This is a genomic window from Comamonas sp., from assembly GCF_009360615.1.
Lineage (GTDB): Bacteria > Pseudomonadota > Gammaproteobacteria > Burkholderiales > Burkholderiaceae_C > Comamonas.
Genome location: NZ_SPEY01000071.1, coordinates 1 through 103,672 on the forward strand (window position 1 = coordinate 1; position 103,672 = coordinate 103,672).

Consider the following 103,672-nt stretch of genomic DNA (forward strand, 5'->3'; position numbering starts at 1 on the left):
TTGGAAGGCTGCGCTGACCCGCTTTACCATTCAGTTCGGAGACCGCATCTCCGTCAATTGAAGTCCGAACCGTTTACACAAAAATTCGGACACGCCCCGCCGAGCACACCTCACTCATTGCCAGGGACGGAAGCGAATGCCCGATTTCCGACAGTGCTGCTCCCATTCGCGACTCAAACGGCCAACTGCGAGGCGCAGTGCTGGTATTCAGGGATGTGACGGCTGAACGCACTGCACAAAGAATCATCCAGGAACACAACGCGGCATTGCAGGCCGATGTGCGTCAGCGCACCCAAGAATGGCAGGAAAGCCAGAGCCACCTCAATAATGTCATTAGCAGTGTTCCTGCATTAATTGCATACGTCGATGCACAACAGCGCTATGTCTACGTCAACTCTCAATACCGGGAGTGCTTCGCGCCCGATCGCGACGACATCACAGGAGAGTCGGTCTCAAATATCCTTGGGGAACAGCTCTATGCCCTTGCAAGTCCGTTGATAGACAAGGTGCTTGCCGGGGAATCTCAAACCTATGATTGGCAGCCGTTTCCGGGGATATGGCAGTCTTTTCAATATATTCCCAATTTCAGAATCCATGGAGATATCGACGGATACTATATTTTGGGAACCGACATTACCGAGCGAAAGCGCTATGAAGAGCGTATACACGCGCTGAACGTCGAGCTTGGGCAAAGAGTGCACGAGCTGGAGCGTATCGGCCGTGCCCTCCGCACATTAAGTGCGGGTAATCGCACAATGCTTCGCGCCACTGAAGAGCAAAGCCTGCTTGAGAGCATGTGCCACGCTATTGTCACTGCTGGAGGTTACGGCATGGCCGCTGTCTGGTACATCAGCAGCGATGCAACCACAGAACTGATCCCCATGGCAGAGTGCAACTATCCAGGCGGTCTCCCGGCTCTTCGCAGTCTCGGGCTTATAGCGGCGGATAACGAGCAGGGCCAAAGTCTCACCGCCATCGCAATCCGTACCGGAAAAGTCCAGTGCGTTCATGACTTGCGTATTGATTCGAACCATGTCCGTTGGCATGACCAGCTCGGAAAATTGAGTTCCGGTGCATCCTGTCCCTTGCTGGTAAACGGAAAGGTTATCGGTGCGCTGTCCATCTATGACACGGACACGAATGCATTCGGCGAGGATGAGGTTGCCTTGCTGACGGATTCTGCGGATGACTTAGCGTTTGGTATTTCCACTTTGCGAACACGCAACGAGCAACAGCGGGTTCAAGCAGAGATAAACCACATGCTGCGTCATGACTCGCTCACCGGGCTTCCCAACGCCATAGAGTTCCAGGAGGTCCTGACTGCAAAAGTCGCCGATACGAATTCACTTCCAGTGCCCCTTGCCGCACTACAATTCAATATTGAACGCCTCAGTGAAATTAATGATGCCCTAGGCTTCAACAATGGTGACCAGATATTGCGAGATTTCGGAAAACGATTGCAACGCCACGCTCCTGAATCTGCATATGTCGCACGCTTGCGTGGTGACGAGTTCGCAATTATTGCCCCCGCCAAGGATATAGATTCCGCCTTGGCCCTGGCCGATGAACTGGAAATGCATATTTCCCGGCCATTTCAGGTTGCCGATATTGAATTGGATGTCAGTGCAAGAATCGGCATCGCGCTGTTTCCAGAGCATGGCAAGACCTCAGATGAAATACTGCGTCGAATGGGGAAGGCCACCGTTCAGGCAAAGAATCGGGGACTGAGCCGTTGCGTGTTCGATACGTCGAATCAAAAAAATCAAGCTGGGAGATTGACGATGGCCAGCGAGCTTCGACGAGCCATTACCGGCAATCAGCTGCGACTTTTCCTCCAGCCTAAAGTTGATCTTTCCTCTGGCAATGTCTGCGGTGCGGAAGCGCTGGTTCGTTGGATGCATCCAATGAAAGGTTTAATCCCTCCTGGACTTTTTATAGACCTCGCAGAACAAACCGGCTTGATAAAGCCATTGACGGAATGGGTGATCGTTGCTGCCCTGGATCTGTTGCAGAGCTGGGAAGAAAAAGGCTGTGCCATCCCGATTGCTGTAAATATCTCGGCACGGAATTTCCGGGACGAGAAACTCTTCGAAAATTATCGCCAATGGCACTCGGAGCGTGCGGTTTCCGCAGGATTGCTGGAAGTTGAGATTACCGAAAGCACTGTGATGGAGAATGCCGATTATGCTTTGGGAGCATTGAAAGAACTGCGCAATGCTGGCATTCCTCTCTATGTGGACGACTTTGGCACTGGATATTCTTCATTGAGCTATCTCCAGAAATTGCCGGTCGATTACATCAAGATCGACCAGTCTTTTGTTTCTGCAATGCACCACGACAAAGATTCCGCAACAATAGTGCGATCCACCATTGATCTGGTGCATGATCTCGGACGCAAGACAGTGGCCGAAGGGGTAGAGACCAAAGAGCACTGGGATCTGCTCAAAGAACTTGGATGTGATATTGCTCAAGGTTACTTTATTGCGAAACCCATGCCAGCCAGCGAATTTCTGAAGTGGGCTGAAGATTTCAGGGTGTGCCAACTGCAAAGTGATGGATGATTATCACAATCAGTAATTAGCAATTCACACGTTTTTTTTACGAACAGACCCATGTCTGTTCCGATTCCCGCCCTCTCCGGGCCGGAAGTCGGAACGCACCATCATCCCGGGGCCTCCTCTTGATTCGATGGAAGGTCTCGATCAGTAGCAGCATGCGGCTTACGCGCTGTAGGCTCCGGCCGCAAGGTCAGGCTGGAGCCGGGTGCCATCGCGGCGCAAACGCATCACCTGCGCAATCGTCAAAGGACATGTTGCGCATCGCGCGACACAGGTTGGATCGTTCTGGCCCATCCCCAGCCCTCGGGCGTACGGGCACGGTCCATGCACAGCCACCCCATCAAGCCCTGAGACCCTTGCAAGGCCTTGCCCGCATGAAGAATTCCAGGGCCCTGGAGCTTCTTCGGTGGTGCCAAAGCGCGCGCTCTCCCGCACCATGATTCCCACGGCACGGTCCGAGGTCGCCGTCAACGGCCATCATGCGCTGAATGGATCGAACAGCGACCGCCAGCATGGCTTCCTGATTTGAAAAACAGAAAGAAATGCCTGACATGCAACAGAAAGATCGCCTTCGATACCTTTGTTTGGCGAATTCCACCGTCCTGATCACCCATCAAATCGATGCAGCCTATTGGCATGAATGGGAGTTGTTCCTTATTCCTGGCGGCAATCAAGTCAACCTGCTGCTCAATATTCCCGTCATTGCATGGGTCCTCTATGCGCACGGCCGCGTCGTAGCCGATACAGAAACCGGTTTGCCTTTCTACAAGCTCTTGGCTTGCCTCGGGCTCCTGACCGTTGGCATTCATTGCGTGCTTTTCGTCCGGGGCAGCGAGTCATTCATTCAGCCCATGTCGGTTGTCTTGCTGACGGGAACTCTTGTGCTCTCTCTATGGCAGCTGATCGCCCTGCGAAGCGTGGAGAAGCCGCTTTAGTTTTCGGGCAGGCAACTCCATCGGCGCTGGTGCGCCAAGAATCCGCATTTCAAATTCGTCCGAAGGCAGCGCAGATATGATTCGGTGGCATGCAGAAGGCGGCTCCAAGCCTCTACTCCATGCTCTTCCCAAGCCTCACATCCATGGAGTCCGCCCTGTCGCTCCCCGCCCCCGTCCGACGTGACTTGCTGATCCTATGGCTGTGCATTGCAGCCGTCGCCTTCTTGCTCGGTTGGCTGCTGTTCACAATCAGCCGGCAAGGTGCTGGCCCTCAGATCGCGCAGGCACAGCGCCTGACATCGACGAGCTGCAGCGCTCTGCAAGCCGGCACGCAGCGCCTGCCTGCAGAGCACTCGCACAGCCTTGCTCCGGCAATCGCCCAGGCGGTGCTCGATCTTGCGCTGCGGGATCAGCCAGGCATGGAAGGGGGCTTCTGGCGAGCCGGTGCAGGAGTCGTCGCCTATGCCTTTCCGACCTATGACGGCACGGGCATCAAGCGCGATCCGCCAAGCGCCGAGCTGGAACGCATCGCATCCACGGCACAGCGTGCCCAGGACACCGGCGGCCTGGTGTCCGATGTACGCCCCGGCCTGCGCGAAGCGGTCGCATTCGCTGCCTGTCCCGTAGATCTGGGCGACGAACGCCTGGTCGCCTGGACGCTGATGCGCGTGCCTATCATGGCTGCCGATACGGTCAATACATTGATCCTTGCCGTGAGCCTGCTTCTGGCGCTGGTGGTGGCATCAGGGGCCTGGCTGGGTTGGATGATCTCGAAATGGCAGCGCCAGTCTGCGGACCTCCGCGCGCAACTGGCTCAGTCCGAGCGTCTTGCCACACTGGGCCGTGTGTCTGCAGGACTGGCTCATGAGATACGCAATCCCCTGGGCACCATGCGCATGAAAGCGGAGAACGCACTCGCTGCTCCCGCTGAGCTGCGCAGCGTGCGTGCCGAAAGCGCATTGCAAGTCGTGCTCTCACAAACCGAGCGCCTCGAGGCCTTGATCTCCAGCCTGCTGGCCTTGACCCAGCCGCTTCGCGTGGAGCGTCAGGAGATCGATCTGCGGGAATGGCTTCAGCAGCGATGCCATGCCCACGCCGAGGCAGCCCAACAGCAGGGCAAACAGCTTGCGGTGGCGCTGTCGCCCAAGCTGATTGCCAGTGCACAAGGACTTGCTTTTTTCGATCCCGCGCAGATGGCACGGGTCTATGACAACCTGCTGCTCAACGCGCTCGCGCACACCGGGCCTCATGGCTCGATCGAGCTTGGAGCGAGCCGCACGCCTGCAGGCGCCTTGCTGCTCTGGGTGGCCGACGACGGCAGCGGTATTCCGCCTTCCCAGCGCGAGACACTGTTTGAACCGTTTGCCACGACTCGCGCTGGCGGCACGGGGCTGGGTCTGGCGCTGGTGCGCGAGATCGTGCAAGGGCACGGCGGGCGGGTTGCACTGGCCTCTGCGCCCAGAGGAACTCGTATAGAGATGGAGCTGCCATGGCCCGTATCCTGATTGTGGATGATGATGTCGCGTTTCGCGGCAGTCTGGCAGAGACGCTTGGCGACCTGGGTCACTCTGTGCTGGAGTCCGAGGGCACCGAGGGCGCTCTGCACAGGTTGCGCACGGAAGTCGTTGATGCGGTCATCGTCGACCTGCGCATGCCCGGTGAGGACGGCCTGTCGTTTCTGCGGCGAGCAGCCGCTATCTCGCGCGTGCCCTGCATCATGCTCACCGCCTATGCCAGTGGTGGCAACACCATCGAGGCCATGCGTCTGGGCGCATTCGATCACCTGACCAAGCCTGTTGCGCGTGCGAGTCTGGTGCAAACGCTGGAGCGTGCCTTGCGGCAGAGAGCGCCCTCCACCCTGCAGGCCCGGGGGACGGCAGAACCCGACGATACCGATGTGCACACCGACGGCAGCGAGCTGATCAGCAGCAGCGAGGCAATGCGCCAGGTTTTCAAACGCATTGGGCTGGCCGCCGACAGCGATGCCACTGTCCTGATTCTTGGTGAAACCGGCACTGGCAAGGAGCTTGTCGCTCGGGCCCTGCACCGCAACAGCGCAAGAGCCAGCAGGCCATTCGTGGCCGTGAACTGCGCGGCAATTCCGGCCGAGCTGATGGAAAGCGAGCTGTTTGGCCACGTCAAGGGCGCATTCACGGGTGCCGTCAATGAACGCATGGGACGCTTTCGCGAGGCAGATGGCGGCACCTTGTTTCTCGATGAGATCGGCGACATGCCGCTGTCCACACAGGCCAAGATCCTGCGGGTGCTCCAGGAGCGCGAGGTGACGCCGGTGGGCGGCAATCGGGTGCACTCCGTGAACGTGCGCGTAGTCGCGGCCACCCACCAGGATCTGCCCACGGCCGTCAAGCAAGGACGGTTTCGCGAAGACCTCTGGTATCGCCTGCAGGTCATCCCTCTGTGGCTTCCACCGCTGCGCGAGCGGCTCGGAGACGTGGTGCTGCTTGCCGAGCATTTTTTGCGCCTGCAGGCAGGCGGCTCGCCCAAGCATCTGAGCGACGCAGCGGTGAGACTGTTGCTGGCCCACCCATGGCCGGGCAATGTGCGCGAATTGCGCAATGCCATGGAGAGAGCGGCACTGCTCAGCCACGGCCCTGTGATCGAGGTCGAGCATATCGGCTTGCAGATACCCGCCGCGCCCGTCACTCCAGTCCTGGAGATCGACTGGAACGGCCCTCTGGACCACGCCGTGGCGCGCGTCGAACGAGAAATGATCAGCCGATCCCTTGCTGCGACTGCGGGCAATCGTGCAGAAGCTGCCAGACGCCTGGGACTGTCGCGCCAACAGCTGTATCGCAAGCTGGCCGAATACCGTCTGGACTAGACTACGCCAAGGCAGGCAGTGTCCGCTTTGGTGACACCACGCGTCACCGCAGCGGACAACGCGGGTCTGTCTACCCCCCCAAACCCTTGATTCGATTGGGAATCTTTTCAGGCACGGTCATTGCGTCTTGCTGGGAGTGTTTTTCACTCAACCCAGGAGACCCTTGATGTCCCAGTTCTTTACCGCCCTGTCTGCCGCGCTGGCTTTCGGCCTGTGCAGCCTGAGCGTGCAAGCCCAGCCCCATGGCCCTGCCCCACAGCACCCCCCCATGCCAGCCCGCCCGGCTCCCGCAGGCCAGTACGTCTTGGAAGGCCAGGTGCGGCAGATGCTCATCAATCCCTATGGCGAAGTCGATGGGCTGCGCCTGAAGGATGGCAGCATCGTCAAGTTTCCGCCGCACATGGCCGAGGCGCTGCTGGCTGCCGTCAAGGTCGGAGATGCCGTGCGCGCCATCGGCAGAGCGCAAACCCGAGGCACGGTGCAGGCCGAAGCCATCATCCAGACAGCCACTGGGCGCACCGTTTACGAGCAGCCGCCGCTTGTGGGCGAGGGAAGGGCTCTGCCCCCGCATCTGCGCGCCCAACGCCTGCAGACCCAGCAGGTCGAGGGGCGCGTGGACGCCGTGCTCACGGGACCGCGCGGCGAGGCGAACGGCGTCATCCTCGGCGACGGCAGCATTGTCCGCTTCCCTCCCGAGAGCCTGCGTCTTTCCATTCAACCGGGGGCTGCTTTCGCTGCGGCCGGAATGGGCACGCGCAATGAATTCGGCACTTCTCTGGAAGCGGTGAGCATGGGCGCAAGCCTGGCGGCGTTGCAACCGCTTTACGACCGCGCCCCGTAATCAGCGGCTGCGAAATCTCGCGGGCTGGTGCGACACCCGGTTGCACCCGCCTTGACTGCCCTGCTTCCCCCGACGGAACTCCCCCATGTCTCCCCAAGTCCTGCCCGTCATCCTGCTCTTCATCTCCAACGCGTTCATGACCATGGCCTGGTACGGACATCTCAAATTTGGAGACCGCCCCTTGTCCGTGGTGATCCTCGTGAGCTGGATGATCGCCCTGGCCGAATACTGCTTTGCCGTGCCGGCGAACCGCATTGGCCACAGCGTCTACAGCGCGGCCGAGCTCAAGACCATGCAGGAGGTCATCACCCTGCTGGTCTTCGCCGTCTTCTCCGTCGTCTATCTGGGGGAGAAACTGACGCTCAACCACCTTCTGGGCTTCGGCTTTATCTGCCTGGGCGCCTTCTTCGTCTTCAAAGGCCCTTTGCACTGAGGAGCAGAAGATGGCAAAGCCCGCCCTGACGCAAGAACATGCCGGCTCGCGTCGCCGGCTGCCCGGCCTGAACTTTTTCCTCGCCGATGTGCGCGATGGCCTGGGCCCGTTTCTGGGCGTTCTTCTGCTTGGACAAGGATGGCGCGCCGACGACATCGGCTATGTCATGACGGCCGGGGGCATCGCTGGCATGCTGGCGACCGCGCCCATGGGTGCCTGGGTCGATGCCTCACGCCACAAGCGGCTGTTGCTGGCCCTGGGGATAGGAGCTCTCACTGTGGCCACCTTGGCGCTATGGCACTCGCCGTCGTTTGGCGTCGTGCTTGTCTCACAGTTGGTGACCGGGGTGGTCGGAGCCCTGCTGGGGGCTTGTGTCATGGGTATCACCCTGGGCCTTGCAGATCCCCGGCATTTGTCGCAACAGTTGGGCATCAACGAAGCCTGGAGCCATGCGGGCAACATGACTGCGGCCGCCTTGGCCGGTCTCGCCGGCTATCGCTGGGGGATTTCGGCGGTGTTGCTCCTGATGACAATGATGGCCTGCGCATCCCTGATCTGCCTGCGCAGCATACGACCCCAGGACATCGACCACGAGAGAGCCCGGGGCCTCGGTCCGGCATCTGCATCCGGTGGAATCCCGCGCGTCCCGACCTCCACGCTTCAGCGCCTTTCACATGCCGGTGAGCTGGGCCTGCTTGCGGCAACCATGCTGCTGCTCCATCTCGGAAATGCCGCCATGTTGCCGCTGTTCGCGCAGGCGATGGTCACACGCACAGGCATCGATCCCAGCGCATTCACAGCATCGACCGTCATCGTGGCACAACTGGTCATGATCCCCATGGCGCTATGGGCAGGCAGGTTTGCAAGCCACCACGGCTATCGCCCCCTGGTCATGGCGGCGCTGATGGTGCTCCCCGTGCGAGGACTCGTGGCAGGCTTCTGGGATTCTCCGTGGGCCGTGATCCCCGTGCAGGCCCTCGATGGCGTTGGGGCCGGCCTGCTCGGAATCGCCTTGCCCGGGCTGGTCTCCAGCATCTTGCGCGGCACCGGACACATCAATGCCGGGCTGGGCGCGGTGATGAGCATCCAGGGGCTTGGTGCCGCCCTCAGCCCCGCCTTGGCGGGAGCCATCGCACAGCATTACGGCTACAGCACGGCGTTTGCCTCGCTGGGCCTGATCGCCACAGCCGCCTTGATCACCTACTGCATCGGGAGCCGCTGGATGGCGCCCCCCCTTCCCGTCGCCCTGCGGGCCCGGGACATCCGGGGCGGCCCCAGAGGGCGGTGACACCCCAGGCCAGGAGACTGCTGCGATCGGACCTCAATCCAGCGATCCGGCGCTTGCCGTGAAATAGGAGCAGTGCGAGAGGCCGGGGCGCCGATCCGGCGCCATTCAAGGAACCGGTTTTTTTATGTCTCGTCCGAGATTTTGGGATTGACGCACCTGAATCCAAGACACAATGTACGCGGTCACTTTCGACGGAAAGTGACCCGACTGCATAAACGACGTATCTCATGTATGGGTGCATCCCTTTAGTGCGGGTTCATAACTTACAAAGGACCTCTTTGAGATGAGTACACATTCTTATAAGGACTTGTTGGCGCAACGCGAGGCTCTTGAGCAGCAGATTGCGGCGGCCCGAAGGACTGAAGTCGCGGACGCGGTGCAAAAAATCAAGGGCCTGATCGAGGCTTTCGGCCTGACGCATGACGACGTCTTCCCTCCCTCCAAGCAAAAGCGCGAGACAGGCACTGTGGCCCCCAAATACAGGGACCCAGCGACAGGCCAGACATGGACCGGCCGAGGAAAGCCGCCAAACTGGATCAAGGATCAAGACCGTTCGCAGTTCGCGATTTAAAAGTGGCCCTGGCGGCCACTTTTTTATGGACATGACCCGTCCTGAATTGAGTGGACACCATTCCGTGAAGCAGAGAGGACGCCCCATGGAGCCATGGGTTCAGAAAAAGCGGCAGAACTACGCGCTGGCTTTTGAGACGGCTGCAGTCGATCACGTCGGAAGAGGCGAACCGACCTGCCGGCAGGCCCATGAGCGGAACGAAATCAGGGTGCCGCTGCCGTACTGGTGTGGCTTCACGAGCACGGGGGGACGCACTGGAAGTGCTGCTCCATCAGGAGCGCAAACACTTGCACAAGCGGTCTGAACCGCCAAGCGGATGCCGCCATGGCAGTGCACCAGGAAACTGGAAGTACCGCTGAAGCAAGCCAGGAAGAAAGCGGCCTTTTTTGATGCGGTCGTTCGCGCGCTCAGGCGCGACCACGCAGTCCAGACCACACAAACGCCTGCAGGCAAGACATCACGCACAAGCCCGTCCAAGGCTTGATGGTCACGAGGACTTGCTGCGAGCCTGGGTGGAAGATCACACCCGGACAGGTGTCAACCTGTGACGGGACGGGTCAGCACCGTCACCCACGCTCCGATGGTGGCACCTTTCCCCCTGCATCGGCGAGGCACAGGGGCCTGCTTTCGATCCAAACGATGCAGGCCGACTGCACTGGCCAGAAGCCCTCTGCTTCTGGCCGCTCTCGGACGTCGCAAGAACCGTTGAGCACACATGCCATCGCATATCCTGTCCTCCAGAGCCATGGGCGACGGAAGCCCGACATTGCCAGAACGCGGCAAACGCAGGTCTTTGCCCGGTTTCCACGCGAAGCCATTCATAATGCGCGACCATGCAAGCGCTGCGCAACTCCCTGTCACTGACCCGCCTGGTTCTGGCGTGGTTCATGCTGACTGTGGGTATTGCGGTCGCATCGCCCATCGTGCATCCCAAAGTCATGGAGGTCGTGTGTACCTCCAGCGGCAGCATGCAGGTGATCATGCTCGATGACGACGGGCAGGCCACGCCCGGTCTTCACCATTCGCTGGATTGCCCCTTGTGCCTGACCATCACGGCCCCCCCGGCCCGTTTCTCGGCGCACCTGGTTCGGCCGCAGCCGCTCGGACTCGCGCTGCACCCCGTGGTTTCGGCGCGCATTGCCGCGCTGGTGGGGGCGCCGCTCCCCCCGCGCGGGCCACCAGCACTCGTGTAAGTCAGCCGTGCCCGTCCACCAGGACGGTCGCACCCATCGCCGTCGGGCTCAGCCCTGCCCGGCCGATTTCACTTGCACGCAGTTTTTCCATGACCTCTTACTCTTCTGGTGCGATGCCTGATGGCAGCGCCCGACCCTTTGCGTCCCTGCCGTTTCAACGCCCGCATGCGGCGCTGACCGTTGCCCGGCTATCGCTCGCCGCGCCGCTTCTCGCCGCCTCTTCAGCGGGTTGGGCCCAGCCCGATGCCACCCTGGACACGGTCACCGTCCGCTCTTCGGGCAATACCTCCCTGGAGCGTTCGCTAAGCACCGGCAGCCGGCTCGACCTGAGTGCGCGCGATACACCGGCCAGCGTCGAGATCACCACGCGCGAGCAGCTGGAAGCTCGCGGCGACACGGCTCTCGTCGACGCCATCACGCGATCTACCGGCATCACCAGCCTCGGACATCCCGGCAATAGCGGCAGCTCGCTCTCGGCCAGAGGGTTCACGGACACCACCTCGGTCATGCGTCTATACGACGGCACGCGTCAGTACGGCGGCGTCGGCGTGAGCTTTCCGTTCGATACCTGGTCCATCGAGCGCATCGAGGTTCTGCGTGGACCGGCATCCGTGATCTATGGTGACGGCGCCATTGGCGGCGTGGTCAACGTGATCCCCAAGAAGCCCACTCGCGGGCCTGTGCACAACGAAGTCCAGGCCACGGCAGGCACCCATGGCAGGCGCACACTGGCTTTTGGCAGCGGCGGCGCAATCAACGAACGGTGGTCCTACCGCCTGGATGTCAGCGGCCATCAATCCGATGGCTGGGTGGACCGGGGGGACTCCAGCGACCGGACGATCTCGGGCGCGCTGCGCTGGGACGTGACACCTGACCTGAACCTGCAGCTCACACATGCCCAAGGCCGGCAAAAACCCATGCGCTACTTCGGTACCCCGCTGATCAACGGAGTGCAAGACCCGGCCATACGCGAGCGCAACTACAACGTCGCGGACAGCCGCATCCTGTACAAGGATCGATGGACCGAGCTGTCCGCCCAATGGGCGCCCAGCAGCAAGGTGGTGGTGCGCAGCAAGCTCTATCACATCGGCAGTGATCGCTATTGGCGCAATGCCGAATCCTATCGATACAACACAGCCACGGGACTGATCGACCGCTCGGACAATACGGAAATCGGTCACGACCAGACCCAGACGGGCAACACGACGGACGTGAGCTTCAGCGGCAGTCTGTTCGGACGCGCAAACCAGCTCTCCTTGGGGTTCGACGTCAATCGGGCATCGTTTCGGCACACCAACAACACTTACACGGGCAGCTCCGGGTCCGTGGATCCCTACAACCCGGACCCTGGCAACTACTACAGCGCCATCCCTTTCATCGCCCGCTACCAAAACAAGGCCGAGCAATATGCGTGGTTCGCGGAAGACCGGCTGGAGCTCAGCGATCGCTGGTCTGTCGTGGCCGGTCTGCGCTTCGACCACGCTCGGCTCTCGCGCCAGGATCTGGTCGCCGGCAATCAGGCCTTCAAGCGCAGCTATGCCAATACCGGCTGGCGTCTCGGCGCTGTCCACAAGCTCAACCCCGATCTCTCGCTCTATGCACAGGCGTCCAGGGCCGCCGATCCGGTGAGCGGCCTGCTGCTGCTGTCCACCGCCAATTCCGCCTTTGATGCATCCACCGGCAAGCAGTTGGAGGTCGGCATCAAGCAATCCTTCTGGGAGGGAAAGGGAGACTGGACGCTTGCCGCATATTCCATCACCAAGAACCGTCTGCTGACGCGAGATCCCGCCAACCCGGCATTGCGTGTACAGGTCGGCAAGCGCTCGTCCAGGGGGATCGAAGGCACGCTGTCGGTGCAGCTGACCAAAGCCCTGCAGATCGACGCCAACATCGCCCTGCTCAAGGCGCGCTATGACGATTTCAGCGAGCCTGCAGGCGGCGTTACGGTCTCGCGCAATGGCAATGTGCCGACGGACGTACCGGAACGGGTTGCCAATGTCTGGGCCAGCTGGAAGCCCGTGCCTGACTGGACGCTGTCCGGCGGTCTGCGCCATGTGGGCAAGCGCTATGCAGACAACGCAAACACCTTGAAGCTGCCGGCATACACCACCGCTGACCTGGCGCTGCAATGGAAGGCGAGCAAGGCCACCACGCTCACACTGCGCACCTTCAACCTCTTCGACAAGCCGTACTTCACGACCTCCTACTACACCAATACCCAGTGGTTTGTCGGGGAGGGACGACATGTCGAGCTGACGTTGAACCATCGTTTCTGATCGGGCCGCTGATGTGGACTTCCGCCCATGCCAAACGGCTGGTATTCCTGGTGCACCGCTGGACAGCCGTGGCTGCGTGTGTGCCGATGTCCCTATGGGTCTTCAGCGGTGTGGTCATGCTCTTTGTCGGCTACCCCAAGCTGCTGCCGACAGAACACCTGCGCGCACTGCCCTCCCTGAGCACCGGTCAGTGCTGCCTTCCGGTCGAGGCTGCACTGAAGCACAGCCCAACTCCCGAAGAGGTGCAGCAGATCACACTCACCACGATTGCAGGCCGCCCCAGCTATCGGCTCAGGCAGACAGACGGGACGCTGCGGGTCGTTGATGCCACCACGGGAGTTGCTGTTCCCCCGCCCGATGACGCAACAGTCCTGCGAAGCGCCCGAGCATTCGTGCCTGGAGCGAATGCCGTTCTGCAAGGACGAACCCGGGATGACCGCTGGACGCACTCGGCCCAGCTGAATCCCCACAGGCCTCTCATCAAGGTCCAGATGGATGATTCCGCGTCGAGCCTGCTGTACATCTCCTCAAGCACCGGTGAGGTGGTCATGGATGCCCCACGCCATCAACGCTACTGGAACTACGTGGGGGCTTGGCTCCACTGGGTGTACATGTTCCGCGACGGCTCCAGGGATCCCGTATGGAGCTGGCTGGTCATCGGCCTCTCCGCTTTGGGCACCTTGTCTGCCATCGCCGGCACCTTTGTGGGCCTCTGGCGATGGCGCTTCACAGGCCGCTACAAATCGGGTTCCAAGACTCCTTATCGGGAGTTCCAGATGCGCTGGCACCACATCACGGGCCTCGTCTTCGGGGCGGTGATGATCAGCTGGATTTTCAGCGGCCTGATGTCCATGAATCCACTGGGACTCTTCAGCCCGCAAGGAACCCGTCCCGACCTGCGCGCCTACCAGCATGCAGTCCCTGGTGCCACGAGCTTTGGACTCTCCACGCACCAAGCACTGACACTGCTCGATGCCCAGGGCTTTGACACGCGCGAGGTCGAATGGAAATGGCTGAACGGGCAGCCTTATCTGCTGGCCTTTGACGGAGCGGGTGACACCCGCGTGCTGCCCGCAAATGCTGTGGCTCCCCAGGTGGAGCGCGCGCTTGAGCAGTCTCTGCTGGAGCAGGCAGCGCAGAGGCTGCTGCCCTTTGCCATACGCTCCACCGCCTGGTTGAACGAATACGACGCCTACTACTACCGCCGGGGTGAAGCCTCGATGTATTCGGGGACAGCCCGCGATCTGCCCGTGCTCAGGCTGCAGTTCGACGATCCGGGCCGCACGCTTGTCTACCTCAGCCCGGGCACAGGCGATGTGGTGCTGAGCCTGGAGCGAAGACAGCGCGCAGGCCGCTGGCTGTTCAATTTCCTGCACAGCTGGGATCTGCCCTGGATGCTGCGCCAGGGCTGGCCGCGTGATGCCGTTCTCGTGGTGCTGAGCATTGGTGCGCTGGCCCTGGCACTGACGGGCATGGTGCTGGGATACCGGCGGCTCAAGCTCTTCATCACTCACCAGCGCCGGGTCTGAGCTCAGGCACAGAGAGCTGGCTCGGATCTCGCACTGGATGCAAAAACATCCCAGCGCGGCAAGGCCGCAGCGCAGGCCTCAGGCCTTCACTTCGACGACCCGCTCAAAGCCTCCGAAGATCATGCGCTTGCCGTCGAAGGGCATGGGCGGGTTGCCGGGAGCGGACGGGTCCATGCGCGGGTCTTCCATCATTTTCTTCATGGCTGCATCGCGCGTGGCCTTGTCCGGCCATTCCACCCAGGAAAAAGCCACCGTCTCTTCGGCCGTAGCCTGTACCGAGCGCCGGAAGTCCGTGACCTTGCCATCGGGGACATCATCGCCCCAGCACTCCATCACGCGGATTGCGCCCAGTTCGATAAATATCGGATCGAGCTTGCGCGCATGCTCGATGAATTTTTCCTTGTGGGCGGTGGGGACGGCGATCACGAAACCATCGATATAGGACATATCTTCACTCCTGCCCAATGGGCCTGTCGGGAACCATGCAACAACGCTGCAGTATGACAGACCGGTCCGCAGAGCCTCGCATTCAGCCTGGAGCTCTGGGCTCACAGCTCAGAATCGGGCAACGGGAGTCGAGCGAGACTCTGCGACAGGGTCTGTGGTGAACTGCAACCAGACGCATGCCCAGGCCTGCCCGCGCCGGACTTGATCGGCACAATGGCCCGGAAGGTGGCGACGGCTTCCGGTTCGATGGCTGGGCCACTCCTGTGCAAGCAGCCCGAGGTTGGTGACCGACAGCTGCGGGACGGTTCCTTCGCAATCGTGACCTCCCCTGACTCTGCCTGCGTGCGCAGGGATGTAGTCGGCGAGCCGGCATTGCGTGCAACCGTGAAACCATGTCTCGGCAGGCAACGACCCAGGAAAGACACGGAAGCGATTGCACGAGCCAAGCAAATCAAGCCTTGTGGTGCGTGCGGGGGAGAAAGGCGGTGGCCAGCCCCAGCATCGGCAGGAACGATGTGACTCCGTAAACCCAGACGATGCCTTTCATGTCGGCCAGTTCGCCAAGGCCGGCGGCGCCAATGCCTCCAATGCCGAACATCAGACCGAACATCAGGCCGGAAACCAGTCCCACGCGCCCGGGAACAGCCTCCTGCGCATAGACAACGAGTGCGGCAAATGCCGATGACATCACCAGCCCCACGGCGATGGCCAGCACCGCCGTCCAGAACAGGTTGGCGTAGGGAAGCGCAAGAGCGAACGGTGCCACGCCGAGAAAGGAAATCCAGATGACGGCCTTTCTCCCGATGCAATCCCCCACCGGTCCGCCCGCGAAGGTTCCTGCGGCGACGGCAGCAAGGAACATGAAAAGAAACATCTGGCTGTTCTGCACGCTGAGGTTGAAGCGCTCGATCAGGTAGAAGGTGAAGTAGTTCGTGAACGATGCGATATAGACAAATTTCGCAAACATCAGAATGCAGATGACGATCACGGCCTGGATCACTTGGGCGCGGCTGAGGCCTGCTCCATGAGTCCGGGCCAGGCTCCTGGCCTTGGCCTGTCCATGGTCCTGAACCCATATCGTGAGGCGATACAGCACAAGAATGGCGACCAGCGCCACCAGCGTGAACCAGGCTACGCCACCCTGGCCAAGGGGTATGACGACGGCGGCAGTGAGAAGCGGCCCGATGGCGCTTCCGGTGTTGCCGCCGACCTGGAACGTGGACTGCGCCGTGCCGAAGCGGCCACCCGACGCCAGACGTGCTATGCGCGATGCTTCGGGGTGGAAAGTGGCAGAGCCGACTCCGATGACGGCCGACGCGATCAACAGCATCGGAAAGGAATTGGCCGCCGCGATCAGTCCTATGCCGATCAGGGTCATCACCATGCCTGAAGGCAGCAGGTATGGCTTGGGATGCTTGTCGGTGTACATCCCGATCCAGGGTTGCAGCAGGGAGGCCGTGACCTGATAAACAAGGGCGATGATGCCGATCTGCCCGAAGCTGAGCGAGAAATTCGACTTGAGCAGAGGATAGATCGACGGCAACATGGCCTGGATCAGGTCATTGAGCAGGTGGGCAAAGGCCGCGCCTCCAACGATGGGCAGCAAAAAGCCGTGAGGCTTTGGCTCCGCCGCAGATCCGGAAGATGACGCGGCAGGCGCGTCGAGCGTTGCAGATTTCGCAGACATGGAAAGGCTTGTAGAGCAGGTGCAAGCCTGCGAACGAGACGTTCGGCAGGCACGATGGACGACTTGGAGTCGGGCTTCCAGGCCTTGAGGATGATCAAGGCTAGGGCCCGCACTGAAGCGTACCGAGGAGCAGAGCGGCAGTCGCACGCTGAACTGCCAACTTCTGTAGAGTTTCTGCCATGCACGCCCATCCATCAGACAAGCACAAGCACTTCGACAGTCTGCCCCGCCCATTGGTGGTCATGGAGAACGCCTGGCCGACGGGAAGTTCCACCGGATGGCATTCACACCCGAAGGGACAGTTGCTCTATGCCACCGACGGTGTGATGGAGGTGCACTCGGACATCGGCTCATGGGTGGTCCCACCCAACCGGGCTCTGTGGATGCTCGCGGGGCTGCGACACAATGTGACCATGTCCGGCGATGTGCTGATGCGCACCGCCTACATCGACGAGACAAAGATTGCAAACCTGCCCGCCGAAAGTTGCGTCATCAATGTATCGCCGTTATTGCGCGAACTGCTGGTCGAAGCGGTCAGGATTGCACCGACCGGGCTGGTCGAAGGCCGAGAAGCCTTGCTGCTGGACTTGCTGGTCTGCGAACTTCGAGTCTCCAGCACCCTGCCGCTGCACCTGCCCATGCCGGTCGACACGCGGATATGCTCGATATGCGAAGCCTTGTCCAGACGCCCCTCGGACACATCCAGTGCCGCCGACTGGGCACAGTCCATCGGCGTGGCGGAGCGAACACTGCACCGGCTTTTTATCAAGGAAACCGGCATGACTTTCGCGCAGTGGCGTGAGCAGGCACGCTTGCTGCATGCCTTGCGCCGGATCGCCGAGGGCGACAGGCTCATCGATGTGGCGCTGGACTGCGGCTACGCCAGCCCCAGCGCCTTTGCTGCGATGTTCAGGCGCCACTTCAAGACGCCACCGTCCAGCTTCTACCGATGAATCCGAAACGCGACTGGCCACCGAGGCTCGTCGGGCGCGATCCGGCTCGAAAGTCCGGCCGGCGCCTCGGAATGACGCCTGCGGCGGGCCTCCCAAGGACCGGAGCGAGCCGCCTCAAACCGGATTCGCTGAGCTCTCCTGCACAGGGCCGGACACCCCGGCAAGCCGGGATAAGCCGCATGCATGCCGCCGGGCTGTCTTGAATCCGGCACCGGGAACGCCATGCGACCTCCAGCCTCCATGCAATCGACTCACGCAATGCCGGTCAATGCGTTGCTGCGTCCACGGCAATTGCTGCAAGGCCTCGCCGGCGGAATCAATCGGCATCGTCGGAACCGCCCCATTCCGGGCGGACATGTTCCTTGACAGATGTCCCCTCCTGAAGCCGACCCGTTGCACGGTCTACACAATCGCATTCGGTCACCGATTGCTGCGCACATCGGTCGCCCAGGAATGGCCAAGGCCCTCTCCCTCAAGCCAGACCAGAAGCCCGTCGTGTTCCAATCCGTCCATCTCTGACAAAGGGCCCAATCCCCGTGAAACCTGCTGAATATCTTGCGCATCTGAAGACCGTGTATGCCGCGTTCCAGCTGACCTTCGATCCGATGCCTCCGGCGGGCGAGCAAGAGCTGGCCACTCTGGCGGCAAAGCTCGGGCCGCTCGATCCCGATCTCGCGGCCCTGTGGCGTCTGACGGCGGGCAGCACATCCGACAGCACCCAGCCCTTGTTCCAGCGGCCGGGCTTTGTGGACGGGCTGGACCTTCTCACGCCGGCACGGGCCGAGGCCCAGGCACTGGGCATGGAAGAACGGGCCCAGCGCATGTGGGATCTGGCCGGTCCTGCGTCGCAGGACCCACGCCTGAGCGGGCGCTGGTGGGAGACCGGCTGGCAACCATTTGCCAGCTTCTACGGTGATATCGTGCTGCTGGTCGATCGACATCCGGGCCCTGAAGGCCAGTATGGACAGATCATTGCCTATGTGCACGACCCTGACCAGATCGAATGGATAGCGCCCAGCTTCGGCGCTTATCTGCAGGCGGCTGCCGACTCCATCGACGCCGACAGAGAGGAGTTCTTGAACGGCCCGCTGGACGAGCTTGCATGAAGCCCGGCTGCGCAGACTCGATCTGCCTGCGGGCGGCGGCTCGGCATGACCGGGCACGATCCGCCCCCGGTGCGCCGCTGCCAAAAAGCAATGGGTCCACGATCGCAATATCGTGGACCCATTTCAATGCGGATAGTCTGCGGTCAACGACTGCAGTTGCGCGGCATCACGCGAAGTTGGCTTCCGCGAACTTCCAGTTCACCAGCTTTTCCAGGAAGGTCTCGACAAACTTGGGACGCAGGTTGCGGTAGTCGATGTAGTAAGCGTGTTCCCACACGTCCACCGTCAGCAGCGCCTTGTCGGCGGTGGTCAGGGGAGTGCCGGCAGCGCCCATGTTGACGATGTCCACGGAACCGTCGGCCTTCTTCACCAGCCAGGTCCAGCCGGAACCGAAGTTGCCGACTGCGGAGGCCACAAAAGCCTTCTTGAACTCGGCGTAGGAGCCCCACTTCTTGTTGATGGCAGCGGCCAGAGCGCCGGTGGGTTCTGCACCGCCGTTGGGGGTCATGCAGTTCCAGAAGAAGGTGTGGTTCCAGATCTGGGCAGCGTTGTTGTAGATGCCGCCGGAAGACTTCTTGACGACTTCTTCCAGATCCATGTTTTCGAATTCGGTACCCTTTTGCAGGTTGTTCAGGTTCACCACATAGGCGTTATGGTGCTTGCCATGGTGGAATTCCAGCGTTTCCTGGCTGTAGCCGAACGGAGCCAGTGCATCGATAGCGTATGGAAGGGGGGGCAGAGTGCGTTCCATGATGGTTTTCCTCGTGGTTGAAATTTTTGGGGCCGTCCAGTGCCATGGCGCCTGAGCGGTGACCGTTGTGCGGCCCTGGGCGGCAGGTACATTGCTGTACTGCAGCCGTCAAGTATTGCACTAACCGGACCATTGTAGAAAGAACTGAGGGGCTGCGCGCCATTCATCAGGACTATTGCGCACGCCAGCACGAGCAGACGCTCACGGCCTGCAGCCCATGAAATCTGGCCCCTGCAGGATTGCCTGCGCCGGCGGCAAAAGAGTTCTGATGCAGAACCCTGAGAGCGCGCAGGTGATTTGCAGCCGGCTAGTGGCTGTCGAGCCCTAAAGCAGACGCGGCTGAGTGACCACCACATCCACCGCACCGTCCGACAGCTGGGCCTTCAGCGCCGCTCCCGGCTCAGCCTGCCTGACCTGGGTCACGGGCCTGCCCTGCTCGTCCGTCAGCAAGGCGTAGCCACGCTGCAGCACCAGCCGGGGATCCAGCAACTGCAGGCGCAGGTCAATGCGATCAAGCGTGTGCTTTTGCTGATCGAGACTGCGCCGAAGAATTGCCGGCAAATTAGCCTGGAACGCTTGATGCATCTGCGAAAAATGCTGCAATTTAAGTAGCATTGCATGGCGCAGACGCTGCGCTTGTCGGCTGAGCTGCAACTGATTGCGTGTCAGCTGCTCGCTGGGCCGGCCCAAGCGCTGGGCCGCGATGTCCAGGCGCTGGGCCTGGCGATCCATCACCCGCTGCACGGCGTTGTCCAGACGGTCTCCCATCAGGCCCAACGCGCCCAGCCAGACCTCGCGCGGCTGGGCCACCAGCTCGGCCGCTGCCGTGGGCGTGGGCGCGCGCAGATCGGCGCAGAAGTCGGCAATGGTGAAATCAGTCTCATGGCCCACGCCACTGATCAGCGGCACCGGGCTTTGCACAATGGTGCGCGCCAGCTGTTCATCGTTGAAGGCCCAGAGGTCTTCCAGCGAGCCGCCACCGCGCACCAGCAAGATGGTGTCAATCAGCGGCTGCCGTGCGGAGTCAGCAGTCAGATTGCCGCTTGGGCCTTGCCCGTCTTGTGCCAGCCGATACAGCTTTGACAATGCCTGCACCAGTGACTGCGGCGCCTGCGCGCCTTGCACCAGTGCAGGAACGATCACCACCGGAATATGCGGCACGCGACGGCGCAGCGCCGTCACCACATCGTGCAAGGCTGCCGCTCCCAGGGACGTGACCAGGCCGATGCCGCGCGGCAAGGGCGGCAGCGGCCTCTTGCGCCCAGCGTCGAACAGTCCCTCGGACTCCAGCTGGGCCTTGAGGCGCAAAAACTGCTCGAACAAGGCCCCCTGCCCGGCTTTCTGCATGCTCTCCACCACCAGTTGCAGATCACCGCGCTGCTCGTAGACGCCCAGGCGCCCTCTGACCTCGACCAGCTCGCCATCCCGCGGCGAGAATCCCACCTGCTCGGCAGCACGACGGAACATGGCACAGCGAATCTGACCGCTCGCGTCCTTGAGGTTGAAGTAGCAATGTCCGCTGGCTGCGCGCGAAAAGCCGCTGAGTTCGCCGCGCACCGCGACCGGATTGAAGCGCGCCTGCAAGGCATCGCTAATGGCGTGGCATAGCGCGCCAACTTCCCACACATGCTGCATGGCTGCTGGGTTTGGTCGTTCAAACATTGAATTCATGCGGTGTCAGCGAGGTCTTGCACGGGCTGGATTCTCCACAGATGTCGGCATCCAGCCTTGTCGACGACAAAGCAGGAAAAACTCTAAAAATCACCTTCAAAAGAAAACCCATCTCATTGATTTAAAACAATTTATTGGTATTCATGCAGCTGTCAAACTCGTAACAAGCCTTCACGACAACGCAAACACTCTGATGGCACAGCAACTAGATCACAAAGTTATCCACAGATTTCTGTGCTATACGCGAAAGCATTCGCAAAGAAACGCACGTTCTGCGTACTCCTGTCGAATGCGCCAGCGGCCGTCGCTCCAGGCGTCGCATGACGATCTTGCTGCGCTGACGCAAGCCGGCGTGTCCGGCACGCAAAAACGGGTCGAAACGGCACGACAGTGGGTGATAATCTCCCGCTGCAATTTCAGAACGACGAGGGAGAGCAACGTTGCTGTCGATCATACAAGCCGCAGGATGGCCTATCTGGCCTTTGATTGCCTGCTCGATTCTGGCTCTGGCCCTGATTTTTGAGCGCTTCGCCTCGCTGAAAGCCAGCAAGGTCGCGCCGGCCAACCTGCTCAATGAAGCGATTTCGGTCTCCTCCAAGAACCTGCCCAGTGCGGAAACCACCCAGCAACTGGCGCAAAGCTCGGTACTGGGTGAGGTGCTGGCCACCGGCCTTCGCACCCGCCAGGCACATCCCGAAAGCAGCGAGGAAGAGCTGCGCTCGGCCATGGAAGGCGCAGGACGTGCCGCCGCCCACAAGCTGGAAAAGTATCTGAGCGCCCTGGCCACCATCGCTTCTGCAGCGCCGCTGCTGGGCCTGCTGGGCACGGTGATCGGCATGATCGAGATTTTCGGCTCCCAGCCCGGTGCCAGCTCCGGCGGCGGGAACCCCGCCCAGCTCGCCCATGGCATCTCGATCGCGCTCTACAACACGGCGTTCGGCCTGATGGTGGCCATCCCGTCCTTGATCTTCTGGCGCTACTTCCGCGCCCGGGTGGATGGCTACCTGCTGGGCATGGAGCTGGCATCCGAGCAGTTCGTGCGCCATCTGGGCCGCCTCAAGCCTGCCCAGTAAGAAGAGAAACGCCTCCATCATGAACTTCCGTCCTCGTCACCGCGATGAGCCCGAGATCAATCTGATTGCCTTCATCGACGTACTGCTGGTGGTGCTGATCTTTTTGATGCTCTCCACCACCTACAGCAAGTTCACCGAGCTGCAACTGACCCTGCCGGTCGCAGATGCTGAGCAACAACGCGATCGCCCGAAGGAAATCATCGTCGGCGTCTCTGCCGACGGCCGTTACTCCGTCAACAAGCAAGGCCTGGACGATCGCAGCGTCTCCTCTGTCGCTGCCGCCCTCTCCGGCGCGGCGACAGCAGGCCGCGACAGCGTGGTCATCATCAGCGCCGATGCCAACTCCCCGCACCAGTCGGTGGTGACGGTCATGGAGGCCGCCCGCCACGCCGGACTCTCCCAGATCACGTTTGCGACCCAATCCTCTGCCGGCTCAGCCAAGGCCAACTAGGCACGCAAGGCGCCATCCTCTGGCGGCTTGACGATCATGAGAAAACGGGCCACCTGGCCCGTTTTTCTTTGCCCGCGCGTCCCTCCTCAGGCCTGCAGACCCAGTGCCCTCAGATCCAGCTTGCCGCCGGACACTGGAGGACACCAGAAATAGCAGCCCGTCAGCGGTCTGGAAAAACGGAACAGCCCGTCGCTGATGCCGTCATCCATGCCCAGCATGCGGCGCATCTGTGCCTCGAAGGCGTCAAAGCGGCAACCAAAGGCAGAGAACATCAATCCGCTGCGATCGGCGCCCTGCGGACTGACGCTCCACCACGGCATGGAGCGGCGCACCACAAAGGCCTCCGGCTCAAAGCTCTCCTGTGCCGTGCGCTTGACATGGGCCGACTCCGGGGCATCGTCCAGCTCCTCGTTGTCGCTGCGCCGGCGTCCCACGGCATGGTCCTGCTGAATGGAGCCCATGCTGCCGAAGGCCGAAAAGTCGTGCTCCCACTGCTGCAAGGCCCAGTAGCTGCAACCATCCAGCCCAGCCCCCTGCTCTGCGGCAATGCCGGCAGCCACGGCGTCATCGTCCTCGGGGTTTTCAGTGCCATCTTCATAGCCGGTCAGGTCGCGACCACGGCCATTGTCCGAGCGCTGGTGCACGAAGGCATCGACTGCATGATCGAGCTTGAAGGCCGGGGCCAGCAAGGTGGCCAGCCTGGCCGTCAAGGCGATCAGTTCACCTCGCTGGTCGCCGCGCAGCCACAGACACAGCGCATAAGGTGTGCTTGGCGCTTCGAACTCCGGCCCCTTGAGCGAAGGAAATTCGCGCATCAGCGGCAACTTTCTGTCCAGCTGCTGCAACACCTGCTGGCCCAGACCCGCCACCACCTGCAGGCCGTCGACATCCGCCTGCAACTTTTTCAGGCTGTCCTGCAAATCCTTACCTGCGCCTGCCAGGGTAAAAAAAACATAGCGCCCCTGGTCAGGAAGAGACGCCAGGATGCCTGCTTGTGCTTTTGTCATGGGGTTGCCGATTCTGTGGATGAAAAACACATCAAAGTTTAGTGGTGAATCGGCAGCGTCCAGCCAAGCCTTGACCGGGTCCCGGAATGAGAAAAAAATGGGCTCGGGCGCAAAAAAGTCGCGACTTTGCCCAAACCAGCATTTTTCCGCTGCTAGAATTCAACCCATCGACGACAGGCGCGTAGCTCAGCTGGTTAGAGCACCACCTTGACATGGTGGGGGTCGTTGGTTCGAGTCCAATCGCGCCTACCAAACATCGCAAGCAAAACCAGAGCTTGCAAACAAGACAGCCCGCTTCACAGCGGGCTTTTTTGCGTCTGCGGTTGGAACAACCACTTCCCCGTTCCAGACCTCCTGGCTCAGGAGCGCAGTTCCCACCACCGGCATGAAGCATGCACCCCTTGGAGTGAAGAGCTCGCGGCCCCCCTCGATGCCAGGACGCAATGAATGAATGGCACTCGAGAACCGGGTCAAGTGGTTTCAGGCCCGCACACAGGTGCCGCAGATGTCGGCACGTTGCGCACCCGCAGCCCAACGCGTGGACCCCAGCAGGCTGACGCAGGCGCCCAAGATGCACAGGCCTGTCCAGCCGCCTCGTGCACAGACGGCGGTAGAAGCGACGGCACCCGACCGCTGCCTATCGCGTAGAACAGCATGTACCAAGCGACCAGCCGGCCAGGTCGCTGCGCCGAGCTCTGAACAATCATGGCCTCGCTGGTGACATGCAGCGCCTGGCAACCGCGGTCGAGCCGCAGCAGTCCGAGGACCGGCCACCACAGCGAAACGTCCAGAAAGCTCAGGGGTATCCATGCAAACAGCATGGCACCGAGCCAACGAGTTTGAAATACGAAAGACGCTGAACGGGGGCTGCCTGGAGCGGCAAATTACGCCAGATCCGCACACCCCGCCAGCTCCTCAGATCCGCAATCACTCTCGACTCCAGTGACAAGGTCTGGCAACAGGTCAGTCATCGTCGTCCTCACGCCAGTCGCGATGATGGTGGTGTCGCTGCCATCGATTCCAGCGTCGGCCATCCTCGCGCCAGCGCCAATCAGGCACAGCTTCTGGCGGGGGGGCTACGATCACCGGGCGAGGAGCATAGACGGGACGCGGCAGGTACTGAACTGCAGGCGGGGCATATGGGACGGGCGGTGCCGCGTAGTAGTACGACGGGGAAGGAGCCGTCACATAAGGGGCTGGAGCACCATAGCCGATGCCCACATAGACCTCTGCATGACCTGGCACCGAGGCCAGCGCAAGAGCCGCAAACAGCGTGAGAGACGCGTAGTTCATCAAGTGACTTTCTGGGCGATGGCACCTGCCATGCTTAGTCACTTTAACGAGTGGGCTCCAGGGAAGTTGACCCGACAGATGTAACTTGACGAGCCCATAAGCAACCAATGATTGCGTGGATCTGCACGGTCATCGGTCTCTGTCGGCTCCTGCGGAGCACGCACAGCCAAGGCGTGGAAGCCGGAGCCGGGCCGGGATATTTCTCGGAAGCCAGTCACTGCCTGGATTCCTGGGCAAGACGGATCGCTCGTGATCGGAGGCGCCTCCCAGGTTCGCACGAGAGCCCATCCACGCCTTGTTTTCCATGCGCCCTGGACATCATCGGACGGCAAGCGCAATACACCCTCTCCGTCAGGCGCCTGCACCGGCATGGATGGTCGAACAGGGAACCATGCCCACTCGGCCCTCGGTCTCCTGCCGATTGAGTGCCAGCCGATTCAAGTCGCATTCCTGCGGAACTGGACTCACCGCAGGACGACCTCAACCGCGCAGGATCCTTTCAACAGACGCTTTGAAGCACCCCATCACGTCATCCACTGCCTGGCCCATCTGGACATGGACGATAGCGCCATCGATCACCAGAGACAGTGCGGGTCCGGCAGACACCGCAGCGATCTCGGGCAGGCTGTCCAACACCGAAGACATTTCTTGCTTGTGCCGGCGTACGACTGCCAGGATTTCAGGGTCCGATGCACCCAGCTCCGCTGCGGCATTGAGAAAGGCACAGCCCCGAAAATCCGGGCTGCTGAACCAGGCCCTCAGAGCGGCTTCGAGGGCATCCGCCGCGGTCAAGCCATCGCTTGCGGCTTCCAGCAAGCTTGTCCGGAACCAGGAGATCCACTTCCCATGCCTGTAATCGAGATACGCACGAATCAGCTCATCCTTGCTGGCGTATTGCCGGTAGAAAGTGACTTTGCTGACCGATGACTGCTCAATGATCTTGTCAACGCCCGTCGCCCTGATGCCCTCTCTGTAGAAGAGAGCGTGGGCAGCGAACAGGATGCGCTCCCGGGGAGGCAGCGAGTCATAAGGTGGCTCAAACAATTTCATGAGGTCATTGTAGACAGATCGTTCTACACTCGCTAGCATCGAGCATGTAGACAGATCGTTCTACATCTCTTCAGCGAGGTCATATCATGGAAATTCGTCCCCCCCTGCCCCCATTCACACTCGAAACGGCCATTCAAAAAGTCCGTTTGGCCGAAGACGGCTGGAACACCCGCGATGCCGCCAGGGTCGCGATGGCATATACCGCCGACACGCAATGGCGCAATCGCGCCGAATTCGCCAACGGCCGAGCTGAGGCACAAGCCTTCCTCGAGAGGAAATGGAGCAAGGAGCTTGACTACAGACTCATCAAAGAGCTTTGGCTGCATGAGGGCAACCGAATCGCCGTCCGGTATGCCTACGAGTGGCACGACGATTCGGGCCATTGGTTCCGTTCGTATGGAAACGAGAATTGGGAATTCGAGGCCGACGGACTGATGTGCCGTCGCTACGCATGCATCAATGACATGCCTATCAAGGAATCGGAGCGGAAGTTCCACTGGCCGCTTGGGCGCCGTCCCGATGACCATCCCGGTCTGTCGGATCTCGGTCTCTAGTTCAGAAACCAGGGACTCCGGCTCGACGGGATCAGCCTGCTGGGCTGCGGCCGGTTGCCGCATACAGAGGCCGCTGGCGTGCACGGGCCTGGCGCAACCTGTGGCAAGCCCGTGATCCGCCTTTTTGAAGGAATCTCGGCGTCTGGGCAAGAGAGCGGCCGCCGGTCGATGGCTTGTGCACTGCCCTCAGATGCGAAGACCGCGCCATGGTCACCCGAAGTGCACGGGCAGCCTCCTGGAACGGTGCAGACGGACGCCCCATGCATGCGAAGGAACCGGGCCCATCCCGCTGTCACGTCTGCGTCTGGCTGCTTGGGGCGAGGCCTCTTGAAGCAATGTCACAAGCAGCGGCTGCTTGGCAATATCTGCGACCGGCACATAGGGGCATGCAAGGCGATGATCGCCCCGTGACGATCGACTGTGTACCCGACCGGCCGTCCCTGGCACACTCGGCCGCCTGACGCGGCAGGCATCGGGGGCCAAGCGCGGTGGCACCAGACAGAGATCGCCAACCCAACCAGAGTCCGCATGCAGCGCAGCTGCTTGTCGCAGCGAAGCCAGACGCTTGGCTCTCCATCCTGCCTCCAAGCACCGCCCATCGCGCCAGCCGTGCAGTCCCTACGCCGCTCTCACGCTCCGTCAGGGATGTCAGGCTCCACCAGGAGAGCCAGCAATTGCAGCGACTCCTGCCAGCCCAGATGGCATGCCGGCGCGGGAATCATGTCGGGAACACCTTCCTGCACCACATGCAGCTCGGTGCCGCAAAAAACCGCTTTCAGTTCCACGGTGGTAACCATCTCGCCCGGCAGATTGGGATCCTCGAAGCGATCGGTATGGCGAATGCGCTGGCCCGGCACCAGTTCCAGAAACTCACCGCCAAAGCTGCTCTTGCTGCCGGTGGAAAAATTGATGAAGCTCATGCGATAGCGGCCGCCCACACGCGCGTCAAACTCATGCACCTGCGCCGCGAAACCATGCGGAGGCAGCCACTTGACCATGGCCTCGGGGGTCGTGAAGGCCCGATAGATGCGTTCGGGCGGTGATTTGATCACACGGTGCAGTCGAATGGTCTGTGGCATGCGAGCCTCCTGGGATAGAGGCGGCAAGCTTATCCCTCCTCTGCGTACCTGGCTACAAGGCATTCCTGAAGGTATTCGGCAATCGCCACTGCACAGCAACACCGGCACCGCGCTTGCACGGACAGGCCGGAGCGGTTGCGACCGCACCAGGCCACATGAAAGATTCGCGGGCACCACGCAGATGGATTTTCACGGCGCAATGCCGAGATCGTCGACATTGCCGCCGACAGCGGCGACGAAGCATCGGCCGGCGCATGGTGCTTGTCCCCGGACGATGAAGCGCCCATGGACATCGGTGCAAAACGCCTTGCCAAATCCATCGGTACGACAATGGCCGCCAGACAAAGCAGCGGAGATGAAATCGAGCAGGTTTTTCAAGGGCTTGCAGGGAACTCAGCCCAGGCGACTGACTTCAGCCTTGTGCCCAGCTTGCAGGCCCGGCTTTCTTCTGGCCGGGCCGTCAGCCCCACGGCGGAGCCTGCATCCATTGCCGAATCCATGGGCGGAACGGACTGGGGCAATGCCCGGCAGTGCAAGGCCGGGAGAGCTCGGTGCGAAACCGGCCCAGGACCGGCCTGCGGCCGTCACCCATCTCGCGTGGGCGACGTCTGATCTTCAGGCGCATCGAGCCCGGCTCGAGGTCGACCCGCACTCGCCCATGCCGGGATTCGGGAGCAGTGGCGGGTGGCCTGCGGTGCGGATCGTGGCACACTGTGACGGACATCGGCGTGTGCCCCTTATCTTGAGCACCGCCCTGCAAGTCGCTGCTGGTCGCAGTCTCATGACAACGGCCTCTGGAGTTCGTATGGGCAAAGGCAGATCCGGCGCCAAAGCGGCGTTTTCAGCTCTCGCATCCCCGCTGGTCGACTCGGCCGTCGAACAGGCCTGGGACCTTGCCCGGGTACCTGCCGTCGAGGGAATCCATCAGTTGCGCATCACATTGCGCAGCCTGATGACGCTGTGGTGGCTCTACCGGCCCCTGCTGGATGCACAAGGCTACGCCCGGCAACGCAGCAGCCTGAAATCGATTGCCATCGCAGCAGGCAAGGCCCGCGATTACGACATTCTGATCGAGCTGCTCGGGCGTCACGACAAATGCGGCGCCGCCGCAATGGCGGCCCTAATGGCTGCCCGCGAAGCGGCCATACAGGCTGCTCAGGACATGCTGTCGCCCCCTCGCCTTCAGACGCGCCTGGAAGACGTGCTGAAGCAGGCCTCGGCAAGTCTGGACACCAATGCCCGCCAGCCTCGGCTGAAGGCTTTTGCCAAGACAAGGCTTGCCACATCCAGGCGCCAGCTGGGCCGACGCATCAGGCGCGCGGTCGCCGCCCGCACACCTGAGCTGCAAGCCTTTCACGCTGTCAGAAAAGCGGGCAAGAAGACACGCTATCTGCTGGAACTTTTCGGGCCTCTGCTGCCCGCAGACCATCGCCGCCTGCGCAAGCGGCTACAGAAAATCCAGCAGCCGCTTGGCGAGCTGAATGACCTGGCGGTCAGCGAGAGCCTGCTGTGGCAAAACCCGCACCTGATCGCCTCCCCGGATCAGGCGGACACCGCACGACGCTGGCTCAGGAAAAAGCGCAAGCATCGCCTCGACGACCTCGCCCGATTGCTTCGCGAGAGCCACAAGCTCAAGCGGGGTTGAAACCGCCTGCCGGCGCCGATCTCAGTCCCATTGAGGAGCCAGCCCCTCGGGACTGACTTCGCGGCCGTTGCGCTCCAGCGAGGCGATGCGCGCCATGTCCTCGACATCCAGCTTCAGATCGAGTGCCAGCAGATTGCTGGCCAGATTCTCACGCTTGGTGGACGAAGGAATCACCGCATAACCCAGTTGCAGCGCCCAGGCCAGTGCCACCTGCGCCACCGTGGCCTGATGCTTGGCCGCAATCTGCGCCAGCACCGGATCCTTGAGCACCTTTCCGTAAGCCAGGGTCATGTACGAGGTGACCTGGATACCCTGCGCCTGAAGAAAGGCCGCCAGCTTGCGGCTTTGCAGATAGGGGCTCAGCTCGATCTGGTTGGTGGCAATCTCGCCCTGGCCCACCACCGCGATGGCCTGGCGGGTGAGCGCAATATTGAAGTTGGAGATACCGATCCGACGGGTCAGGCCTCGGGCCTTGGCCTCGGCCAGGGCTTCCATGTACTCGGACAGCTCCACACCGTTGCCGGGTGCGGGCCAGTGGATCAGGGTCAGGTCCACATAGTCGCAACGCAGCTTCTTGAGGCTGTCCTGCAGGCTGGGGATCAGTTTGGCGCGACTGTAGTTGTCCGTCCAGATCTTGGTGGTCACGAACAGATCTCCGCGCGCCACACCGCTGTCGGCAATCGCCCGACCGACTTCGGCTTCGTTGCCGTAGATCTGGGCCGTGTCGACCGCCCGGTAACCCAGATCGAGTGCATTGCGCACGGAATCGGTCACGACCTGACCGCTGAGACGAAAAGTACCGACGCCGAAGGAAGGAATATGGCTCATGGAATCACTCCTGGATGAATGTGAAGGCAGCCGCCAGGCCGAAGCTGGCACGCCGGCTGTCTGGAACGGCTTTCCCGATGCCCGAAGTTTGCCCGGTTCACCTTCGTGGATTAAGTCGTCTGTCTCGCAAATACTCTTGAAATAAAATCAAATATAGCCCCCCCCCAATCTTGCACTGGCCTTTGGCAATCACTGGCGTCGGCTCCAGAGGTCTGCTTGCGGCAATACGCCGATGATCCGTGGGACCTGCAACACCGACGCGCTCCCAGGGCAGCGGGCTCGGTCAGTATGTGCAGATCACGCTGGGTAGCCCGAAGTTTTATTGAACCAGATTCAACAATGAAGACCACGCTCGACGAATTGCAGGCCTTTGTGGCGGTCGTGGACACCGGGTCCATCACGGCCGCTTCGGAGCTGCTGGGCCTGACGATTTCGGCCACCAGCCGCACGCTGGGTCGTCTCGAAGCCAAGCTGCAGACCACACTGTTGCGCCGCACTACAAGACGCCTGGAGCTGACCGAGGAAGGTGCCACTTTCTTGCAGCATGCCCGCGCCATTCTTGCATCGGTCGACGAAGCGGAAGAGCTGATGGCGGCGCGGCGCATGCGCCCGGCGGGAAGGCTGCGTGTCGATGCTGCCACTCCCTTCATGCTCCATGTGCTGGTGCCGCTGCTTGCCGGGTTTCGCACACGCTACCCCGAGGTGGAACTGGAGCTGAACTCCAGCGAAGGCATCATCGACCTGCTAGAAAGGCGCACCGACGTGGCATTTCGCATCGGCGTGCTCAAGGACTCCACCCTGCATGCCCGTCCTGTGGGCATCAGCCGCATACGCGTGCTGGCCAGCCCGGCCTACCTCGAGCGCCACGGCATGCCCGCCAGTGCGGCGCAGCTCAGCGAGCACAGCCTGCTGGGCTTTACCCAGCCCGAGTCGCTCAACGACTGGCCGCTGCGCAGCGCTGACGGCAACGCCGTGCACATTCGCCCGGACATTGCCTCCTCCAGCGGGGAGACACTGCGGCATATGGCGCTGGCCGGCCTGGGCATCGTCTGTCTGTCGGACTTCATGACCCGCGCAGACCGCGAGCAAGGAAATCTGGTGCAGCTGTTCGACCAGCAGACGCTGGACATCGGTCAGCCCGTCAATGCGGTCTACTATCGAAACACCGCGCTGGCGGCGCGCATCACCTGCTTTGTGGACCATGTCGTGGAAACGCTGGGCAACCGTCCCTTCGAGACGTGAGCGGCGCGATCCGGTCCGGCGCTGTCTTCCCCTGTCGCGACGGGGCTGCGCACTAGGCCGACATCGCCGCAGCAAGGCACGCCATGGCTGGACGGCAGAATCAGCCCCTGCGAGGATGGCGGATGCCGCAGCCCACGACGGCAGAGGCTGCGCAGCTTTTGACGTGATCGCCATGACTGCACGTTTGGCTTAGGGAGGTGCATGTGATCAGCATTTGGGGCATCGTTCTTTCACTTGGTCTGCTCATCACCCTGGCCTATCGCGGCGTCAGCGTGCTGCTGCTGGCACCACTGACAGCCCTGCTGGCCGTGGCCTTCGGTGCACCGGCGCTGATGCTGGCCAGCTACACCCAGATCTTCATGGTCAGCCTTGGCGGCTTTGTCATCGCCTACTTTCCGCTGTTCTTGCTGGGCGCGGTCTTCGGCAGGCTGATGGAGGCCTCGGGGGCCGCCCACATCATCGCCCAGGGCATTGCGGCTGCACTGGGCGAGCGGCGTGCCATGCTTGCCGTGGTGCTGGCCTGTGCCGTTCTCACCTATGGCGGTGTTTCCTTGTTTGTCGTGGCCTTTGCGGTGTATCCCATCGCCCAGGCGCTTTTCAGGCGTGCCGACATCCCGCGCCGTCTCATGCCGGCCACGATTGCGCTGGGAGCCTTTACCTTCACCATGACGGCACTGCCCGGCACGCCGGCCATCCAGAACGCGATTCCCATGCCTTATTTCGGAACCACGCCATTTGCAGCGCCAGGACTGGGCCTGATCGCCGCAGCCGTGATGCTGATGCTCGGCCTGTGGTGGCTGCACTGGCGCAGCGCGCAGGCGCGCGCCAGGGGCGAGGGCTTTGCCACCGGGGAGGAAGCGCAACTGCCGGCAGACGGATCGGCTCCGGCAGCCAAGACGACCACCCCCAGCCGTCTGGAGCTGTTCAATGCCTTGCTGCCCGTTGCCGTGGTGATCGCTCTGAACTACCTTTTATCGGTGCATGTGCTTCCAGGGCTGGACACGCGCTATCTGGCCGAAGCCCGTTTCGGCGCCACGAGCATCGAGGCGCTGCGCGGCATCTGGGCCGTGCTGGCGGCCCTGACCGCAGCAATCTGCCTGCTGGTTGCCCTGTGGTGGAGCCGCCTGCCACAGCTCCGGCAACTGCTCGACGAAGGCGCCAGCGCCTCGGCCCTGCCACTGCTGAACACGGCCTCCCAGGTCGGCTATGGTGCGGTCATCGCCTCGCTGGCAGGCTTCACGCTGATACGCGACGCGGTGCTCAACATCTACCCGGACAACCCGCTGATCTCGATGTCGATTGCCATCAATGTTCTGGCCGGCATCACCGGCTCGGCCTCGGGCGGCATGAGTATTGCCCTGCAGACCCTGGGCAGCACCTGGCTGCAGATGGGCGAGGCGGCAGGCCTGTCGCCACAGCTTCTACACCGCGTCACGGCCGTCGCCACGGGCGGGCTGGACACCTTGCCGCACAACGGCGCCGTCATCACCCTGCTGGGCATCTGCCGGCTCACGCATCGCCAGTCCTATCTGGACATTGCCATGGTGGCTATCGTCCCAGCCGTCGCTGCCCTTGCCGTCATCGTGGCGCTGGGCAGCCTGTTTGGCAGCTTTTGACCCCAAGCTCCCGGGATCGGGCCCCAGGTATTTGCGCATCACGCAGGCCCGCCGACTGCGGGAACCCCGGCCGCGCCCGTATGATCCGAACCCCTATGCCTCAAAACACCGTCCAAGCATCCTCCTCGCAACATGGCTTGCGCGCCCTCTGGCGCCAGCGTGGAGCGGGTGCCTGGCTGCTGTGGCCGCTGTCGCGACTCTATGGAGTGCTGCAGGCCTGGAACGCCAGGCGCATGCGCAGCCGCCAGCAAAGCACGGGTCTGCCGGTCATCGTCGTCGGCAATGTGATTGCAGGCGGCGCGGGCAAGACCCCCGTGACTCAGGCCGTAGTGGCCCACCTCAAGGCCAGGGGCTGGCAACCGGCCATCATCTCGCGCGGCTATGGCCGCAGGATCGAGAACGGGCAGGATTGCCGAGAGGCCCTGCCGGACAGCCCCGCCAGCGAAGTCGGCGACGAGCCCGCTCTGCTGGCGCGCAGCACCGGCGTGCCGGTCTTTGTCGCCTCCAGGCGCCTGGAGGCAGCGCAAGCGCTGCGCCAGCGCTACCCGCAGGTCGATGTGATCGTGAGCGATGACGGCCTGCAACATCTGGCCCTGGCACGCGATGTGGAGCTGTGCGTCTTCAATGATGAAGGCGTCGGGAACGGCTTTCTGCTGCCCGCAGGCCCGTTGCGCGAGCCCTGGCCCCGCACGGTGACGGCCACGCTGCATGCCGGCCAGCCGCCCAGGCCGCTGGGCATGGCCCCCGCGTTCGCGCTGCAACGCAACCTGGCCGACACCGCCTACAACGGCCATGGCCAGAGCATCCCGCTGCGCAGTCTGGCTGATCAGAGCCCGGAGGCCGTCGCCGCCGTGGCACGCCCCGAGTCCTTTTTTGCCATGCTGGCTGGACAGGGCATCACTCCGGCAGCGACCCAGGCCTTGCCCGATCACTATGATTTCGAGAGCTTCTCGCGCAAGCTGGGAAACGACAAGCCCTTGATTTGCACCGAAAAAGACGCCGTCAAGCTCTGGCGCAAACATCCCGAAGCCTGGGCCGTGCCCCTTCAGCTGCAGCTGCCGCAGGCCTTCTGGGAACTGCTGGACGCGCAGCTGGCCAAGGCCAACGCCAATATTCGCCGCGATGGCAAGCCAGCCTGACTATCATTGAGCCTATGGATCGGCCTCGGCTGATCACCCCTTTTTTGCAGCGCCAGCCCCCTGCTGGCGCCCTCATCCCGTTTTGCAGGAATATTCCATGGACGCCAAACTTCTCGAACTGCTGGTCTGCCCCGTCACCAAGGGCCCGCTGCGCTTTGACCGCGAGCATCAGGAGCTGATCAGCCACAGCGCGCGTCTGGCCTACCCCGTGCGCGATGGCATCCCGGTGCTGCTGGAAAACGAAGCCCGCACCCTGTCCGACGACGAGCTGGAAGAAGAAAAGCAATAAGCCATGAGCTATACGGTACTGATCCCGGCCCGCCTGTCCTCGACCCGTCTGCCCGGCAAGCCGCTGGCCGATATTGCCGGCCTGCCCATGGTGGTGCGCGTGGCCCAGCGCGCGGCTCTGGCCGGCGCAGCCCGCTGCGTGGTGGCGGCCGACGACGAAAGCATTGTGGCGGCCTGCGCCCGGCATGGCGTCCAGGCCATTCTGACGCGCAAGGATCATCCCAGCGGCAGCGACCGTCTGGCCGAAGCCTGTGCGCAACTGGACCTGTCCGGCGACGATGTGGTCGTCAATGTGCAGGGAGACGAGCCGCTGATAGCCCCCCAGCTCATCGAGGCCGTGGCGCAACTGCTGCTGGCCCGCCCCGAAGCCAGCATGGGCACGGCTGCCCATCCCATTCACAGCCTGGCGGATTACCGCAACCCGAATGTGGTGAAGGTTGTCTGTGACGCCAAGGGTCTGGCCAGCTATTTCAGCCGCGCGCCCATCCCTTTCTCGCGCGACCACGGCGATGAAGCCTGGTGGCAGACGGCAGCCCCCAAGGCCGGTCACACAGGTTTCACACCGCTGCGCCATATCGGCATCTATAGCTACAAGGCCGGTTTTCTGCGCGAGTTCCCTCAACTGGCACCCGCGCCGACCGAAGGCATGGAACAGCTGGAGCAGTTGCGCGCCCTCTGGCACGGCCACCGCATTGCCGTGCATATCACTCCCGATGCACCGGGTGCCGGCGTAGACACGCCCGAAGACCTGGAGCGGGTACGCGCCGTTTTTGCAGCCTGAGAGAACGACCCGCGCACATTGGCGACACCGGTCCGCAGGCCACCTTCAACCAGGGCGGCCCGCGCACCCGGCAGGCGCCATCCCTGATGGACCCCGCCATCCCAAAGGGCCCAGGATCAATCCAGGAAAGCGCCGATCGCTATACTTTCCGAATAGTCCGAATAGCCTATGTAAGGTCTTCGGCTCCTGGATTACAACTACAGCAATCGCGTTTGCAGCGGATACACGCCTTCGATTGGCCGCACTTGTGACCGCCTTGACTGAATTGTGTAAGCCTGTGTTGGTCTTGTGCGTGCTATCCTTGCCCGCGAAAAAATACGGCCCGGGGACTACGGACGACCACCCGTCTGCCTGGGCCAGCAAGAATTTCTACTCTCCTCAAGGATTTCCATGAAACTGATTTTGTTGGGTGCACCCGGCGCCGGCAAAGGCACTCAGGCGGCCTTCATTTGCCAAAAGTACGGTATCCCTCAAATCTCCACGGGCGACATGCTGCGCGCCGCCGTCAAGGCTGGCACCCCTCTGGGTCTGCAAGCCAAGGCCGTGATGGACGCCGGCCAGCTGGTCAGTGACGATCTGATCATCAACCTGGTCAAGGAACGCATTGCCCAGCCCGACTGCGCCAAGGGTTTCCTGTTTGACGGCTTCCCCCGCACCATCCCCCAGGCCGACGCCATGAAGGCCGCCGGCGTGAAGCTGGACTATGTGCTGGAAATCGATGTGCCCTTCGACGCCATCATCGAACGCATGAGCGGCCGCCGCAGCCACCCCGCCTCGGGCCGCACCTACCACGTCAAGTTCAACCCTCCCAAGGTGGAAGGCAAGGACGATGTGACCGGTGAAGACCTGGTGCAGCGCGAAGACGACAAAGAAGAAACCGTCAAGAAGCGCCTGGACGTCTACAGCAACCAGACCCGTCCTCTGGTGGACTACTACAGCAACTGGGCCAAGGCCGACGCAGCAGCGGCCCCCAAGTACCGTGCCATCAGCGGCACAGGTAGCGTGGAAGAAATCACCGAGCGCGCTCTGGCCGCCCTGGCTTCCTGATTGCCCTGACCGATCGCACAGGAGCGGCGCCGATTTTTCGTCCCCCGCCAGCTCAAGGCAACAAAGGCCGGTGTCCGCACCGGCCTTTTTCACTCTCCAACCTCTCGCTCCCGGCCACTCTGCCCGCAGCCATCGGCTCAGGGACACCGCACGGAGCTTGCAGCCGCAGCTTTCAGCTCGATTGCATATTGCGCGGATGTCCACGGGTTCCCTGGTGCCGCGCATCGGAACTCCCCTGCATTCACGGCTCTCGTTCACCCACAGGATGGAATCACTCAATCCGGTGAGCGAGGCCAGCCCATCAATTCCAGCATCAGACTGATTCTGGCCTTGACCGCGGGCAGACTGGTGGCACGGGCATCCTGCTCGCCCTGAGCCTGCACCACCTGCCCTTCCTCGCAACGGGTCGTGATGCGCAAAGCCATGCCCTTCGCCTGTGCCCATTCCAGTGCGGGTCCCAATGCCTGGTGGATCGTGCCATTGCCCGTGCCCACCACCACCACTCCGCGCACGCCTGCCGCATGCCAGGCCTGCATCACTGTCAGCGTCACGGCACTGCTGCAGCCTGCATGGCTGTGCAGCAGTTCCACCTGGGGCCAGTGATCTGCAGGCGGTAGAGCGCGCGCGGGGCTGCCAGCCGATGCAGCCTGCGGCATCCCGCTCTTTGCCCAGCGCAACCGCCCCTCCTCCACCCAGCCTTCGGGGCCCACACCGCTGCCGTCAAAGGCGTCCACACGGTAGGGATGCACCTTGCGCACCTGGCGCGCGCTGAACACCCTGCCCGCCACCACGGCCAGCACGCCTCGACCGGCGGCCTGCGCATCGGCCACACAGGCCACGGCATCACGCAGATTGCCAGGACCGTCGGCCGAGACGGCTGTGGCCGGGCGCATGGCACAGGTCAGCACCACGGGCTTTGCCGGATGCAGGACGCATTGCAAAAACCAGGCGGTTTCCTCCAGAGTGTCGGTGCCGTGGGTAATCACCATGCCGCCCACATCATCACGCCCGAGCAGCTGCGCACAGCGCAGCGCGAGCGCATGCCAGGTTGCATGATCCATGTCCTTGCTGTCCAGCTGCGCCAGTTGCTCCGCCTGCAGCGACGCCGCCGCAACGCACTGGAGATCGGGCACGGCCTGCAGCAACTGAGCCACCCCCAGCTGGGCCGCACGGTACCCCACGCTGGTGCCCGCCTGCTCAGCGACACCGGCAATCGTGCCCCCTGTGCCCAGGATGACGATATTTTTGTCACGCTCCACTTGCAGTCCTCTTCAAACTGATTAAAAATACAGGTACTGGATGAACAGACAGTGTTCATCATCGATCGATCAAGGAATGCCCATGGACCACCCCAAGCTCACTCCCCGCCAGCAGCAGATTCTGGACCTCATCCAGTCCACCATCGCTCGCACGGGTGCGCCCCCGACCCGGGCCGAGATTGCCAGCACCTTCGGCTTCAAATCGGCCAATGCCGCAGAAGAGCATTTGCAGGCCCTGGCCCGAAAAGGCGTCATCGATCTGGTCAGTGGCACCTCGCGCGGCATCCGCCTGCGCGCCGACACCGTGCGCACCATCAATGCGGCACGCGGCGCCAGCTTTGCGCTGCCGCTCACGGCCCTGGCCCCGCTGGTGCTTCCTCTGGTCGGCCGCGTCGCCGCCGGCTCGCCTATTCTGGCCCAGGAACATATCGATCAAAGCTATTCGGTCGAGCCCAGCCTGTTTGCCGCCAAGCCCGACTACCTGCTCAAGGTTCGCGGCATGTCCATGCGGGACGCAGGCATCATGGACGGAGACCTGCTGGCGGTACAGGCCACGCATGAGGCGCGTAACGGCCAGATTGTGGTGGCCCGCCTCGGTGACGACGTCACCGTCAAACGCTTCAAGCGTACGCCGCAGGGCATCGAGCTGCTGCCCGAGAACCCTGACTACAAGGTCATTCACGTGTCGCCTGAAGAGCCCTTCGCCATCGAAGGCCTGGCCGTAGGCCTGATCCGCAACAGCATGTTCATGTAACGGCCAGACGGCCTGTCTTCGCCTCCATGTGCATGACGGAGGTGCATCAGGTCTCTTTCCGTCCCGATCCCAGGTGGTAGGCGCGAAGCTGCGGAGCTTCGCCCTGGGCGGAGCTTTGCCTGAAGCCCCAATCCTGCCCTTATCCAGGCCGCAAGGTCATCAAGAGGAGTTGTCAAATGGGATTTGCCGCATCAATGCAGTCTTGGACGCGCCGGACACTGAACAGCCTGTCGTCCTCGCATCCTCTCACCCCGGACCTCCGTGGCGGCCAGGCAGGCTCCGCAGGCGCAGAGACCACGACCTTCAAGACCCATCGTCCGAAGGTGTCACGAATCCGCATCCCGGTCATGCGTGCCAATCGCAGCCGCAGCCGACTTGGCAGCGGGACGCTTAGTCCCCAGACCCTGACCGCCCCACCGCCCGCCCGCTCACAGGGGACTGAGGCCGCCTCTGTGCGGCTGCTCAAAATCGTGCAGCGTGAACCGCGCAAGCAACCCGAGTGCCTGCTGATTTCCGGTCGGATGGCCGACGTCTGCGCCGCGCTGGAACGCATGGCCCTCCATGAACAAACGGCACGGCAAGCCTGAACAGCGCGAGGTCTGGCTCGTTGTATTCCCGAAGCAGGGCGCAAATCGCAATGGAACCGTTGCTGATGCGACAAAGCGTCCACAGGCCTTCTGATTGGCTGCCGTCCACAGGAGCCCCATGGCGCAGCCCGCATGGTTCGACAGATGGCGCGCAGCGGTGCATCCTCCATTGCACCGGCAAAGAACCCCACCCGGGTGAATACGAACCGCTGTGCCGCACCGAACGATCTGGATCGCCCTGTAAGTTTTTTGCCGATGCCCTGACGGCTTGCGCCCTCCAGACTTCCGTTTGCAACGCCCCTGCAGACGGCCAAATTCCTTGCCAGGCGGTCATGTCATGCGCGGCAGATACCCGGATCAGGGTATTGCGGCACCTTCTCGACAGTGGAAACATTCATACACACATGTCAACGAGGGCGTCCTATGAGTGCCTACCGCAAGCTCTTGCAGCACATACAGGCCAAAGACGCCAACGGAAATCTGCGCCTGATTCTGGTCTATCAGAGCTTTGACGAAGTGGACATGCCACATGGCGTGTCCATACGTCCATCCGCCATCTACTTCGAAACGTCCGATCATCAAAAGGTCAACTGGCTCAATCCCCAGCAGTTCGAGATGGAGGCCACTGGCGAGATTCTCAATCGCGTTCCCGCTTCGTCGGAGAACTGAGCCGGCACGAGGCCGCCGTACTGCCCCATGACGGGACTTTCCCTGCGTTCAGCGCCCGGCACCAGGCAAGGTTCTGGTCATTGCGCCGCCCGAAATATTGGAATAAATTGGCATCCAGGCACATCTTCCGGAATCAGGAGATTGAACATGTTCAAGCACCTGCTCATCCCCACCGATGGCACCAAACTGTCCGAGGCCGCCGTGCGCGCGGGCGTTCTGCTGGCACGCGAACAGGGTGCCAAGGTGACCGGCCTGTATGTGATGCCCGATTACCGCGCCATCATCTATGGCGCAGATGCCCTGCTCACCTATAACAGCGCAGAATTCGAGCGCAGCGCCAACAGCGATGCCGATGCGGCCCTGCAATTCGTTGACCAGATCGCCAGACCCGAGGGCGTGCCCTGCAATTTCGTGCGTGTCACTCATGCGTCTGTGTACCAGGCCATTGTTCAGCAGGCGCAGGAACTGCAATGCGACCTGATCTGCATGGCATCCCACGGCCGCAAGGGCATCGGCGGAATCTTGCTGGGCAGCGAAACCCAGCGCGTTCTGACCCACAGCCACGTTCCGGTGCTGGTGCATCGGCCCGCCTCAACCGGCAAGCACTGAGGAGCACGAAACATCCGGACTCAGGCCCATTGTTGCGAGCATGGACACCAACACCAATTGCGCGCGACCGAATCAGCAATGCAGGCTGGCAGTCCATGACTGCCGGCCTCACCCGATGGGGCAACCTGTCGACCGTTCAAACGCGTCAGCAACAGTGCAAGAGCGATAAACGGCAAATGGGGCTGAAGCTGATGCCTCCGCCAACTATTCAAATGCATTGACTGTGTGAGCTGCAGAACGGAATCGAAGGGACCCCGAAACTTGCCCGCCTCGCGCGGGCATTTTTTTGCAGCCTAGGCACATCGTGCAGATGCCTCACCCGAACGCTCCCGATGCCCGGGCAGGGTGAACAGGATCTGTAGATTTTGAGAATCCATCTGCTGGACCACGATGGAGCCGTCTTCATGCAGATAGATCCGCACAGGCCGGTCATCGTCCAGATCCCAATGTGCCACGCTGGTATTCACGCCCCGCCAACCATGCTCCTCACACAGACGACGCCGACGCAGAGCTTTCAGGAACTCCTGCGAGGCGCCAAGCTCGGCATTGACATGAATCCAGCTTTCGATCACCAACTCATAGGCCATCTGCTGCGTGTGGCAAGGCTTGGCCGTCTTCATATGCCTGATCCAGGCATCCAGACGGGAAGCAAAGGTGTATTGCAGGTGGTGGGACATGAGTTCTTGTAATTCAATAGCGCACCGGGCTCATTCGCCTTTTGCACATCACTTTCAGAATTCTCCTACGCACAATTTACCCAAAACTTCGTCTGAAACAAAATTCACATCACCAATAGGCGCAGGGTTAAGACTGTGGAAGTCTGGGCCGACAGCAAGCGGGTCCGGTGGTACCGGCAGGATCCCGAAGCGTCACGCCATCCCGAAGCTGCAGCTTGAACTGGAAAGTGAACGACTCCCATTCTTGAATGCATGGAGATTGCAGACTTGCCCGACGTCCCGCGATATCTGCGAAACAGCGCCCTGCGGCTGCGAAGTCCCTCCGCGAGGCTTCGCACGGATGCTACCCCCTCTGCCTGGAGGGCAGGAAGAAGGCCATGACTGCAGCCGCTTGTCTGCCTGCCTCGGCGTCACCGGCTCAAAGCGGCCCCGATGATTGAGTCCCAGCGGTCGCAATCACGGGCCTGCTCCTGTGCAGGCCACCTGCACGCCAGCCGCTCGCGCCTGCGACTTCATGGGCGGAGCCGCTGTGATCCCGGCAACGCAAGCCCCCTGATTTGATTCAGGCAGAACAGCGGATAGAGCCCACAGCCCACCGGCCCGATGAGTTGCAGGCCGGAGCTCAGGTGACGGGGGCTGGTTGGTGATTTTCTTGCGGGCGTCCAGAGGGGCAATGCCGGCATTCATGTGGCAAGTCGAGTTCGCAGCCCCACCAAAGCCATGCAGGGATGGCCCAGGGGACCAGGAATGCCCTGCGGATTCCACGCCAGCACGGCCCTGAATCAATTGATAAAAGCTATCTTTCTACTCCACTACTTAGCACGCTTAGTTCATCAAGAAAGGATGACAGCGCCACCGGCAAACTGCCTCCTTGGAACTTCCCGCATGCTCACAAACGGGATCAGAGCTATCCATCGGTGCGATCTGTAAGTGCCTACATACTTACTTACATCCTCTTGATACAACATCACTCAAATGCAAAGAAATGTCAGCTCGCAGGTTCTGCGGCAAATGGTTGAGCAACTGGGAGTTTGAACATGAGAAAAGTGAACCCCGCCGCCAAGAACGCGAATCGCGCTTTTGTCCGTCTGCACACATATGTGACCAAGCAATTCGACTGGGATATCTTCACCAAGGACTACCGCGTCGTCCTCAATACCGATGAAGACGGCGGTGTCACGCTCTTCATCGTCAAGGTCTTCGACAAGAATGGCCAGCCCGCTGCGCTGGGGCCAAAGATCCCTAACCAGATTACGTTTTCTTACCGTCAGGCTCCCATCATGTCGGTATGGACAGAGTTCTTCAACGACGGCAAATTCAGCTGGCGCAATGTCTCTTGCCGCTAGGCTGCCGCAGCAGATGACGGCGGATCGGCTGACGGCACGGGTGCCTGCCACTTCGCCAGGCGCGCCACCCTGTCCAGCTCCAACAGGAGAGTTGCATGATCCGCTTCCGACCGATGCTTGCAACTGCTGCCCTGCTCAGTCTCATGACCCTGTACTTCAGCAGCAGCTCAAGGGCCCAGGCTGCCTTCACGACGCCGGGTGGCTACACCAACTCCTACAGCGGCCAGATCACGGGCCATGGCGTGGTTCAATACGGGCTGGAAACGCGCCCCTTCCAGCGCATGACCGTCACGCTCAACACCGATAACCCGTCCAGCCAGATGAATGTCTTCAAGGACGGCAATGCCCAGCCTCTGTGCGCAGGCTCGGCACGGCAAAACATCTGTACCTTCCGCGTCGAACGCGGTGCCAGCTACCGTGTGCTGATCTACCTCACACGTGAAGCCGCGCTGCGCGGCGAGAGTGCGCACTTCACGCTCACGACCGAGGAAAGTACCTGACCCCTCGCAACGACAAACCCGGAGCCCTCCCGCTGCTTGACTGTGGTCAGTTTCACATCGACCCACGGCCTGTAAACTGGCTTCACCAGATTCAAAGTGAAAGCTCGTTACACGATATGGAAAACTTTCCCAAGGACATCTACACCGAGCCCACACCCGATGTGAACACCCTGGCCAATCTCGGCCCCTTCACCGGCATGGCCGGCATCTGGACAGGCCGGCGAGGCCTGGATGTCAACCCCAAGGCAGACGGCCCCGAAAAGCAGGCTTTCATCGAACACATGGAGTTGCAACCCATCGATGCGCAGACCAACGGCCCCCAGCTCTTCTACGGTCTGCGCTACCACACGCGCATCGTCAAACCCGACGACGTGGAGACCTTTCACGACCAGGTCGGCTATTGGCTGTGGGAGCCCGCCACCGGCAACATCATCCTGACCCTCAGCATTCCGCGGGGGCAAACGGCAATGGCCACCGGAAAAACCACTGCGGACGCCACCAGCTTCACCCTCAAGGCCGTGCGCGGCTCCACTGTGAATGGCATTTCCAGCAACCCGTTTCTGGAGCACGCCTTCAGAACCGACGCCTACACCATCACCGTCACCAAGCACGCCGACGGAAGCTGGTCGTACGAGCAGGAAACCACACTTGCCATCCCAGGCCAGAGCGAGCCCTTTGCCCATACCGATCGCAACACCCTGCACAAGATCGGCGAGCCCACGCCCAATCCCACGGCACGAGCGGCGCTGGAGATCTGAAGGCGAACCGTCAGGGCGGCGGCGCAACCACCCGCGCATTCCTCGGGAAATGCCCCCATGGGGGCCGCACCGCCCCCGATGCAGCTGGGCGTAGCGCTGCCCAGTGCCGACGCAGCACTGCGTCCATTCCGTGCGGGCATGCTTCGGGCAAGCATCTGGGAACCGATCAGCAACCACTGCGGGCCCGTCGGAACAGAGAGGCAGAGAGGGCGGTCCGTGTCGGGGCATCGCATGCCTGCACCGCCAAGGACAAAACCTTCGATCTTCAGACCTTCGGGGTGAGATCGGGCGAAGTCTCGATGTCTGCACACCGCAAACGCGCTGCCAAGTCTGCCCCTGACATGGCATGCGCATCCGAGCCGGCCTTGGAAGCCCTGCGCTGATCCAGGCAACGTCTGCAGATCCCGTCTCCCATGTGCTTTGGGCAGGATACGAAGCCCAGAGCCTCCGGCTCCATCTCGCCCATAGGACAGCGGATTGCAGACAGAGGAGTCGTCGGCCAACCACCCGGCGACAGGGCGCTCATTGCCTGTCCAAGGCCAGATTTTCCGCTAACGGCGCTTCGGACCCCACGAAGTGGCGATAGCGCCACTTGGCGCTGACGACTTCATTTATTGACTTCCATCAAGATACTGGTTCAATCGACGCGACGACTCTTGCATGGGCTGCCTGCGAGTGTGAGTATGGGTTCGGAAATCGGCCCAATTCATCCGGTAACGATATGCGCATTGGCGCGCAAGGAGGTGGACATGTTCAAGCACATTTTGATCCCGACGGATGGCTCGAAACTCTCGGAGGCGGCGCTACAAGCAGGCATGCGGCTGGCCAAGGAGCAAGGTGCCCAGGTCACGGCGCTGTACGTGATGCCGGATTACACGGCCATCATCTATGGCGCCGAGGCACTGATGTCGTACAACGCGGCGGAGTTTGACAAGAGTGCGCAGAAAGAGGCCGACAAGGTCCTGCAGACCGCAATCGACATGGCCGCAGCCGAGGGCGTCGCGTGCAAAACGCTGCGAACGACGAGCATCTCCGTCAATCAGGCCATCATCAAGACCGCCCAGGATAACCATTGCGACCTGATCTGCATGGCATCCCACGGCCGCAAGGGCATCGCCGGCATCTTGCTGGGCAGCGAAACCCAGCGCGTACTGATCAACAGCAGCATTCCGGTGCTGGTGCACCGCCCCTGAGAATGCGTGCGGCAGCGCGCAAGACTCGCGGCGGTGCTGGACCCCAAAGCCCTACCCCGGCGCCCAGGTGCACTGGGGCGCTTTTTGCCTGCCACAGTCGTCGTGCAGCATCCGAACCTCCTGCAGTGAACCGCTGGTTCCACATGCCGTACAGACGCCTGCTTGTTCATTGCGAAAGGTCGGAAATCCCATGAATCACGCAATCACCGCCGATGCCGACCTGGCCTGGAAGACCGGCCCGATTCGCCCCAGAGCCTGCACCTGCGGCAGTGTGGTGTGCCAGTTGCTGCATGAACGGGTGATGAGCGATATGTCGCGCCGAATGTTTGCGGGCGGTTTGGCGGCCATGTTGGCGCCATTTGCCAGCCTGTATGCCACCGAGACAGGCCCTGGCGGCGCAACCAGACCGCCGGAGCGCCCGCTGCTGCTGAGCAATCTGCGTCTCTTTGACGGCACTGGCAAGGCAGTGCGCCATGGCGTGCAGGTACTGATTCAGGGCAAGCTGATCACGGCACTGCCTTCTGCCGGAGAAAAGGTGGAAGGTGCCCAGGTGATCGATTGCCAGGGCAAGCTGGTAATGCCGGGCATGATCGATACGCACTGGCACACCATGCTGGCAGCCATTCCGCAGATGACGGCCATGACGGCAGATCTGGGCTATCTGTATATCTGCGCTGCGCAAGAGGCGCAGCGCACGCTGATGCGCGGCTTTACCTCGGTGCGCGATGCGGGCGGGCCGGCTTTTGCGCTCAAGCGCGCGATCGACGAAGGCATGGTGCCGGGCCCGCGCATCTACCCCAGTGGGGCGATGATTTCTCAGACCTCGGGCCATGGCGACTTTCGCCTGCGCAGCGATATTCCGCGTGCGGCGAACGAGCCGCTGAGCATGGTGGAGCAAGTCGGCGTGGCCATGATTGCAGACGGCGAGACCGAGGTGCTGCGCCGCGTGCGTGAGCAGCTGATGCTGGGCGCATCGCAGATCAAGATGCTGGCCGGCGGCGGCGTGGCATCGCTGTACGACCCGCTGGACAGCACCCAGTTCACCGAGAAGGAGCTACGCGCCGGCGTGGAAGCCGCTGGCGACTGGAACACCTATGTGATGGCGCATGTGTATACGCCCAAGGGCATCAAGCGGGCCATCAAGGCAGGTGTGAAGAGCATCGAGCACGGCCAGCTGGCCGATGAAGAGAGCGTGAAGATGATGCGCGACGAGGGTGTGTGGTGGAGCCTGCAGCCGTTCTTGCAGGACGAGGACGCCAACCCCTACACCGATGCCGTGCGGCGCGAGAGCCAGTCGCGCGTGGCCCAGGGCACGGTGCGCGCCTATGAGATGGCGCAGAAGTACGGCATCAAGACCGGCTGGGGCACGGACATTCTGTTCAGCCCCAAGGGCACGGCCACGCAAGGCAGGCAGCTGGCCAAGCTGACGCGCTTTTACGACCCGATGACGCTGCTGAAACAGGCCACGGGTATCAACGGCGAGCTGCTGGCCCTGTCGGGCGAGCGCAACCCCTACCCCCAGCCGCTGGGCCGCATCGCCCCCGGTGCGTTTGCCGACCTGCTGGTGGCCGATGGCGACCCGACGGTGAATCTGGACTTTCTGGCCAACCCTGAACAGAACCTGCGCCTGATCATGAAGGACGGCAAGGTGCACAAGAACACGCTGTAAGGGAGACAAATGACACAGCACATCAAGACGGCCGCAGCAGCGCTGGCCATGGGCCTGCTGGCCGGCACGCCGGCCTGGGCGCAGGGCAAGGAATCGGCCGATGCGTGGCGCTTTCAACTCACGCCCTATGTGTGGATGACCGGTCTGGACGGCAGCGTGCGCCCCTTCAGGGGTGCACCCACGGTCGACGTGAACAAGTCGTTCTCGGACATTCTGGAGAACCTGGACGCCGCAGCCTTTGTGAACGGCACTGCGCGCAAGGGCAGCTATGTGCTGCAAGGCGACTTCAGCTACGCAGCCACATCGGACAAGGCCGCCCTGCCCCTGGGCATGAGTGCCCAAGCCAAGATACGCCAGACCTCGCTGACGATGACGGGCGGGCACCACTGGGCGTTGAGCCCTCCGTCGAGTTTGGACCTGATGGCGGGATTTCGCCTGTGGCAGATCAAGGCGGAGGTGAACGTGCCGGGGGTGGCGTCGGCGCAGTCCAGCACCTCGTTCGTCGACCCCGTGATCGCCGCACGCTGGCGCTACGACATTGCGCAGCGCTGGTCCGGCCTGCTGTATGCCGATATGGGCGGGCTGGATGTGGGCTCGAAGTTCACCTGGCAGGTTCATGCCTCGGTGAACTACCAGGTCAAGGAGAACATCTTTGTCTCGGTCGGCTACCGCCACCTGAGCGTGGATTACCAAGACGGCGGCAAGCGCCTGGATTTCAGCCAGAGCGGCCCTCTCCTCGGAGCGACGTTCAGGTTTTGACATCCGCTGGCGCGTGCAACCTGACACGGGCCAGGCCATCCACCGAAGGGCTTTTCCATCGGGCAAGGTTGGGCTCGCGGTGACCGGGTCCAGTGGAGGGGACGAGATCCGGTGGCCTCCTGTCAGATCGGAGGCAGCGGCACAGGTCCTGTCGCCGTGGCCCTTGGCGGACTGCACCGAGATGACCCAGGATCAGCGCAATACCGGAGAGCCCCCATCGCCCTTGGCTGTGCTTGACAAGCAGGACCCTCCTCTGTCCTCCAGCACGTCAGCCATGCCGGCGACCACCTCATGCTCTTCAGGCATCCCGACGGCATCGGAATACCGGGTCTTGGGCGCTATCGGATGGCCTGCTCGTCGCATGGCGGTCCAGTTGCGGCCAGACCTGAGCCAGAGGCCGACGGTACCGCTGCCTTTCGCATTCAGCGACTGCGTGGTGCAGCCCTCCCAAACACCGGGCCCAGATCCTGGAGACCGGGGTAACAGCGGCAAAATCAAGAGAGGCCAGCCCCTGCGGACTCTGCGGGAGTACATCGACCCAAGGCAGGTGACGGCTGCCCGAACCGGCCTGGTCCGCGTCGCAAACCTGCGCAGAACGCAGCCCCATCGTACCGACTCCGCCGTCAGTTGGCGGACAGCGCGCAAGCCGGCCCGGGGCGGCCATAGAACCAGCCTTGACCAATCGCCCCGGGAGCCAGCTTGGCAATATACCGATGCTGTTCAAGTGTCTCCACTCCCTCGACGACAATCTGAACCCCCATCTTTTTCGTCATGGCCACAATGTTATCGAGAATGGGTGCCGTATCTGCCTGCGAATCAACCGATCGGATAAAGACCCTGTCCAACTTGATGCCGTCGATGCCACCTTCAAGGATTCGACTGATGTTGGAGTAACCCACTCCGAAATCATCGATGTATATTTTCACTCCCAGGGACCGATATTTCTGGAATATCCTGGCTGGATCGTCGACGCTGAACTGGCTGCCTTCGGTCACCTCCAGAACTATTTTCTCTGCGGGAATTTGCATTTTTTCCAGTGTCGATTTCACAAACTCAAAGAAATCGTCTTCTTCCAGATCTGCAGGAAATACATTGATTCCTACATAAAAATCGTCTTCGGCCTTGAGCTTGACCTTCAGCTCTTCGACGACGCTGGTGAATACATATGTGGCAAATGCTTTTCGCAAGCCCAATTTCTGAATCAAAGGAATGAACACATCGGGAGAGACTGCACCAACTTCATTGTGGCACCAACGGGCCAAGGCTTCTGCACCGACGATTCTTCTGTCTGCGACAGCCAGCAAGGGCTGATATTCCATGAGGATCTGTCGCGACCTCATGGCTTCGAGCAGCCTGTAGCGCAATCCGTGCTTGACCCTCCAGCGCATGGCGATGGTGATCGACAAAAGCAGGCCAATTGCCAATCCCAGACCAGACAGCACCAGGGTGTTGAGCCTGCATGAGACCCTGAATTCGGACTGCACGCAAAGATCGGAAACGCAACTCGTTTTTTGAAGTGTCGGCCGGATCTTACGAGATAAAAAATCTTCCTGTATATGCCTGTAATTGTCCAATACCTTGGAATACCAATAGATGATTTTCTGATCTTTGGAGTTGATCTGCACAACCGTATTGGTCCCCTCCGCTGCCAGATCATCGAACAGATCGTGGTTGGTAAAGATTGCCACGCTCCCCCCCAGGGCCACCGAGCCGGTGTCTTTACCGAGTTGAGAAAATTCAATATTCGGCCAGAGCAGAACCCCGTCTTCCCGCTGCTTACTGGCGGATTCGGGCAATCGCATCCCGTCAACCACTGCCGACATTGCAGTGCATCTTATCTTCCCATCTACCATCCTTCCGATATCCGCTATATATTTGGCATGGGAAAGATGTATTTTCAACTCTTGAATGTCATGCGGACTGCAATCAGCCCCTGTTGCGTTGAGAGCATCGAATATCTTTGTTTCCTCCTGCCTCTGCCTCATGGCTCGCTTCAAGATGAACGAGTGCTGTATTTCTGCCTGATCTTCAAAATGATAAAGATCGAGCCGATTGCCAAAGAAGAATCCGAAAAACAATCCCACAATAGGCAAAGAATAAATCAGAAGCTTTATTTCTATGGGGTTCTTATTGATTCCCGATAAATTACTCATTGATTGATTTTCATAGGCCTATTGAATTTTCATTCTATGTTCACCCGCAAACATGCCTGGAATCTTTCTTTGTGTCTGAATGTTTGTCTTGGAGACTGACGGTATCCCGGTAGGATATTGCGCCCTCGGAGCGTGTAGCAGTGCCCATTCGGACAATGAGCGCGAAACTCGATTGGTCAGAGCAACGCCTGCCGATGTGACTCGCAGCCGGACTCCGACCTGCAGCCTGCATACCGAATCCTGTGAGGGGTATCGAGAGTTCCGTCTCAGTCCTTAAACAGTGGAGACGTCATGGCGGCTCGCTCACGATTTTCAGGCTCTCACCCTGTTCTCCTGCAAACAAGCTGTCCTTGCGCGCCAACCTGAACCCGTGAAGCAGATGACGCAACAAACCGCCCCGCAGGACCCGCAACAGCCGCAGCAAAGCACTGATCAACGCCAGCCAGGCCAGAACCCCGCCAATGCGGCCGGCCACAGCAGCAAACCCCGAGCCAGGCCCAGAGTCAGGGACAGCCGCCGCACGGACCGCTGCATCGAACCCACCATCACTGAAAGCACGCACCGGGCCCGGTGTGGACGCGCTGCTCGGATCCCCACACAAAAAAGGAGCTGGAATGCAATCAGCCTCCCCGCTCATCTCATCTGATCGTTTCAACGGCAGCAATGTCGACCACCGCAATGGCGACAGACCGGGGTCCATCCACTCCCTGGTGACCGACACGCTCACCGGCAAGGTTCGATACGCAGTGATGCAGGCTGTTTCCTGGGTATCGCCCCGGATGCCTCTCCCCTGCCGTGGGATAGGCATCGGAGATGAGCCCGGCCCAGGCGGGTTTGTGGTTTCCGCCACCAGGGAGCGGCTCGGGAAAGCGCACCACTCTGCCGCTGGCATCGTGACCGAATGCCCGCAAGATTAGGACCGCTGCGTCCACGGCCACAACGGTGTGCCTTTGGTATCCATCAGGCACGCAGCAGCCGAGGCGTCAACGTGTGCGTTCAGAAGCACCGCAAGGACCTGGCGCGCGATCATTCCCCCGCAGGGTCAGGCAGAGCCATCCGATGTGAGGGTTGCAGTCGGAGATTCTTGCTCAAAATCAAGGCCTCGAATACGCTTGACCAGTACTGCAGCGCAACCATCTTCCATGGCGCTCAAGCCGTGCCACGCGATGGCAAACGCCCCCTCGTTTTCTGCCGAGCCTGAGATTCTCTGACCCTCCCTCCGCTTCCTCGGGCACGCCGAAAGGCATCGGCCTTTACCCACAAGCTCACCCGCCAATGCCGGTGGGCTTTTTCTTTGCCTGCGGACATCCGCTGCAGCCACGCAACACCCCGCCTTCACGACTGTTGACGCACTGTACAGTCCACGCCTAAACTACTGTACATTTAAACAGCACTGATTAAAATAACAGTCATATCCGACGCAGCCGCCTGTTGGAGATCCAGGATTTTGTCCCGAACCGCAGCTTCACCATCGATTCCCAGCCAGAGCGCGAAGCGCATTCACTCCACACCTTCGTTGGTTTCGCCTGCTCGCAAGGGCACTGGCCTTTTTTATTCGCCCCCGCCCATCCAGCGGGCCGGCCTCTCGTCTGAAGGAGATTTCATGCCGTACCGCACCATCCCTGCCCCCGTTGATGAAGACCTCGTGAGGCGCCTGCGCGAGAAGGGAGGCCTGTGAAATGGCCACACACCTCCACCGCCGCACTCGCGCTGCTGCTGGCGGTCCTGCTCTTGCTCGCTCCTGCCCTGGAGCAAAGCTTCTGAACGCCGTGCAATGGGGACTTGTGCTGCTGGGCCTGTGCGGTCTGTTCGGTGCAGTCGCCGTCATCGCCAGCACCCCAGAGGCCTGGCCGCTTTGAAGGCTCAATCCATCAATTCTGATAGCTATACGCGCTTGATTGGTAAGCGCCATACTGGATAAATGTCATGGAAAAGATCATCGAATCCCTGATCCTCTTCGCCGCGATCGGCATGGGTGCACTGTGGCTGGCCACTCCCAGTGCCCAGGCAGACGAGCCCACCGCCCGCACACGATCCCTGCGCGATGAATTTGCCTGTCCGGGCATGCACGCCGAATGGCTGGACGCCCACACCGTCCAATGCCTGCGTGAAAAGCCCTGACCCACTGCCACGCGCGTCGTTCCATCGGTGGGGCCGAGGCTGCAGCACCACGATGCCCCAAGACCTGTCTGCCAGTCGCTGTTGAACGCACAGCACCCAGCGCCAGTTGCACATTGCTTTCAGAGTCAAACCACCCTCAGGCATCTACAGAAAAAGGGCAATGCGCCCACCCATCAAGTGCGCTCCGACATCCACGCCGAGGAGCGCCAGCCTGGCTATCCATAGGGCCTTTTCCTTTCCGGATCACGGCAGCGAGCTTGCGCGGTCCTCACCGACCGTCCGGAACCGGCCCAATGCCTGCCGACCCGGTCGCCACGTTTCCGAGCCTGCATGGGCACGCACTGCCGGCACAGCAGACCGGGCCCGATAGCCGGAGGGGCCGATGCCATGTCCGGGATACCGTTACCGCGAGAGATGCTCTCGCCGCCTGCGAGTGCACGCGTCGATCTTCCTGCTGACGGGCAGCACGCAAAGACCGCGTTCACCAGCACCTGCTTACTCGAAACCTGTCTTGCTGCCCAACGTGGCGCAATAGAACGAGGCCGGATGGGCCACGCCGATCATGGGCGCTGCGGCCTGCAGCCGGCAACCGCCGATGCCGAGCATTGCGGCAAGAACGGCGCCGGTGCGGGGGCTTTTTCACGGGCCCAATTGTCGCCAATGCTTCCCCAGGCCCAGGTGCATGAAGTCATGCTTCCGGCCTGTTTAGACCCACTTTCTCGGACTTCGTGCGTTGAAGGCAAGGGTTTGCGCCGGCAATCCTGGCGCATGCTGTCAGCGAATGTCACTTTTAGTCATTTCCTCGGCAAAAAAGGACAAAGGGAACTGTCAGAAATCGCAAGAAGTTGTTAATTTCCGGTCTAGCGGATCCGCAACTGACACATTGCCGATCGCGTTGGCATTTAGATTCGATGAGAGATATGGCCAGTCTGGCCTGTCTGTTGGCAGTGACTAGCAGAAGGCCTATGTATGCATACGAGCAACGACCATATCTACGTGCTGATGCCATCCCTGTCCCTGCTGTTTCTTGCGGGCTTGCTCGGGGTGTGCTGGGTGACACAACCCCGACAACGCTTTCTGCTCTGGCTATGCGCCGCCTTCCTGTTGACGGCCGTGTCCGTCAGCATTCGCAGCGTGCTGAAGTTCGAGGTTCTCAACCACTATGTCATTCTCGTGAACGGGCTGTTTCTGGCGGGAGCATGGTGTCTGTCCAAAAGTTTTTCAGAACGTCGGCGCGTGCCGATGTATCCGCTTGCCGTCCTGGCACTGTGCGCTGTCACCCTGGCATCGCTGTACTACTTCGCCAACATGGCGCGGAACCCCGAAGGACGGCTGCATGCATTCGGCATCGGCGTCGCACTGATTCTCCTGCTGCCGGTGCCTGCCGTCCTCAGGCGGGGCCTCTCCAGTGACTGGCTGGACAGGACTTTGCTGTGGTCCTATCTGTCGTATGCCGTTCTCACCATGCTGCGCCCGACGCTGGTGGCGACCTTCGCGCACAACGGTCTCAGCGATGCCATGGAGGCCAACTCGACCTACTGGCTGACCACGCTGATGAGCATTCTGTTTTTTGCCTTGCTCTTCACCGTGCTGATCTGTGCCGTCACCATCAGGGATACGGTGCGCCAGCTGCGCACCGAACGTGATCTGGATGCGCTGACCCAGACACTGAACCGCCGCGCCTTTGGCGAAACCGCGCTGCAGCGCCTGGCCGACAAGCGCCTGTATCCCATGGCCCTGGTGGCCTGCGACATCGATCACTTCAAGCGCATCAACGACAGCTGGGGGCACGACAAGGGCGACGAAGTGCTTCAGCTGGTATCCAGAGCCATGCAGCACAATGTGCGTAGCAATGATCTGGTGGCACGCTTTGGCGGCGAGGAATTCATGGTTCTGCTGACCCGGATCGACCTTCAGGGTGCCGAGCAGGTCGCCAGACGCATCGGCCTGGAACTCAGAAGCGACCAGAAGGTTCTGCCGGCCGGCCCCGCCGTGACGCTGAGCTTCGGCATCACCGCCATCCACAATGCCAACCAGCTTGAAGGGGCGCTGCGGCTGGCCGATCAGCTGCTCTACAGCGCCAAGAATGCGGGACGGGATCGCGTGCATGTGGAGGGCCGCCTCTACCCGGACATCAGCTTCGAGCAGACCATGCCTGCAGACCACCCCATGGCGCTGCTGATGTAGTGCGGCCCGGCATCCGGGCATCTCGCAGCAGACAGCTCGTTGATCCAATTGGGCCCACAATCGATGACTTCCGATTGGCTGCCGGCCCAACAGCTCGCCGGCATGGGCACTCCCGCCGTAGCTGCAGTTTTGTCAGTGGAATCCTTGATGCGCAGACTTCGCCATCTCACGAACCGGCATCGCACGCCGTCCACCAATATCGCCCTGGGCCTGCTGCTGGCCTTCAACGCCGGCGCGGTCAACGCTGGCGGCTTTCTGGTGCTGCGCATGTATACCTCGCACATGACAGGCTTTGCCTCGCAGATAGCCGACGGCATGGTGCTTGAAAACGCCACGCTGCTGCTGAACGCGCTGGGCGCCATCATCGCCTTCACGACCGGCGCGGCCGTGTGTGCGGTGCTGGTGAACTGGGGCCGCAAACGGCATCGGTACAGCGTCTATGCCCTGCCCCTGATGCTGGAAGCGCTGATGCTGATCGCCTTCGGCCTGATGGGGGCTGTCACCTTGACCTGGAACACCCCGTTTGCGGTGCCGCTGACCGTGCTGCTGCTGTCATTCATGATGGGTCTGCAAAATGCCGTGGGCTCCAAGACTTCGGGCGGCAGCACGCGCACCACGCACATGACCGGCAATTTCACGGATCTGGGCATGGAGCTGGGCAAGATGTTCTTCTGGAGGCGCCACGCCCAGGCCGGACTTTCATTGCCGTCCCAGGTCAGACACGACTGGCGCCGCATGAAGGTTTCGGCAGGTCTGATCGTGATGTTCGTGCTGGGCGGGATCACCGGCGCGCTGGGCTTCAAGCACATAGGCTTTATCTGCGTGGTGCCGCTGGCCGCACTTTTGCTGGCGCTGTCCGTGCCGCCATTTCTGCGCGATGCCGTGCAGGCGGCCGAGCGACCGTCGCATTTCAGCAGGAAGCGATGAGCGGCCCGCAGCTCAAACTGCGGCCGCAGCCCCAGCGGGATCGAGCACGACGACCTGGTTGCGCCCTTGCTGCTTGGCCTTGTAGAGCTGCCGGTCAGCCTGCATCACGGCCTCCCGCAAGTCACTGTCCAAGGGACATGCCACGATGCCCAGGCTCAAGGTCACGCGCTGCCCATCGGGCAAGGGGTCTATGGCTTCGCTGATCCCTGCACGGATGCGCTGCGCGACCCGCCTTGCGGTCTCGATGTCGGCATGGGCCAGCAACAAAACGAACTCCTCGCCGCCAAAGCGGGCGACCAGGTCGGTGCCGCGAACCCCGGCCTGTATGACCTGCGCGGCGGCCTTGAGCACCTGGTCTCCCAACTCGTGCCCCCAGTTGTCGTTGACACGCTTGAAGTGGTCCAGATCGGCCACGACCACCGAGATCGGCTGCGCCTTTCTATCACGCACAAGGGGCGGGGCAAGTTCCCAGAAGCTGCGTCGGTTCAGGACTCCGGTGAGCGCGTCGAGGTTGCGCTCTTCCCTCAGTTTGGACATGGCATCCGCCATGGAAACAATGAGCATCAACCCCGAGAAGACCAGACTGAACAGCAGCGAGCCCAGCATGGTGACCAGCCAGTAAATGGAGTTGAGCATGTCCTGCAACTCGCTGAAACCCAGATACAGGACCATGACCGGCCTCAGAACCGTATAGATGGCGAATGCGCCGTAGGACCGATACAGCAGTTTTTCCAGCCCGTCACGCTTGACCTTCTTCAGCGCGATGGCGGGAAAGGGCATGAAGTGAATGATGCCCAGTCCGGTATTCAGCCACAGCACGCGCGCAGCAATATCGTCCCGCACGGCGCTGTATTCATAGAGCGCAGCGACTACGATGACGGACACCAGGGACGAGGTCTTGGGATAGGAGGGCACGGCAAACTTCTGGGCGACACCCCAGGTGCAGAGCCAGGCTGCCAGCAGGTATGCAGGCCCGGTGTAGACGGCCCATTTCGATAGCTCCCCCGCAGACATCAGACATTGCAGTCCCAGCGCAATCCCCGTCAGCGTCAGACCGAAAGCTGTGGAGAGCAGGAACAGGGAACGGCGCTGCGCCAGCCAGCAAAAAGCCATGAGCGCACCCAGGGCCATGATGCAAACCGGTGCGACCAACAAGTACAGCTGCAAATGGCTAGGCATGGTTCTGCCGATCAGAAGAGCCCAACCAGGGGGCCGCACCTATGTGACCACCCATGCCCTGAGACTTGGAGGAAGACGTCCACTGGATCAGTGGACTGCAGGGTTCGGGAGCGAATGCTAGCAAGTGTCGAGACAACGACGAATCGATTTCCCGCGCGATTTCCGCCACCATCGACCGTAATGCAGCCGTCACCTGCGCATCCCGGCACGAAGGGCTAGGCATCGGATCTCCGGGAATGAGCCTGCTCGGGTCCTCGCCGGGCACAGACCACCTGATTGCGGCCCGCGTTCTTTGCTCGATACAAGGCCATGTCGGTGCGGCGCAGCAAATCTGCGCACGCGTCGCCCGCCTCCCAGCATCCCACACCGAAAGACAGGGTGATGCAGCCCACTTCTGCAAAACTCTGCGCAGCAATTGCCAGACGAAGCCTGTGGGCCAGATCCAGGGCCGCCTGCAGACCAGCGCCGGGCACGATGATCAGAAACTCCTCGCCGCCCCAGCGCGCCACATGCTCCGAGGAACGCACGCAGCTGCCGAGTACTTCTGCAACCTGCTGCAGAACCCTGTCGCCGGCTTCATGACCGAACTGGTCGTTGACCTGCTTGAAAAGATCGACATCGCACAGAATCAAGGCATAGGGGAGGCCCTGGCGCTCCGCGTTCCGCTGGCAATTCTCGAGTTCATACCGCCCGGCACTTCGATTGAGCAGACCTGTCAGGTCATCCTGCAAGGCCTGCACGCGCAGCGCCTGCTCGCGCTGAACCAGCTCGCTGATGTCCTTGGAAACGCTCACATAGTGCGTGATCCGCTGCCTGGCGTCGCGCAGCGCCGAAATGCTCTGCGACGCATGATAGAGCTCTCCGTCCTTGCGCCGATTGATAAAAGTCCGGCTGATGTTGTCCCCGCGCACCAAGGCATCGCGCAATTCGGAATAAAACTGCGCAGTATGGGCACCGGAGTGCAGTATTGCCGGCGTTCGGCCAATGGCTTCGGCGAAGGAGTACCCCGTCTGTCGCTCAAAAGCATGATTGACGAACACAATACTGCCTTTGCGATCGGTGATGAATACCGGCGCATTGGCGGAGTTCAATGCCTGGATCATCAAATCCCGCTGCCTTTCACCCTCCACCTGCCGCGTAACATCCTGCTGAACGGAGACAAAATGCGCGATATTTCCTGCGGTATCCCTTACGGCAGAGATATTCCAGGACACATGGTATGGCGTTCCATCCTTTCGGTAATTGACCGCACTGCCTTGAAAAAAACTGCCATCCGCAAGACATTGGCGCATTTGCTCAATGACCTGCGGGTCCGTATCGGGACCCTGCAGCATGCGCGGAGACCGGCCCAGCAGCTCCTCGATGGCGTAACCCGTCATCAGGGCAAACGCATTGTTGCAATAGCGAATGAAGGGGCCGCCCCCGGCCATTTCCGCATCGGTGATCACCACCGCGTTAAATGCCTGTTCCACCGCCACCTGCAGCATTTGCGGGAGAGTGTCCGGCCGAGAATCAGAAAGTGACGAAAGATAACTATTCTTCTTCATCGCCACATTCTCACCCTGATTGGTAACGAAGGGATACATTAATTTGGGGGCGGCCCTGACATGCGCCTCTGTGATCAGTTTCCGCATGGATATTACGCAATCCGTCGGCGTGTTTTTTGATCGGACAAACAGGGGGAGTCCTGAAGGCTGGCACCCGGCATATTCTCACTCGGCAGGGACCGGCCAGTGCACCGAAATGGCCCGCGGGCCAAGCGCCCCCACACGCCAGCCTTTGAGCTTCTGTCCCGGCCAGAGGAGATGCACGGCCGTGACAGGGCGTGTCTGGCGCGGAGCCACAACCGACAACCGTCTTGTCGCACATGCTGCGGCAGCAGGGCAGCCTGGCATTGACCCGACCGCTGCCGCTCGATGTGCGGGTGCCAAGTTGTCTGCAACCCGCCTTGCCGTCGGCGAGATCCCCTCCCCATCCACCATGCGGGCCCGCCGGACAAGTCCCGGCCAGGCTGGCGTCGCCCCCTTCCGGCAGGCTGGGTGTACCGGCCAACCCGAGTTTCACCAGCCATCGGCGCCGCGAGCCCCGGAACGGCTCCTCCTTGGATCACAATGGCATGCGCTGCAGCCGAAGCCTGGTGCGACGTGGCCGGAAACAGCTGCGGCTGTCCTGGGTCAGCCTGGCTTTGCAAACCTGTGCCAAACCTGAGCTAAGCTCCGGTGTGTAGGGTGCACACGCAGGGAATCTGATGGCGTCGATATGGCGTAAGTTTTCACGAGAGCAATCCTAAGCCCTTGATCGCATTGAATTTGATTCAATAAACCCAGCCACTTACTTAAGGATGCCAGTGGTGAACATCGTTATCCTGGACGATTACCAAGACGCGGTTCGCAAGCTCGATTGCGCCAAGCTGCTCGATGCCTTCAACGCCAAGGTCTATACCAACACCATCAAGGGTGTGGGGCAGCTGTCCGTTCGGCTGCGCGATGCGGATGTCATCGTCCTGATTCGCGAGCGCACCCAGATCTCGCGCCAGTTGCTCGACAAGCTGCCCAGGCTGAAGCTGATTGCCCAAACAGGCAAGGCGGGTGCCCATATCGATGTGCAGGCCTGCAGCGAGCGCGGCGTGGCAATCGCCGAGGGCGTGGGATCTCCGATTGCGCCGGCAGAGCTGACCTGGTCGCTGATCATGTCGGCCATGCGCCGACTGCCGCAGTACATCTCCAATCTCAAGCATGGGGCCTGGCAGCAGTCGGGGCTCAAGGCAGCGTCCATGCCGCCCAACTTCGGGCTGGGCAGTGTGCTGCGCGGACGCATGCTGGGCATCTGGGGTTACGGCCGCATCGGGCAACTCCTGGCTGGCTATGGCAAAGCTTTCGGCATGCAGGTCTGCGTCTGGGGCAGCGAAGCCTCCCGTCGCAAGGCCGAGGCCGATGGCTTTCTGAGTGCCCCTTCCAAGGAGGTCTTTTTCGAGCAGTGCGATGTGCTGTCCCTGCATCTGCGCCTGAACGACGCAACACGGGGCATCGTGACCGCACAGGATCTGGCACGGATGAAACCGACCGCCTTGTTCGTCAACACCTCTCGCGCCGAGCTGGTGGAACCCGAAGCCCTGCTATGCGCCCTCAACCGTGGCCGCCCGGGCCTGGCTGCCATCGATGTCTTCGAGAGCGAGCCGATACTGCAAGGCCACGCATTGCTGAGGCTGGAGAACTGCATCTGCACACCCCATATCGGCTATGTGGAGCAGGACAGCTATGAGCTATATTTCCGCGCGGCATTCGAGAACGTGGTGAACTTTGCCAACGGCAAGCCCAGCAATATTCTCAACCCTGAGGTTTTCAACGGCCCGCTGCGCCTGAACCGCTAGGCAGGGATGCAGCAGCTATCGGCTATCGGCTATCGGTGGTCGTCGGGTTTGCTGTGCAAGCTCGGCTTCCACGGCCTCGTAGACCGATTGACGCACCACGGTCTCCACTTCTTCACGCAGTCGCAGCACCAGGGACCGGGTCTGCGCCTCCACGACCTGTGCGATCGCCTCCCTGAGCCTCTGCTCCAGAACCAGATCCACCCGCTGCATGAGCCGGTGCACCAGATATTCCTCGGTCACCACGGCCTCATGCACATCCAGCGTCTCCTGCGGGCCGACCGCGCTCGGGACGGGGACGGACTCGCCGGCCAGCTCCGCAACCGGTGCAAGCATGATCGGCCCGGTGGCTTTCTCACACGAGGCCTCGGCCTCGACCACGGGCTGAATCCGTTCGTCCTCGAGCGGTGCAGCGTCCGGCAGCGTTGGGGGCACAGGCTGGAGCGCCTCCACGGGCGAAGCGATTGCCGGCCCATGCTCGACCTGCCCGGCCCAGGCTGCCTGCACCGGCTCCGGGGTCATGCTTTGTGCAAATGACTGCTGCGGCGGCAATGACTCCGGCAATGGGGGCAGCTGATGCGGAATACCTGCAGGGCGGCCGCGGCCGTAGAGGCCATCGGCCAGCCACGGGGTGTGAAACGAGGGTCGCGCGGAAGGCAGGACGCTGTCTCCCAGCTTCTGCGGACCGAGCACTTGCTGTGCGCGGCCCCCAGCCTGATCCGCTGGGTGGACGCTGCCTACCGCTTCCTCGGGAGCGGATGCCTCGGACTCGACCACTTCGGTCAGGGTGGGAACGAATCGCGGCGGAACTTTTGATGAGGAGTTCATGACCTAGCCCTTGAGATTCAGATCGTGCCGGACGATGGAAAAGCCACGCGCAGCATAGTCGCGCCAACGGGCTCGCGCATCCTGGCGATCCATCTCATCCGCCGAGGAAACGATCTCCACCACCCTGGCAAAGCGCTCGAATTCGGCTGGCACCTGCGGCGTGAGGTTGACCAACACATCATGATGAGGAAGTCCCTGCAGGTGTTCGGCCAGAATGATGGGAGAAGCCGCAAGCATCTGCGCCCCCTCGGACGCCGAAGCATGCGCCAGAAAGTCCGTGGCCGAGACGCTCCACAATCGAGGCGAAAGCCGGCTCAGCGCAGCGCCGTCGCCCAGAACCACGAGCCGCGCACCATGGCGCAAAGCCTTGCGCGCAAAGCGGCACACATAGCCCAGTTTGTCTGGCGCGTTGAAATGAAAGGCAATTTCTGTCACTGCTTTTGGCGGCAGGCGCAGCCCCAAACCGGGATGCGCCTGCCGGCTTTCCTTAAGTCGAAGCCTTGGCAGTCGCACGCGTGCGGCGCGAAGCCGCTGGCCTTGCCGTGCTCTTGCGAGACGCAGAGGCCTTGCCAGTCGCCGGGACAGCGGCAATCCTGCCCTCCTGGCCCAGCAGATACTGCACCAGCAGGCCCACAGGGCGACCGGTGGCACCCTTGGCAGCACCGCTCTTCCAGGCGGTGCCTGCAATATCCAGATGCGCCCAGGGAATATCACCCACGAACTTCTGAAGGAACTTGGCGGCCGTCACCGCACCCGCAGCGCGCCCGGCCACATTGCCCATGTCCGCAAAATTGCTCTTGAGGCCCTCGGCATATTCCTCGTCCAGAGGCATGCGCCAGCAGGGATCAAGCGCCGCATCGCCCGCCGTCTGCAAGGCCGCTGCCAACTCGTCACTGGTCGAGAACAGACCGCTGCGCAGGCCGCCCAGAGCGACCACGCAGGCGCCAGTCAGCGTGGCCATGTCGACCAGCGCGGCCGGCTTGAAGCGCGCCGCATAATGCAGCACATCGCACAGCACCAGACGGCCCTCGGCGTCGGTGTTGAGAATCTCGATGGTCTGGCCGCTCATGCTGGTCACCACATCGCCGGGCTTGACGGCTGCGCCGTCGGGCATGTTCTCGCAGGCGGGGATCAGGCCCACGACGTTGATGGCGGGCTGCAGCCTGGCCAATGCCTGGAACACGCCCAGCACGCTGGCAGCGCCGCCCATGTCGAACTTCATCTCGTCCATCTCGGCCGCAGGCTTGAGCGAGATGCCGCCGGTGTCGAAAGTGATGCCCTTGCCCACCAGCACGATGGGGGCCTCGCTCTTGGCCCCACCGTTGTAGTGCAGCTCGATGAAGCGCAGGGGCTCGCGCGAGCCCTGGGCCACCGCCATGAAGGCGCCCATGCCCAGCTTGGCCACTTCGGCAGGGCCGTGGATCTTGCAGCTCATGCGTGCGGCCTTGGCAATGCTCTTGGCCGCATTGGCCAGCAAGGTGGGCGTTGCATGGTTGGCCGGACGGTTGGCCCATTCGCGGGCCGTGTTCACGCCTTCCTGCTGCGCCACGGCCGTATTGAAAGCAGCGGTAACCGCAGCGGCCTTGGACGACACGCCGAGCACGACCTTGGTCAGTGCAATGGGCTTGGCCTGGGATTTGGTGTGGGTATAGAGATAGGTCGCATCGGCCACTGCCTGCACGGCAGCCGCCACCGCCTGGGCGCTGGCCTCAAAGGCAAAGCTCACCACGGCCTTGGCAATGCCGTCGGTCTTGAGCACCGCGCCACAGCCGGTCAGCGCATTGCGCACATCCCTGGCCGAGCCGGATCCCGCGCCCAGCAGCACCACACGGCGTGCGGCAATGGCGGGCACTTGGTACAAAGGCAATTGCTTGCCGCAAGACAGGGCAAAATCCCCCTGTTTCACCGCGTGAGCCACCATGGCTCCGATGGCGTCGCTGCCGAATGTGCCCGACGCTGCCTGCTCGGAAACCAGCACCAGCAACAAATCACATTTTTCACGCGCTGCGGCAGCAGCGGTCAGAGCCTTCAGTTCAAAGTTCATAATCGGTGTTTTCCTTTTAGCCAATGTTATTCGATTCATCCATACGCAAAGAGCTGGCCCGCAGCTTTGGCGCGACGGCCGTGGTCCTGATCACTGTGGTGATGACCATGATGCTGATTCGCACCCTGGGTCAGGCTTACAAGGGCAGTGTCAGTCCCTCCGACGTGATGCTGGTCATGGGCTTCACCGTGCTCGGGCAACTGCCCACCATTTTGGGCCTGAGTCTTTTTGTTGCGATTGTGGGTTCGCTGTCCCGCATGTATCGCGACAGCGAGATGGTCATCTGGTTTGCTGCCGGCCAGGGTCTGGCCAGCCTGCTCAGGCCCTTGCTGCGCTTTGCCTGGCCGGTGATTCTGATCACGGCAGTTCTGGCCCTCGGCGTGCTGCCCTGGTCCTATCAGCAGATCGAGCAGATCAAGACCCAGTTCCAGCAACGCAGCGACTTGGATCGCATCGCACCCGGCGAGTTCCAGGAATCGGCCGGAGGCACGCGAGTGTTCTTCGTGGACAAGGACTCCCCCTCGGACATGGCGGCCAGCAATGTGTTCGTGGTCTCGCGCGACCCGGGCAAGGAGTCCGTGACTTCGGCCAAGGGCGCGCATCTGGCCGTCATCAAGGGCCAGCGCATGGTGATTCTCGAAGACGGCCAGCGCATGGAGACACGCAGCGACGACGGCTCGGTGCGCATCACCGAATTCAAGGAATACGGGGTGCAGGTCGACAACGACAATCCCGTCGCCATCGAAGAAATGGCGGCACGCACCATGCCCACCAAGGACCTGATCGGCAAGGATGAACCCATTGCACGCTCCGTGCTCGCATGGCGTCTGGGCCTGCCGTTTGCCGCGCTCAACTTCGTCATCCTGGGCCTGGCCGTCTCCAGCGTGAACCCGCGTGCGGGCAATAGCAGCAGCCTGATGATCGCCCTCTTCGCCTTTATCGTTTACTACAACCTCATGACCCTGGGCGAGAGCTGGGTCAGCGCCAACAAGATAGGCATGTGGGGCCTGCTGGGCCTGCTGCATGGAAGCATCCTCACGGTCAGCGTACTGGTGCTGCTGGCGCGCCATTTCCGCTGGTCGCCGCGTGATCTGCTTCGGCGCTCAAACACGCGCAAGGTGGTGGCACGATGAAAGTCCTGCGCAACCTGATCTATCGCGAGGTCATACAGGCCGTCTTGTACGTGTCGCTGGCCTTTCTGGCGCTGTTCTTCTTCTTCGACCTGGTCGATGAAATGCGCTGGGTGGGCAGCGGCAACGCCGGCTACACCGCCACGCGCGCCCTGCTCTTCGTGGCCCTGGCCATTCCAGGCCATCTCTACGAGCTGATGCCGATTGCCGTGCTGATCGGCGCCATCTTCGTGATGGCCAAGTTCGCCCAGAGTTCGGAATTCACCATCATGCGTACCAGCGGCATGGGCCCCTGGCTGGCACTGCGCACGCTGCTGGTGCTGGGCATGGGCTTTGTGCTGCTCACCGTGCTGGTCGGCGACTACATCGCCCCCGCCGCCGACAACTTCAGCCAGAAACTGCGCGTGGTCAGCAAAGGCCAGATCTCCCGGGGCGCCACCGGCGCATGGCTTAAGGAAAAGCAGGGAGAACACTCTGTCGCCATCAATGTCGGCGCCGTGAAGAGCCCCGGAGACTTCGTCAACGTGCGGATCTTCGAGTTCGACAGCAAAGGCCGCATCGCAGCCCAGATCCAAGCCGAATCGGCCCAGGTTGATGAAGACCAGGATCAATGGATGCTGCAGGGCGTGGAAGGCAGCAAGGTGAGCCAGGAAGGCGACGTCACCCGTCTCAGCCGGATCAAGGAAGCCCGCATGAACTGGCCCACCAAGGTCACGGCGGCCATGGTCTCGGGTGCGCTGCTCAAGCCCGACCGCATGACCACGATTGCGCTGTTCCAGTTCATACGGCATCTGCAGGACAACGGCCAGGCCGCGCAGAAGTACGAAATCGAATTCTGGCGCAAGGTCTTCTACCCCCTGAGCTGCCTGGTGATGGTCGTTCTTGCCCTGCCTTTCGCCTATCTGCATTTCCGCTCGGGCGGCATCACGGCCTATGTATTCGGCGGGGTGATGGCCGGCATCAGCTTCTTCCTGCTCAACAACGTATTCGGCTATATCGGCACACTGCAATCGTGGTGGCCCTGGCTGGCCGCTGCGGCACCCGGTCTGCTCTACACCGCGCTATCGCTGTCGGCCTTTGGCTGGCTGGTATTGAGACGCTAAACCATGGATGACAAGCAAGCTACTTTTCCCGAGCGCTCCGGCCTGATCCTGCTGGCCCATGGTTCCAGAGATGCGCTCTGGCGCCAGCCCATAGAGGCGGTGCATCAGATGGTTGAGACCATGCACCCGGGACTGCCCTGCATCTGCGCCTATCTGGAGGCCTGCGCGCCGGATCTTCCGGCCGCCGCGCAGACACTGATGGCGCAAGGCGTCAGGCACATGATCGTGCTACCTCTGTTCCTTGGCACCGGCAAACATGCACGCGAAGACATTCCGCGCCTGCTGGATGAATTGCGCCGCCAGCATCCTGGATGCCGGTTCGACCTACAGGCCGCAGCCGGGGAAAACCCGCGCGTCACGACCCTGCTGGCGCAACTCGCCATTGAGGCCGCCGGGGGGGACGAGAATCGGAACATACAGATTTCAGATAAGGACTAGCTTCTTTAGATATTTGAAGCATAATGATGCAAGTTCTCAGTCCATGCCGTCATGAACCTGCATCAATTCCGCTTCGTTCAGGAAGCCGCACGCCGCAATCTCAACCTCACCGAGGCGGCCAAGGCCTTGCACACCTCGCAGCCCGGAGTCTCCAAAGCCATCATCGAGCTTGAGGAGGAGCTGGGCATCGATATCTTTGCGCGCCACGGCAAGCGTCTCAAGCGCATCACCGAGCCGGGACAGGAAGTCCTCAGGAGCATCGAGCTGATCATGCGCGAGGTGGGCAATCTCAAGCGCATCGGCGAGCAATACAGCGCCCAGGACAGCGGCACGCTGAGCATCGCCACCACCCACACGCAGGCGCGCTACGTGCTGCCGCCGGCCGTGGCGCGCCTGCGCGAACTCTATCCCAAGGTCACCATCAGCCTCCACCAGGCCACGCCCGCCGAAGTCGCGCGCATGGTGATCGATGAGGTGGCCGAAATAGGCATGGCCACCGAATCGCTGGCCGACTACCCCGATCTGGTGACCCTGCCATGCTATGAATGGCAGCATGTACTGGTCATCCCCACCGGCCACCCGCTGGCGCAGAAAGAGCGCATCACGCTGGAGGACATCGCCCAGGAGGCACTGATCACCTATCACCCGTCCTTCACCGGACGCGGCAAGATCGACCATGCCTTCGAGATGCGCCGCCTGCATCCGCATATCGTGCTGGAAGCCATCGATGCCGACGTGATCAAGACCTATGTGCGTCTGGGCCTGGGCATTGGCATCGTGGCCGAGATGGCCATGCGCGACGACCCCGTCAATGACCTGGTGATACGCCCCGTAGGCCATCTGTTCGGTACCAGCGTGGCGCGGGTGGCCATCAAGCGCGGCGCATACCTGCGCAACTTCGTCTACCGATTTGCCGAACTGCTCAGCGACCGCCTCTCCCGCGACCTCATCATGCGTGCCATGAACGGCAGCGTGGACGACTTCGGGCTCTGACCGGCCCGCCTCCCGGGCTGGTGCCCGTACGCCCGGCCCATGCATTGCAAGACTATGGTGACCCCCAACTTTCCCAGCAAGCTGCCCAATGTAGGCACTACCATTTTCACCGTCATGTCGGCGATGGCCGCCGAGCACAAGGCCGTCAATCTGGGCCAGGGCTTCCCCGACTTCGGCTGCGACCCCAGGCTGCTCGACGCAGTCAACGACGCCATGCGCGCCGGTCACAACCAGTACCCACCCATGACGGGCTGGCCTGCGCTACGCGAGGCCGTTGCCGCCAAAATCGAAACGCTGCACGGCCGCCGCTATGACGCAGGCAGTGAGATCACCATTACTGCGGGCGCCACCCAGGCCATCCTGACCGCCATCCTGGCCACCGTGCATGCGGGCGACGAAGTCATCGTGCTCGACCCCTGCTACGACAGCTATGTGCCCAATATCGAGATGGCTGGCGGCGTGGCCGTGCGGGTGCCGCTGACGCCCGGCAGCTTCCGCCCCGACTTTGCACGGATCGCGGCCGCCATCACCCCTCGCACGCGCCTGCTGATCATCAACAGCCCGCACAACCCCAGCGCCACCATCTGGACCGATGCGGAAATGCGCCAGCTTGAAGCCCTGCTGGCGCCCACCAATGTGCTGCTGATCAGCGACGAGGTCTATGAGCACATGGTCTTCGACGGCGCGCAGCATCTCAGCAGCGCCCGCTACCCGGGTCTGGCCGAACGCGCCTTCATCGTCTCCAGCTTTGGCAAGACCTACCATGTCACGGGCTGGAAGGTCGGCACCGTCGCCGCGCCCGCCGACCTCACCGCAGAGTTCCGCAAGGTGCACCAGTTCAATGTGTTCACCGTGAACACCCCCATGCAGGCGGGTCTCGCGCAGTACATGCAGGACCCGGCGCCCTATCTGGAACTCTCCGCCTTCTACCAGGCCAAGCGCGATCGGTTTCTCGGTGGCCTGCAGGGCTCGCGCCTGAAGCTGCTGCCCACCGCCGGCACCTATTTTCTCTGCGCCGACATCTCATCGGTCTCCGACCTCAACGAGGCCGATTTCTGCCGGTGGCTGGTGCGGGAAATCGGCGTGGCCGCGATTCCGCTGTCGGCCTTCTACGGCGACGGCTTCGATCAGCGCGTGGTGCGCTTCTGCTTTGCCAAGAAGGACGAAACCCTGATCGAGGCTGCGTCCCGTTTGCGCAAGCTTTGACTGCTTTGCCCTCGCAGAAAAGGAGTGCCTGACGCACTTCCGTCCTGTCTGCCAACGGCTCCGGTTGCGATGCCTGTGTCTGGCCCTTTTCAGCAGCCGCCAAACATCAGGCCGGCATCCACTCCAGAGACCAGGCGCCGCTGTGCACATTCTGCAGCCACAGACAGCAGCTCAGGGTCTTGGCGTCCGTGACCTGGCCGGTGCATACGCCGTGCAGCAACTCGGCAGGTGTCATGCTGCAGACATCGAGAAATTCGTCGGCATCGAGCCGGCGCTCGCCCGCCGTCAAGCCGCGTGCGAAGAAGATGTGGATGACTTCGTCGGAGTACCCGATCGCCAGATGCATGGGGCCGGCATAGGCCCATTCGCGCGCGCTGTAGCCGGTCTCCTCCAGCAGCTCGCGCTGGGCGCAGATCAGCGGCTGTTCGCCCGCATCGAGCTTGCCGGCGGGGAACTCGGTCATGACCCGCCCCACGGGGTAGCGAAACTGCCGCTCCAGCAGCACCCGACCATCGTCGAGCAGCCCGATCACCACCACCGCGCCGGGGTGCACCACATACTCGCGCGTGGCCTGACCGCCATGGGGCAGGCGCACGGTATCGAGCCTCACCTGCAGAAAACTGCCCTGGTGCACCAGCTCGCTCTTGATGGGATGCTCAATCAGATGGGCTTCCTGAATTTCGGGGTCTTGTCGTGTCATCGCTGACTCATCCTTCACACGCACCGTGGCGACAGCGCAAAAACATGCATGGGCTTAATCTTCGCAGAAGCGGCTTCACCCTCCTCCACTCAGACCATGATGCATCCTATCGACACCGCACAGACAGACATACAGCGCCACCAGTTCGGCCGCGTGACGGTGTTTCGCGGCGCCAAGGGTGGCAAATATCCGGACGGCAACCAGATCATGATCCGCGGCAGCGACACGCTGGCGGTACTGGACACGCCTATCGTGGCCAACCATATCGGAGACGAGTTCGATGCCGCCGAGCTGGTGGTGATGGGTCATGTGCATGAGGACCACATGGCCGGCCTGCACCGCCTGCCAGACGCACCGGTCTTTGCTCACCTGAGCGATCTGGCGGCCTTGCAAAGCTGGGAGGGCCTGGTAGCCACCTTGGGCTGGGCCGATCCGGCGCAGGCCGACATCATGCGCAGCAAGCTTGAGAGCGAATTCTTCTACGCCCCCAGACCCGATGCCAGGGGCTACGAAGATGGAGCCGTCTGGTATCTCGGCCAGTCGCAGATCCGCGCCATTCATATGCCGGGCCATACGGCGGGCCACAGCGTGCTGCTGATCGAGCCCGAGGGGGTTGCCTTTATCGGCGATATCGACCTGACGGGCTTCGGGCCCTATTACGGCGATGCCTGCTCCTGTCTGGCGGACTTTCGCCGCAGCCTGGCGCGGCTGCCCGAGATCGAGGCCCGGGTCTGGGTGACTTCTCACCACAAGGGCATCTACACCGAGCGCGAGGTGTTTCTGCGAGACCTCAAGCGCTTTGCTGCGGTCATTGACGAGCGCGGTGCACGCATTCTCGAATGGCTGGCGCAGCGGCCCATGACGATCGCCCAGATGGTCGAGCAGCGCCTGCTCTACCCGCCAGGCTTTGATGCGCCATGGGTACAGGGGGCCGAGGCGCGCAGCATTTCCCAGCATCTGGACGAGCTGCTGGCGGCTGGAGAAATCCTGCAGCAGCGCAACGCGCGGGGCGACGACCTTTATCTGCGCGCTTGAATCCCGGGAAACAAAAAAGCCGACTTCTCAAGGAAGTCGACGGGGCCAGGCGACCGGCCACGCATCCTCCAGGCAAGCGTGACAAACGCACAGCGGCCAGATGAGCCCGGCCCGTTCACCGGGGCTTAGACTCAGGCCACAGCGTCCATGGGCTTGCGCAGAAAGCCCTGGTTGGCGCCCTTGCGGTTGGGCGCAAAGCCGTTCCTGGCCAGGGTTTCGTCGGCAGTTTCGTAAAACACGCCGATCTGCTTGATCTCGCGGGCCTGCTGGGCCGTGGCAATGGGGCGCCCGAACTCGCCCGCAATACGCACCAGCTGCTTGATCTGCTCAACGGTGCTCATCTTGCCCGTGCGGGTCTGGTTCCACAGCACGTCTTCGATCCCGCAGCGCACATGCAGACCCAGGGCCATGCCGATCATATTGATGGGCAGCACATTCAGCACCGAACTCTCCACGGTCACGATGGCGTTGTCGGGCACGGCGCGCAGCATATTGGCCAGGTTGTAAATATTGGCCTGGTCCATGCCGCCGCTGATGGCGACCCAGTTCATGACCAGCGGGCCCTTGTAGACGCCGCGGCGGATCATGCGCTCGATGGTCTCGAAACTGTTGATGTTGTAGACCTGGAAGGCGCTCTGAATGCCCTTTTCGGACAGGCGGCGGATATGTTCCTCGACGAAGCTGGGGTTCGAAGGAACAATCATGTCCTTGTAGGTCTTGTGCAGATGCGGGAAGCCGCGCGAGACACCGCGGAAGTCGTCTTCGCCGGCATGCTCGGTCACATTCATCTGCGTGGTGTTGACGGTCACCGTCACCTGATCGGGCACGGGAGTCAGCTCGGCCAGCATGTGGCGCGTGTCGTCGGAGAGCCACTTGGCCTGGCCATCCGGGCCTTCAGGCGCAAAGCTGATGGAGCCGCCAACCTGGATGATCATCTCGGGCACCCGCTCGCGCACGCCGGCGATCAGCTCGTTGAACTTGGACAGGCGCTTGCTGCCCTTGCCGTCGTCTTCGCGCACATGCAGGTGCAGCACGGTGGCGCCGGCCTCATAGCAGTCCACGGCCTTCTGGATCTGCTCTTCCATGGTGACGGGAATGTCCTCGGGAAAGTCCGAGGGAATCCAGCCCGGGGCATAGGGAGCGGCCGTGATGATCAGCGGCTGCTGGTTTTCGGGATACAGGTGACCGTCAAGAAAGTTCATGGTTGTCGTCTCCGGTTTGAGTGCGGGAAATCAGTGTCTGGACCAGCGGCAACAGGGCATGTCAGTCCTTTGCCGATGCGTGAGGCCAGTATCAAACGCGGTGCGGGATACCACTTTGCATTTCAGGACACGCGCTTTCTCAATCACGACAGGGCCGGCAAGCCACGCCTGAAAGCGAGACAGGCAGCAAAGCTGCGCCAAGAGCTTTGCGGGCCGCAGCCTGAGAACGGCATCGCTCGCATCGGGTAAGTGCGGGGTACTGCAGTCATCAAATGCGAAGTCGCAGGCATGAAGCGTCAAGTCTGGCGACTGGCCGCCAGCCATCATCAATTGCTGCATTCCTCCACCCGGGCACCTGCACGCAAGGACATGCCAGCCGATTCAGCGCCGTATCTGCACTCCGCCAAGGGCGAGATCGGCAGCCAGACCCCATGACAAAACGACAGGAGACCTCCATGACAAGCGCCGTGAATTTCGCAGAACCCGCCACGCCATCACGCAAGCAACATAGGCACAGCATGACTCAAAGCCTGCGCTGCTGCGCTGCCGTGCTTTGTACCGGCCTGCTAACGGGCACGGCTGCGCAGGCCCAGCCCCCGGCACCCACCTGGCCCAGCAAGCCCATACGTATCGTCGTTCCCGCACCTCCGGGCGGCATCACCGACGGCGTGGCGCGCCTGGTAGCCGATCATCTGCAGACCAATCTGGGCCAACCCGTGGTGGTGGACAACAAGCCCGGCGGCTCGGCCGTGATTGCCGAGCGTGCCGTGATGAATGCACCTGCCGACTGGCACACGCTGATGATTGCGCCCTCCAGCGTCTGGACCGACTTTCCGCTCACCGTAAGGACGCCGTTCGATGTGCACAAGACCTTCACCTATGTCTCGGATGTGGCGTCCATGGTGCACATGCTGGTGGCCAACAACCACTTCCCGCCCAACAGGATTCAGGAAGTGCTGGACTACGCGCAAAAGAGCAGCAGCCCGATCAATATCGCCAACCTGAGTCCCGGCACCCGCTCCGACATGCTGGGCGAGCTGCTGAGCGAGAAAAGCGGCGGCAGGATCACCGCCGTGCCTTACAAGGGATCGGCCCCGGCCATCGTCGACCTGATCGGCAATCAGGTGCAGCTGACCTTTGAGGTCGTGACCAATGCCGCCCCGCTGATCAAAGCCGGCAAGATCAAGGCCCTGGGTGTGGTCTCGCCCAATCGCTCGCGGCTGCTGCCCGATGTGCCCAGTTTTGCCGAGCAGAACATGCCCGACTTCGTGCTGCCCGATGCCAGCGTGGGTCTGTTCGTACTGAGCAGCACGCCCCCGTCCTTGGTCCAGAAGGTGCGCCAGGAAATGGACAAGGTGACCCAATCCCCAAAATTCCAGGCACAGCTCAGGAGCCAGGGCTTTGATGCGCCCCAGCCGAGCACCATGTCGCAGCTGCAGCAAAAAATGCTGAGCACGGTGGAGCAGAACCGCAAAATTCTGAGCAAGCTCAGAGTCGCCGGCAACTGAAGGAAGCTGGCGTAGCCGTCCTCATCTCGAGGGCGGCACCTTGGTAGTGTGTTTGGCGGGCCCTTGCGGCCCGCTCTTTTTATGCACCGCCCTGGCCTTCGTGTTGTGCCCTGGCGCGGCTGTCCTTGGCACTGCAGCCAAACTGGCTCTGATACCAGCGCGAAAAACTGCTGGGGGCTGTAAAGCCCAGCAACTCGGCCACTTCGGTCAGAGAACGGCTGCTCTCGAACACATAGCGCCCGGCCAGCTCCTTGCGGATATCGTTCATCAGCGAGGAAAAGCTCTGACCCTTTTCCGTCAGCCGGCGCTGAATGGTGCGTGGCACCACACCCAGGTGCTCGCTGACCTTCTCAATGCTGCAGCGACCGCTGGGCAAGAGCAGCAAGATGGTGCGGCGCACATCGTCCAGCACCGCATCGTCGCTCACGGGTGCCACGGACTCCAGCAGCTTTTGCGCATAACGCACCATGGCGGGGTCGGCAAACTCGTTGCGCGTATCGAGATCGGCCTTGGCGCAGACAATGCAGTTGAACTCCTGGTTGAACTCCACGCGCTGGCCGAACATCAGGTGGTGCATGCTCAGGTCCTTGGGCGCGGCATGCTCGAAACACACCATGCGAGGCTGCCAGTCGCGACCTATCAGCTGCCGAATGGCGCGCACCATCACGCCCAGCGCCAGCTCCACGCGCTGGCGCGTAGGCTCATGGGCACGGCCGGCCAGCAACAGCTCACGGATCAACACCGTGTCGGCCTGCTCGTCCAGCTCCAGCGTCATGGCGCCGTTGAGCAGGGCCAGATGACGCACCAGCAGGTTCAGCGAATCGCGCAGCGTGGCCTGATCGCGGATCAGCAGGCCCACCGGCCCCATATTGGACAGCAGGCGCGAGCGCGCCATGCACAGACCAAAGCTTTCATTGCCCGACTGCGTGGCCGAGGCCTGCAGCAAACGCCCCACCTTGTCCACCGGGATCATCAGATCCGGCTCGTCGAGCACCGCAGGGCTGAGACCAGCATCGAGCAGCATGCGCACGCCATTCAACCCCGAAGCCTGGGCGACTTCGGCGTAATTGGTCAAGCAGGCTGCGCGAACGAGAGAGGCCATGGGGTTTCACTAACTTGGCACTAATTGCAAAGCACCAGTCATGTAATGACAAGCGCCGATCGAGGGGAGTTTTCACACTGGCGACATTGATTCTATAAGGAGACTTCCCAATGAAAAACGAGGTTGGCGCAGCACCCGCCCTTATCCGCTCCAGCTCTTTGACCCGCTCTCTGGAAGTCAATCCTCTGACCTGTTCCATCGGTGCGGAGCTGGCCAACGTTCATCTGGGTGCGGCCGCCGAGGACGAAGGCCTGATGGCCGAGATCCGCCAGGCGCTGCTCAGGCACCGCGTGATCTTTTTCCGCGACCAGGACATCACACGCGCCGAGCATGTGGCGTTTGCGCGCAAGTTTGGCGAACTGGAAGACCACCCGGTGGTGGGCAGCCACCCCGAGCACCCAGGCCTGGTGCAGATCTACAAGACCCCCGACAGCCCTCTGGACCGCAACGAGAACTCCTGGCACACCGACGCGACATGGCGCGAGCAGCCACCCATGGGCTGCGTGCTGCGCTGCGTTGAGTGCCCGTCCGTCGGCGGCGACACCATGTGGGTGAACATGGTGATGGCCTATGAGAACCTGCCAGCCGACATCAAGGTCAAGATCGAGCACCTGCGTGCCCGCCACAGCATCGAAGCGAGCTTTGGTGCCGTCATGCCTATCGAAAAGCGCCTGGCACTCAAGGCCCAATACCCCGACGCGGAGCACCCCGTGGTGCGCATCCACCCCGAAACCGGCGAGAAGATTCTGTTCGTCAACAGCAGCTTCACCACCCATTTCACCAACTACAACACACCCGCCAATGTGCGCTTCGGCCTGGACAAATCGCCCGGCTCCTCGCAACTGCTCAACTACCTCACCAGCCAGGCCATGATTCCCGAGTACCAGGTGCGCTTCAAATGGCGCAGGAACAGCGTAGCCTTCTGGGACAACCGCTCCACCCAGCACTATGCAGTCATGGACTACCAGCCCTGCCACCGCAAGATGGAGCGCACCGCCATCATCGGCGGCCCCACGGACTGAGCCAGGAGACAGAAGATGACCTTGAACCACACGATTCTCATCATCCCCGGCCTGCGCGACCATGTGGAAGAGCACTGGCAGACGCTGCTGGCCAAGGAGCTGGCTGCACAGTCCATCCCCTGTGTCACCGTGCCGCCGCTGGAGCAGGACAAGCTCAGCTGCCAGGCCCGTCTGGACGCCATAGACCTGGCGCTGGACGGCATCGACGGCCCCGTCATCATCGTGGCGCACAGCGCCGGCTGCATGATGGTCGCGCACTGGGCACTGCACCGTGCCCGTCCCATTCTCGGTGCCCTGCTTGCTGCCCCCGCCGATGTGGAAACCCAGATGCCTGCCGGCTACCCCCCCAAAGATGTGCTGGCAGCCCACGGCTGGACGCCCATCCCGCGCCAGCGCCTGCCGTTTCCCACACTGCTGGCAGCCAGCAGCAATGACCCGCTGACCCAGTTGGAGCGCGCTCGCAGCTTTGCGCGCGACTGGGGAAGCGAGCTGGTGGAGCTGGGCCCCCAGGGCCACCTGAACCCGGCCTCGGGCCATGGCCCCTGGCCGCAGGCGAAACAGCTGATCGAGGATTTGCGGGCGCGGATCGAAGCCCGACAGCCCGAGCCGACGGCCTGAGCCGCCCGATAACCATCACGATGAATGCGCAGCCACCCACAATATATAAAAGGTGCGCGCAGATGGGGAGCCAGATCTCCCCGTTGCAGGAGACAAGCAATGAAGGCAAGAACACCCGCCTCGCGCAATTCAGTGAACACCGCTGGCTCTCGGACGGCGGCAGCCAGCGCACTACGCCGGAAATTGGGCCTGGCCGTCATGGCCGTGGCCGCCGGCCTGGCCCTGCCCGCACAGGCCGGGCAGACCGCAGACTGGCCGACCAAGCCCATACGCCTGATCGTCACCGGGCCTGCCGGCGGCACGGCCGACACCCTGGCCCGCCTGCTGGCAGAGGGCATGACGCAGGAGCTCAAGCAGCCCGTGATCGTGGAGTCCAAGCCCGGAGCCTCGGGAGCCATCGGCATCCAGGACCTCAAGTCGCATGGAAAGAGCGGCTACACCTTCCTGGTGATTCAGGACGGAGCGCTGAGCGAGGCACCGCAGGCCCAGAAAGTCAGCTTCGACCCGTTCAAGGACCTGACGCCACTGGCCCAGCTCACACGCACCGGTCTGGTCATGGTCGCCAACAAGGACCTGCCTTTTCAGACCCTGCCCGAATTCATCAGCTACGCCAGGCAGCAACGCGACGGCGTGGACTTTGCCTCCTACGCCACGGGCCTGAAGGGGCACACCTCGGGCATGCTGCTCGGCCAGTTGGCCAAGATCAATATGCGCCATGTGGGCTACAAGGGCTCGCCCCCTGCTCTGGTGGACCTCATGGGGGGCCATATCCCTGTGATGTTCGATGGAGTCACCACTTCGCTGCCCCTGATTCGCAGCGGCAAGATCAAGGCGCTGGCAGTCGTCTACCCGAGCCGTCTGCAGACTTTGCCCGAGGTGCCGACCTTTACGGAGCTCGGCTACCCCCAGCTTTCCAAACCAGGCTGGTTTGCCGTGTGGTCCCATCCGCAAACCCCGGCAGCCATCCAGCAAAAGCTGCGGGATGTAGCGCTGGCGCATTTCCGCAAGGAGGCCGTTCTCAAACAGCTCGCTTCGCTGGGCATGGAGCCCGGCCAGCCGCTGAGCACAGCCGACATGACGACCGACCTCAAAGAAGCCAGCCGCAAGCAGGCGGCCCTGCTCAAGTCCATAGGCTACAAGCCCGAGAACTGAGGCCCGGGCCCTTGAGCAATTGCTCTCAAGCGGCTCCATTACCTATCTGATTCAAGACCTCTGCCCGGTGCCCCTCGGCACCGTGGGCGGCTGCACCCGGCTCAAGCCCTTTTGCGGGATTCGAGCCGGGGCTTGCCTGCGCCTTCAACCCATCCCCAGGCCCGGGTCCGGGTCTAGCTTTGCCCTGCTGCGTTTTTCGTCGGTTTGCCATCAGGCATCTTTTTCAACGGTTCACGGAGACATGAATGACTACAAAAAAAATGGCTTTCAATACGCTAGGCGCTTTCGCATGCGCGCTGGCGCCGCTGGCGGTCTCGGCACAATCGTCGGTGCAGGTCTACGGCGTGGTCGATATGGCCGTATCCAACTACCGCGGCGCGGGCGCAGGCTCGCGCCAGATGCTGACCTCCAGCGGCAATCAGGCCAGCCGTCTGGGCTTTCGGGGCCGCGAAGACCTCGGCAGCGGTCTGGCCGCCGGCTTTGATCTGGAAGCGGGCCTCAATACCGACAACGGTACCGGCCAGGCCTCCAACACCAACAACCAGGCCTCGGGAGCGGGCAGCAGCAACGGCCTGAGCTTCAACCGCAAGTCCCTGGTCTATCTGCAGAGCAAGCAATGGGGCGAGGTACGTCTGGGCCGCGACTATGTGCCCGCCTTCTGGAACATGTTCAACTACGACCCCTTTCGCCTGGGCGTGGGCATGAGCCTGCATGTGCTGCACGGCACGACGGTGACGGGCTTTCGGGCGTCGAACAGCATTGGTTACCTCTCGCCCGGCTGCTCCAGCTCGAGTTGCAAGGGACTGTTCTATCAATTGATGGTGGCATTCGGCGAAAACGATGCCGGCCCCAACCGTCAGGACGGCCGCGTCCATGGTGCACGCCTGGGTTATGGCGGCGATAACTGGGATGCAGCCGTCGCCATCACAACCACCAAGAACCGTGCCGCCGACGATTACAGGCAGATCAATGCCGCCGCTTCCTACCTCTGGGAGGGTCACCGCCTCATGGTTCTGGCTGCCGATCACCGCACCGGCAACCGCCTGGCAAGCCTGGACAACGCCAACCATGTGCGCTACTGGCAGCTGGGCGCCATCTGGAAGGTCGGCAACGACAACATCCCCATGAGCTTCATGCGCCTGAGCCGCAACGACAACAGCGGCAGCAGCTCCAACAAGTACGCCGTGGGCTATGTGCACAACCTCTCCAAGCGCACTGCCCTCTACGGCACCTATGCCTATGTAGACAATCGCGGCAGCATCAACCTGCCGGTGGCCACGGGTGCTCTGCAGGGCCCGATCCCGGTCGCTGGCGGCAATGCCTCGGGCTTCGACATCGGCATTCGCCACACGTTCTGAGTCCCGTCCATGGCAACTGGCACCTGCCGGTTGCCGGCCAGAGGGCATCAATCCTGAAACCATAGAAAAAGGCCCGCAGAGATAATCTGCGGGCCTTTTTCATCGCACATCAGCGCTCGATGGTTCAGCAACAGTTGTCAGGCGGTTTGAGCCAGAGCAGTCCCTCCCTGACCAGGACTTCGTAGAGAGGAATCGTCATCTGCGGCGATGCCGTGCACTTGCCGCTGCGGATATCGAACTGGAGTCCATGCGCGGGGCAACTCAGCACATGAGCTTCGCAATTTCCGCCGGCCATGGAGGCACCCGCATGCGGGCAGCTGTTCTCCAAGGCATAGAACTCGCCTTCGGCATTCAGCAGCAAGATGCATTGGCCGCCAGGCGTGAAAACCAGCTTGCGCCCGCCAGGCGGCAAATCCCGCACGGCGCCGGCAGCCAGCAATGCGGTATCAGGCGAAGATGCTGTCGGCAACACGGGCATGCTCCATGGCGCGCAGCAGCTCCGCAGGCGCCACCGCGCCCGTCACCTGCAGACGCTGGTTGAACACCATATGCGGCACGCCGCCGGTATGACTGGCCTCGCTTTGGCAGCGCAGCGCATCAAAGCGGGAAGGATTCCAGTCCAGTGCCGCCGAATGCGCCAGCTGCCGCAGCACCATGACCGAGCCTATATCGCGGCCCTGCACAAAGTAAGCGGCAAAGATGGACTCCACAAAGCGGATCATGGATTCGCCATCGAGCAGAGTCTGGGCGTAGTTGACCAACGCACAAACCAGGCGCGTGCTGGGGAAGGTTTCAATCAGCGCATGATTGATCTGCAGACCCGCCGCGTGGGCCGCCGAACGTACCTGGGCACGGCGAACCTCCACGGCTCTGGGACTGCCGAGCCGGGCTTCGTAGAAGGCCTGGTAAGGCACTCCATGCTCCGGGATCTGGGGCAGCAGAGTGTCTGCATGCCAATGGATTGCAAGCTGCTGGTCGGGATATCTGGCCAGCAGCATCTCACGGGCGGCCAGCAGATTGCGCAGACCGATCCAGCACCAGGGGCAGATCAGGTCCAGCGAAAAGTCGACCTGCAGTGTCGTTGCAGCAGAGCTTTGAGTCATGACATCTATCTCTTTGGGCAGTCACCAAGGTTGATGCAAAAAAGGCTGAATGGCTCAGCCCTTTTCATACCGAAGTGCGGCCTTCGATATCTCAGAGCGTGAAGATGGCCGATCCCACAATCTTGCGTGCTTCCAGGTCGCGGTGAGCCTGCACGGCGTCTTCCAGCGCATAGCGATTGCTGATATCCACCTTGATACGGCCTTCGGCCACATGGGCGAACAACTCGTTGGCCAGCTCTGCACGCTCCGCGGGGTCGGCGATGTAATGCGCCGATGCAGGACGCGTCAGGAAGAGCGAGCCCTTGCCGGCCAGAATCTGCGGGTTGAATGGTGCAATGGAGCCCGACGCCGTGCCCAGACAGACCATCAGCCCGCGCACCTTCAGGCTGTTGAGCGATCCCTCGAAAGTGTCCTTGCCCACGCTGTCGAAGACGGCATTCACACCCACGCCATCGGTCAGCTCACGCACGCGCTTGGCCACATCTTCATGGCTGTAGTTGATGGTGTGAACGCAGCCGTTCGCCTTGGCCACTTCGGCCTTGGCATCGCTGGAGACTGTGCCGATCACGTTCAGGCCTTCCAGCTTGGCCCACTGCGACACCAGCAGACCCACGCCACCGGCTGCAGCGTGTAGCAGGATGGTGTCGCCCTTCTTGAAGTCCCAGATGCGGCGCATCAGGTAGGCCGCGGTCAGTCCACGCATGGTGATGGCCGCTGCGGTTTCAAAGCTGATGTTGTCAGGCAGACGGATCAGGGGAGCAGCAGAAATCAGGCGCTCCGTGGCGTAAGCGCCTATGGTGTTCAGCGCGCCGGTATAGGTCACGCGGTCGCCGACCTTGAAATCCGTCACGCCGTCGCCCACGGCCGTGATGGTGCCGCAAGCCTCGCTGCCCACGCCCGCGGGCAAAGGCGCGGGATACAGACCGGAGCGGAAATAGGTATCGGCAAAGTTCAAGGCCACAGCGCCCTGCTTGAGGCGGACCTGACCCGGACCGGGTTGGCCGACTTCAATGTCTTCCTGTCGCAACACCTCGGGGCCGCCAACTTCGTGATAACGGATTACTTTTGCCATACAAACTCCCAGTCAGATACCAATCGAAAGGTGATACGGAACACGCCCTCACCTCGAACAGATTCGATACGAATCAATGACTTAAGCCATATCCCCGCTATCTCTCCATTCAGACTGGACTGAATTTATGGGAATTCGCCTGCAAGGCATTTCCCGAGAACGCCGCTCTCTTGTCTTTACGCGACACCACTGGTAAATATCAGGCCAAAAAATTACTTCAAAGTTTCTCTTTGATTGAAAGCCTGCCGCAAGCGTTGCCCACCATATTGCGCGTCTGTGACTGCGGCAAGCCCGTCCCAGCCTCTAGAATCATTCCGTTTACGTAAACGTCAAACCAATGCGAGGACCTGGCATTCATGCCAGGTGCTGGACATGAAGTCGAGGGAAGCCCCTGCCATCCGTGGCAGGCAACATCCCCAACAATCCAAGGCACAACCCAGGTCTGGCAGCCAGCCGGGCCAGCATTCAAGGAAACAGAGACGATGACCTACAAAGCGCCCATCAAAGACATGCTGTTCGACATGGAGCATCTGGCCCAGATCGAGCAGGTCGCCCAGATTCCCGGCTTTGAAGATGCGGGGCTGGAGACCGCGCAGGCCGTTCTCGAAGAATGCGCCAAGCTTTGCGAAGGCGTGGTCGCACCCCTGAATGTGCCGGGCGATGTCAATCCCTCTTCCTTCAAGGATGGCGTCGTCACAACGACTCCCGGCTTTGCCGATGCCTTCAGGCAGTACGCCGAAGGCGGCTGGCAAGGCCTTCAGCACCCTGCCGACTTTGGCGGCCAGGGCCTGCCCAAGACCATTGGTGCAGCCTGTATCGAGATGCTCAACAGCGCCAACCTGAGCTTTGCGCTGTGCCCGCTGCTGACCGACGGCGCCATCGAGGCCCTGCTCACGGCAGGCAGCGATGCGCTCAAGTCCACCTACCTGGAAAAGCTCGTGACCGGCGAGTGGACCGGCACCATGAACCTGACCGAACCCCAGGCCGGCTCCGATCTGGCCCTGGTGCGCACCAGGGCCGAGCCTCAGGGGGACGGCAGCTACAAGGTCTTCGGCACCAAGATCTTCATTACCTATGGTGAGCACGATATGGCGGACAACATCGTCCACCTCGTGCTGGCCCGCGTGGCCGGTGCGCCCGAGGGCGTCAAGGGAATCAGCCTGTTTGTCGTGCCCAAGTTCCTCGTGAACCAGGACGGCACCCTGGGCGAGCGCAACGATGTGCACTGCGTCAGCATCGAGCACAAGATGGGCATCAAGGCATCGCCAACCGCCGTGCTGCAGTATGGCGACAACGGCGGCGCCATCGGCTATCTGGTCGGTGAAGAGAACCGCGGCCTCGAATACATGTTCATCATGATGAACGCCGCCCGCTATGCCGTGGGCCTGCAGGGCCTGGCCGTGGCCGAGCGCGCCTACCAGCACGCCGTGGCCTACGCCAAGGAACGCGTGCAAAGCCGCCCCGTCGACGGCTCGGTCAAGGCCAGCGCCACCATCATCCACCACCCCGATGTGCGCCGCATGCTGATGACCATGCGTGCCAGCAACGAGGGCTGCCGCGCCATGGCCACCACGGCTGCTGCGGCCTACGACGCCGCCCACCACCATCCCAGCGCAGAGGTGCGCCAGGCCAACCAGACCTTCTATGAATTCATGGTGCCCCTGGTCAAGGGATACAGCACCGAAATGAGCCTGGAAGTCACCAGCCTGGGCGTGCAGGTGCATGGCGGCATGGGCTTCATCGAGGAAACCGGCGCCGCACAGTACTACCGAGACGCCAAGATCCTGACCATCTATGAAGGCACGACCGCCATCCAGGCGAACGACCTGGTCGGCCGCAAGACAGCGCGTGATGGCGGCCAGACCGCCAAGGCGATTGCCGCCCAGATCGAGAAGACCGAGGCGGCTCTCATCGCCACCGGTACCGACACGGCCAAGGTGGTCGCCAGGAATCTGGCCCAGGCCCGCGAGGCCTTTGTGCAGGTGGTGGACTTCATCGTGGCCCAGGCCAAGGCCGACCCCAATGCGGCCTATGCCGGCAGCGTCCCCTATCTGATGCTCACCGGCAATCTGGTCGCCGGCTGGCAACTGGGCCGCTCGGTGCTGGCTGCGCAAGACCTGCTGGCCAAGGGCCAGGACACGGCCTTCATGCAGGCCAAGCTGGCCACAGCACAGTTCTATGTCGAGCATATTCTGTCCCGGGTGCCCGGCCAGGCCGATGCCGTGATCAACGGTGCGGCCAGCGTGATGGCATTGCCCATGGAACTGTTCTGATCCTGCACCTGACGGCGGGCAACCACGCCCTGCTGCATCAGGAAATGGTTGAAAATGGCGGCTAGCACTGATAAAAAAAGCGCTAGCCGCTATGTTTTTTGAATCAAAAACACCACGGAACCGGTTATTCTCCAATTTCCAGGCCGTCGCCGCTGCCTGGACTGCCAGCGCCCGTCGCCGAGGGCCATTGACGATGCGGGCTTTCCGGCCTCCCCGCTCCGCTCGGTGCGGGATGGCAGCGGTGCGCTAGTGCTGCGCGATCAGGATGGCGCGCAGGCGGTCGCGCTCCCGCCCGTTGGCGGCAAGCCCCTCGTCCAGACGCGACGTCAGGGCATCGATATGCGCAATCATCAGTTGCTCGGCCCTGGCGTTATCGCCTTCGGCGAGTGCCTCGACGATGGCCGCATGATCGTCATTGGAGACCTGGGCCTCGGTCTTCGAGTGGTAAAGCGCCGCAGCTAGCATCGACCTTGCCGACAGATCGACGATCATTGAGGACAGAAAACGATTGCCCAGGCATTCGGCCAGGCAGATATGAAAGTCCGCGAGCAGTGCGCTGCGCTCGGCGGCATCGTCGGCAGCAATCGACTCCTGCTCCTGCGCAATATGCTGGCGCAGGCGCGTGAGCGCGGTCTGCAGAGGCTTGCCCGCATCGCGCAGCATGCCCGGCTCGATGACGCGCCGAGCGGCATAGGTCTCCCGGGCTTCTTCGAAAGAGGGCTCGGCCACATACCACCCGACACGGGAGCGCACCTCGACAAAGCCCCGCGCCTGAAGCTGGATCAGTGCTTCGCGCACCAGGGTGCGACTGACCTCAAACATGTCGGCGATGTCCTGCTCTCCCAGCCTCACTCCGGGGCGCAATCTGCCGGTCAGGATGGACTCGATCAGACGCTCGGCAATCTTGGTCTTCGCAATCACAGCACTACCTTCGGCATGGCTCTCCGTTCCATCAACAGGGCAACGCGCAGCATGGGACACCGTCCATCGCTGCTGCTCGGGACGCCACGGAGAGGTTCATCCGCAGCAGACTGCAGTTTACCGTTGCTTACGCCGTTCCCACCTCGCGTGGCAAGGCACTCCTGCTGCAGTCCCGTATCGCCGTCCCCGCCTCTGTGCAGCGGCACGCCAGGCTATTCGGAACTATTTGTAGGCACTCCAATGACCAAGGGTTCCCACCAATCCAGGCCCTTGGAGGCTTGTATACATTTTTCGGCTGATTCGATGTATACAAGATGATATTCAAGCGTGACACTTGTTCTCTCATCTCCAAAGCATCGGAGTGCATGCAACGCGTCCAACCACGCTGGCGTGCCAATGCCACGTTGTCCAGGTGAGATGGAACAAATTGCCTGAGGAAAGCCGTTGCACCGGACACGTGGTTGCTCCCTACAAAGGCAATAAATGAGAGACCTAGCAATCAACGAAGGCGGCCACTTCGCCCCCGGCCCGAGCACTGCAGCGCCAAAGCAGCATGAAACCCTGCCGACAGGGGTCTCACCCGAGCTCTACAACGCGGATCTGGCTCCCACCGCGAAAGAAGGTCGGTCCTGGGGGGCCTACAGCCTTTTCACCCTGTGGGTCAACGATGTACACAACCTCGGCAATTACTCGTTTGCCATCGGCCTGTTTGCCCTGGGCTTCAGCGGCGGACAGATACTGACAGCGCTGCTGCTGGGTGCGGCATTTCTTTTCGCGCTTCTGAACCTGTCGGGCTTCATGGGCTGCAAGACAGGCGTGCCCTTCCCTGTGATGAGTCGAATCAGCTTCGGTACGCGCGGCGCTCAGATACCGGCGCTGATACGCGGCGGCGTGGCGATCGCCTGGTTTGGCATCCAGACCTATCTGGCCTCCAAGGTGCTCGACGTGCTGGTAGTGATGCTGCTGCCGCAATCGCAGCCCCTGACGGAGCAGACGCTGCTGGGGTTGCCGCTGCTGGGCTGGATCAGCTTCACGCTGCTCTGGGTCGTCCAGGTCGTCATCGCCTGCTGGGGCATGGAGAGCATCCGCAAGTACGAGGCCTTCGCGGGCCCGGTGATCTTCATGACCTTTATTGCTCTAGCGGGCTGGATTCTCTACAGCTCGGGCGGGCAGTTGCACTGGTCGGCCCCCTCGGTTCAGGCCCAGGGTTCCAAGTGGGTGCAGATTCTCGGAGCCGCCTCGCTCTGGGTTGCTCTCTACGGCACCTTTGTGCTGAATTTCTGCGATTTCACCCGGGGTACCACTTCGCGCAGCGCAGTGATCAAGGGCAATTTCTGGGGCATTCCCATCAACATGATGGTCTTCGGTCTGGTCGTCGTGATCCTGACCGGCGGCCAGCTTTCCATCGATGGCTCGCTCATCAACAGCCCCGTGGACATCATCCAGAAGATTCCCAGCAAGCCTCTGCTGATCCTGGCCAGCTTTGCGCTGATCATCCTGACCATTGCGGTGAACCTGATGGCGAACTTTGTGGCACCCGCGCTGGCTCTGACCAATCTGCTGCCCAGAAAGCTCAACTTCCGCAAGGCCGCACTGGTCAGTGCCATTCTTGGCTTTGTCATCCTGCCCTGGAACCTGTACAGCTCGCCCGTGGTGATCGTGTATTTCCTCGGTGGTCTGGGCTCCCTGCTGGGGCCCCTGTTCGGCATCGTCATGGCCGATTACTGGCTGATCCGCAAGCAACGCGTGGATGTCGTGGCGCTCTACACCCAGCATGCGAACGGCCCCTACCACTATCGCAACGGCTTCAACCCGAGGGCCATCCAGGCCTTGATTCCCTCAGCCCTGATCTCGCTGCTCTTCGCCTTTGTGCCCTATCTCCAGTCCGTCTCCGCATTCTCCTGGTTCATTGCCGCAGGACTGGGGGCCTTCTTCTACTGGCTGGTCGCTCCCAAGGGACTGACCTACGCCGATCAGGATGGCGAAGCCATCGCGGTGGCCGCGGCCAGGCACTGAAGCATCTCGCAGACACAGGAAAGGAGGCTCCCAGGCACCTCCTTTCTTGCGGCACGCTCGAGTTCGCCGCTCTCGCGGCGCTACCTGCGCCTCACAAAAGCACGATGTCGTACTGCTCCTGGGCCATCGCAGTCTCGGCCTGCAGCGAAATGGGCTTGCCGATGAAGTCGGAGAGGCTGGCCAGATGCTGGCTTTCCTCGTCGAGGAACATCTCCACCACCTTGGGGGAGGCCACGATGCGGAACTCGTGGGGATTGAACTGGCGGGCTTCGCGCAGGATTTCGCGCAGCACCTCGTAGCAGATGCTGCGCGCGGTCTTGACATTGCCCTTGCCGGAGCAGGCCGCACAGGGCTCGCACAGCATATGGGCAAGCGACTCGCGCGTGCGCTTGCGCGTCATCTCCACCAGGCCCAGCTGCGAGAACCCGCCGGCCATGGTCTTGACGCGATCACGTGCCAGCTGACGGCGGAATTCGGAAAGTACCTCGACCTGATGCTCCTCGCGCACCATGTCGATGAAGTCCACGATGACAATGCCGCCCAGGTTGCGCAGCCGCAACTGACGCGCGATGGCGTGCGCCGCCTCCAGATTGGTCTTGAAGATGGTGTCGTCGAAATTGCGCGCACCGACATAGCCGCCCGTGTTGACATCGATGGTGGTCAGGGCTTCGGTCTGATCGACGATCAGGTAGCCGCCCGACTTCAGGTCCACCCGCCGACCCAGCGCACGCGCGATTTCCTCGTCGATGTTGTAGAGGTCGAAGATCGGCCGCTCGCCCTTGTAGAGCGCCAGCTTGGGCACCGCCGCCGGCATGTACTCCTGGCCAAAGCTCTTGAGCAGCGCAAACTGCTCGCGCGAGTCGATGCGAATGCTCTGGGTGTTCTCGCCGACCAGGTCCCTCAGCACCCGTTGCAGCAGGTTCAGATCCTGGTGCAGCACCGACATCACGGGCAGCTTCTGTGCCGCATCCTTGATGCGCGCCCAGGTCTTGCGCAGATAGCGGATGTCGTCGGCCAGTTCGGCATCGCTGGATTCCTCGCCATTGGTGCGCAGAATGAAACCGCCCCCCCCGCCGCCGTCCTTGGTGCCGACCAGCTCCTGCAGACGGGCACGCAAGGCATCGCGTTCGTTCTGGGGAATCTTCTGGGAGATGCCGATATGGTCGTCCTGCGGCAGAAACACCAGCAGTCGCCCGGCAATGCTGATCTGCGTGGACAGACGTGCCCCCTTGGTCCCTATGGGGTCCTTGATGACCTGCACCATGATGGACTGTCCTTCGAACACCTGCTTTTCGATGGGCGTCAGCGGCTGGTCCTTGCGCGCAAACATCGGTGCTTCGCCGTTTTCCTGGCGCTGCCAGACATCGGCCACATGCAAAAAGGCCGCACGCTCCAGGCCAATGTCGATGAAGGCGGACTGCATGCCGGGCAACACGCGCGAGACCTTGCCCAGATAGATGTTGCCGACAAGCCCCCGCTCCAGCGGTCGCTCCATGTGCAGCTCCTGCACGGCACCGTTTTCGACAATCGCCACGCGCGTCTCCTGCGGCGACCAGTTGATCAGAATATCTTGCTGCATTGACTGTCGTTCTTTCTTGATATGTCCTGGCGTTTGCTGCGCCCAGTGTGCGACGCACGCATGGCTGGCACAAGACAGCTGCCATGCAGACCTTCCCTGGGGGTCCGCGAGTGTCGATTGCGCCAATGGGTCAGAGCGGCCAGCCCAGCTGGCGCAACAACCCGGCCGTTTCGTAAACCGGCAGGCCCATGATGGCCGAATAGCTGCCACGAATCTCTGCAATATGTGCGGCCGCCCTGCCCTGTATGCCATAGGCGCCGGCCTTGCCCAAGGGCTCGCCGGTGAGCACATAGGCATCGATCTGTGCCTCGGTCATGGGCGCAAAGCGCACAGTGGACACCGACAGGGCCTGCAGACGCAGGGCTCCGCTTTGCAGCGCCACGGCGGTCAGCACCTCATGCTCCCTCCCGCACAGCAGACGCAGAATGCGGCGCGCATCCCCGGCGTCTGCGGGCTTGCCCAGAATCTGCCGCCCCAAGGCCACGGTAGTGTCCGAGCACAGGATGGGCGCCGCCGGCAGAGCGCGCCGCACATGGCGGGCCACGGCCGCATCGAGCTTGCCGGCCGTCACGCGCTGCACATAGTCACGGGGGTCTTCCCCGGCCCGCTCGGCCTCAATGGCCTCGGCATCCTCGGCGATATCGCCGGCCGCATTCGGCAGCAGCAATTGATGCGCCACGCCCAGTTGCTCGAGCAGCTGACGGCGGCGGGGACTTTGGGATGCAAGATAGAGGAATGGCGCCATGATTCTGATTAAAAAATGCCTCTAGCGCCCATACATCAAGCGCCATAGGCTATCAAAATCATAGTATCACGCACTGCGCGAAATTGCACGCAGCCTCCGATCGCAAGCGCCTATTCGCGGTGATAGGGATGACCGGCATTGACCGACCAGGCGCGGTAGAGCTGCTCTATCAACAGCACGCGCACCATGGCATGCGGCAGGGTCAGGTCGGAGAGACGGATGCGCTCGTGTGCCGCAGCCTTGAACTCGGGGTCCAGCCCGTCGGGGCCGCCGATGACCAGGGCCACGTCGTCGCTCTCGAGCTGCCAGCCCTTGAGGCGCTGCGCCAGCGCCTTGGTGGTCAGATTGGTGCCACGCTCGTCGAGCACCACGATGCGGGTGCCTCTGGGGATGGCGGCCTCGATACGCTTGCGCTCTGCCGCATACAGGGTCTCCAGCGTCTTGGAGCCGCGCGGCTCCGTCTTGACGGCCTTGAGTTCGACCTTGAGTTCGGGCGGAAAGCGCTTGGCGTAATCGTCGTAGGCGGTCTGTGCCCAGTCGGGCACATGCAGACCTACGGCCACGATGGTCAGCTTCATTTAGGCCTTGGCGCGGGGAGCACGCTTGGCGGCGGGTTTGGCAGCAGCCGGCTTGGCCGTACGAGGAGTGCTGGGCTTGACGACCACGGTCTTGACCGTCTTGGCAGCGGGCTTCTTGGCCGCTGGCTTGGCACCGGCGGCTGTCTTGGCGGCGGGCTTCTTGGCCGCAGCCTTCTTGGCCGCAGGCTTTTTCTCGACCACGGTGTTTTCCGCTGCGGCCTTGTCCACGGCCTGCCGGGCTGCCAGTTTCTTGGCGGCCACTTCGGCGGGCTTGGGCTTGGCCGCACCGATCTTCATGCGCACCGGTGTCTCGCCCCAGATTTCTTCCAGGCGGTAGTACTGGCGAATGGCCGGCTGCATGATGTGGCAGACCACCGAGCCGCAGTCCACGATGATCCATTCGCCGTTTTGCTCGCCTTCCTGACGGGGCACGGGAAACCCGGCTTCCTTGACGGCTTCGCGCACACTGGAGGCAAGTGCCTTGGTCTGGCGGTTGGACGTGCCCGAGGCCACGATCACGCGCTCGAACAGCGGGGACAGCGCTTCGGTGTTGAACACCTGGATGTCGTGGGCCTTGACGTCTTCGAGGCCGTCAACAATGGCGCGCTGGAGTTTGGTGACGTCGCGCTTGGCTGCGGAATCCGATTTGGTGGAGGTGGTCATCAGGCGATGGAATCAGTAAATGATGGGATCAATATAGCGTGTGCGGCCCCACACCCGTATCAGGGTTGGGTTGGCGAGGGCATCCAGACCGCCGGGGGCTGTGCGCTTCACGCATTGAAAAAGGTTGACGCGCCAGTCGATAGCGCGCATCCAGCTATGGAAATTATAGTTTTCTAAAAATTTCCCTGCTGACGGGGCCTTATGCCCCATCCGCAGGGGAGCGCAACCTGTGGGACGAGGGCCTGCGGGTCAGAGCCAGTCACGCCGAATCAGGAATTTCTCGAGCAGTTCACGCTCGGGGGTGCCGGGCGCATCCTCGCGCCGATAGCTCCAGTCCGCATGGGGCGGCATGGACAGCAGGATGGACTCCGTGCGACCGCCGGACTGCAGGCCGAAATGCGTGCCACGGTCCCAAACCAGGTTGAATTCCACATAGCGGCCACGGCGGTATCGCTGGAAATCCACCTGCTGCTGCGTGTACTCTGCATTCCGGCGCAGCTCCACGATGGGCAGATAGGCCTTCAGAAAGGCATCGCCCACCGAGCGCAGCATGGCAAAGCTCTGCTGCTGACCCAGCTCGCTGAAATCATCGAAGAAAATGCCGCCAATGCCGCGCTGCTCGTTGCGATGCTTGAGAAAGAAGTACTCGTCACACCATTGCTTGAAGCGTGGATAGAGCGCTTCGCCAAATGGCGACAGCGCATCGCGGCAGCACTGGTGGAAATGAACGGCATCTTCCTCGAAGCCGTAGACCGGCGTCAGGTCCATGCCGCCGCCAAACCAGCAGGTCCTGGGCTGGTCCGAGTGGCCGGCCGAGATCATGCGCACATTCATGTGCACCGTGGGCACCAGGGGATTGCGCGGGTGAAACACCAGCGACACTCCCATGGCCTCGAACGGAGCCCCCGCCAGCTCGGGCCGGTGCTGCGTGGCCGAAGGCGGCAACTGCGGCCCACGCACATGCGAGAAGCCGCAGCCAGCGCGCTCGAACACGCGCCCGCCCTCCATGATCTTGGTGACGCCGTTGCCCTGCAGCTTCTCGCCCGGCTCCTTGTGCCAGGCATCCGCCAGAAAGCGCCCACCACCCTCGCCTTCGATCGCTTCCAGCGCCTCGGTGATGCGGGTCTGCAGACCCGTCAGGTACTCACGCACCTCGGCCGCAGGCAGCTGATCAGCCACAGAAGAGGAGGATGCCTGGATCATCAGTCGGCCTTCTTGACAGCGCGGAAGCCGATGTCGCGGCGATACTGGGCTCCATCGAAATGGATGCCACGTGCCACGTCATACACCTTCTGCTGCGCCTGCTTGACACTGTCGGCCAGCACGGTCACACACAGCACGCGACCACCGCTGGTCACGGGCTGGCCGTCATCGCCCAGCTGGGTGCCGGCATGGAAGACCATGGCATCGTCGGCTGCAGCGGGCAGACCCGTGATGACATCGCCCTTGCGCGGATCTTCGGGATAGCCGGCAGCGGCCATGACCACGCCCAGTGCAGTGCGGCGATCCCATTGCAGCTCCAGCTGATCCAGCTTGCCTTCGCAGGCAGCCAGCATCACATCCACCAGATCGCTCTTCAGACGCATCATGATGGGCTGGGTTTCCGGATCGCCCATGCGGCAGTTGAACTCCAGCGTCTTGGGATGACCGGCCTTGTCGATCATCAGACCCGCGTACAGAAAGCCGGTGTAGGGCACGCCGTCCTTTTCCATGCCACGGATGGTGGGCAGAATGATCTCGCGCATGGCGCGGGCATGTACATCGGCCGTCACCACGGGGGCAGGCGAATAAGCGCCCATGCCGCCGGTATTGGGCCCCTGGTCACCGTCCTTGAGGCGCTTGTGGTCCTGGCTGGTCGCCAGCGCCAGCACGTTCTTGCCGTCGCACAGCACGATGAAGCTGGCTTCCTCGCCATCGAGGAATTCCTCGATCACGACGCGCGCACCGCCTTCGTTGTGTTGCACGCCGTATTTGTTGTCCACCAGCATGAAGTCCACGGCATCGTGGGCCTCCTGCAGCGACATGGCAACCACCACGCCCTTGCCGGCCGCCAGGCCGTCGGCCTTGATGACGATGGGCGCACCGAGCCGGTCCACATAGGCATGGGCCGCAACCGGGTCGGTGAAGGTTTCATATTGCGCCGTGGGAATGCTGTGGCGCGCCATGAAGTCCTTGGAGAAGGCCTTGGACGACTCCAGCTGGGCTGCCGTCTTGGTCGGACCGAAGACCTTGAGTCCGTGGGCACGGAACTCATCGACCACGCCGGCCGCCAGCGGAGCCTCGGGCCCGACCACCGTCACGGCAATCTTTTCGGCCTGGGCCCATTCGCGCAGAGCCTTCACATCGGTGATGTGGAGGTTTTCCAGCTTGCCGCCAGCCAAGGCGGTGCCACCGTTGCCGGGAGCCACATAGACCTTGGTCGCCTTGGGCGATTCGGCCAACTTCCACGCCAGAGCGTGCTCACGGCCACCGCCGCCAATCACAAGAATTTTCATAGTTCTGCGTTGTGGTAGACGTCCTGAACGTCATCCAAGTCTTCAATCATGTCCAGCAGCTTCTGCATGCGAGCTGCATCATCGCCTTCGAGAGCGATTGTATTTTCGGGGCGCATGGTCACCTCGGCCATGTCGGCGGTAAAGCCGGCGGCCTGCAGTGCATCGCGCACGGTTTCAAAGTCGCCGGGGGCCGTCAGCACCTCGATGCCACCTTCTTCATCGGTGATCACATCATCGGCACCGGCTTCCAGGGCGATCTCCATGACTCTTTCTTCGTCCGTGCCAGGGGCGAACATGATCTGACCCACATGCTTGAACTGGAAGGCCACCGAGCCTTCGGTCCCCATATTGCCGCCGTACTTGCTGAATGCGTGACGAACTTCGGCCACCGTGCGTACGCGATTGTCCGTCATTGTGTCCACGATGATGGCCGCACCGCCGATGCCATAGCCTTCATAACGGATTTCCTCATAGGTCACGCCGTCGAGGTTGCCCGTGGCCTTGTCGATGTTGCGCTTGATATTGTCGGCCGGCATGTTGGCCGCCTTGGCCTTGTCCACCGCCAGACGCAGACGCGGGTTGGCGCTCAGATCACCCCCACCCTGGCGGGCGGCGACCATGATTTCGCGAATGATGCGCGTCCAGATGCGGCCACGTTTTTCATCCTGGCGACCCTTGCGGTGCTGGATGTTGGCCCATTTGCTGTGTCCTGCCACAGGGAATCCTTTGATATTTGATTTAACCTAGCGGGAGCGATTTTACTTTTGACTGCATGCCCCCCCAGAGGAAACCCGAAATGGCTTCACCCCTTTTGATTGCCCAGCACTCTGCCACAGAATGTGTCCTGCTGCCCGGACTGGCCAATCGGCATGGCCTGATCACCGGCGCCACCGGCACCGGCAAGACCGTCACGCTGCAGAAACTCGCCGAAAGCTTCTCGCAGATCGGCGTGCCGGTTTTCATGGCCGACGTCAAAGGCGACCTGAGCGGCATCAGCCAGGCAGGCAGGATCGAAGGCAAGCTGGCCGCCTCGCTCAAGGAACGGGGCCTGACCCTGCCACAGCCCCTTGCCTGCCCCGCCACGCTGTGGGATGTGTTCGGCGAGCAGGGTCACCCCGTGCGCGCCACGATCTCGGACATGGGCCCGCTGCTCATTGGCCGGATGCTGAATCTGAACGAGACCCAGATGGGTGTGCTCAATCTGGTGTTCAAGATTGCCGACGACAACGGCATGCTGCTGCTGGATCTCAAGGACCTGCGTGCCATGCTGAACTTCGTGGGTGACAACGCCAAGCAGTTCACCACCCAGTACGGCAACATCAGCTCGGCCAGCGTGGGAGCCATACAGCGCGGCCTGCTGACCATCGAAAGCCAGGGCGGAGACCGGTTCTTCGGCGAGCCCATGCTCGACATCAACGACCTGATGCAGACCGATGCCAACGGCATGGGTGTGATCAACGTGCTGGCGGCCGACAAGCTGATGAATGCGCCTCGCCTGTACTCGACTTTTTTGCTCTGGCTTCTGTCCGAGCTGTTCGAGCAGTTGCCCGAAATCGGCGACCCCGAGAAGCCGAAACTGGTGTTTTTCTTTGACGAAGCCCACTTGCTGTTCAACGATGCGCCCAAGGTGCTGATCGAACGCATCGAACTGGTGGTGCGCCTGGTGCGCTCCAAGGGCGTGGGCGTGTACTTCGTCACCCAGAACCCTCTGGATGTGCCCGACAGCGTGCTCGGCCAGCTGGGCAACCGCGTGCAGCACGCCCTGCGCGCCTTCACGCCGCGCGACCAGAAGGCCGTGGCCTCGGCCGCCTCCACCATGCGCCCCAACCCGGGCCTGGATATCGCCGCAGCCATCACCGAGCTGGCTGTCGGCGAGGCCCTGATCAGCTTCCTCGACGAAAAAGGCCGACCCAGCGTGACCGAGCGCGTATTCGTGATTCCTCCCGGTAGCCAGCTCGGCCCCATCACGCCCGAGCAGCGCAAGGCGCTGATCGACGGATCCCTGGTCGCCGGCGTCTACGAGAAAGCCGTGGACCGCGAATCGGCCTTCGAGATTTTGCGCGACCGCACAGCCAGCGCCGTGCCCGCAAGGCCCGGCGACGCCCCTGCCGCAGCCGGAGCTGCCGCAGCGCCCCCGCCAAGCGGCGCCGCAGACGCCATGATCGACGGACTCAAGGAGCTGCTGTTCGGGCGCACCGGACCGCGCGGCGGCCAGCACGACGGACTGGTACAGACCATGGCCAAGTCCACGGTACGCACCGTCGGCAACAGCCTGGGCAAGGAAATTCTGCGCGGCGTGCTGGGCGGCATTCTGGGCAACAAGAAACGCTGAGAACGCGCTTGCTCCCCCTCTCCAGGCCTGCATCAGCAGGCCTTTTTTACGGCCGCCAGGCAAAAAAAGCTCAAGGCCTTGGTCATTATGTCGATACATAATGAATCCAACTCCTGGTGCCTGCCGCCAGTCTCTTGGACAGGTGCTGTGCCTGAAGGCACAGCCTTCCTCCACGCTAACCACGCTGCGCGGCCATGCCGCAGACCTTCAGGACGCTACGGCCGTGCAGTGCTTTTGCAAGTTTTCAGCCAATGCAATTCAATCAATGGCGTGTATCCACCAAGCTGTGGTGCACTTTGGGCGGGCTTCTGAGCATGATGCTGGCCGTCTCGCTATGGAACCAGCACTCGTCCACCCAGGCCCTGCAAGCCGGCATGCAGACCCTGGCCGACTATGACAATCGCATCAATCTCGCCGTGCAGTGGAAAGGCGCCACGGAGACCACGGGCGAACGTGTGCTCACCAGCAATATGACCACCGACGACGTGCTGACCCAGCGCATGGACGAGCGGGTCAAAGAAGGCGTGGCCATCAACGGGGCGCTGCAGGCACAGGTCATCAAACTGGCTCAAAGCGATGCCGACAAGGCTGCCCTGCAGAAGATCGCAGCCGTGCGCGCTGAAGTCCTGGCGCTGAACAAGCAGGCACGCGAGATCAAGCTGACCGGCGATATCGACGCCATGCGCGACTTCATCCGCCTGCAGTATCTGGGCGCCATCGGCCGTTATGTCGATTCGCTGCAGGAGTTTGTGAAGCTGCAGGAGCAGCAGCGCGACGCCGCCAGCCTTCAGCTGCATCAGGAGCAGCAAAAAGCGATCTGGCTGTCCTGGGCGGTACAGGCCCTGGTGCTGACCGCCGCACTGGGCCTGGCGCTGGCCCTGACCCGCTCCATCACCCAGCCTTTGAATGAAGCCGTGGAGCTGACCCAGGCCATTGCACAGGGCGATCTCACGGTGACCGCCGGCAACGGACGCCATGACGAATTCGGCCGCCTGCTGAACTCCGTCTCGACCATGGCGGCCCAGTTGCGCAGCCTGGTGAGCGATGTGCGCACCAGCGTGCACTCCATCAGCACCGCCTCGGCCGAAATCGCCACCGGCAACCATGACCTGTCTGCACGCACCGAGCAGACGGCCGCCAATCTTGAGGAAACCGCAGCCAGCATGGAACAGCTGACTGCCACCGTCGCCCAGGCCTCTGACACGGCCCGCCAGGCCAACCATCTGGCAGGCAATGCCGCACAGGTCGCCCAGCGCGGCGGCCATGTGGTGCAGTCCGTGGTCAGCAGCATGGGACGCATCAGCGACAGCGCGCACCGCATCTCCGACATCATCGGCGTGATCGACTCCATCGCCTTCCAGACCAATATCCTGGCCCTCAACGCGGCAGTCGAGGCCGCACGCGCCGGCGAACAAGGCCGGGGCTTTGCCGTGGTCGCCGGCGAAGTGCGCGCCCTGGCCCACCGCAGTGCCGAGGCCGCCAAGGAGATCAAGGCGCTTATCACCACGTCCGTGGATGCCGCCCAGGAAGGCGCAGACCAGGTTTCCCAGGCGGGGCGCGTGATGGAGGAAATCGTCAGCAGCGTCGGCAAGGTCTCGGACATGATTGGCGAGATCAGCGCCTCCGCCATGGAGCAGCATGACGGCATCAGCCAGGTCAACCAGGCCGTGACCAACCTGGACCAGATGACGCAGCAGAATGCCGCCCTGGTCGAGGAATCCACGGCGGCCGCAGTCTCGCTGAGCGACCAGGCCCAGCGCCTGACCGGCATGGTGTCCGTGTTCAAGGTCCAGGCGGCAGACAAGGCGCCAGCCCTGGCGGCCTGAACGGCACGGCAGATGCAGGATTCGTGCATCTGTCGTTCCACGCGCTTTTCTGCCGGGCGCTCCCTGACGCCCATGGGTCGGCGTTGGTGCCGCGGGTTTGACCCTAGCCGTTTTTCTGCCGGCAGTCGCGGGGGTGACTGGCCCCGTCGATGCCGCAGGACACCATGCCGGCATGCCCCAACTCTCTGACGACACCTTGCTGACCGCCGGTCTGCGCAGCTTTCGCCTGGACCTGGCCGACCATATCGCCCATCTGGTGCTCAACCGCCCCGATGACTTCAACACCCTCAATCCCAGGTTCTGGCAGGAGCTGGATCTGGTGCTGGACACACTGCATCGCAGCGGCCAGTCGCGTGCGCTGGTCATCAGCAGCACGGGCAAGCATTTTTGTGCCGGCATGGCACTCGAGACCTTTGCCGACCCCGACTTTGCACCCAACGACCGCACGCCCGAAGGACGCGCCGCCATCATCGACACCCTGGCCCAGCTGCAGTCCACCTTCAACAAGATCGAAGCCCTGCGCATGCCCGTGATCTGCGCCATCCAGGGCGCCTGCGTGGGTGGCGGACTGGATCTGGTGGCCACGGCCTGCATACGCTATGCCAGCGCCGAGGCCTTTTTCTGCGTCCAGGAGATCAATATCGGCATGACCGCCGACCTGGGCAGCCTGCAGCGTCTGCCCAAGCTGATGCCGCTGGGCATCGTCAAGGAGCTGGCCTATACCGGCCGTCGCATGACAGCGCAGGAGGCCGCCAGCCACGGCCTGGTCAACGCCGTCTACGACACCCCCCAAGCTGCCGTCACCGCGGCTCTCGCCTGCGCGCACGAAATTGCGGCCAAGCCGCCCGTGGCCATCTGGGGCAGCAAGCAGGTGATCGATTACGCGCGCGACCACAGCGTCAGCGACTCGCTGCAGCAAATGGGCTGGGTGCAGAGCGGCATCTGGAGCAACCGCCATGTCATGGAGGCCGTGAGCGCCATGCAGGCCAAACGCGCCGGCGATTTCCCGCCGCTGGAGCCGCTGCAGGCGTTTGCACCCACGCTGGCACAGCCGGGCAAGCATTCCTGATTGCATGGCTGCCCGCCCTTGCCAAGCAGGGGCTGCCCGGCTTGTCCACGCATATTCTTCGGACTGCTGGATGGCCCGCTGCAGGCCATCGACGCCATGGCATGCAGCAACGCGGCAGTTCGGCTTGAAGTGGCCCACGCCCCGCTATCATGGATCCGGTCACCACCTTCACCAGTCCTGCCATGAGCACAAACACCGCCCCCCTGCCCACCTATGACGACGTCGTGGCCGCCGCCCAGCGCCTGCAGGGCGTAGCCCACCGCACGCCGGTGCTGACCAGCCGCACCATGGACGAGCAGCTGGGCGCACGCCTGTTCTTCAAATGCGAGAACCTGCAGCGCATCGGAGCCTTCAAGTTTCGCGGCGCCTACAACGCCCTGGCCCAGTTCACGCCCGAGCAGCGCAAGGGAGGCGCACTGGCCTTTTCCTCCGGCAACCATGCGCAGGCCATTGCCCAGGCAGCCCAACTGCTGGACATGCCGGCCCTGATCGTCATGCCCGAGGATGCTCCTGCCTCCAAGATGGCAGCCACGCGCGGCTATGGTGCCCAGGTCGTCACCTACAACCGTTTTACCGAGGACCGCGAAGCCATTGCCGACAAGCTCGCGACCGAGCGTGGCATGACACTGATCCCTCCTTACAACCACCGCGACGTGATCGCCGGCCAGGGCACGGCGGCCAAGGAATTGCTCGAAGATGTGCCGGACCTGGACTATCTGTTTGTCTGCCTGGGCGGCGGGGGCCTGCTCTCGGGCAGTCTGCTGGCTGCCAACGCCCTGGCTCCACAATGCAAGGTGATCGGCGTCGAGCCCGAAGCCGGCAACGATGTGCAGCAGTCGCTGCGTGCCGGCCATATCGTCAGGATCGCCACCCCGCGCACCATTGCGGACGGCGCCCAGACCCAGGCAGCGGGCGATCTGACCTTTGCCGTCATCCAGCAGCGCGTCAACGAAGTGCTGACCGTCAACGACGAGCAACTGGTGGACGCCATGCGCTTTTACGCCGAGCGCATGAAGATCGTGGTCGAACCCACGGGCGCACTCTCGCTGGCAGCCGCCATCAACGGCGGCCTGCCGCTCAAGGGCCGGCGCGTAGGCATCCTGATCAGTGGCGGCAATGTGGATTTAGAGCGTTTTGCCAGCCTGCTGTCGGAGTGACAGCGAAAATAGCGTCCGTTGCGGCCCGGCCCGCATCCGCCTGATCCGTTTTTGCAAGCACGAGTCCGCAACAAGCGGGCCTGCCTGCGTTCACCACAAAGACCAAGAACATGAGCACTTTGCATTTGATCGACCACCCTCTGGTCCAGCACAAACTGACGCTGATGCGCCGCAAGGAAGCCAGCACCAACAGCTTTCGCCGCATGCTGGGCGAGCTGTCCACATTGATGGCCTATGAGCTGACGCGCGACTTCCCGTTGCAGGACATCGAAATCGAAACGCCCATGGAAAAAATGACAGGCAGGGTCATCGACGGCAAGAAGCTGGCACTGGTCTCCATCCTGCGCGCAGGCAACGGTTTCCTGGACGGCATGCTCAACGTGGTTCCCGGCGCACGTATCGGCCACATCGGCCTGTACCGCGACCCCGAGACGCTCAAGCCCGTCGAGTACTACTACAAGATGCCCGAAAACATGTGCGAGCGTGACGTGATCGTCGTTGACCCCATGCTGGCCACCGGCAACTCGGCCGTGGCCGCAGTGCAGCAGCTCAAGGACAAAAGCGCGCCCAAGTCCATCAAGTTCATGTGCCTGCTGGCCGCCCCCGAAGGCGTGAAGACCATGCAGGCCGCCCATCCCGACGTGGACATCTATACCGCTGCCGTGGACCGCGAACTCAATGACCATGGCTATATTCTGCCCGGTCTGGGCGATGCCGGCGACCGTATCTTCGGCACCAAGTAAACAGCTACAGCGCCCTTTGAAAAGGCCCCTGCAGTTGCCTGACTGCCGGGGCCTTTTCTTGGTCCGAAGTCCGCTCCGAGGCTCGGTCTAGCGCAGCGCCATGTTGTTGAGCTTGTCCAGCCGCACGGGCCAGCTGCCCTGCCGGGCCGACTGCAGCAGGATTCGCGTCCAGGCAATCCAGGCATCCCATTGCACGCGCTTGTCCCAGGCATTGCCCCAGGTGCAAAAACACTGCAGCGCACTCTCGGCAGCCACAGCGGCATCGGCGTTGCGGTCCGCGCTCAGGTACAGCTGGGCCAGCACCATCTGCGGCTCGCCCACCCAGGGGTTGAGGGCCACGGCCTGCTCCAGCGTGGCGATGGCGGCATCCAGATCGACCAGCGGCTGATCGAGCTGGATCACCGACCAGTACAGCGCCACGGCCGCAGCCTCGTTGCCCGCGCTCAGCAGCTGACTGCAGTTCGCAAACACCGGCGGCAGCGGCAGCTGGGTCTTGAGCACAGGATGCTGCAGCGCCCGGCCCAGGCCGCTGATCTGGCTGAGCATGCGGCTGCTGGGGCGCATGGGGCCGGGCCACAGCGACGCCGCCCAGTGCACGGCCTGCTGACGGCTGTGGTCCACGGCCGGGAAGCGCGAATAGATGTCTTCCTGCCAGCTGAACCACTGCTCCATGCTGTCGGCCATGCTGACAATCGCGAACACAGCCACTTCATAGGCGGTGAGCCTGATGGTCTCGCGCGGCTCGGGGCCGTTGCGCTCGATCTGCAGGCTGCCGTCGGCTCCGAGCTCGCCCGCCAGCAGCCTTTGCACGAACTGGGTACGGCTCATGGTGCAGAACAGATAGACCAGATGCTCGGCCTGCTCCCCGACCAGGCGCTTGAGCTGCTCGCGCTCATTGCCGGCATCGAACTTGACCAGATCGACAAAGGCATTGCCGTAGACACTGTGCAGCAGACCCAGCTGGCGCACCTCCCTGGGTTGCTGCCACAGCGCCAGAGAGCGCGCCACGCCTGCCAGATGGTGGCGAAAAGTGCCGGCCTTGTGCCAATCCTGGCCCACGCCGCGCTCCAGCACCACGGGCAGCAGCGGCGCCAGATCGGCATCACGGCTCAGCCATTCCTCGTCCAGCAAGGTCTTGGCGCGCTCGAACAGCGCCGCATCCAGTTGATTCCAGGGCTGCTTCATGCGCTCACCATGCGGTTGTGTAAGCACCCTTGAAGGTCTTTTCCACAAAGGCCTTGACCTCGGGTGACTGGTAGGCCTTCACAAACGCCTGCAGGCCTTTGCTGTTTTCATGGCCGGCACGCGTGACGATGAGCACGGTCACATAAGGCGTGTTCACATCTTCGAGTGCCAGCGAATCGCCCTGGGGAGACAGGCCGGCTGCCACGGCGTAGCTGCTGTTGACGGCAGCGGCATCCAGATCATCGAGGGCGCGGGCCAGCTGGGCGGCTTCGAGCTCGACAAACCGGAGCTTTCTGGGGTTGGCCGTGATGTCCAGCACCGAGGCGCGGGCGCCTGCCTCCGCCCTCAGCGTGATCAGGCCCTGCTTGGCCAGCACCATCAGGGCGCGCGAGCCATTGGTGGGATCGTTGGGAATGCCCACACGCGCGCCGCTCTTGAGATCGGCCAGCTTCCTGATCTTCCTGGAGTACACGCCCATTTGCTGGTTCACGGCCTTGGCCACGGGCACCAGCTTGTAGCCGCGATCCTTGTTCTGGGCATCCAGGAAAGGCTGGTGCTGGTAGATGTTGGCGTCGAGGTCGCCCGCGGACAGCGCGGCATTGGGCTGGATGAAATCACCAAACTCCACCAGCCTGACCTTCAGCCCCTGTCTGGCCGCAACCTGCCTGGCCACTTCGGCAATCTGGGCGTGGGGGCCCGCCGTCACGCCAACGGTCACGGCCAGATCCTGGGCCTGCGCCAGCCACGCGGCAGGGGCCAAGGCGGCAACCGCCAGGGCTTTTACGAGAGAACGCTTGTGCACCATGGGCACCTTTCAAGACAAATCCGGGAAACAGCGGCCCGCCGGGCATGTGCACGCCCAGGGACAGCGGCTGGAAACTTACCGCATAAATCCGGCCGCGGCGGCCCCGTCGGGGCCCGCTACCATCACAAAGCGGGATGGCTGGCAGCGCAGCTCGGGAAACATCGATCGGAAACGGCGCAAGCATGCGCTCGCACATCGAGAAAAGCGATCAGGCCGGCAAGACCTCAGGCGCAAGGCACGCTTGACATTGAACTGCACTTCAAGCTTAAGTTGGGCGCCACAGGAGACACCTCATGCCTTGTCGCATTCTTCACGTCGTCAGCAACGTCGCCCATTACGAAGACCCAGCCGAGCCCACCGGCCTGTGGCTGTCGGAGCTCAGCCATGCCTGGGAAGTCTTTGCCCGAAGGGGCTATGCACAGCATCTGGTCAGCCCTCGGGGTGGCCATTCGCCGCTGGAGCCGCGCTCGCTGAAATGGCCGAACAGGGATGCGACGGCAAAGGCATGGCTGGCGGATCCCGTGCGAATGGCCCTGCTCTCCGGCACGGCCGCACCAGATACGGTGGACGCACGAGACTTTGACGCCATTTACTTCAGTGGCGGCCATGCCGTGATGTGGGACTTTCCGTCATCGCAGGGGCTGCAGCGGATCACGCGCGATATCCACGAGCGCGGCGGCGTCGTGGCCTCGGTGTGCCACGGCTACTGCGGCCTGCTTGACACACGCCTCTCCGATGGCTCGCTGCTGGTCGCCGGACGCAGGCTGACCGGGTTTTCCTGGCTGGAGGAACGGCTGGCCGGCGTGGCCGGCAAAGTGCCGTACAACGCCGAAGCGCTGATGCGCCAGCGCGGTGCCCGGTATGAGAAAGCCCGGTTGCCCTTTGTCTCCAAGGTCGTGACAGACGGCAGGCTGGTGACGGGGCAGAACCCCCAGTCGGCCCGGGCCACTGCCCTTCAGGTGGCTCGGCTGCTGGGCTGAGCGGGTTGCACCTGCTCCTCCTCGTCCGGCCGCAGCAAGCGCATCTGCGACAGCACGCGCCGCGCATTGCCGGCGCAATCCATGTCCTCGGGCCTGGCCTCGATCTGGGCGATCAGCTCGCTCAGTTCGGCGCGATTTCGCGTCAGCTGAGCCTGCATCCGGTCGATGCTCTGCAGCTTGCGATGCAGCGTGACCAGCAACTCGTCATGCTGCCACTGCGCGAGGTCCTCGGGCAGCAACTGGCGCAGCTCCTGCAGGCTGAAGCCGGCCCGCTGCGCCGTGGCAATCAGTCTGAGCGCCAGCACCGACTCTTCGGGATAGCTGCGATAGCCGTTGGCCTGGCGCCGGGCGGCGCCCAGCAGACCGATGCGTTCGTAGAAACGGATGCGCGATGCGGCCAGACCTGTGCGTCGGGAGAGTTCTCCGATCTTCATGCCCGCCATTTTCGCCCAATCGGCGCTTGACCTTCAACCAAGCTTCAAGCTTACGCTTGCGCCATTCCCGGTCATCACGGCTGGCGAAGACTCTTCAAGGAGCAGGAATGCAGACCATACTGGGCGCCAACGGACAGATCGCCACCGAGCTGGCGCGCGAACTCAGGCGCAACTACAGCGATGCGCTCAAGCTGGTGAGCCGCAGGCCGCGCAAGATACATGACACGGATCTGCTCGACGCCGCCGATCTGCTCGATGCCGAGCAGACTGCCAAGGCCGTTCAGGGCAGCAGCGTGGTGTATTTCACCGCAGGCCTGCCTCCCGATACGCAACTCTGGGAGCAGCAGTTTCCGACCATGCTGGACAACGCCCTGACTGCCAGCCGCGCTGCGGGAGCCCCTTTTGTCTATTTCGACAACACCTATATGTACCCGCAGAACGCGCAACGCCAGACCGAGCACATGGCATTCGCCCCCGTGGGGCGAAAGGGCCGGGTGCGCGCCGCCATGGCCGAGAGGGTGCTGTCCGAGATGGCGCGCGGGGAGATTCCCGTGCTGATCGCGCGGGCGCCCGAGTTCTACGGCCCGGCCCAGACGCAGAGCATTACCAACACTTTGGTGATCGACAGGCTCAAGGCCGGCAGGACACCGCTGGCCCCGGTACGGGACGACCGTCTGCGCACCCTGATCTGGACGCCCGATGCCAGCCGCTCGCTGGCCCTGCTGGGCAACACGCCCGATGCTTACGGTCAGACCTGGCATCTGCCTTGCGACGATGAGCGTCCCAACTACAAGCAACTGATCGACTGGGCCAGCCAGAGCTTTGGTCGCCCTTTCCAGTCTTCCCGCCATCACCTGCTGCCCCGCTGGGCACTGAGCGCAGCGGGCCTGATCTCCAAACCCGTGGCAGAGCTGCGAGAGCTCCTGCCCCGCTATGCCCACGACAATCTGTTTGACTCCAGCAAGTTCAAGCAGGCATTTCCGGGGTTTGCCGTCACCAGCTACCGGCAGGGGCTGGCGCTGATGGCCGAAGAATTTCAGCAAAAACAGCGGCAATCCCTTACCTAGATTGCGAATGCAGCTATCAGATAAGCATTAATAGCTAAAAGGTTACCAGCTCAGCGCCTGGGCCAGCTGCTCGGCCCGGTTTTGCTCGCGTGGACTCGCCACCGAGGCGCGCAGGATGGTGCGGCTTGCGCCCTGGTCAACGATCCAGAAGACGACGCGCTTGACGGGATCAGAGCCCGGCCGGCTCTCCTGCGGACTCACTTCAAACGTCCATTCGCGGCCTTCAGGCCGGCGGTCCCTGGAGCGCGTCTGCGCAGTGAAGCTGCGCTTCTTCAAGCTCCCCGCCTTCAAGCGGAACTGCTTTTCCAGCGCGGTGCGCAGCAGCTTCTCCTGCGCCTCATCGGACTCGGGGATCTTCAGCCCCGTGGTCAGGCCCAGTTGCTGCCCGGTCATCAGATCGCGGTACATCATGCGCTGCGAATCCTCAGGCTCTTGCAGATGAAAGCCTGCCGCACGCATGGGCAGCACCATGCCGGTGCGCCGATTTTCCAGATCGGCCACCTGCGGGTCCTGGGCCTGCACCCAGATGTTCTGCAGCCCGCCAGCATTGCGCAGGTACTGGCGCATCAGTCGAGCGGCATCGGCGTCGCGGCCCTGCTGCGCCGCCAGCTCGGCTCCATATTGCTGAGCCTGGTCCACCAGTTCGGACTCCAGCCTGAACAGGCTGACATAGGGCCAGGCCTGCAATGCCTGATCCAGATAGCGGCTGGCCTCGGCTTGCTGACCGGCCTTGAAGGCCGAGATGCCCGCCACCGTATTCAGGCGTGCCAGCTCGGCGGGGAACTGTGCATCGGCCAAGGCAGCGCGGGCCAGTTGCCCGGCCCTGGGCCAGTCGTCATCGCCCCGCCAGGCGTGGCTCACCTCGCGCTCCTGGCGTGGTAGCTCAGGCGGCAGCTCGGGCGCTTGGGGCCATTGCATGGCCTGCCACAGCAGGGGCAGCTGCTGCAGTGCGCTGTCACGCTCGCTGTCCATTTGTTCTGCATGCAGGCTCAGTCTCCAGTTACCGCGCACCAGCCCCCAGTCCAGATGCAGGACATCGGGCCTCCCCTCTTCTCTTTTCTCGCGGCTGGCCTGCTGGCTTTGCAGGGCGTCAGCGAACGGCAGGGCCGGCAGCCTCAGCCCAGGCTCTGGCGTCTGCTCGCCGGCAAAAATGCCATGCTCCTGCTGCAGCGACTTCTGCCTGGCTGCAGTGTCCATGTCTTTCAGACCATCGTCATAGCCGAGCCGCATGCGGACGCGCAGGCGCCTGCCATCGGACTTCAGATAGACGTACTCCAGATTCGCGACCTCTTTGCGATCCCTGGCCGGCTCCATCTGGACCAATACCCAGCGCCCTTGCACCAGCGGCACGCTGAGCTGCGCGGCCTGGTAGTGCAGCTGCTGGTCTGCCGTATTCCACTGCCACAGCGGCTCAAAAGCCTTGGACTCCTGTTTGAGCGCCTGCAGATAGCGAGTCAGTGCGCCTTGATCGCCGGCCATCATGGCGGCCGTCAGGCCGCGCTGTATCAGCGCCTGCATCTGACCGCTGACCGGGTCGTAGCCGTCGGCCGAGGCCAGAGCCATCATCTGGTCGGTCTGCAACACGGCCTGCGCGTACTGCCCTTGTTGATAAAGCAAGGCGTAGAGCAAACCGGAGGCATCGAGCTGCTCGTATGGATTGCCGCGCGGCAGCGTCATGTCCAGCAGCTTGCGCGCCTGGGCAACGGCATCGTCCCAGCGCTTGCCCTGTGCTGCCTCGACCACGGCACGGCGCAGCCTGAAAAAAGGCGAATCCTGTTCGGCAGGCGAGTCCGCCTGTCGCGCACCCCCCTTCAGCCTTTCAGGCTCGGCCGCCTGCGGCGCAGGGCCCGCCAGCAACAAGGCCACCGCCATGGCGGTCAGGGAAACAGGCGCGGGAATGCAAGGCAAAGAAAACATGAGGGCAATTCACAAGGCAATTCAGCAGGCTTGCAGTATAGAAAGCGGCTGCCGGGGCGCTGGCCGAGGATGACTCGGGGCAAAAAAAAGAGCGACCCAGGGGCCGCTCGTTTTGCCATGCTGCGATGACTTCAGTCCACCAGACCTGCGTAGACATGCTGAACATCGTCGTCGTTTTCCAGACCGGCCAGGAATTCCTGCACTTCTTCCTGCTGCTCTGCAGACAGGCTGCTCATGCTGATGGGGTTCTTGGCCTTGTAGCCCAGCTTGACCGACAGCACCTTGATGCCTTGCGCGGGCAAAGCCTTGCTCACGGCGTCCAGATCGGCAATATCGGTAATGAACAGGGTGGTGCCTTCTTCTTCGCCAGCTTCGAAGTCTTGCG

The 103,672-nt window shown here is 62.2% G+C and carries 97 protein-coding genes and 1 tRNA gene; 60 read left to right on the forward strand and 38 right to left on the reverse strand.

All coding sequences use genetic code 11. From position 1 onward, the window contains the following. The first annotated feature begins 83 nt into the window (after positions 1 to 83). From E2583_RS17960 to E2583_RS18015, 12 genes are all read left to right on the forward strand, one after another. Positions 84 to 2,561 (forward strand): EAL domain-containing protein, encoded by a 2,478-nt coding sequence (locus E2583_RS17960; protein ID WP_291597662.1) that lies wholly within the window; start codon positions 84 to 86, stop codon positions 2,559 to 2,561. 403 nt (positions 2,562 to 2,964) lie between these two features. Next, complete coding sequence (locus tag E2583_RS17965) at positions 2,965 to 3,087, forward strand: hypothetical protein (RefSeq protein WP_291597572.1); 123 nt, start codon at positions 2,965 to 2,967, stop codon at positions 3,085 to 3,087. Positions 3,088 to 3,109: 22 nt separating this feature from the next. Further along, positions 3,110 to 3,493 carry a DUF6713 family protein gene (locus E2583_RS17970; RefSeq protein WP_291597573.1) on the forward strand — a complete coding sequence of 128 codons (384 nt, stop codon included), beginning with the start codon at positions 3,110 to 3,112 and terminating at the stop codon, positions 3,491 to 3,493. A gap of 119 nt (positions 3,494 to 3,612) precedes the next feature. Beyond that, entirely contained in the window at positions 3,613 to 4,998 is a 1,386-nt protein-coding gene (locus E2583_RS17975) for an ATP-binding protein (RefSeq protein WP_291597574.1), read from the forward strand. Next, positions 4,983 to 6,335: a sigma-54 dependent transcriptional regulator gene (locus E2583_RS17980; RefSeq protein ID WP_291597575.1), complete on the forward strand. Its 1,353-nt coding sequence runs from the start codon at positions 4,983 to 4,985 to the stop codon at positions 6,333 to 6,335. Before E2583_RS17975 ends, E2583_RS17980 begins: the two co-directional genes overlap by 16 nt. A 166-nt stretch (positions 6,336 to 6,501) precedes the next feature. Continuing rightward, entirely contained in the window at positions 6,502 to 7,176 is a 675-nt protein-coding gene (locus tag E2583_RS17985; RefSeq protein WP_291597576.1) for a hypothetical protein, read from the forward strand. Positions 7,177 to 7,261: 85 nt separating this feature from the next. Then, a complete protein-coding gene (locus E2583_RS17990; RefSeq protein ID WP_291597577.1) occupies positions 7,262 to 7,609 on the forward strand; it encodes a DMT family protein in 348 nt (115 codons plus the stop codon). A gap of 10 nt (positions 7,610 to 7,619) precedes the next feature. Then, the gene (locus tag E2583_RS17995) at positions 7,620 to 8,897 is read left to right on the forward strand and encodes an MFS transporter (RefSeq protein ID WP_291597578.1); all 1,278 of its coding nucleotides are present in this window, start codon (positions 7,620 to 7,622) and stop codon (positions 8,895 to 8,897) included. A gap of 283 nt (positions 8,898 to 9,180) precedes the next feature. Continuing rightward, positions 9,181 to 9,468, forward strand: a complete 288-nt coding sequence (locus E2583_RS18000; RefSeq protein ID WP_291597579.1) for an H-NS histone family protein — start codon at positions 9,181 to 9,183, stop codon at positions 9,466 to 9,468. An 833-nt stretch (positions 9,469 to 10,301) separates the two neighbouring features. Beyond that, complete coding sequence (locus E2583_RS18005; RefSeq protein ID WP_291597580.1) at positions 10,302 to 10,661, forward strand: DUF2946 family protein; 360 nt, start codon at positions 10,302 to 10,304, stop codon at positions 10,659 to 10,661. Positions 10,662 to 10,750: 89 nt separating this feature from the next. After that, positions 10,751 to 12,937 (forward strand): TonB-dependent receptor, encoded by a 2,187-nt coding sequence (locus tag E2583_RS18010; RefSeq protein ID WP_291597581.1) that lies wholly within the window; start codon positions 10,751 to 10,753, stop codon positions 12,935 to 12,937. A gap of 11 nt (positions 12,938 to 12,948) precedes the next feature. Continuing rightward, positions 12,949 to 14,466 carry a PepSY domain-containing protein gene (locus E2583_RS18015; RefSeq protein WP_291597582.1) on the forward strand — a complete coding sequence of 506 codons (1,518 nt, stop codon included), beginning with the start codon at positions 12,949 to 12,951 and terminating at the stop codon, positions 14,464 to 14,466. 78 nt (positions 14,467 to 14,544) lie between these two features. On the opposite strand, the gene E2583_RS18020 is transcribed toward E2583_RS18015, so the two are convergent. Next, complete coding sequence (locus E2583_RS18020) at positions 14,545 to 14,913, reverse strand: DUF1428 domain-containing protein (RefSeq protein WP_291597583.1); 369 nt, start codon at positions 14,911 to 14,913, stop codon at positions 14,545 to 14,547. A 451-nt stretch (positions 14,914 to 15,364) separates the two neighbouring features. Next, positions 15,365 to 16,600 carry an MFS transporter gene (locus tag E2583_RS18025; RefSeq protein ID WP_291597663.1) on the reverse strand — a complete coding sequence of 412 codons (1,236 nt, stop codon included), beginning with the start codon at positions 16,598 to 16,600 and terminating at the stop codon, positions 15,365 to 15,367. Between the two features lie 179 nt (positions 16,601 to 16,779). On the opposite strand from E2583_RS18025, the gene E2583_RS18030 reads away from it, so the two are divergent. Together E2583_RS18030 and E2583_RS18035 are read left to right on the forward strand one after the other, a co-directional pair. After that, positions 16,780 to 17,553, forward strand: a complete 774-nt coding sequence (locus E2583_RS18030; protein WP_291597584.1) for a helix-turn-helix transcriptional regulator — start codon at positions 16,780 to 16,782, stop codon at positions 17,551 to 17,553. 536 nt (positions 17,554 to 18,089) lie between these two features. Then, the gene (locus E2583_RS18035) at positions 18,090 to 18,659 is read left to right on the forward strand and encodes an SMI1/KNR4 family protein (RefSeq protein ID WP_291597585.1); all 570 of its coding nucleotides are present in this window, start codon (positions 18,090 to 18,092) and stop codon (positions 18,657 to 18,659) included. A gap of 166 nt (positions 18,660 to 18,825) precedes the next feature. Here E2583_RS18035 and E2583_RS18040 read toward each other — a convergent pair whose 3' ends face one another. After that, positions 18,826 to 19,410: a Fe-Mn family superoxide dismutase gene (locus E2583_RS18040; RefSeq protein WP_291597586.1), complete on the reverse strand. Its 585-nt coding sequence runs from the start codon at positions 19,408 to 19,410 to the stop codon at positions 18,826 to 18,828. A gap of 324 nt (positions 19,411 to 19,734) precedes the next feature. After that, entirely contained in the window at positions 19,735 to 21,072 is a 1,338-nt protein-coding gene (xseA, locus tag E2583_RS18045; RefSeq protein ID WP_291597587.1) for an exodeoxyribonuclease VII large subunit, read from the reverse strand. Between the two features lie 449 nt (positions 21,073 to 21,521). Between xseA and E2583_RS18050 the strand changes: the two genes are divergently transcribed. Both E2583_RS18050 and E2583_RS18055 read left to right on the forward strand, forming a co-directional pair. Continuing rightward, a complete protein-coding gene (locus E2583_RS18050) occupies positions 21,522 to 22,154 on the forward strand; it encodes a MotA/TolQ/ExbB proton channel family protein (protein WP_291597588.1) in 633 nt (210 codons plus the stop codon). A gap of 19 nt (positions 22,155 to 22,173) precedes the next feature. After that, on the forward strand, positions 22,174 to 22,605 hold the full coding sequence (locus tag E2583_RS18055; protein WP_291597589.1) for a biopolymer transporter ExbD: 432 nt from the start codon (positions 22,174 to 22,176) through the stop codon (positions 22,603 to 22,605). A gap of 86 nt (positions 22,606 to 22,691) precedes the next feature. Here the strand turns inward: E2583_RS18055 and E2583_RS18060 are convergent, their stop codons facing one another. Then, positions 22,692 to 23,612: a Dyp-type peroxidase gene (locus E2583_RS18060; RefSeq protein ID WP_291597590.1), complete on the reverse strand. Its 921-nt coding sequence runs from the start codon at positions 23,610 to 23,612 to the stop codon at positions 22,692 to 22,694. 175 nt (positions 23,613 to 23,787) lie between these two features. On the opposite strand from E2583_RS18060, the gene E2583_RS18065 reads away from it, so the two are divergent. Next, positions 23,788 to 23,864, forward strand: a tRNA-Val gene (locus tag E2583_RS18065). 711 nt (positions 23,865 to 24,575) lie between these two features. Here the strand turns inward: E2583_RS18065 and E2583_RS18070 are convergent. Together E2583_RS18070 and E2583_RS18075 are read right to left on the reverse strand one after the other, a co-directional pair. Next, a complete protein-coding gene (locus E2583_RS18070) occupies positions 24,576 to 24,905 on the reverse strand; it encodes a hypothetical protein (RefSeq protein ID WP_291597591.1) in 330 nt (109 codons plus the stop codon). Positions 24,906 to 25,385: 480 nt separating this feature from the next. Then, positions 25,386 to 25,955, reverse strand: a complete 570-nt coding sequence (locus E2583_RS18075; protein ID WP_291597592.1) for a TetR/AcrR family transcriptional regulator — start codon at positions 25,953 to 25,955, stop codon at positions 25,386 to 25,388. Positions 25,956 to 26,041: 86 nt separating this feature from the next. Here E2583_RS18075 and E2583_RS18080 point away from each other — a divergent pair, with 86 nt between their 5' ends. Beyond that, the gene (locus E2583_RS18080; protein ID WP_291597593.1) at positions 26,042 to 26,509 is read left to right on the forward strand and encodes a nuclear transport factor 2 family protein; all 468 of its coding nucleotides are present in this window, start codon (positions 26,042 to 26,044) and stop codon (positions 26,507 to 26,509) included. 629 nt (positions 26,510 to 27,138) lie between these two features. Here E2583_RS18080 and E2583_RS18085 read toward each other — a convergent pair. Next, entirely contained in the window at positions 27,139 to 27,588 is a 450-nt protein-coding gene (locus E2583_RS18085) for an SRPBCC family protein (protein WP_291597594.1), read from the reverse strand. Positions 27,589 to 27,777: 189 nt separating this feature from the next. Beyond that, positions 27,778 to 27,966 (reverse strand): hypothetical protein, encoded by a 189-nt coding sequence (locus E2583_RS18090; RefSeq protein ID WP_291597595.1) that lies wholly within the window; start codon positions 27,964 to 27,966, stop codon positions 27,778 to 27,780. Positions 27,967 to 28,330: 364 nt separating this feature from the next. Between E2583_RS18090 and E2583_RS18095 the strand changes: the two genes are divergently transcribed. Continuing rightward, positions 28,331 to 29,233 (forward strand): CHAD domain-containing protein, encoded by a 903-nt coding sequence (locus tag E2583_RS18095; RefSeq protein ID WP_291597596.1) that lies wholly within the window; start codon positions 28,331 to 28,333, stop codon positions 29,231 to 29,233. Positions 29,234 to 29,254: 21 nt separating this feature from the next. Here E2583_RS18095 and dkgB read toward each other — a convergent pair whose 3' ends face one another. Then, positions 29,255 to 30,061: a 2,5-didehydrogluconate reductase DkgB gene (gene dkgB / locus E2583_RS18100; RefSeq protein ID WP_291597597.1), complete on the reverse strand. Its 807-nt coding sequence runs from the start codon at positions 30,059 to 30,061 to the stop codon at positions 29,255 to 29,257. A gap of 339 nt (positions 30,062 to 30,400) precedes the next feature. Between dkgB and E2583_RS18105 the strand changes: the two genes are divergently transcribed. From E2583_RS18105 to adk, 6 genes are all read left to right on the forward strand, one after another. Continuing rightward, positions 30,401 to 31,303 carry a LysR family transcriptional regulator gene (locus E2583_RS18105; protein ID WP_291597598.1) on the forward strand — a complete coding sequence of 301 codons (903 nt, stop codon included), beginning with the start codon at positions 30,401 to 30,403 and terminating at the stop codon, positions 31,301 to 31,303. A gap of 203 nt (positions 31,304 to 31,506) precedes the next feature. Continuing rightward, positions 31,507 to 32,919 carry a GntP family permease gene (locus tag E2583_RS18110; RefSeq protein WP_291597599.1) on the forward strand — a complete coding sequence of 471 codons (1,413 nt, stop codon included), beginning with the start codon at positions 31,507 to 31,509 and terminating at the stop codon, positions 32,917 to 32,919. A 95-nt stretch (positions 32,920 to 33,014) separates the two neighbouring features. Continuing rightward, positions 33,015 to 34,058 carry a tetraacyldisaccharide 4'-kinase gene (lpxK, locus tag E2583_RS18115; RefSeq protein WP_291597600.1) on the forward strand — a complete coding sequence of 348 codons (1,044 nt, stop codon included), beginning with the start codon at positions 33,015 to 33,017 and terminating at the stop codon, positions 34,056 to 34,058. 97 nt (positions 34,059 to 34,155) lie between these two features. Then, a complete protein-coding gene (locus tag E2583_RS18120; protein ID WP_003054006.1) occupies positions 34,156 to 34,347 on the forward strand; it encodes a Trm112 family protein in 192 nt (63 codons plus the stop codon). A 3-nt stretch (positions 34,348 to 34,350) separates the two neighbouring features. Continuing rightward, positions 34,351 to 35,127, forward strand: a complete 777-nt coding sequence (gene kdsB, locus E2583_RS18125; protein ID WP_291597601.1) for a 3-deoxy-manno-octulosonate cytidylyltransferase — start codon at positions 34,351 to 34,353, stop codon at positions 35,125 to 35,127. A gap of 390 nt (positions 35,128 to 35,517) precedes the next feature. Further along, positions 35,518 to 36,174: an adenylate kinase gene (gene adk / locus E2583_RS18130; RefSeq protein ID WP_003054002.1), complete on the forward strand. Its 657-nt coding sequence runs from the start codon at positions 35,518 to 35,520 to the stop codon at positions 36,172 to 36,174. A 275-nt stretch (positions 36,175 to 36,449) separates the two neighbouring features. On the opposite strand, the gene E2583_RS18135 is transcribed toward adk, so the two are convergent. Continuing rightward, complete coding sequence (locus E2583_RS18135; protein ID WP_291597602.1) at positions 36,450 to 37,433, reverse strand: asparaginase; 984 nt, start codon at positions 37,431 to 37,433, stop codon at positions 36,450 to 36,452. Between the two features lie 82 nt (positions 37,434 to 37,515). Here E2583_RS18135 and lexA point away from each other — a divergent pair, with 82 nt between their 5' ends. The 4 genes from lexA to E2583_RS18155 all read left to right on the forward strand — a co-directional run bounded on the left by lexA (position 37,516) and on the right by E2583_RS18155 (position 40,052). Further along, positions 37,516 to 38,187 (forward strand): transcriptional repressor LexA, encoded by a 672-nt coding sequence (gene lexA, locus E2583_RS18140; RefSeq protein ID WP_291597603.1) that lies wholly within the window; start codon positions 37,516 to 37,518, stop codon positions 38,185 to 38,187. A gap of 176 nt (positions 38,188 to 38,363) precedes the next feature. Beyond that, positions 38,364 to 38,774 (forward strand): hypothetical protein, encoded by a 411-nt coding sequence (locus E2583_RS18145; protein ID WP_291597604.1) that lies wholly within the window; start codon positions 38,364 to 38,366, stop codon positions 38,772 to 38,774. Positions 38,775 to 39,197: 423 nt separating this feature from the next. Continuing rightward, positions 39,198 to 39,443 (forward strand): hypothetical protein, encoded by a 246-nt coding sequence (locus tag E2583_RS18150; RefSeq protein ID WP_291597605.1) that lies wholly within the window; start codon positions 39,198 to 39,200, stop codon positions 39,441 to 39,443. Positions 39,444 to 39,590: 147 nt separating this feature from the next. After that, on the forward strand, positions 39,591 to 40,052 hold the full coding sequence (locus tag E2583_RS18155) for a universal stress protein (protein WP_045839521.1): 462 nt from the start codon (positions 39,591 to 39,593) through the stop codon (positions 40,050 to 40,052). A gap of 293 nt (positions 40,053 to 40,345) precedes the next feature. Here the strand turns inward: E2583_RS18155 and E2583_RS18160 are convergent, their stop codons facing one another. Then, complete coding sequence (locus tag E2583_RS18160; protein ID WP_291597606.1) at positions 40,346 to 40,729, reverse strand: hypothetical protein; 384 nt, start codon at positions 40,727 to 40,729, stop codon at positions 40,346 to 40,348. Positions 40,730 to 41,766: 1,037 nt separating this feature from the next. Here E2583_RS18160 and E2583_RS18165 point away from each other — a divergent pair. The 6 genes from E2583_RS18165 (at position 41,767) to E2583_RS18190 (ending at position 46,954) form a co-directional block, all read left to right on the forward strand. Beyond that, positions 41,767 to 42,075: a hypothetical protein gene (locus E2583_RS18165; RefSeq protein ID WP_019042789.1), complete on the forward strand. Its 309-nt coding sequence runs from the start codon at positions 41,767 to 41,769 to the stop codon at positions 42,073 to 42,075. Positions 42,076 to 42,170: 95 nt separating this feature from the next. Next, positions 42,171 to 42,575: a DNA breaking-rejoining protein gene (locus E2583_RS18170; RefSeq protein WP_291597607.1), complete on the forward strand. Its 405-nt coding sequence runs from the start codon at positions 42,171 to 42,173 to the stop codon at positions 42,573 to 42,575. 116 nt (positions 42,576 to 42,691) lie between these two features. Beyond that, positions 42,692 to 43,333, forward strand: coding sequence for a heme-binding beta-barrel domain-containing protein (locus E2583_RS18175; protein WP_291597608.1), 642 nt, complete (start codon positions 42,692 to 42,694; stop codon positions 43,331 to 43,333). 749 nt (positions 43,334 to 44,082) lie between these two features. Next, on the forward strand, positions 44,083 to 44,526 hold the full coding sequence (locus E2583_RS18180; RefSeq protein WP_291597609.1) for a universal stress protein: 444 nt from the start codon (positions 44,083 to 44,085) through the stop codon (positions 44,524 to 44,526). A 190-nt stretch (positions 44,527 to 44,716) separates the two neighbouring features. Further along, positions 44,717 to 46,195, forward strand: coding sequence for an amidohydrolase family protein (locus E2583_RS18185; protein ID WP_291597610.1), 1,479 nt, complete (start codon positions 44,717 to 44,719; stop codon positions 46,193 to 46,195). A gap of 9 nt (positions 46,196 to 46,204) precedes the next feature. Next, the gene (locus E2583_RS18190) at positions 46,205 to 46,954 is read left to right on the forward strand and encodes a hypothetical protein (protein ID WP_291597611.1); all 750 of its coding nucleotides are present in this window, start codon (positions 46,205 to 46,207) and stop codon (positions 46,952 to 46,954) included. A gap of 623 nt (positions 46,955 to 47,577) precedes the next feature. On the opposite strand, the gene E2583_RS18195 is transcribed toward E2583_RS18190, so the two are convergent. After that, positions 47,578 to 49,107: an EAL domain-containing protein gene (locus E2583_RS18195; protein WP_291597612.1), complete on the reverse strand. Its 1,530-nt coding sequence runs from the start codon at positions 49,105 to 49,107 to the stop codon at positions 47,578 to 47,580. A gap of 289 nt (positions 49,108 to 49,396) precedes the next feature. After that, on the reverse strand, positions 49,397 to 49,807 hold the full coding sequence (locus E2583_RS18200; protein ID WP_291597613.1) for a hypothetical protein: 411 nt from the start codon (positions 49,805 to 49,807) through the stop codon (positions 49,397 to 49,399). 1,226 nt (positions 49,808 to 51,033) lie between these two features. Here E2583_RS18200 and E2583_RS18205 point away from each other — a divergent pair. The 3 genes from E2583_RS18205 to E2583_RS18215 all read left to right on the forward strand — a co-directional run bounded on the left by E2583_RS18205 (position 51,034) and on the right by E2583_RS18215 (position 54,342). Beyond that, a complete protein-coding gene (locus E2583_RS18205; protein WP_291597614.1) occupies positions 51,034 to 51,228 on the forward strand; it encodes a hypothetical protein in 195 nt (64 codons plus the stop codon). A gap of 969 nt (positions 51,229 to 52,197) precedes the next feature. Next, positions 52,198 to 53,415: a diguanylate cyclase gene (locus E2583_RS18210; RefSeq protein ID WP_291597616.1), complete on the forward strand. Its 1,218-nt coding sequence runs from the start codon at positions 52,198 to 52,200 to the stop codon at positions 53,413 to 53,415. A gap of 147 nt (positions 53,416 to 53,562) precedes the next feature. After that, on the forward strand, positions 53,563 to 54,342 hold the full coding sequence (locus tag E2583_RS18215) for a YoaK family protein (protein WP_291597617.1): 780 nt from the start codon (positions 53,563 to 53,565) through the stop codon (positions 54,340 to 54,342). 12 nt (positions 54,343 to 54,354) lie between these two features. On the opposite strand, the gene E2583_RS18220 is transcribed toward E2583_RS18215, so the two are convergent. Then, positions 54,355 to 55,521: a GGDEF domain-containing protein gene (locus E2583_RS18220; RefSeq protein WP_291597618.1), complete on the reverse strand. Its 1,167-nt coding sequence runs from the start codon at positions 55,519 to 55,521 to the stop codon at positions 54,355 to 54,357. 215 nt (positions 55,522 to 55,736) lie between these two features. Continuing rightward, positions 55,737 to 57,155 (reverse strand): GGDEF domain-containing protein, encoded by a 1,419-nt coding sequence (locus tag E2583_RS18225; RefSeq protein ID WP_291597619.1) that lies wholly within the window; start codon positions 57,153 to 57,155, stop codon positions 55,737 to 55,739. A 716-nt stretch (positions 57,156 to 57,871) separates the two neighbouring features. Between E2583_RS18225 and E2583_RS18230 the strand changes: the two genes are divergently transcribed. Further along, a complete protein-coding gene (locus E2583_RS18230; RefSeq protein WP_291597620.1) occupies positions 57,872 to 58,891 on the forward strand; it encodes a D-2-hydroxyacid dehydrogenase family protein in 1,020 nt (339 codons plus the stop codon). 15 nt (positions 58,892 to 58,906) lie between these two features. Here the strand turns inward: E2583_RS18230 and E2583_RS18235 are convergent, their stop codons facing one another. The 3 genes from E2583_RS18235 to E2583_RS18245 are packed head-to-tail and all read right to left on the reverse strand — an operon-like array spanning position 58,907 to position 61,760. Next, entirely contained in the window at positions 58,907 to 59,716 is an 810-nt protein-coding gene (locus E2583_RS18235; RefSeq protein WP_291597621.1) for a hypothetical protein, read from the reverse strand. Between the two features lie 3 nt (positions 59,717 to 59,719). Beyond that, entirely contained in the window at positions 59,720 to 60,151 is a 432-nt protein-coding gene (locus tag E2583_RS18240; RefSeq protein WP_291597622.1) for a DNA polymerase III subunit chi, read from the reverse strand. A gap of 52 nt (positions 60,152 to 60,203) precedes the next feature. Beyond that, positions 60,204 to 61,760, reverse strand: coding sequence for a leucyl aminopeptidase (locus tag E2583_RS18245; RefSeq protein WP_291597623.1), 1,557 nt, complete (start codon positions 61,758 to 61,760; stop codon positions 60,204 to 60,206). A gap of 23 nt (positions 61,761 to 61,783) precedes the next feature. Here E2583_RS18245 and lptF point away from each other — a divergent pair, with 23 nt between their 5' ends. The 5 genes from lptF to E2583_RS18270 are packed head-to-tail and all read left to right on the forward strand — an operon-like array spanning position 61,784 to position 66,630. Then, positions 61,784 to 62,893 (forward strand): LPS export ABC transporter permease LptF, encoded by a 1,110-nt coding sequence (gene lptF / locus E2583_RS18250; protein ID WP_291597624.1) that lies wholly within the window; start codon positions 61,784 to 61,786, stop codon positions 62,891 to 62,893. Beyond that, positions 62,890 to 63,993, forward strand: coding sequence for an LPS export ABC transporter permease LptG (gene lptG / locus E2583_RS18255; protein WP_291597625.1), 1,104 nt, complete (start codon positions 62,890 to 62,892; stop codon positions 63,991 to 63,993). The genes lptF and lptG overlap by 4 nt, the downstream gene beginning before the upstream one ends. Before the next feature lie 3 nt (positions 63,994 to 63,996). Continuing rightward, the gene (locus tag E2583_RS18260; RefSeq protein WP_291597626.1) at positions 63,997 to 64,431 is read left to right on the forward strand and encodes a CbiX/SirB N-terminal domain-containing protein; all 435 of its coding nucleotides are present in this window, start codon (positions 63,997 to 63,999) and stop codon (positions 64,429 to 64,431) included. 51 nt (positions 64,432 to 64,482) lie between these two features. Then, positions 64,483 to 65,424, forward strand: a complete 942-nt coding sequence (locus E2583_RS18265; RefSeq protein ID WP_291597627.1) for a CysB family HTH-type transcriptional regulator — start codon at positions 64,483 to 64,485, stop codon at positions 65,422 to 65,424. Between the two features lie 39 nt (positions 65,425 to 65,463). Further along, positions 65,464 to 66,630 carry a pyridoxal phosphate-dependent aminotransferase gene (locus tag E2583_RS18270; RefSeq protein ID WP_291597628.1) on the forward strand — a complete coding sequence of 389 codons (1,167 nt, stop codon included), beginning with the start codon at positions 65,464 to 65,466 and terminating at the stop codon, positions 66,628 to 66,630. Positions 66,631 to 66,736: 106 nt separating this feature from the next. On the opposite strand, the gene E2583_RS18275 is transcribed toward E2583_RS18270, so the two are convergent. Further along, a complete protein-coding gene (locus tag E2583_RS18275; RefSeq protein ID WP_291597629.1) occupies positions 66,737 to 67,330 on the reverse strand; it encodes an NUDIX hydrolase in 594 nt (197 codons plus the stop codon). Positions 67,331 to 67,426: 96 nt separating this feature from the next. Here E2583_RS18275 and E2583_RS18280 point away from each other — a divergent pair, with 96 nt between their 5' ends. Next, positions 67,427 to 68,365, forward strand: a complete 939-nt coding sequence (locus E2583_RS18280) for an MBL fold metallo-hydrolase (RefSeq protein WP_291597630.1) — start codon at positions 67,427 to 67,429, stop codon at positions 68,363 to 68,365. A 131-nt stretch (positions 68,366 to 68,496) separates the two neighbouring features. On the opposite strand, the gene E2583_RS18285 is transcribed toward E2583_RS18280, so the two are convergent. After that, on the reverse strand, positions 68,497 to 69,567 hold the full coding sequence (locus E2583_RS18285; protein ID WP_043005289.1) for a 3-keto-5-aminohexanoate cleavage protein: 1,071 nt from the start codon (positions 69,565 to 69,567) through the stop codon (positions 68,497 to 68,499). A 288-nt stretch (positions 69,568 to 69,855) separates the two neighbouring features. Between E2583_RS18285 and E2583_RS18290 the strand changes: the two genes are divergently transcribed. After that, entirely contained in the window at positions 69,856 to 70,002 is a 147-nt protein-coding gene (locus E2583_RS18290; protein WP_291597631.1) for a hypothetical protein, read from the forward strand. An 83-nt stretch (positions 70,003 to 70,085) separates the two neighbouring features. Next, positions 70,086 to 71,075, forward strand: coding sequence for a tripartite tricarboxylate transporter substrate binding protein (locus E2583_RS18295; protein WP_291597632.1), 990 nt, complete (start codon positions 70,086 to 70,088; stop codon positions 71,073 to 71,075). 79 nt (positions 71,076 to 71,154) lie between these two features. Here E2583_RS18295 and E2583_RS18300 read toward each other — a convergent pair whose 3' ends face one another. Beyond that, positions 71,155 to 72,177, reverse strand: a complete 1,023-nt coding sequence (locus E2583_RS18300; protein WP_291597633.1) for an AraC family transcriptional regulator — start codon at positions 72,175 to 72,177, stop codon at positions 71,155 to 71,157. 110 nt (positions 72,178 to 72,287) lie between these two features. Here E2583_RS18300 and E2583_RS18305 point away from each other — a divergent pair, with 110 nt between their 5' ends. From E2583_RS18305 to E2583_RS18320, 4 genes are all read left to right on the forward strand, one after another. Further along, positions 72,288 to 73,199 carry a TauD/TfdA family dioxygenase gene (locus E2583_RS18305; protein WP_051962202.1) on the forward strand — a complete coding sequence of 304 codons (912 nt, stop codon included), beginning with the start codon at positions 72,288 to 72,290 and terminating at the stop codon, positions 73,197 to 73,199. 15 nt (positions 73,200 to 73,214) lie between these two features. Then, positions 73,215 to 73,817 (forward strand): alpha/beta fold hydrolase, encoded by a 603-nt coding sequence (locus E2583_RS18310; RefSeq protein WP_291597634.1) that lies wholly within the window; start codon positions 73,215 to 73,217, stop codon positions 73,815 to 73,817. A gap of 99 nt (positions 73,818 to 73,916) precedes the next feature. Further along, positions 73,917 to 74,969: a tripartite tricarboxylate transporter substrate binding protein gene (locus tag E2583_RS18315; RefSeq protein WP_291597635.1), complete on the forward strand. Its 1,053-nt coding sequence runs from the start codon at positions 73,917 to 73,919 to the stop codon at positions 74,967 to 74,969. A 245-nt stretch (positions 74,970 to 75,214) separates the two neighbouring features. Continuing rightward, the gene (locus tag E2583_RS18320; protein ID WP_291597636.1) at positions 75,215 to 76,327 is read left to right on the forward strand and encodes a porin; all 1,113 of its coding nucleotides are present in this window, start codon (positions 75,215 to 75,217) and stop codon (positions 76,325 to 76,327) included. A 124-nt stretch (positions 76,328 to 76,451) separates the two neighbouring features. Here E2583_RS18320 and E2583_RS18325 read toward each other — a convergent pair whose 3' ends face one another. The 3 genes from E2583_RS18325 to E2583_RS18335 all read right to left on the reverse strand — a co-directional run bounded on the left by E2583_RS18325 (position 76,452) and on the right by E2583_RS18335 (position 78,502). Next, the gene (locus E2583_RS18325) at positions 76,452 to 76,805 is read right to left on the reverse strand and encodes a Rieske (2Fe-2S) protein (RefSeq protein WP_291597637.1); all 354 of its coding nucleotides are present in this window, start codon (positions 76,803 to 76,805) and stop codon (positions 76,452 to 76,454) included. Beyond that, a complete protein-coding gene (locus E2583_RS18330; protein WP_291597638.1) occupies positions 76,774 to 77,430 on the reverse strand; it encodes a DsbA family protein in 657 nt (218 codons plus the stop codon). The genes E2583_RS18325 and E2583_RS18330 overlap by 32 nt, the downstream gene beginning before the upstream one ends. Before the next feature lie 91 nt (positions 77,431 to 77,521). After that, positions 77,522 to 78,502: a quinone oxidoreductase gene (locus E2583_RS18335; RefSeq protein WP_291597639.1), complete on the reverse strand. Its 981-nt coding sequence runs from the start codon at positions 78,500 to 78,502 to the stop codon at positions 77,522 to 77,524. 482 nt (positions 78,503 to 78,984) lie between these two features. Between E2583_RS18335 and E2583_RS18340 the strand changes: the two genes are divergently transcribed. Further along, entirely contained in the window at positions 78,985 to 80,775 is a 1,791-nt protein-coding gene (locus E2583_RS18340) for an acyl-CoA dehydrogenase (RefSeq protein WP_291597640.1), read from the forward strand. Between the two features lie 246 nt (positions 80,776 to 81,021). Here E2583_RS18340 and E2583_RS18345 read toward each other — a convergent pair whose 3' ends face one another. Further along, positions 81,022 to 81,696: a GntR family transcriptional regulator gene (locus E2583_RS18345; RefSeq protein ID WP_291597641.1), complete on the reverse strand. Its 675-nt coding sequence runs from the start codon at positions 81,694 to 81,696 to the stop codon at positions 81,022 to 81,024. A 483-nt stretch (positions 81,697 to 82,179) separates the two neighbouring features. On the opposite strand from E2583_RS18345, the gene E2583_RS18350 reads away from it, so the two are divergent. Then, positions 82,180 to 83,712: an NCS1 family nucleobase:cation symporter-1 gene (locus E2583_RS18350; RefSeq protein ID WP_291597642.1), complete on the forward strand. Its 1,533-nt coding sequence runs from the start codon at positions 82,180 to 82,182 to the stop codon at positions 83,710 to 83,712. A 91-nt stretch (positions 83,713 to 83,803) separates the two neighbouring features. Here E2583_RS18350 and rng read toward each other — a convergent pair whose 3' ends face one another. From rng to E2583_RS18385, 7 genes are all read right to left on the reverse strand, one after another. Beyond that, complete coding sequence (rng, locus tag E2583_RS18355) at positions 83,804 to 85,291, reverse strand: ribonuclease G (RefSeq protein ID WP_291597643.1); 1,488 nt, start codon at positions 85,289 to 85,291, stop codon at positions 83,804 to 83,806. A gap of 130 nt (positions 85,292 to 85,421) precedes the next feature. Further along, complete coding sequence (locus tag E2583_RS18360) at positions 85,422 to 86,036, reverse strand: nucleoside triphosphate pyrophosphatase (protein ID WP_291597644.1); 615 nt, start codon at positions 86,034 to 86,036, stop codon at positions 85,422 to 85,424. Between the two features lie 110 nt (positions 86,037 to 86,146). Beyond that, positions 86,147 to 86,614, reverse strand: a complete 468-nt coding sequence (gene rlmH, locus E2583_RS18365; RefSeq protein WP_003053899.1) for a 23S rRNA (pseudouridine(1915)-N(3))-methyltransferase RlmH — start codon at positions 86,612 to 86,614, stop codon at positions 86,147 to 86,149. Beyond that, entirely contained in the window at positions 86,615 to 87,277 is a 663-nt protein-coding gene (gene rsfS / locus E2583_RS18370; protein ID WP_291597646.1) for a ribosome silencing factor, read from the reverse strand. A gap of 249 nt (positions 87,278 to 87,526) precedes the next feature. Then, on the reverse strand, positions 87,527 to 88,480 hold the full coding sequence (gene hemF / locus E2583_RS18375) for an oxygen-dependent coproporphyrinogen oxidase (protein ID WP_291597647.1): 954 nt from the start codon (positions 88,478 to 88,480) through the stop codon (positions 87,527 to 87,529). Then, the gene (gene purD, locus E2583_RS18380; RefSeq protein ID WP_291597648.1) at positions 88,480 to 89,772 is read right to left on the reverse strand and encodes a phosphoribosylamine--glycine ligase; all 1,293 of its coding nucleotides are present in this window, start codon (positions 89,770 to 89,772) and stop codon (positions 88,480 to 88,482) included. The genes hemF and purD overlap by 1 nt, the downstream gene beginning before the upstream one ends. After that, positions 89,769 to 90,488, reverse strand: a complete 720-nt coding sequence (locus E2583_RS18385; protein WP_291597649.1) for a YebC/PmpR family DNA-binding transcriptional regulator — start codon at positions 90,486 to 90,488, stop codon at positions 89,769 to 89,771. The genes purD and E2583_RS18385 overlap by 4 nt, the downstream gene beginning before the upstream one ends. An 80-nt stretch (positions 90,489 to 90,568) precedes the next feature. Between E2583_RS18385 and E2583_RS18390 the strand changes: the two genes are divergently transcribed. The 5 genes from E2583_RS18390 to upp all read left to right on the forward strand — a co-directional run bounded on the left by E2583_RS18390 (position 90,569) and on the right by upp (position 96,899). Next, positions 90,569 to 92,104, forward strand: a complete 1,536-nt coding sequence (locus tag E2583_RS18390; RefSeq protein ID WP_291597650.1) for a helicase HerA-like C-terminal domain-containing protein — start codon at positions 90,569 to 90,571, stop codon at positions 92,102 to 92,104. 251 nt (positions 92,105 to 92,355) lie between these two features. Beyond that, on the forward strand, positions 92,356 to 93,930 hold the full coding sequence (locus tag E2583_RS18395; RefSeq protein WP_291597651.1) for a methyl-accepting chemotaxis protein: 1,575 nt from the start codon (positions 92,356 to 92,358) through the stop codon (positions 93,928 to 93,930). Positions 93,931 to 94,102: 172 nt separating this feature from the next. Then, a complete protein-coding gene (locus E2583_RS18400; protein ID WP_291597652.1) occupies positions 94,103 to 94,999 on the forward strand; it encodes an enoyl-CoA hydratase-related protein in 897 nt (298 codons plus the stop codon). A gap of 182 nt (positions 95,000 to 95,181) precedes the next feature. Then, entirely contained in the window at positions 95,182 to 96,156 is a 975-nt protein-coding gene (locus E2583_RS18405) for a threo-3-hydroxy-L-aspartate ammonia-lyase (protein ID WP_291597653.1), read from the forward strand. 110 nt (positions 96,157 to 96,266) lie between these two features. Then, complete coding sequence (gene upp, locus E2583_RS18410; protein WP_291597654.1) at positions 96,267 to 96,899, forward strand: uracil phosphoribosyltransferase; 633 nt, start codon at positions 96,267 to 96,269, stop codon at positions 96,897 to 96,899. 87 nt (positions 96,900 to 96,986) lie between these two features. Here the strand turns inward: upp and E2583_RS18415 are convergent, their stop codons facing one another. Together E2583_RS18415 and E2583_RS18420 are read right to left on the reverse strand one after the other, a co-directional pair. Next, complete coding sequence (locus E2583_RS18415; protein ID WP_291597655.1) at positions 96,987 to 98,084, reverse strand: DUF6817 domain-containing protein; 1,098 nt, start codon at positions 98,082 to 98,084, stop codon at positions 96,987 to 96,989. A gap of 4 nt (positions 98,085 to 98,088) precedes the next feature. Then, entirely contained in the window at positions 98,089 to 98,889 is an 801-nt protein-coding gene (locus E2583_RS18420) for a MetQ/NlpA family ABC transporter substrate-binding protein (protein ID WP_291597656.1), read from the reverse strand. 293 nt (positions 98,890 to 99,182) lie between these two features. Between E2583_RS18420 and E2583_RS18425 the strand changes: the two genes are divergently transcribed. Further along, a complete protein-coding gene (locus tag E2583_RS18425; protein ID WP_291597657.1) occupies positions 99,183 to 99,869 on the forward strand; it encodes a type 1 glutamine amidotransferase domain-containing protein in 687 nt (228 codons plus the stop codon). Here E2583_RS18425 and E2583_RS18430 read toward each other — a convergent pair. After that, complete coding sequence (locus E2583_RS18430) at positions 99,845 to 100,303, reverse strand: MerR family transcriptional regulator (RefSeq protein ID WP_291597658.1); 459 nt, start codon at positions 100,301 to 100,303, stop codon at positions 99,845 to 99,847. The two genes, E2583_RS18425 and E2583_RS18430, sit on opposite strands and share 25 nt — an antisense overlap. A gap of 107 nt (positions 100,304 to 100,410) precedes the next feature. Between E2583_RS18430 and E2583_RS18435 the strand changes: the two genes are divergently transcribed. Next, on the forward strand, positions 100,411 to 101,370 hold the full coding sequence (locus E2583_RS18435) for an NAD-dependent epimerase/dehydratase family protein (protein WP_291597659.1): 960 nt from the start codon (positions 100,411 to 100,413) through the stop codon (positions 101,368 to 101,370). A gap of 42 nt (positions 101,371 to 101,412) precedes the next feature. Here E2583_RS18435 and E2583_RS18440 read toward each other — a convergent pair whose 3' ends face one another. Beyond that, a complete protein-coding gene (locus E2583_RS18440) occupies positions 101,413 to 103,287 on the reverse strand; it encodes a hypothetical protein (protein WP_291597660.1) in 1,875 nt (624 codons plus the stop codon). 131 nt (positions 103,288 to 103,418) lie between these two features. After that, positions 103,419 to 103,672: YebC/PmpR family DNA-binding transcriptional regulator (locus E2583_RS18445; RefSeq protein ID WP_291597661.1), on the reverse strand; the 254-nt coding region annotated here is incomplete at its 5' end.

Excerpts from the sequence above, each read along its gene's own strand:
- E2583_RS18030 (WP_291597584.1), top strand. The coding sequence starts at position 16,780 with ATGCACGCCCATCCATCAGACAAGCACAAGCACTTCGACAGTCTGCCC.
- E2583_RS18440 (WP_291597660.1), bottom strand. The coding sequence starts at position 103,287 with ATGTTTTCTTTGCCTTGCATTCCCGCGCCTGTTTCCCTGACCGCCATG.
- rlmH (WP_003053899.1), bottom strand. The coding sequence starts at position 86,614 with ATGAAGCTGACCATCGTGGCCGTAGGTCTGCATGTGCCCGACTGGGCA.
- E2583_RS18225 (WP_291597619.1), bottom strand. The coding sequence starts at position 57,155 with ATGCGGAAACTGATCACAGAGGCGCATGTCAGGGCCGCCCCCAAATTA.
- E2583_RS18085 (WP_291597594.1), bottom strand. The coding sequence starts at position 27,588 with ATGCCACAGACCATTCGACTGCACCGTGTGATCAAATCACCGCCCGAA.
- E2583_RS18290 (WP_291597631.1), top strand. The coding sequence starts at position 69,856 with ATGAAGCGTCAAGTCTGGCGACTGGCCGCCAGCCATCATCAATTGCTG.
- E2583_RS18205 (WP_291597614.1), top strand. The coding sequence starts at position 51,034 with ATGGAAAAGATCATCGAATCCCTGATCCTCTTCGCCGCGATCGGCATG.
- E2583_RS18360 (WP_291597644.1), bottom strand. The coding sequence starts at position 86,036 with ATGGCGCCATTCCTCTATCTTGCATCCCAAAGTCCCCGCCGCCGTCAG.
- adk (WP_003054002.1), top strand. The coding sequence starts at position 35,518 with ATGAAACTGATTTTGTTGGGTGCACCCGGCGCCGGCAAAGGCACTCAG.
- xseA (WP_291597587.1), bottom strand. The coding sequence starts at position 21,072 with ATGTTTGAACGACCAAACCCAGCAGCCATGCAGCATGTGTGGGAAGTT.
- E2583_RS18400 (WP_291597652.1), top strand. The coding sequence starts at position 94,103 with ATGCCCCAACTCTCTGACGACACCTTGCTGACCGCCGGTCTGCGCAGC.
- E2583_RS18320 (WP_291597636.1), top strand. The coding sequence starts at position 75,215 with ATGACTACAAAAAAAATGGCTTTCAATACGCTAGGCGCTTTCGCATGC.
- E2583_RS18305 (WP_051962202.1), top strand. The coding sequence starts at position 72,288 with ATGAAAAACGAGGTTGGCGCAGCACCCGCCCTTATCCGCTCCAGCTCT.
- E2583_RS18025 (WP_291597663.1), bottom strand. The coding sequence starts at position 16,600 with ATGTCTGCGAAATCTGCAACGCTCGACGCGCCTGCCGCGTCATCTTCC.
- E2583_RS18160 (WP_291597606.1), bottom strand. The coding sequence starts at position 40,729 with ATGTCCCACCACCTGCAATACACCTTTGCTTCCCGTCTGGATGCCTGG.
- E2583_RS18155 (WP_045839521.1), top strand. The coding sequence starts at position 39,591 with ATGTTCAAGCACCTGCTCATCCCCACCGATGGCACCAAACTGTCCGAG.
- E2583_RS18295 (WP_291597632.1), top strand. The coding sequence starts at position 70,086 with ATGACTCAAAGCCTGCGCTGCTGCGCTGCCGTGCTTTGTACCGGCCTG.
- E2583_RS18415 (WP_291597655.1), bottom strand. The coding sequence starts at position 98,084 with ATGAAGCAGCCCTGGAATCAACTGGATGCGGCGCTGTTCGAGCGCGCC.
- E2583_RS18215 (WP_291597617.1), top strand. The coding sequence starts at position 53,563 with ATGCGCAGACTTCGCCATCTCACGAACCGGCATCGCACGCCGTCCACC.
- E2583_RS18120 (WP_003054006.1), top strand. The coding sequence starts at position 34,156 with ATGGACGCCAAACTTCTCGAACTGCTGGTCTGCCCCGTCACCAAGGGC.
- E2583_RS17995 (WP_291597578.1), top strand. The coding sequence starts at position 7,620 with ATGGCAAAGCCCGCCCTGACGCAAGAACATGCCGGCTCGCGTCGCCGG.
- E2583_RS18080 (WP_291597593.1), top strand. The coding sequence starts at position 26,042 with ATGGAAATTCGTCCCCCCCTGCCCCCATTCACACTCGAAACGGCCATT.
- E2583_RS18420 (WP_291597656.1), bottom strand. The coding sequence starts at position 98,889 with ATGGTGCACAAGCGTTCTCTCGTAAAAGCCCTGGCGGTTGCCGCCTTG.
- purD (WP_291597648.1), bottom strand. The coding sequence starts at position 89,772 with ATGAAAATTCTTGTGATTGGCGGCGGTGGCCGTGAGCACGCTCTGGCG.
- E2583_RS17970 (WP_291597573.1), top strand. The coding sequence starts at position 3,110 with ATGCAACAGAAAGATCGCCTTCGATACCTTTGTTTGGCGAATTCCACC.
- E2583_RS18075 (WP_291597592.1), bottom strand. The coding sequence starts at position 25,955 with ATGAAATTGTTTGAGCCACCTTATGACTCGCTGCCTCCCCGGGAGCGC.
- lpxK (WP_291597600.1), top strand. The coding sequence starts at position 33,015 with ATGCCTCAAAACACCGTCCAAGCATCCTCCTCGCAACATGGCTTGCGC.
- E2583_RS18260 (WP_291597626.1), top strand. The coding sequence starts at position 63,997 with ATGGATGACAAGCAAGCTACTTTTCCCGAGCGCTCCGGCCTGATCCTG.
- E2583_RS17980 (WP_291597575.1), top strand. The coding sequence starts at position 4,983 with ATGGCCCGTATCCTGATTGTGGATGATGATGTCGCGTTTCGCGGCAGT.
- E2583_RS18390 (WP_291597650.1), top strand. The coding sequence starts at position 90,569 with ATGGCTTCACCCCTTTTGATTGCCCAGCACTCTGCCACAGAATGTGTC.
- E2583_RS18220 (WP_291597618.1), bottom strand. The coding sequence starts at position 55,521 with ATGCCTAGCCATTTGCAGCTGTACTTGTTGGTCGCACCGGTTTGCATC.
- E2583_RS18000 (WP_291597579.1), top strand. The coding sequence starts at position 9,181 with ATGAGTACACATTCTTATAAGGACTTGTTGGCGCAACGCGAGGCTCTT.
- E2583_RS18325 (WP_291597637.1), bottom strand. The coding sequence starts at position 76,805 with ATGCCCGTGTTGCCGACAGCATCTTCGCCTGATACCGCATTGCTGGCT.
- E2583_RS18235 (WP_291597621.1), bottom strand. The coding sequence starts at position 59,716 with ATGAACTCCTCATCAAAAGTTCCGCCGCGATTCGTTCCCACCCTGACC.
- lptF (WP_291597624.1), top strand. The coding sequence starts at position 61,784 with ATGTTATTCGATTCATCCATACGCAAAGAGCTGGCCCGCAGCTTTGGC.
- E2583_RS18105 (WP_291597598.1), top strand. The coding sequence starts at position 30,401 with ATGAAGACCACGCTCGACGAATTGCAGGCCTTTGTGGCGGTCGTGGAC.
- E2583_RS18055 (WP_291597589.1), top strand. The coding sequence starts at position 22,174 with ATGAACTTCCGTCCTCGTCACCGCGATGAGCCCGAGATCAATCTGATT.
- E2583_RS18425 (WP_291597657.1), top strand. The coding sequence starts at position 99,183 with ATGCCTTGTCGCATTCTTCACGTCGTCAGCAACGTCGCCCATTACGAA.
- E2583_RS18180 (WP_291597609.1), top strand. The coding sequence starts at position 44,083 with ATGTTCAAGCACATTTTGATCCCGACGGATGGCTCGAAACTCTCGGAG.
- kdsB (WP_291597601.1), top strand. The coding sequence starts at position 34,351 with ATGAGCTATACGGTACTGATCCCGGCCCGCCTGTCCTCGACCCGTCTG.
- E2583_RS18335 (WP_291597639.1), bottom strand. The coding sequence starts at position 78,502 with ATGGCAAAAGTAATCCGTTATCACGAAGTTGGCGGCCCCGAGGTGTTG.
- upp (WP_291597654.1), top strand. The coding sequence starts at position 96,267 with ATGAGCACTTTGCATTTGATCGACCACCCTCTGGTCCAGCACAAACTG.
- E2583_RS18060 (WP_291597590.1), bottom strand. The coding sequence starts at position 23,612 with ATGACAAAAGCACAAGCAGGCATCCTGGCGTCTCTTCCTGACCAGGGG.
- E2583_RS18040 (WP_291597586.1), bottom strand. The coding sequence starts at position 19,410 with ATGGAACGCACTCTGCCCCCCCTTCCATACGCTATCGATGCACTGGCT.
- E2583_RS18350 (WP_291597642.1), top strand. The coding sequence starts at position 82,180 with ATGAGAGACCTAGCAATCAACGAAGGCGGCCACTTCGCCCCCGGCCCG.
- E2583_RS18405 (WP_291597653.1), top strand. The coding sequence starts at position 95,182 with ATGAGCACAAACACCGCCCCCCTGCCCACCTATGACGACGTCGTGGCC.
- E2583_RS18285 (WP_043005289.1), bottom strand. The coding sequence starts at position 69,567 with ATGAACTTTCTTGACGGTCACCTGTATCCCGAAAACCAGCAGCCGCTG.
- E2583_RS18300 (WP_291597633.1), bottom strand. The coding sequence starts at position 72,177 with ATGGCCTCTCTCGTTCGCGCAGCCTGCTTGACCAATTACGCCGAAGTC.
- E2583_RS18210 (WP_291597616.1), top strand. The coding sequence starts at position 52,198 with ATGCATACGAGCAACGACCATATCTACGTGCTGATGCCATCCCTGTCC.
- E2583_RS18020 (WP_291597583.1), bottom strand. The coding sequence starts at position 14,913 with ATGTCCTATATCGATGGTTTCGTGATCGCCGTCCCCACCGCCCACAAG.
- E2583_RS18315 (WP_291597635.1), top strand. The coding sequence starts at position 73,917 with ATGAAGGCAAGAACACCCGCCTCGCGCAATTCAGTGAACACCGCTGGC.
- E2583_RS18185 (WP_291597610.1), top strand. The coding sequence starts at position 44,717 with ATGAATCACGCAATCACCGCCGATGCCGACCTGGCCTGGAAGACCGGC.
- hemF (WP_291597647.1), bottom strand. The coding sequence starts at position 88,480 with ATGATCCAGGCATCCTCCTCTTCTGTGGCTGATCAGCTGCCTGCGGCC.
- E2583_RS18010 (WP_291597581.1), top strand. The coding sequence starts at position 10,751 with ATGACCTCTTACTCTTCTGGTGCGATGCCTGATGGCAGCGCCCGACCC.
- E2583_RS18310 (WP_291597634.1), top strand. The coding sequence starts at position 73,215 with ATGACCTTGAACCACACGATTCTCATCATCCCCGGCCTGCGCGACCAT.
- E2583_RS18270 (WP_291597628.1), top strand. The coding sequence starts at position 65,464 with ATGCATTGCAAGACTATGGTGACCCCCAACTTTCCCAGCAAGCTGCCC.
- E2583_RS18190 (WP_291597611.1), top strand. The coding sequence starts at position 46,205 with ATGACACAGCACATCAAGACGGCCGCAGCAGCGCTGGCCATGGGCCTG.
- E2583_RS18265 (WP_291597627.1), top strand. The coding sequence starts at position 64,483 with ATGAACCTGCATCAATTCCGCTTCGTTCAGGAAGCCGCACGCCGCAAT.
- E2583_RS18245 (WP_291597623.1), bottom strand. The coding sequence starts at position 61,760 with ATGAACTTTGAACTGAAGGCTCTGACCGCTGCTGCCGCAGCGCGTGAA.
- E2583_RS17975 (WP_291597574.1), top strand. The coding sequence starts at position 3,613 with ATGCTCTTCCCAAGCCTCACATCCATGGAGTCCGCCCTGTCGCTCCCC.
- E2583_RS17985 (WP_291597576.1), top strand. The coding sequence starts at position 6,502 with ATGTCCCAGTTCTTTACCGCCCTGTCTGCCGCGCTGGCTTTCGGCCTG.
- E2583_RS18070 (WP_291597591.1), bottom strand. The coding sequence starts at position 24,905 with ATGAACTACGCGTCTCTCACGCTGTTTGCGGCTCTTGCGCTGGCCTCG.
- lexA (WP_291597603.1), top strand. The coding sequence starts at position 37,516 with ATGGACCACCCCAAGCTCACTCCCCGCCAGCAGCAGATTCTGGACCTC.
- rng (WP_291597643.1), bottom strand. The coding sequence starts at position 85,291 with ATGCAGCAAGATATTCTGATCAACTGGTCGCCGCAGGAGACGCGCGTG.
- E2583_RS18170 (WP_291597607.1), top strand. The coding sequence starts at position 42,171 with ATGATCCGCTTCCGACCGATGCTTGCAACTGCTGCCCTGCTCAGTCTC.
- lptG (WP_291597625.1), top strand. The coding sequence starts at position 62,890 with ATGAAAGTCCTGCGCAACCTGATCTATCGCGAGGTCATACAGGCCGTC.
- E2583_RS18330 (WP_291597638.1), bottom strand. The coding sequence starts at position 77,430 with ATGACTCAAAGCTCTGCTGCAACGACACTGCAGGTCGACTTTTCGCTG.
- E2583_RS18165 (WP_019042789.1), top strand. The coding sequence starts at position 41,767 with ATGAGAAAAGTGAACCCCGCCGCCAAGAACGCGAATCGCGCTTTTGTC.
- E2583_RS18200 (WP_291597613.1), bottom strand. The coding sequence starts at position 49,807 with ATGGACCCCGGTCTGTCGCCATTGCGGTGGTCGACATTGCTGCCGTTG.
- dkgB (WP_291597597.1), bottom strand. The coding sequence starts at position 30,061 with ATGAGCCATATTCCTTCCTTCGGCGTCGGTACTTTTCGTCTCAGCGGT.
- E2583_RS18005 (WP_291597580.1), top strand. The coding sequence starts at position 10,302 with ATGCAAGCGCTGCGCAACTCCCTGTCACTGACCCGCCTGGTTCTGGCG.
- E2583_RS18435 (WP_291597659.1), top strand. The coding sequence starts at position 100,411 with ATGCAGACCATACTGGGCGCCAACGGACAGATCGCCACCGAGCTGGCG.
- E2583_RS18150 (WP_291597605.1), top strand. The coding sequence starts at position 39,198 with ATGAGTGCCTACCGCAAGCTCTTGCAGCACATACAGGCCAAAGACGCC.
- E2583_RS18195 (WP_291597612.1), bottom strand. The coding sequence starts at position 49,107 with ATGAGTAATTTATCGGGAATCAATAAGAACCCCATAGAAATAAAGCTT.
- E2583_RS18340 (WP_291597640.1), top strand. The coding sequence starts at position 78,985 with ATGACCTACAAAGCGCCCATCAAAGACATGCTGTTCGACATGGAGCAT.
- E2583_RS18395 (WP_291597651.1), top strand. The coding sequence starts at position 92,356 with ATGCAATTCAATCAATGGCGTGTATCCACCAAGCTGTGGTGCACTTTG.
- E2583_RS18280 (WP_291597630.1), top strand. The coding sequence starts at position 67,427 with ATGATGCATCCTATCGACACCGCACAGACAGACATACAGCGCCACCAG.
- E2583_RS18430 (WP_291597658.1), bottom strand. The coding sequence starts at position 100,303 with ATGAAGATCGGAGAACTCTCCCGACGCACAGGTCTGGCCGCATCGCGC.
- E2583_RS17990 (WP_291597577.1), top strand. The coding sequence starts at position 7,262 with ATGTCTCCCCAAGTCCTGCCCGTCATCCTGCTCTTCATCTCCAACGCG.
- E2583_RS18015 (WP_291597582.1), top strand. The coding sequence starts at position 12,949 with ATGTGGACTTCCGCCCATGCCAAACGGCTGGTATTCCTGGTGCACCGC.
- E2583_RS18175 (WP_291597608.1), top strand. The coding sequence starts at position 42,692 with ATGGAAAACTTTCCCAAGGACATCTACACCGAGCCCACACCCGATGTG.
- rsfS (WP_291597646.1), bottom strand. The coding sequence starts at position 87,277 with ATGACCACCTCCACCAAATCGGATTCCGCAGCCAAGCGCGACGTCACC.
- E2583_RS18275 (WP_291597629.1), bottom strand. The coding sequence starts at position 67,330 with ATGACACGACAAGACCCCGAAATTCAGGAAGCCCATCTGATTGAGCAT.
- E2583_RS18145 (WP_291597604.1), top strand. The coding sequence starts at position 38,364 with ATGGGATTTGCCGCATCAATGCAGTCTTGGACGCGCCGGACACTGAAC.